The sequence below is a fragment of the Cytobacillus dafuensis genome, assembly GCF_007995155.1.
Lineage (GTDB): Bacteria > Bacillota > Bacilli > Bacillales > Cytobacillaceae > Cytobacillus > Cytobacillus dafuensis.
This window is the reverse complement of the sequence record NZ_CP042593.1, coordinates 3,053,764-3,169,106: the sequence shown is the minus strand read 5'-3', so window position 1 is coordinate 3,169,106 and position 115,343 is coordinate 3,053,764. Positions and strand designations below refer to the sequence as shown.

At 35.4% G+C, this 115,343-nt stretch carries 119 protein-coding genes, 1 other RNA gene and 1 riboswitch (2 of these 121 only partly in view); of the genes, 101 read left to right on the top strand and 19 right to left on the bottom strand.

All coding sequences use genetic code 11. The features are described 5' to 3' along the window. From prsW to fni, 9 genes are all read left to right on the top strand, one after another. Positions 1 to 36: the 3' portion of a glutamic-type intramembrane protease PrsW gene (prsW, locus tag FSZ17_RS15070; protein WP_057771378.1), read on the top strand. It extends 636 nt beyond the left edge of the window; only the last 36 of its 672 coding nucleotides appear in the window; the start codon falls outside the window, past its left edge; its stop codon occupies positions 34 to 36. A 120-nt stretch (positions 37 to 156) separates the two neighbouring features. Next, positions 157 to 987 (top strand): spore cortex-lytic enzyme, encoded by an 831-nt coding sequence (sleB, locus tag FSZ17_RS15065; RefSeq protein WP_057771377.1) that lies wholly within the window; start codon positions 157 to 159, stop codon positions 985 to 987. A 14-nt stretch (positions 988 to 1,001) separates the two neighbouring features. Beyond that, complete coding sequence (gene ypeB / locus FSZ17_RS15060) at positions 1,002 to 2,351, top strand: germination protein YpeB (RefSeq protein WP_057771376.1); 1,350 nt, start codon at positions 1,002 to 1,004, stop codon at positions 2,349 to 2,351. Between the two features lie 166 nt (positions 2,352 to 2,517). Continuing rightward, the gene (locus FSZ17_RS15055) at positions 2,518 to 3,180 is read left to right on the top strand and encodes a flagellar brake protein (RefSeq protein WP_057771534.1); all 663 of its coding nucleotides are present in this window, start codon (positions 2,518 to 2,520) and stop codon (positions 3,178 to 3,180) included. A gap of 63 nt (positions 3,181 to 3,243) precedes the next feature. Further along, on the top strand, positions 3,244 to 3,423 hold the full coding sequence (locus tag FSZ17_RS15050; RefSeq protein ID WP_057771375.1) for a YpfB family protein: 180 nt from the start codon (positions 3,244 to 3,246) through the stop codon (positions 3,421 to 3,423). 114 nt (positions 3,424 to 3,537) lie between these two features. After that, positions 3,538 to 4,212, top strand: coding sequence for a (d)CMP kinase (gene cmk, locus FSZ17_RS15045; protein WP_057771374.1), 675 nt, complete (start codon positions 3,538 to 3,540; stop codon positions 4,210 to 4,212). A gap of 2 nt (positions 4,213 to 4,214) precedes the next feature. Continuing rightward, on the top strand, positions 4,215 to 4,796 hold the full coding sequence (locus tag FSZ17_RS15040) for a lysophospholipid acyltransferase family protein (RefSeq protein ID WP_057771373.1): 582 nt from the start codon (positions 4,215 to 4,217) through the stop codon (positions 4,794 to 4,796). 169 nt (positions 4,797 to 4,965) lie between these two features. Continuing rightward, the gene (gene rpsA, locus FSZ17_RS15035; protein WP_057771372.1) at positions 4,966 to 6,105 is read left to right on the top strand and encodes a 30S ribosomal protein S1; all 1,140 of its coding nucleotides are present in this window, start codon (positions 4,966 to 4,968) and stop codon (positions 6,103 to 6,105) included. Positions 6,106 to 6,116: 11 nt separating this feature from the next. Further along, entirely contained in the window at positions 6,117 to 7,178 is a 1,062-nt protein-coding gene (gene fni, locus FSZ17_RS15030; RefSeq protein WP_057771533.1) for a type 2 isopentenyl-diphosphate Delta-isomerase, read from the top strand. Between the two features lie 48 nt (positions 7,179 to 7,226). Here the strand turns inward: fni and FSZ17_RS15025 are convergent, their stop codons facing one another. Beyond that, positions 7,227 to 7,364, bottom strand: a complete 138-nt coding sequence (locus tag FSZ17_RS15025) for a YpzI family protein (RefSeq protein ID WP_082625228.1) — start codon at positions 7,362 to 7,364, stop codon at positions 7,227 to 7,229. A 130-nt stretch (positions 7,365 to 7,494) separates the two neighbouring features. Between FSZ17_RS15025 and FSZ17_RS15020 the strand changes: the two genes are divergently transcribed. From FSZ17_RS15020 to FSZ17_RS14875, 30 genes are all read left to right on the top strand, one after another. Then, positions 7,495 to 8,103: a YphA family membrane protein gene (locus FSZ17_RS15020; protein ID WP_057771371.1), complete on the top strand. Its 609-nt coding sequence runs from the start codon at positions 7,495 to 7,497 to the stop codon at positions 8,101 to 8,103. A 198-nt stretch (positions 8,104 to 8,301) separates the two neighbouring features. Beyond that, positions 8,302 to 9,612 (top strand): ribosome biogenesis GTPase Der, encoded by a 1,311-nt coding sequence (gene der / locus FSZ17_RS15015; RefSeq protein WP_057771370.1) that lies wholly within the window; start codon positions 8,302 to 8,304, stop codon positions 9,610 to 9,612. A gap of 70 nt (positions 9,613 to 9,682) precedes the next feature. Next, positions 9,683 to 10,753, top strand: coding sequence for an NAD(P)H-dependent glycerol-3-phosphate dehydrogenase (locus tag FSZ17_RS15010; protein ID WP_057771369.1), 1,071 nt, complete (start codon positions 9,683 to 9,685; stop codon positions 10,751 to 10,753). 518 nt (positions 10,754 to 11,271) lie between these two features. Continuing rightward, the gene (locus FSZ17_RS15005) at positions 11,272 to 11,472 is read left to right on the top strand and encodes a DUF2768 domain-containing protein (protein WP_057771368.1); all 201 of its coding nucleotides are present in this window, start codon (positions 11,272 to 11,274) and stop codon (positions 11,470 to 11,472) included. A gap of 91 nt (positions 11,473 to 11,563) precedes the next feature. After that, on the top strand, positions 11,564 to 12,277 hold the full coding sequence (locus FSZ17_RS15000) for a YphF family lipoprotein (protein WP_057771532.1): 714 nt from the start codon (positions 11,564 to 11,566) through the stop codon (positions 12,275 to 12,277). 222 nt (positions 12,278 to 12,499) lie between these two features. After that, the gene (gene spoIVA, locus FSZ17_RS14995) at positions 12,500 to 13,978 is read left to right on the top strand and encodes a stage IV sporulation protein A (protein ID WP_057771367.1); all 1,479 of its coding nucleotides are present in this window, start codon (positions 12,500 to 12,502) and stop codon (positions 13,976 to 13,978) included. A 391-nt stretch (positions 13,979 to 14,369) separates the two neighbouring features. Next, positions 14,370 to 14,642, top strand: coding sequence for an HU family DNA-binding protein (locus tag FSZ17_RS14990; protein WP_057771366.1), 273 nt, complete (start codon positions 14,370 to 14,372; stop codon positions 14,640 to 14,642). A gap of 292 nt (positions 14,643 to 14,934) precedes the next feature. After that, the gene (gene folE, locus FSZ17_RS14985; protein WP_057771365.1) at positions 14,935 to 15,501 is read left to right on the top strand and encodes a GTP cyclohydrolase I FolE; all 567 of its coding nucleotides are present in this window, start codon (positions 14,935 to 14,937) and stop codon (positions 15,499 to 15,501) included. A gap of 66 nt (positions 15,502 to 15,567) precedes the next feature. After that, positions 15,568 to 15,804, top strand: coding sequence for a trp RNA-binding attenuation protein MtrB (gene mtrB / locus FSZ17_RS14980; protein ID WP_057771364.1), 237 nt, complete (start codon positions 15,568 to 15,570; stop codon positions 15,802 to 15,804). 217 nt (positions 15,805 to 16,021) lie between these two features. Beyond that, entirely contained in the window at positions 16,022 to 16,840 is an 819-nt protein-coding gene (locus FSZ17_RS14975; RefSeq protein WP_057771363.1) for a heptaprenyl diphosphate synthase component 1, read from the top strand. A 2-nt stretch (positions 16,841 to 16,842) separates the two neighbouring features. Continuing rightward, the gene (locus tag FSZ17_RS14970) at positions 16,843 to 17,550 is read left to right on the top strand and encodes a demethylmenaquinone methyltransferase (protein ID WP_057771362.1); all 708 of its coding nucleotides are present in this window, start codon (positions 16,843 to 16,845) and stop codon (positions 17,548 to 17,550) included. Between the two features lie 69 nt (positions 17,551 to 17,619). After that, positions 17,620 to 18,582 (top strand): heptaprenyl diphosphate synthase component II, encoded by a 963-nt coding sequence (gene hepT, locus FSZ17_RS14965; protein ID WP_057771361.1) that lies wholly within the window; start codon positions 17,620 to 17,622, stop codon positions 18,580 to 18,582. A 119-nt stretch (positions 18,583 to 18,701) separates the two neighbouring features. Then, the gene (ndk, locus tag FSZ17_RS14960; RefSeq protein ID WP_057771360.1) at positions 18,702 to 19,148 is read left to right on the top strand and encodes a nucleoside-diphosphate kinase; all 447 of its coding nucleotides are present in this window, start codon (positions 18,702 to 18,704) and stop codon (positions 19,146 to 19,148) included. A gap of 334 nt (positions 19,149 to 19,482) precedes the next feature. Next, positions 19,483 to 20,256, top strand: a complete 774-nt coding sequence (locus tag FSZ17_RS14955; RefSeq protein ID WP_057771359.1) for a CheR family methyltransferase — start codon at positions 19,483 to 19,485, stop codon at positions 20,254 to 20,256. Positions 20,257 to 20,511: 255 nt separating this feature from the next. Further along, positions 20,512 to 21,684 (top strand): chorismate synthase, encoded by a 1,173-nt coding sequence (gene aroC / locus FSZ17_RS14950; protein WP_057771358.1) that lies wholly within the window; start codon positions 20,512 to 20,514, stop codon positions 21,682 to 21,684. 1 nt (position 21,685) lies between these two features. After that, positions 21,686 to 22,756, top strand: a complete 1,071-nt coding sequence (gene aroB, locus FSZ17_RS14945; RefSeq protein WP_057771357.1) for a 3-dehydroquinate synthase — start codon at positions 21,686 to 21,688, stop codon at positions 22,754 to 22,756. A 17-nt stretch (positions 22,757 to 22,773) separates the two neighbouring features. Beyond that, positions 22,774 to 23,148, top strand: coding sequence for a chorismate mutase (gene aroH, locus FSZ17_RS14940; RefSeq protein WP_057771356.1), 375 nt, complete (start codon positions 22,774 to 22,776; stop codon positions 23,146 to 23,148). A gap of 40 nt (positions 23,149 to 23,188) precedes the next feature. Next, positions 23,189 to 24,286: a histidinol-phosphate transaminase gene (hisC, locus tag FSZ17_RS14935; protein WP_057771531.1), complete on the top strand. Its 1,098-nt coding sequence runs from the start codon at positions 23,189 to 23,191 to the stop codon at positions 24,284 to 24,286. 158 nt (positions 24,287 to 24,444) lie between these two features. Continuing rightward, on the top strand, positions 24,445 to 25,551 hold the full coding sequence (locus FSZ17_RS14930) for a prephenate dehydrogenase (RefSeq protein ID WP_057771355.1): 1,107 nt from the start codon (positions 24,445 to 24,447) through the stop codon (positions 25,549 to 25,551). Between the two features lie 42 nt (positions 25,552 to 25,593). Further along, positions 25,594 to 26,880 carry a 3-phosphoshikimate 1-carboxyvinyltransferase gene (aroA, locus tag FSZ17_RS14925; protein ID WP_057771354.1) on the top strand — a complete coding sequence of 429 codons (1,287 nt, stop codon included), beginning with the start codon at positions 25,594 to 25,596 and terminating at the stop codon, positions 26,878 to 26,880. 116 nt (positions 26,881 to 26,996) lie between these two features. Beyond that, a complete protein-coding gene (locus tag FSZ17_RS14920) occupies positions 26,997 to 27,902 on the top strand; it encodes a hypothetical protein (RefSeq protein WP_057771353.1) in 906 nt (301 codons plus the stop codon). Between the two features lie 19 nt (positions 27,903 to 27,921). Then, complete coding sequence (locus FSZ17_RS14915; RefSeq protein WP_057771352.1) at positions 27,922 to 29,178, top strand: tetratricopeptide repeat protein; 1,257 nt, start codon at positions 27,922 to 27,924, stop codon at positions 29,176 to 29,178. A 141-nt stretch (positions 29,179 to 29,319) separates the two neighbouring features. Continuing rightward, positions 29,320 to 29,862 (top strand): ReoY family proteolytic degradation factor, encoded by a 543-nt coding sequence (locus FSZ17_RS14910; RefSeq protein ID WP_057771351.1) that lies wholly within the window; start codon positions 29,320 to 29,322, stop codon positions 29,860 to 29,862. Between the two features lie 97 nt (positions 29,863 to 29,959). Then, positions 29,960 to 30,424: a YpiF family protein gene (locus tag FSZ17_RS14905; protein ID WP_057771350.1), complete on the top strand. Its 465-nt coding sequence runs from the start codon at positions 29,960 to 29,962 to the stop codon at positions 30,422 to 30,424. 149 nt (positions 30,425 to 30,573) lie between these two features. Beyond that, positions 30,574 to 31,080 (top strand): Rieske (2Fe-2S) protein, encoded by a 507-nt coding sequence (locus tag FSZ17_RS14900; RefSeq protein WP_057771349.1) that lies wholly within the window; start codon positions 30,574 to 30,576, stop codon positions 31,078 to 31,080. Between the two features lie 3 nt (positions 31,081 to 31,083). Next, on the top strand, positions 31,084 to 31,758 hold the full coding sequence (gene qcrB, locus FSZ17_RS14895; protein ID WP_057771348.1) for a menaquinol-cytochrome c reductase cytochrome b subunit: 675 nt from the start codon (positions 31,084 to 31,086) through the stop codon (positions 31,756 to 31,758). Positions 31,759 to 31,801: 43 nt separating this feature from the next. Beyond that, positions 31,802 to 32,575 carry a menaquinol-cytochrome c reductase cytochrome b/c subunit gene (locus tag FSZ17_RS14890; protein WP_057771347.1) on the top strand — a complete coding sequence of 258 codons (774 nt, stop codon included), beginning with the start codon at positions 31,802 to 31,804 and terminating at the stop codon, positions 32,573 to 32,575. Between the two features lie 184 nt (positions 32,576 to 32,759). Then, positions 32,760 to 33,356: a lipoprotein heptaprenylglyceryl N-acetyltransferase LhaT gene (lhaT, locus tag FSZ17_RS14885; RefSeq protein ID WP_057771346.1), complete on the top strand. Its 597-nt coding sequence runs from the start codon at positions 32,760 to 32,762 to the stop codon at positions 33,354 to 33,356. An 88-nt stretch (positions 33,357 to 33,444) separates the two neighbouring features. Next, positions 33,445 to 34,239, top strand: coding sequence for a sporulation protein YpjB (gene ypjB, locus FSZ17_RS14880; RefSeq protein ID WP_057771345.1), 795 nt, complete (start codon positions 33,445 to 33,447; stop codon positions 34,237 to 34,239). Between the two features lie 93 nt (positions 34,240 to 34,332). After that, positions 34,333 to 35,013, top strand: coding sequence for a zinc metallopeptidase (locus FSZ17_RS14875; RefSeq protein WP_057771344.1), 681 nt, complete (start codon positions 34,333 to 34,335; stop codon positions 35,011 to 35,013). Positions 35,014 to 35,115: 102 nt separating this feature from the next. Here the strand turns inward: FSZ17_RS14875 and FSZ17_RS14870 are convergent, their stop codons facing one another. Then, positions 35,116 to 35,976: a YitT family protein gene (locus tag FSZ17_RS14870; RefSeq protein ID WP_057771343.1), complete on the bottom strand. Its 861-nt coding sequence runs from the start codon at positions 35,974 to 35,976 to the stop codon at positions 35,116 to 35,118. Between the two features lie 199 nt (positions 35,977 to 36,175). On the opposite strand from FSZ17_RS14870, the gene FSZ17_RS14865 reads away from it, so the two are divergent. The 18 genes from FSZ17_RS14865 (at position 36,176) to FSZ17_RS14780 (ending at position 53,197) form a co-directional block, all read left to right on the top strand. Further along, positions 36,176 to 36,505, top strand: coding sequence for a nucleotide pyrophosphohydrolase (locus FSZ17_RS14865; protein WP_057771342.1), 330 nt, complete (start codon positions 36,176 to 36,178; stop codon positions 36,503 to 36,505). A 15-nt stretch (positions 36,506 to 36,520) separates the two neighbouring features. Then, positions 36,521 to 37,321, top strand: coding sequence for a 4-hydroxy-tetrahydrodipicolinate reductase (gene dapB, locus FSZ17_RS14860; RefSeq protein WP_057771341.1), 801 nt, complete (start codon positions 36,521 to 36,523; stop codon positions 37,319 to 37,321). A gap of 10 nt (positions 37,322 to 37,331) precedes the next feature. Then, positions 37,332 to 37,751 (top strand): methylglyoxal synthase, encoded by a 420-nt coding sequence (gene mgsA / locus FSZ17_RS14855; protein ID WP_057771340.1) that lies wholly within the window; start codon positions 37,332 to 37,334, stop codon positions 37,749 to 37,751. Then, positions 37,723 to 38,460, top strand: a complete 738-nt coding sequence (gene bshB1, locus FSZ17_RS14850) for a bacillithiol biosynthesis deacetylase BshB1 (protein ID WP_407643411.1) — start codon at positions 37,723 to 37,725, stop codon at positions 38,458 to 38,460. Before mgsA ends, bshB1 begins: the two co-directional genes overlap by 29 nt. Beyond that, a complete protein-coding gene (gene bshA, locus FSZ17_RS14845) occupies positions 38,457 to 39,596 on the top strand; it encodes an N-acetyl-alpha-D-glucosaminyl L-malate synthase BshA (protein WP_057771339.1) in 1,140 nt (379 codons plus the stop codon). The genes bshB1 and bshA overlap by 4 nt, the downstream gene beginning before the upstream one ends. Before the next feature lies 1 nt (position 39,597). After that, positions 39,598 to 40,797 (top strand): CCA tRNA nucleotidyltransferase, encoded by a 1,200-nt coding sequence (locus tag FSZ17_RS14840; RefSeq protein WP_057771338.1) that lies wholly within the window; start codon positions 39,598 to 39,600, stop codon positions 40,795 to 40,797. After that, entirely contained in the window at positions 40,782 to 41,759 is a 978-nt protein-coding gene (locus FSZ17_RS14835; RefSeq protein WP_057771337.1) for a biotin--[acetyl-CoA-carboxylase] ligase, read from the top strand. Before FSZ17_RS14840 ends, FSZ17_RS14835 begins: the two co-directional genes overlap by 16 nt. A 480-nt stretch (positions 41,760 to 42,239) precedes the next feature. Beyond that, complete coding sequence (gene panB, locus FSZ17_RS14830) at positions 42,240 to 43,079, top strand: 3-methyl-2-oxobutanoate hydroxymethyltransferase (RefSeq protein WP_057771336.1); 840 nt, start codon at positions 42,240 to 42,242, stop codon at positions 43,077 to 43,079. Next, positions 43,076 to 43,924 carry a pantoate--beta-alanine ligase gene (panC, locus tag FSZ17_RS14825; protein WP_057771335.1) on the top strand — a complete coding sequence of 283 codons (849 nt, stop codon included), beginning with the start codon at positions 43,076 to 43,078 and terminating at the stop codon, positions 43,922 to 43,924. The genes panB and panC overlap by 4 nt, the downstream gene beginning before the upstream one ends. Positions 43,925 to 43,952: 28 nt before the next feature. Continuing rightward, positions 43,953 to 44,336 carry an aspartate 1-decarboxylase gene (gene panD, locus FSZ17_RS14820; protein ID WP_057771334.1) on the top strand — a complete coding sequence of 128 codons (384 nt, stop codon included), beginning with the start codon at positions 43,953 to 43,955 and terminating at the stop codon, positions 44,334 to 44,336. A gap of 220 nt (positions 44,337 to 44,556) precedes the next feature. Further along, positions 44,557 to 47,361, top strand: coding sequence for an ATP-dependent DNA helicase DinG (dinG, locus tag FSZ17_RS14815; protein WP_057771333.1), 2,805 nt, complete (start codon positions 44,557 to 44,559; stop codon positions 47,359 to 47,361). 207 nt (positions 47,362 to 47,568) lie between these two features. Continuing rightward, positions 47,569 to 47,739 (top strand): YpmA family protein, encoded by a 171-nt coding sequence (locus tag FSZ17_RS14810; RefSeq protein ID WP_075209175.1) that lies wholly within the window; start codon positions 47,569 to 47,571, stop codon positions 47,737 to 47,739. Positions 47,740 to 47,753: 14 nt separating this feature from the next. Next, positions 47,754 to 48,227 carry a cell wall elongation regulator TseB-like domain-containing protein gene (locus FSZ17_RS14805; protein ID WP_057771332.1) on the top strand — a complete coding sequence of 158 codons (474 nt, stop codon included), beginning with the start codon at positions 47,754 to 47,756 and terminating at the stop codon, positions 48,225 to 48,227. A 27-nt stretch (positions 48,228 to 48,254) separates the two neighbouring features. After that, positions 48,255 to 49,439, top strand: coding sequence for a pyridoxal phosphate-dependent aminotransferase (locus FSZ17_RS14800; RefSeq protein ID WP_146846664.1), 1,185 nt, complete (start codon positions 48,255 to 48,257; stop codon positions 49,437 to 49,439). Between the two features lie 149 nt (positions 49,440 to 49,588). Then, the gene (gene asnS / locus FSZ17_RS14795; RefSeq protein ID WP_146846662.1) at positions 49,589 to 50,881 is read left to right on the top strand and encodes an asparagine--tRNA ligase; all 1,293 of its coding nucleotides are present in this window, start codon (positions 49,589 to 49,591) and stop codon (positions 50,879 to 50,881) included. A 351-nt stretch (positions 50,882 to 51,232) separates the two neighbouring features. Further along, a complete protein-coding gene (locus FSZ17_RS14790) occupies positions 51,233 to 51,943 on the top strand; it encodes a DnaD domain-containing protein (protein ID WP_057771329.1) in 711 nt (236 codons plus the stop codon). A gap of 76 nt (positions 51,944 to 52,019) precedes the next feature. Then, the gene (gene nth / locus FSZ17_RS14785) at positions 52,020 to 52,676 is read left to right on the top strand and encodes an endonuclease III (RefSeq protein ID WP_057771328.1); all 657 of its coding nucleotides are present in this window, start codon (positions 52,020 to 52,022) and stop codon (positions 52,674 to 52,676) included. Beyond that, the gene (locus FSZ17_RS14780) at positions 52,673 to 53,197 is read left to right on the top strand and encodes a YpoC family protein (protein ID WP_057771327.1); all 525 of its coding nucleotides are present in this window, start codon (positions 52,673 to 52,675) and stop codon (positions 53,195 to 53,197) included. Before nth ends, FSZ17_RS14780 begins: the two co-directional genes overlap by 4 nt. A gap of 85 nt (positions 53,198 to 53,282) precedes the next feature. Here FSZ17_RS14780 and FSZ17_RS14775 read toward each other — a convergent pair whose 3' ends face one another. After that, positions 53,283 to 55,880, bottom strand: a complete 2,598-nt coding sequence (locus tag FSZ17_RS14775; RefSeq protein WP_057771326.1) for a transglycosylase domain-containing protein — start codon at positions 55,878 to 55,880, stop codon at positions 53,283 to 53,285. A gap of 116 nt (positions 55,881 to 55,996) precedes the next feature. Further along, on the bottom strand, positions 55,997 to 56,608 hold the full coding sequence (gene recU / locus FSZ17_RS14770; RefSeq protein ID WP_057771325.1) for a Holliday junction resolvase RecU: 612 nt from the start codon (positions 56,606 to 56,608) through the stop codon (positions 55,997 to 55,999). Between the two features lie 114 nt (positions 56,609 to 56,722). On the opposite strand from recU, the gene FSZ17_RS14765 reads away from it, so the two are divergent. From FSZ17_RS14765 to FSZ17_RS14755, 3 genes are all read left to right on the top strand, one after another. Continuing rightward, entirely contained in the window at positions 56,723 to 57,715 is a 993-nt protein-coding gene (locus tag FSZ17_RS14765) for a DUF2515 domain-containing protein (protein ID WP_057771324.1), read from the top strand. A gap of 500 nt (positions 57,716 to 58,215) precedes the next feature. Further along, positions 58,216 to 58,488, top strand: coding sequence for a hypothetical protein (locus tag FSZ17_RS14760; protein WP_057771323.1), 273 nt, complete (start codon positions 58,216 to 58,218; stop codon positions 58,486 to 58,488). A 207-nt stretch (positions 58,489 to 58,695) separates the two neighbouring features. After that, a complete protein-coding gene (locus tag FSZ17_RS14755; RefSeq protein ID WP_057771322.1) occupies positions 58,696 to 59,082 on the top strand; it encodes a YppE family protein in 387 nt (128 codons plus the stop codon). Between the two features lie 74 nt (positions 59,083 to 59,156). Here the strand turns inward: FSZ17_RS14755 and FSZ17_RS14750 are convergent, their stop codons facing one another. After that, positions 59,157 to 59,339, bottom strand: coding sequence for a YppF family protein (locus tag FSZ17_RS14750; RefSeq protein WP_057771321.1), 183 nt, complete (start codon positions 59,337 to 59,339; stop codon positions 59,157 to 59,159). Positions 59,340 to 59,695: 356 nt separating this feature from the next. Between FSZ17_RS14750 and FSZ17_RS14745 the strand changes: the two genes are divergently transcribed. The 3 genes from FSZ17_RS14745 (at position 59,696) to FSZ17_RS14735 (ending at position 63,768) form a co-directional block, all read left to right on the top strand. Continuing rightward, the gene (locus FSZ17_RS14745; RefSeq protein ID WP_057771320.1) at positions 59,696 to 60,268 is read left to right on the top strand and encodes a YppG family protein; all 573 of its coding nucleotides are present in this window, start codon (positions 59,696 to 59,698) and stop codon (positions 60,266 to 60,268) included. Between the two features lie 235 nt (positions 60,269 to 60,503). After that, positions 60,504 to 61,367, top strand: coding sequence for an ABC transporter permease subunit (locus tag FSZ17_RS14740; RefSeq protein WP_057771319.1), 864 nt, complete (start codon positions 60,504 to 60,506; stop codon positions 61,365 to 61,367). Then, complete coding sequence (locus tag FSZ17_RS14735; protein ID WP_057771318.1) at positions 61,360 to 63,768, top strand: ABC transporter permease subunit; 2,409 nt, start codon at positions 61,360 to 61,362, stop codon at positions 63,766 to 63,768. Before FSZ17_RS14740 ends, FSZ17_RS14735 begins: the two co-directional genes overlap by 8 nt. Before the next feature lie 110 nt (positions 63,769 to 63,878). On the opposite strand, the gene FSZ17_RS14730 is transcribed toward FSZ17_RS14735, so the two are convergent. Further along, the gene (locus tag FSZ17_RS14730) at positions 63,879 to 64,346 is read right to left on the bottom strand and encodes an Hsp20/alpha crystallin family protein (RefSeq protein WP_057771317.1); all 468 of its coding nucleotides are present in this window, start codon (positions 64,344 to 64,346) and stop codon (positions 63,879 to 63,881) included. Positions 64,347 to 64,967: 621 nt separating this feature from the next. Between FSZ17_RS14730 and hcp the strand changes: the two genes are divergently transcribed. After that, positions 64,968 to 66,260 (top strand): hydroxylamine reductase, encoded by a 1,293-nt coding sequence (gene hcp, locus FSZ17_RS14725; protein ID WP_057771316.1) that lies wholly within the window; start codon positions 64,968 to 64,970, stop codon positions 66,258 to 66,260. 80 nt (positions 66,261 to 66,340) lie between these two features. On the opposite strand, the gene FSZ17_RS14720 is transcribed toward hcp, so the two are convergent. Next, on the bottom strand, positions 66,341 to 67,033 hold the full coding sequence (locus tag FSZ17_RS14720; RefSeq protein ID WP_057771315.1) for a Crp/Fnr family transcriptional regulator: 693 nt from the start codon (positions 67,031 to 67,033) through the stop codon (positions 66,341 to 66,343). Between the two features lie 172 nt (positions 67,034 to 67,205). Here FSZ17_RS14720 and FSZ17_RS14715 point away from each other — a divergent pair, with 172 nt between their 5' ends. The 10 genes from FSZ17_RS14715 (at position 67,206) to FSZ17_RS14675 (ending at position 79,256) form a co-directional block, all read left to right on the top strand. Next, positions 67,206 to 69,506: a DEAD/DEAH box helicase gene (locus FSZ17_RS14715; protein ID WP_057771314.1), complete on the top strand. Its 2,301-nt coding sequence runs from the start codon at positions 67,206 to 67,208 to the stop codon at positions 69,504 to 69,506. Next, positions 69,496 to 70,728, top strand: coding sequence for a ribonuclease H-like domain-containing protein (locus tag FSZ17_RS14710; protein ID WP_057771313.1), 1,233 nt, complete (start codon positions 69,496 to 69,498; stop codon positions 70,726 to 70,728). Before FSZ17_RS14715 ends, FSZ17_RS14710 begins: the two co-directional genes overlap by 11 nt. Before the next feature lie 368 nt (positions 70,729 to 71,096). Further along, positions 71,097 to 71,390: a CotD family spore coat protein gene (locus tag FSZ17_RS14705; RefSeq protein ID WP_057771312.1), complete on the top strand. Its 294-nt coding sequence runs from the start codon at positions 71,097 to 71,099 to the stop codon at positions 71,388 to 71,390. 309 nt (positions 71,391 to 71,699) lie between these two features. Beyond that, positions 71,700 to 72,263 (top strand): SLOG family protein, encoded by a 564-nt coding sequence (locus FSZ17_RS14700; RefSeq protein ID WP_057771311.1) that lies wholly within the window; start codon positions 71,700 to 71,702, stop codon positions 72,261 to 72,263. Positions 72,264 to 72,346: 83 nt separating this feature from the next. After that, positions 72,347 to 72,646, top strand: a complete 300-nt coding sequence (gene gpsB / locus FSZ17_RS14695; RefSeq protein ID WP_057771310.1) for a cell division regulator GpsB — start codon at positions 72,347 to 72,349, stop codon at positions 72,644 to 72,646. 81 nt (positions 72,647 to 72,727) lie between these two features. Then, an RNA gene (gene rnpB / locus FSZ17_RS14690) (RNase P RNA component class B) lies at positions 72,728 to 73,119 on the top strand. 224 nt (positions 73,120 to 73,343) lie between these two features. After that, positions 73,344 to 75,377 (top strand): sensor domain-containing protein, encoded by a 2,034-nt coding sequence (locus tag FSZ17_RS14685; protein WP_228460221.1) that lies wholly within the window; start codon positions 73,344 to 73,346, stop codon positions 75,375 to 75,377. Between the two features lie 12 nt (positions 75,378 to 75,389). Next, positions 75,390 to 76,523 (top strand): THUMP domain-containing class I SAM-dependent RNA methyltransferase, encoded by a 1,134-nt coding sequence (locus FSZ17_RS14680; RefSeq protein ID WP_057771309.1) that lies wholly within the window; start codon positions 75,390 to 75,392, stop codon positions 76,521 to 76,523. Positions 76,524 to 76,653: 130 nt separating this feature from the next. After that, on the top strand, positions 76,654 to 76,824 hold the full coding sequence (locus FSZ17_RS23485) for a hypothetical protein (protein ID WP_185150631.1): 171 nt from the start codon (positions 76,654 to 76,656) through the stop codon (positions 76,822 to 76,824). Positions 76,825 to 77,324: 500 nt separating this feature from the next. After that, positions 77,325 to 79,256 (top strand): ATP-dependent DNA helicase, encoded by a 1,932-nt coding sequence (locus FSZ17_RS14675; RefSeq protein ID WP_057771308.1) that lies wholly within the window; start codon positions 77,325 to 77,327, stop codon positions 79,254 to 79,256. Between the two features lie 201 nt (positions 79,257 to 79,457). Here FSZ17_RS14675 and FSZ17_RS14670 read toward each other — a convergent pair whose 3' ends face one another. Beyond that, the gene (locus tag FSZ17_RS14670; RefSeq protein WP_057771307.1) at positions 79,458 to 80,615 is read right to left on the bottom strand and encodes an MFS transporter; all 1,158 of its coding nucleotides are present in this window, start codon (positions 80,613 to 80,615) and stop codon (positions 79,458 to 79,460) included. 216 nt (positions 80,616 to 80,831) lie between these two features. Between FSZ17_RS14670 and FSZ17_RS14665 the strand changes: the two genes are divergently transcribed. Further along, positions 80,832 to 82,346 (top strand): carboxypeptidase M32, encoded by a 1,515-nt coding sequence (locus tag FSZ17_RS14665; RefSeq protein ID WP_057771306.1) that lies wholly within the window; start codon positions 80,832 to 80,834, stop codon positions 82,344 to 82,346. Between the two features lie 56 nt (positions 82,347 to 82,402). Continuing rightward, on the top strand, positions 82,403 to 83,314 hold the full coding sequence (locus FSZ17_RS14660; protein WP_057771305.1) for a DMT family transporter: 912 nt from the start codon (positions 82,403 to 82,405) through the stop codon (positions 83,312 to 83,314). A 102-nt stretch (positions 83,315 to 83,416) separates the two neighbouring features. Here the strand turns inward: FSZ17_RS14660 and FSZ17_RS14655 are convergent, their stop codons facing one another. From FSZ17_RS14655 to FSZ17_RS14645, 3 genes are read right to left on the bottom strand one after another with little or no spacing between them, the layout of a single operon-like run. Beyond that, positions 83,417 to 85,072: a b(o/a)3-type cytochrome-c oxidase subunit 1 gene (locus FSZ17_RS14655; RefSeq protein ID WP_057771304.1), complete on the bottom strand. Its 1,656-nt coding sequence runs from the start codon at positions 85,070 to 85,072 to the stop codon at positions 83,417 to 83,419. Then, positions 85,072 to 85,548 carry a cytochrome c oxidase subunit II gene (locus tag FSZ17_RS14650; protein ID WP_057771303.1) on the bottom strand — a complete coding sequence of 159 codons (477 nt, stop codon included), beginning with the start codon at positions 85,546 to 85,548 and terminating at the stop codon, positions 85,072 to 85,074. The genes FSZ17_RS14655 and FSZ17_RS14650 overlap by 1 nt, the downstream gene beginning before the upstream one ends. 21 nt (positions 85,549 to 85,569) lie before the next feature. After that, positions 85,570 to 85,731: a hypothetical protein gene (locus FSZ17_RS14645; protein WP_057771302.1), complete on the bottom strand. Its 162-nt coding sequence runs from the start codon at positions 85,729 to 85,731 to the stop codon at positions 85,570 to 85,572. Positions 85,732 to 86,132: 401 nt separating this feature from the next. Further along, a riboswitch (purine riboswitch) is annotated at positions 86,133 to 86,234 on the top strand. Positions 86,235 to 86,381: 147 nt separating this feature from the next. On the opposite strand from FSZ17_RS14645, the gene FSZ17_RS14640 reads away from it, so the two are divergent. Both FSZ17_RS14640 and FSZ17_RS14635 read left to right on the top strand, forming a co-directional pair. After that, positions 86,382 to 86,978 (top strand): xanthine phosphoribosyltransferase, encoded by a 597-nt coding sequence (locus tag FSZ17_RS14640; protein ID WP_057771301.1) that lies wholly within the window; start codon positions 86,382 to 86,384, stop codon positions 86,976 to 86,978. Then, positions 86,975 to 88,282, top strand: a complete 1,308-nt coding sequence (locus FSZ17_RS14635) for a nucleobase:cation symporter-2 family protein (RefSeq protein WP_057771300.1) — start codon at positions 86,975 to 86,977, stop codon at positions 88,280 to 88,282. Before FSZ17_RS14640 ends, FSZ17_RS14635 begins: the two co-directional genes overlap by 4 nt. 202 nt (positions 88,283 to 88,484) lie before the next feature. Here the strand turns inward: FSZ17_RS14635 and FSZ17_RS14630 are convergent, their stop codons facing one another. Beyond that, on the bottom strand, positions 88,485 to 88,796 hold the full coding sequence (locus FSZ17_RS14630) for a hypothetical protein (RefSeq protein ID WP_057771299.1): 312 nt from the start codon (positions 88,794 to 88,796) through the stop codon (positions 88,485 to 88,487). Positions 88,797 to 89,068: 272 nt separating this feature from the next. Between FSZ17_RS14630 and FSZ17_RS23955 the strand changes: the two genes are divergently transcribed. Beyond that, complete coding sequence (locus tag FSZ17_RS23955) at positions 89,069 to 89,197, top strand: hypothetical protein (protein ID WP_267128887.1); 129 nt, start codon at positions 89,069 to 89,071, stop codon at positions 89,195 to 89,197. 429 nt (positions 89,198 to 89,626) lie between these two features. Here FSZ17_RS23955 and FSZ17_RS14625 read toward each other — a convergent pair whose 3' ends face one another. Further along, positions 89,627 to 90,082, bottom strand: coding sequence for a chemotaxis protein CheX (locus tag FSZ17_RS14625; RefSeq protein WP_057771298.1), 456 nt, complete (start codon positions 90,080 to 90,082; stop codon positions 89,627 to 89,629). Between the two features lie 276 nt (positions 90,083 to 90,358). Here FSZ17_RS14625 and FSZ17_RS14620 point away from each other — a divergent pair, with 276 nt between their 5' ends. From FSZ17_RS14620 to FSZ17_RS14595, 6 genes are all read left to right on the top strand, one after another. Beyond that, a complete protein-coding gene (locus tag FSZ17_RS14620; RefSeq protein ID WP_057771297.1) occupies positions 90,359 to 91,447 on the top strand; it encodes a type III polyketide synthase in 1,089 nt (362 codons plus the stop codon). A gap of 3 nt (positions 91,448 to 91,450) precedes the next feature. Further along, a complete protein-coding gene (locus FSZ17_RS14615) occupies positions 91,451 to 92,011 on the top strand; it encodes an isoprenylcysteine carboxyl methyltransferase family protein (RefSeq protein WP_057771296.1) in 561 nt (186 codons plus the stop codon). Between the two features lie 432 nt (positions 92,012 to 92,443). Further along, positions 92,444 to 96,106, top strand: a complete 3,663-nt coding sequence (locus FSZ17_RS14610) for a dynamin family protein (RefSeq protein ID WP_057771295.1) — start codon at positions 92,444 to 92,446, stop codon at positions 96,104 to 96,106. 40 nt (positions 96,107 to 96,146) lie between these two features. Continuing rightward, positions 96,147 to 96,338: a hypothetical protein gene (locus tag FSZ17_RS14605; RefSeq protein ID WP_057771294.1), complete on the top strand. Its 192-nt coding sequence runs from the start codon at positions 96,147 to 96,149 to the stop codon at positions 96,336 to 96,338. Further along, a complete protein-coding gene (locus FSZ17_RS14600) occupies positions 96,335 to 97,171 on the top strand; it encodes a sulfurtransferase (RefSeq protein ID WP_057771293.1) in 837 nt (278 codons plus the stop codon). The genes FSZ17_RS14605 and FSZ17_RS14600 overlap by 4 nt, the downstream gene beginning before the upstream one ends. Before the next feature lie 251 nt (positions 97,172 to 97,422). Then, positions 97,423 to 98,286 (top strand): 5'-3' exonuclease, encoded by an 864-nt coding sequence (locus FSZ17_RS14595; protein WP_057771528.1) that lies wholly within the window; start codon positions 97,423 to 97,425, stop codon positions 98,284 to 98,286. A 371-nt stretch (positions 98,287 to 98,657) separates the two neighbouring features. On the opposite strand, the gene sspL is transcribed toward FSZ17_RS14595, so the two are convergent. Further along, positions 98,658 to 98,792: a small, acid-soluble spore protein L gene (sspL, locus tag FSZ17_RS14590; RefSeq protein WP_057771292.1), complete on the bottom strand. Its 135-nt coding sequence runs from the start codon at positions 98,790 to 98,792 to the stop codon at positions 98,658 to 98,660. 92 nt (positions 98,793 to 98,884) lie between these two features. Between sspL and FSZ17_RS14585 the strand changes: the two genes are divergently transcribed. Further along, complete coding sequence (locus FSZ17_RS14585) at positions 98,885 to 99,349, top strand: divergent PAP2 family protein (RefSeq protein ID WP_057771291.1); 465 nt, start codon at positions 98,885 to 98,887, stop codon at positions 99,347 to 99,349. 56 nt (positions 99,350 to 99,405) lie between these two features. Continuing rightward, entirely contained in the window at positions 99,406 to 99,681 is a 276-nt protein-coding gene (locus FSZ17_RS14580) for a DUF6123 family protein (protein WP_057771290.1), read from the top strand. Positions 99,682 to 99,745: 64 nt separating this feature from the next. Here the strand turns inward: FSZ17_RS14580 and FSZ17_RS14575 are convergent, their stop codons facing one another. Continuing rightward, positions 99,746 to 100,672, bottom strand: coding sequence for a DMT family transporter (locus FSZ17_RS14575; RefSeq protein WP_228460219.1), 927 nt, complete (start codon positions 100,670 to 100,672; stop codon positions 99,746 to 99,748). Positions 100,673 to 100,688: 16 nt separating this feature from the next. Next, positions 100,689 to 101,078, bottom strand: a complete 390-nt coding sequence (locus tag FSZ17_RS14570) for a reverse transcriptase-like protein (protein ID WP_057771288.1) — start codon at positions 101,076 to 101,078, stop codon at positions 100,689 to 100,691. 151 nt (positions 101,079 to 101,229) lie between these two features. Here FSZ17_RS14570 and FSZ17_RS14565 point away from each other — a divergent pair, with 151 nt between their 5' ends. After that, on the top strand, positions 101,230 to 101,886 hold the full coding sequence (locus tag FSZ17_RS14565; RefSeq protein WP_057771286.1) for a reverse transcriptase-like protein: 657 nt from the start codon (positions 101,230 to 101,232) through the stop codon (positions 101,884 to 101,886). 26 nt (positions 101,887 to 101,912) lie between these two features. Continuing rightward, positions 101,913 to 102,101 carry a zinc-finger domain-containing protein gene (locus FSZ17_RS14560; RefSeq protein WP_057771283.1) on the top strand — a complete coding sequence of 63 codons (189 nt, stop codon included), beginning with the start codon at positions 101,913 to 101,915 and terminating at the stop codon, positions 102,099 to 102,101. Positions 102,102 to 102,150: 49 nt separating this feature from the next. Here the strand turns inward: FSZ17_RS14560 and cspD are convergent, their stop codons facing one another. After that, the gene (gene cspD, locus FSZ17_RS14555) at positions 102,151 to 102,351 is read right to left on the bottom strand and encodes a cold-shock protein CspD (RefSeq protein ID WP_057771282.1); all 201 of its coding nucleotides are present in this window, start codon (positions 102,349 to 102,351) and stop codon (positions 102,151 to 102,153) included. A 429-nt stretch (positions 102,352 to 102,780) separates the two neighbouring features. Here cspD and FSZ17_RS14550 point away from each other — a divergent pair, with 429 nt between their 5' ends. The 6 genes from FSZ17_RS14550 (at position 102,781) to mntR (ending at position 108,651) form a co-directional block, all read left to right on the top strand. Next, on the top strand, positions 102,781 to 103,065 hold the full coding sequence (locus FSZ17_RS14550; protein ID WP_057771280.1) for a hypothetical protein: 285 nt from the start codon (positions 102,781 to 102,783) through the stop codon (positions 103,063 to 103,065). A 285-nt stretch (positions 103,066 to 103,350) separates the two neighbouring features. Next, positions 103,351 to 104,292 (top strand): ring-cleaving dioxygenase, encoded by a 942-nt coding sequence (locus tag FSZ17_RS14545; protein ID WP_057771278.1) that lies wholly within the window; start codon positions 103,351 to 103,353, stop codon positions 104,290 to 104,292. A 27-nt stretch (positions 104,293 to 104,319) separates the two neighbouring features. Further along, the gene (locus FSZ17_RS14540) at positions 104,320 to 104,925 is read left to right on the top strand and encodes an alpha/beta hydrolase (protein WP_057771277.1); all 606 of its coding nucleotides are present in this window, start codon (positions 104,320 to 104,322) and stop codon (positions 104,923 to 104,925) included. A gap of 146 nt (positions 104,926 to 105,071) precedes the next feature. Further along, positions 105,072 to 105,737 (top strand): NAD(P)H:quinone oxidoreductase, encoded by a 666-nt coding sequence (gene wrbA, locus FSZ17_RS14535; RefSeq protein ID WP_057771275.1) that lies wholly within the window; start codon positions 105,072 to 105,074, stop codon positions 105,735 to 105,737. Between the two features lie 139 nt (positions 105,738 to 105,876). Continuing rightward, positions 105,877 to 108,030, top strand: a complete 2,154-nt coding sequence (locus FSZ17_RS14530; RefSeq protein ID WP_057771273.1) for a DNA topoisomerase III — start codon at positions 105,877 to 105,879, stop codon at positions 108,028 to 108,030. 201 nt (positions 108,031 to 108,231) lie between these two features. Then, positions 108,232 to 108,651 carry a transcriptional regulator MntR gene (mntR, locus tag FSZ17_RS14525; protein WP_057771271.1) on the top strand — a complete coding sequence of 140 codons (420 nt, stop codon included), beginning with the start codon at positions 108,232 to 108,234 and terminating at the stop codon, positions 108,649 to 108,651. A 70-nt stretch (positions 108,652 to 108,721) separates the two neighbouring features. Here the strand turns inward: mntR and FSZ17_RS14520 are convergent, their stop codons facing one another. After that, positions 108,722 to 108,943: a DUF3892 domain-containing protein gene (locus tag FSZ17_RS14520; RefSeq protein ID WP_057771269.1), complete on the bottom strand. Its 222-nt coding sequence runs from the start codon at positions 108,941 to 108,943 to the stop codon at positions 108,722 to 108,724. A gap of 146 nt (positions 108,944 to 109,089) precedes the next feature. Here FSZ17_RS14520 and FSZ17_RS14515 point away from each other — a divergent pair, with 146 nt between their 5' ends. Continuing rightward, positions 109,090 to 109,776: a class I SAM-dependent methyltransferase gene (locus tag FSZ17_RS14515; RefSeq protein WP_057771267.1), complete on the top strand. Its 687-nt coding sequence runs from the start codon at positions 109,090 to 109,092 to the stop codon at positions 109,774 to 109,776. Between the two features lie 16 nt (positions 109,777 to 109,792). Beyond that, positions 109,793 to 110,485 (top strand): AIM24 family protein, encoded by a 693-nt coding sequence (locus FSZ17_RS14510; RefSeq protein WP_057771266.1) that lies wholly within the window; start codon positions 109,793 to 109,795, stop codon positions 110,483 to 110,485. Between the two features lie 62 nt (positions 110,486 to 110,547). On the opposite strand, the gene metA is transcribed toward FSZ17_RS14510, so the two are convergent. Next, positions 110,548 to 111,456, bottom strand: a complete 909-nt coding sequence (metA, locus tag FSZ17_RS14505; protein WP_057771264.1) for a homoserine O-acetyltransferase MetA — start codon at positions 111,454 to 111,456, stop codon at positions 110,548 to 110,550. Positions 111,457 to 111,639: 183 nt separating this feature from the next. Here metA and FSZ17_RS14500 point away from each other — a divergent pair, with 183 nt between their 5' ends. The 4 genes from FSZ17_RS14500 to FSZ17_RS14480 form a co-directional block, all read left to right on the top strand. Beyond that, positions 111,640 to 113,328 (top strand): formate--tetrahydrofolate ligase, encoded by a 1,689-nt coding sequence (locus FSZ17_RS14500; RefSeq protein ID WP_057771262.1) that lies wholly within the window; start codon positions 111,640 to 111,642, stop codon positions 113,326 to 113,328. A gap of 11 nt (positions 113,329 to 113,339) precedes the next feature. Further along, a complete protein-coding gene (locus FSZ17_RS14495; RefSeq protein WP_057771260.1) occupies positions 113,340 to 113,879 on the top strand; it encodes a hypothetical protein in 540 nt (179 codons plus the stop codon). 513 nt (positions 113,880 to 114,392) lie between these two features. Beyond that, positions 114,393 to 114,704, top strand: a complete 312-nt coding sequence (locus FSZ17_RS14485) for a hypothetical protein (RefSeq protein WP_146846488.1) — start codon at positions 114,393 to 114,395, stop codon at positions 114,702 to 114,704. Positions 114,705 to 114,802: 98 nt separating this feature from the next. Continuing rightward, on the top strand, positions 114,803 to 115,343 hold the 5' portion of the coding sequence (locus FSZ17_RS14480) for a S8 family serine peptidase (protein WP_228460217.1). The gene runs 3,917 nt beyond the window's last position; the window shows 541 of its 4,458 coding nt (coding positions 1–541); the start codon lies at positions 114,803 to 114,805; its stop codon lies beyond the right edge, outside the window.

Genomic DNA, 115,343 nt, shown 5'->3' with positions numbered 1-115,343 from the left:
AGTGCCCAGCATTTCAGAAATCAGCTAGACTTCTAAAAACTCTTCATTCGAATTTGGAATGAAGAGTTTTTTTATTTCCATAGGTTTGCATAAAAAACCAGCTACTACAAAATATAGAGATAATGTTATAAAGATTTACTTTGGAGGTTACTATCCATGAAAATGAACTTGTTGTTTACTAAGGTAATTCTTATTATCTCTGTTTGTATAATCGTACTTCCCATGAGTGGCAATGAGGGAAGAGGTTTAGCTTTTTCAAATCAAGTGATCCAACAAGGAGCTGTTGGAGATGATGTGATTGAACTGCAATCAAGGCTCCAATATCTTGGTTTTTACAATGGTAAGATTGATGGGGTTTTTGGATGGGGAACTTACTGGGCTTTAAGAAATTTTCAATATGAATTTGGTTTAAATATTGATGGGATGGCTGGAGCTAGTACGAAAAATAAACTTGTCAAGGCATCAAAATATAATGAGCAATTTGTCAAAAATCAAATTGCAAAAGGAAATAAGTTTTCTCATTACGGAGGAACGAGTCTTGAATCTCAAAAGAAATCTGCTAATGGTGCACCTGCAAAAAAGACTAAACCAGCGAAGCAAAAACCAACAGCTGCCAATGTGCCTAACGGATTTTCACAAAATGATATCCAATTAATGGCGAATGCTGTATATGGTGAGGCGAGGGGTGAACCGTACACAGGTCAAGTTGCTGTCGCAGCAGTTATTTTGAACCGTGTAAATAGTGCCACTTTCCCAAATACAGTTTCAGGAGTTATTTTTGAACCAGGTGCGTTTACTGCGGTCGCTGATGGGCAAATTTGGCTAACCCCGAACGAAAAGGCAAAAGAGGCGGTCATTGATGCAATTAATGGCTGGGACCCTACAGGACATGCATTATATTACTTTAATCCAGATACAGCGACAAGTGCTTGGATTTGGTCGAGGCCACAGATTAAAAGAATAGGTAAACATATTTTTTGTAAATAGAGAGGTGAGGAATATTGCTTAGAGGAATATTAATAGGTGTACTTACTTTAGGAGTAGCAGGTACTGCATTTTGGGGTTACCAAGAGCATCGTGAGAAAAATGCGATCCTCATTAATGCGGAAAATAATTATCAGAGGGCATTTCATGGCCTTACCAATAAAATAGATTTATTACATGACAAAATCGGAACGACATTGGCAATGAATTCTAGAAAATCATTATCACCTGCACTGGCTGATGTTTGGAGGCTTACTTCGGAGGCACATTCAGATGTTGGACAGCTCCCGCTCACCTTGCTGCCTTTTAATAAAACAGAGGAGTTCCTTTCTAATATCGGAGATTTTAGTTATCGAACAGCAGTAAGAGATCTAGATAAAGAACCATTAACGGATAAGGAATATCAAAACTTAAAGAAATTATACTCAAATTCAGCAGAAATACAAAATGAATTACGTAAGGTTCAGCATTTAGTATTAAAAAATAATCTCCGTTGGATGGATGTAGAAATGGCGCTTGCAACGGGGAAAGAAACTGCTGACAATACGATCATTGATGGTTTTAAAACAGTTGAAAAAACGGTTGAAGGATATGGGGAGACAGATCTTGGCCCTACTACGGTAAGTCTCGAAAAAAAAGATCAAAACTTCCAAAACTTAAAGGGTAAAGAAATAACAGAAAATGAAGCAGTACAAGAAGCAAAAAAATATGCTGGATTCGGGAATAATGTAAACATTAACGTAACAGAAAATGGAAAAGGATCAGCTTACGGATTTTATAGTGTCACAGTCCAAGATAAAAAAACAAAACAGGAAGCTAGTATGGATATTACAAAAATAGGCGGCTATCCAATTTGGTTTATTTTAGACAGGGATATTAAAAAACAAACAATTAGTTTAAATGAGGCTAGTATTAAAGCAGTATCCTTCTTAAAAGAAAATGGATTTAAAGATTTAGACCTTTTCGAAAGTGCACAATATAATCATACAGGTGTGTTTACGTTTGTTTCAAAACAAAATGATATAAGGATATACCCTGATTCAATTAATGTTAAGATTGCGCTGGATAATGGGAATATTGTTGGGTTTTCTGCAGGGGAATATTTAAAATCTAACCATAAAAGAAATATTCCAAAACCGGTTATTTCAATTGAAGATGCAAGAACTAAAATTAATCCTCAAGTGAAAATTATGGAAGAAGGGTTAGCGATAATTCAGAATGATATTAATCAAGAGGTCCTTTGCTATGAGTTTCTTGGTACTCTTGGAGAGGATACGTATCGAATTTTTATTAATTCAGATAATGGACATGAAGAAAAAGTGGAAAAGCTTGAAAATGCAGAACCAATTTTTGAGAATGTTGTTTAGGGAAAAGTTTTATAGCTTTTCCCTTTTATTATTCTCCCATTTGAAAATAAAAATGATCATGTACAAACACCATGATAAATGTCATAATTAAATGACAAGATTATCCTTTGAAGGTAATGGATTTTGATATTTTTCTATTGTTATGAAAAAGGAAAGTGTGGTCCAAATGGTTAAAATTGGTGATGTGCTTGTTTTAGAGCCTAGATTTTCTGATAAAATTGAAAAATATAAATGTAAAATTGTTGAAAAAAAAGATAATAACCTGTATATTGACTATCCAATTAATATGGAGACGGGCAGAACCGTATTTCTAATGGATGGAGCTCAATTTAAGGCAAGTTTTGTTTCGGAAGACGGATCTGTTTTCCTATTTGAATGTGAAGTGTTAAGAAGAATAAAATTAAATATTCCGATGATCATCATATCATATCCTGGCCCAGATGAGCTTGTGAGGATTCAACGTCGGGAATTTGTTCGTGTTGAAACAGCTGTAGATGTTGCAGTTCATGCACTTGAAAAAGGAGAATTTACTCCATTTGTAACTGTTACTGAAGATATAAGTGCTGGAGGGGCAGCTATTATTAGTGATAATAAAAGAAATTTTTCGCCCAATATGATGACTGATAATTGGTTTGTTTTGCCGATGCAAAATGGAGAGGTCCATTATTTGAAATTGAAAAGCAAAATCATAAGAATATTGGAAATCAATGAATCAAAGTCTATTATTTCTATACAATTTATTGATATTTCATCGATAGATAGACAAATTTTACTCCGTTTCTGTTTTGACCGACAGCTCGCTTATAGGAAAAAAGGATTAGAAATATAAAGTGAGGTATAATAATTCAAGTTCGCACCCAAAATAGGAATAAAAAATGCGGAGCGATTTATTATGAAGGCAATAGAAAGAATTATTATTAAAATAATTATGATTCAATTTTTATTTTTGATCATTACGCAATTATTTTTTCATAAATTGAATATTTTCCCTGAACTGAAACAGCTTACCCAATACGAAGGGGTAACTGATAATAATTTCACAGAATTTCTGGAAACATTTAGGGGTAAATAATTTTTAAGCGGGCTGAGCCCGCTTTTTTTTGATTATACAAGCATAGTTTAATACGGTTATTTATGTAATCATATGTTAAAATAAAGTAGACAAGAAACATTTTCAGGAGGCACTATGAACAAGAAGATTTCAATAGCAATCGATGGTCCTGCAGCTGCAGGAAAAAGCACCGTAGCAAAATTTGTAGCCGAAAAACTTTCGTATATTTATATAGATACTGGCGCAATGTATCGGGCACTAACGTATAAAGCGTTAAAAAAACAAATAAGCTTAGAAAATGAAGATGAATTGATAAATATATTAAATGAAACAACAATCACGTTACTTCCTGGTGATCAAGGTCAGTTAATTTTCCTTGATGGAGAAAATGTATCGGAAGAAATTAGGACTCGTGAAGTAACGAATACCGTATCCATTGTGGCAAAACATAAATTAGTAAGAGAAGAGATGGTTGAAAGGCAAAAAAGCTTTGCTGTGAATGGCGGAGTAGTAATGGATGGAAGAGATATAGGAACACATGTCCTTCCGGATGCAGAAGTGAAGGTTTTTCTATTGGCTTCCGTGGATGAACGAGCAATTCGCAGACATAATGAAAATATTCAAAAGGGATTTCCTTCCGATTTGGCGAAATTAAAAGAAGAAATCTCACTGAGGGATAAATTAGATTCAGAACGGGAAGTCGCACCATTAAAAAAAGCAGCGGATGCTGTTGAAATTGATACGACAGCTTTATCGATCGAACAAGTTGTTGAGAGAATTATGGTGCTTGCCCATGAAAGGATCGGATAATATTGACGTTTTATTCATTTGTCAAATCAGTTGTTCTAGGAATATTAAAACCAGTATATCGTTTTGAAGTTATTGGAAGAGAACATTTTCCAAAAGAAGGCGGAGTACTGCTGTGCTCCAACCATATTCATAATTTTGATCCTCCGGTTGTTGGGATTAACGCACCACGCCCTGTTCACTTCATGGCAAAGGAAGAGCTTTTTAACGTTCCTTTATTAGGAAAAATAGTTAGTAATCTAAATGCTTTTCCTGTTAAAAGGGGCATGAGTGATCGTGAAGCATTGAGAAAAGGGCTGGCAATTTTAAAAGAAGGCCATGTTTTAGGGATTTTTCCTGAAGGGACAAGGAGTAAAACAGGGGAATTGACGAAAGGGCTGGCAGGTGTGGGCTTTTTTGCCCTACGTTCAGATGCAGCGGTTGTACCTTGTGCGATAATAGGCCCTTATAAGGCTTTTAAAAGATTAAAAGTCATATATGGAAAACCAATAGACATACAAGAACTTCGCGAAAAGAAAGCTTCTGCTGAGGAGATAACTGAATTAATCATGGAAGAAATCCGTAAACTCATAAATGAAAATCGTTAAACCTTCTTGCTTGACAAAAGAAGTGGTTTGTAAGAAGTTAATAAAAAGGAATTTTATAATAATTAGATAGCTGTCTTGCCTCAAAGGAAAGCTACAATGAGTGGTCATCGGGAAGAGCAATCTAATTGTTCCGAAGACGCTTTTGCATTTCAAATAAGGAGGAATACATATGACTGAAGAGATGAATCTAGTAGAAGTGAAAAATTTCGAAGTTGGGGATAAGGTATCTGGGCAAGTTACAAAGGTTGAGGAAAAGCAAGTCATTATCAATATTAATGATTGTAAGCTTGATGGTATTATTCCTATTAGTGAATTATCTAGCCTTCATGTTGAAAAAGCAAGTGATGTAGTTTCAGAAGGAGATCAGCTTGAGCTTGAAGTTCTTAAAGTTGAAGAGGAAGCCTTAATATTATCAAAACGAAAAGTAGACGCTGAGAAATCGTGGGCAAATCTTGAAGAAAAATTTAAAAATGGTGAATCGTTTAATGCAGAAATTAAGGATGTAGTTAAAGGTGGATTAGTTGTTGATCTAGGTGTACGCGGATTTGTACCTGCATCACTTGTAGAAGCATTCTTTGTAGAGGATTTTTCTGATTATAAAGGCAAAACAATGGCCTTCAAAATTGTTGAGCTAGAAAAAGAGAAAAACCGCTTAATTCTTTCTCATCGTGCAGTTGTTGAAGAAGAAAAAGGAAAGCAAAAGAATCAATTATTAGAATCGCTAGAAGCAGGTCAGGTAGTTGAAGGAACTGTACAGAGAATATCTGATTTTGGTGCTTTTGTAGATATCGGTGGAATCGATGGGCTTGTTCATATATCACAACTGTCCCATGAACATATTGACAAACCTTCAGATGTTGTACAAGAAGGTCAAAAAGTTCAAGTAAAGATTTTAAGTGTAGATCGTACGAATGAAAGAATCTCATTATCCATTAAAGAAACACTTCCTGGACCATGGACTAATATTTCCGAAAAAGCTCCTAAGGGCAGTACGCTTAGTGGTGTAGTAAAAAGGCTTGTATCCTATGGTGCTTTCATTGAGTTATTCCCGGGAGTAGAAGGACTTGTTCATATTTCCCAAATTTCTCATAAGCATATAGCTACACCTCATGAAGTATTAAATGAAGGTCAAGAAGTTGAAGTAAAGGTACTAGATGTAAATGAGCAAGACCAGCGTCTATCTCTTAGTATAAAAGAGCTCCAAGAAAGAGAGAATGAGTTTGTAACTGATTATGAGCTGCCAGAGGAATCAAAAGGATTTCAGCTTGGTGAAGTGATTGGTGATCAGTTAAAGAATTTAAAAAAATAATGGTGATTATTGTGTCTAGATCAAAACGAAAATGGGATCATATACAATTAGCACTCACAACAGGCCAAAAACGGCTTGCAGGTTTTGAGGATATTACATTTATCCACCAAAGTTTACCTAATACGGCATTAAAAAAGGCAAATTTATGTACAAAAATTGGCGAACTTCACTTAAGTTCGCCAATTTTTATCAATGGTATGACAGGTGGTGGGGGGGAAAAGACATTACAATTAAATCGCGATCTTGCGTTAGCTGCGAAAGAGCTAGATTTAGCTATTTCAGTAGGTTCCCAAATGTCTGCACTAAAAGACCCATCAGAAAAAGAAACATACCAGGTAGTGCGTAAAGAAAACCCAAATGGCATCATAATCGGAAATTTAGGTAGTGAGGCGACAGTCGATCAAGCAAAGGGTGCAATTGATATGATTGAAGCAAATGCACTGCAAATACACTTAAATGTCGTACAAGAACTGACAATGCCAGAGGGTGATCGAGATTTCCGTTCAGCCCTTTACCGTATTGAGGATATCGTTAGAAAAACCGATGTCCCCATAATTGTGAAGGAAGTTGGCTTCGGAATGAATAAAGAAACGGTTTCTCAACTTGAATCAGTCGGCGTTTCCGCAGTCGATGTTGGTGGATTTGGGGGAACAAATTTTGCTCAAATTGAAAATGAAAGACGAGAAAGGGATTTACCGTTTTTTAATGAGTGGGGCATTCCAACGTCTATTTCAATTGTAGAAGCAAAAAATGGCTGTAAAGGTTTATCTATATTAGGGTCTGGCGGCATTCAAACTAGTCTTGATATTGCGAAGTCGATTGCATTAGGTGCAGATGCTGTAGGAATAGCAGGGTATTTTCTGAAAATCTTAATGAATCATGGAATTGAATCATTAATTGAGACTATCCAAGCTATGCATACAGAATTGGCGATTATGATGACAGCCCTTGGTGCAGAATCGATTGAAGACCTTCAGAAAACTCCTATTATTATTTCCGGTCATACACATCATTGGCTAAATGAAAGAAGTATTGATACAAAAGGATTTAGTCAGAGAAAAATTCATAAATAAGCCATAAAAAGGGGCTGTCCCATAAGACAGCCCCTTTTACATTTATTTTTATTTATTATTATTCAATTCTCTAGCTTCTTCAGGACTTTGCAACTTTGTAGCGCCGGGATAATGAAGAGCATGATCTCTGTCCGATTCTACTCTTTTACTTTTTTTAAGTTTCATTTCTTGTCGATCTCTTCCCATTTTGTACACCTACCTTTCTTAAGATGTAGTTTGCAACAAGAAAATAAAATGATTCCATCAAATCTCGTTTCCTTATGACTAAAGTACATTGATAAGTGTCATAATGGGAATGTTAGGAGGTGGATGATAAATGGAAGGTTTAACATTTTACTGGATTGCATGGTTTTTTTGGGTTATTGCCACCTTTATGTTGAAAAAAAAACATATAAATAGGTTAAGACAATCAATTTGGATTTTATTACTAATTATTTTTTCACCGTATTCCTTTTTTCTGTTTGATATGGAAATATCGTTAGCAAGTTTAATACTCGTCATTCCTTTATTCATAGTCATAGTTCGAATGAAAAAACTAATAGCAGCTCATTTATTATTTTGCTCATTTATCATTATGCTTTCCTATGTCTGCTTTCATTTATTTGAGTTATATGATCCTGTTTGGATTATTGTTCCAAGAATTTGGATGCTTACTGTATTATTAATATCTTTATCCATTGTCTTACAGACAAATAAGTTATATCGTATCTTTATTATCTTATTTGGCTCAATTCAAGGGGAATTTCTATATGCACTTATCCTAAAAAAATATACATTTCCTCATGTCATTGGCTCATTTGCTTTTTTAGATGTTATTGCTCTCTCAACAATAATAATTGCTGCATGGAATGGATTGGAATACTTGTCAACTTTCTATGAGAAACACTTGAATCAAATTGAAAAAGAGAAACAAAAATTATCATAACTGAAAAAATGGTCAAAATTGTGAAACGCTGATCGATATTCCAAGTTTTTCATTGCGAGCCTTGTATTGCTTTGATAAGATAATGAAGTTAGACCCTTCTACAAAAATAAAAGAAGGGTTTATTTGATAGGTACTAGTTAGTTGTCCTCGGATTATTTCGAAGGCGCTTTTAGCATTTCAAATGAAAGGGTGATGTTCATGGCAAAACCGGTAGTGGCAATTGTCGGACGTCCAAACGTAGGAAAATCAACAATTTTTAACAGAATTGTCGGAGAACGAATTTCTATTGTTGAGGATATTCCTGGTGTTACTAGGGATCGTATATACAGTTCAGGAGAATGGTTAAATCATGATTTTAATATTATTGATACCGGTGGGATTGATATTGGAGACGAGCCGTTTCTAGAGCAAATTCGGCAACAGGCAGAAATTGCTATTGATGAAGCGGATGTCATTGTTTTCCTAACAAATGGAAGAGAAGGGGTGACGGCTGCCGACGAGGAAGTGGCCAAGATCCTTTATAGGGCAAAAAAGCCTGTCGTACTTGGGGTTAATAAAATTGATAATCCAGAAATGAGAGATCAAATTTATGATTTCTATGCTTTAGGATTTGGAGAGCCATTTCCTATTTCAGGTTCACATGGGTTAGGATTAGGTGATTTACTAGATGAAGCAGCTAAGCATTTTCCTAAACATGGACAAAAAGATTATGAAGATGATGTTATTAAATTCTCCTTAATTGGAAGACCAAATGTAGGTAAATCATCTCTTGTTAATGCAATTTTAGGTGAAGATCGTGTAATTGTTAGTAATGTTGCCGGTACTACGAGAGATGCAATCGATTCACAGCTAACTTATAATGGAGAAAAGTATGTCATCATAGATACAGCAGGAATGCGTAAAAAAGGTAAGGTATATGAAACAACCGAGAAATATAGTGTTCTTCGCGCTTTAAGGGCAATTGAACGTTCGGATGTAGTTCTTGTAGTGATTGATGGTGAGGAAGGTATCATTGAGCAGGACAAGCGGATTGCAGGATATGCACATGAAGCAGGAAGAGCGGTAGTCATTGTTGTAAATAAGTGGGATGCTGTTGAAAAAGATGAAAAGACCATGAAGGAGTTTGAGCAAAAAATACGAGAACATTTTCTTTTCCTTGATTACGCACCAATTGTATTCCTTTCTGCTAAAACCAAAAAACGAATTCATACACTTATACCGATGATTAATACAGCTAGTGAAAACCATTCATTACGTGTTGACACAAGTGTCCTTAATGATGTAATTATGGATGCGGTTGCAATGAATCCAACACCTACGGATAAGGGTAGACGCTTAAAAATATACTATACGACACAAGTCGCTGTTAAGCCGCCGACTTTTGTTGTGTTTGTGAATGAGCCTGAATTAATGCATTTTTCTTATGAGCGTTTTATAGAAAATCGAATTAGAGATGCTTTCGGCTTTGAAGGAACACCTATTAAGATATTTGCAAGAGAACGAAAATAATCGGACCATCTCTGAATCTTGAAAGAGCAAAGCGAAAGCTGAACAAATATCAATAAAAGGTAGTGATCTAATGGAGCGAATGACAGAAAGTGTTGCTGTCATTGGAGCAGGTAGCTGGGGAACTGCATTAGCCATGGTATTAGCGGATAATGGACATGAAGTTCGCCTTTGGGGGCATAATCCAAACCAAATAAATGAAATCAATGAATATCAAACAAATAAAAAGTATTTACCTGAAGTACTTCTTCCAGAAGGAATTATTGGTTTTTCACATCTAGAGGAAGCATTAGAAGGTGTTAATACAATGGTACTAGCTGTCCCAACAAAAGCGATTCGTGAAGTAATTAGGAAGATCAACTCTATTAGAAAAGAACCGCTTACAGTTGTCCATGTTAGCAAAGGAATTGAGCCTGATACTTTACTCCGTATATCTGAGATGATTGAACAAGAATTTTCCGTCAATATTTTGGATAGTGTAGTTGTTCTTTCAGGACCGAGCCATGCTGAGGAAGTTAGTTTACGTCATCCTACAACTGTTACTGTTTCATCGAAAAATATGAATGCTGCTGAAAAAATTCAAGACTTATTTATTAATCAGAATTTCAGGGTATACACAAATCCAGACCTTGTCGGTGTTGAAATCGGTGGAGCATTGAAGAATATTATTGCACTTGCAGCTGGTATTACAGATGGATTAGGATATGGTGATAATGCGAAAGCTGCCTTAATCACAAGAGGATTAGCTGAAATTGCTCGTTTAGGAATAAAAATGGGAGCAAGTCCGCTTACCTTTTCAGGATTAACGGGTATCGGAGACTTAATTGCGACATGTACAAGCGTACACTCACGAAATTGGAGAGCAGGTAATTTACTCGGTAAAGGTCATAAGCTTCAAGAGGTTTTAGATAATATAGGAATGGTAGTCGAAGGTGTAAGAACTACAAAGGCCGCTAAACAATTAGCCGAAAAATATGATGTAAATATGCCGATTACCGATGTTCTTTATGATGTGCTTTTTAATGATGTGAATGCAAAGGATGCAGTAGATCTTTTGATGGCACGTGGTAAAAAGAATGAGATGGAGGATCTTACAAACGTACTTGAAGGCGATTTGAATTTTGTGAATGGAGATAATCGCTAATATTTTTGAAATATAGGCATTCGAGGATGCGCGAAAGCCTCTTGATGCATACAATGCAACGAAGCAAACTGGTGAAATGAACAGAGTGTGTGGGTTATTTAGTCACCCGGCTAAGTTAAAGAACGGCCCCTTCTTTAGCTTAGCCTTTTTTTGTTTATCGCAGATTAACGGGCAGTATGACCCCCACTTCAAGTTTGCGAGAGAATCAAAGAAACCTAAGTGGGGGGATCAACTGCTCGTAAAGGCCTATAAAATGAACACAGACTAAAAGCGCCACATCGTGTGGCAACGTCTGCGTGACCCACTTCCTGTGGGCCGCAACTAACTATCAGTGGGGGATGAAGCCGACTAAGAACTCCACGTCCTGTGGCAACGTCGGCACTAGCACGTACTGTGCGTCGGAAAATCCCCACTGATGGAAGTTTCACTTTATACATATTCTACTCGCTTAGAGTAGTTTCTTTTTCAATCTGATAAGGGGTATGTTATAATACTATTCGGAAAAAGGAGTGGAATCAATGTCACCGTCATTAATGAAAATGTGGATATCACTTGCTTCAATGGCCTTCATGTTTATTTCTATTTTAATGATTTATTTAAGCCGTTATAAGTTAAGTGGAATATTAAAGTTCATATCAGCACTTATCGCCTATATTTTAATGATTGTATCAGGAATAATAATCTTTCTTGTTGTCTTTAGCGGCCCTACCAGTGATTAAATTGTACGGGAAGTTACTTGCTAAAAGGAGCTTAGTATTAGGCGAGCCATTACTAAATAAATTGATACATAGTCTAAAAGGGTTGATTGAAATGAAAAAAGGTTTACGGCTTTTAAGTATGTTAGTTTTATTAATTCCTATTCTTGCTGGATGCATGTATCCAAAAGAAAATTTATCACAAAATAAAATTCCATATAAAGATCAGGTTCAAGCTGTACAAACAGCTGTAAATCAGTATAAAGAAGAAAATAATGGTCTACTGCCAATAAAAACAAAAGATCAGTCGACCCCAATATACCAAAAATACCCGATTGATTTTAAGAAATTAGTGCCGCAGTATATGGCTGAGGCTCCTGGAAATGCATATGAATCAGGCGGTGTATTTCAATATGTTCTTGTTGATGCTGAAACCGATCCTAAAGTAAAACTGTTAGATTTAAGAATGGCTGAAACTATTCGTGAAATAAAATTGAGAATGAAGTCATTTGAGTACCCACCATATAAGGAACACATCGAAGGTAATGTTTTTACATTAGATTATAAAAAAATGGGATATAAAGAAGATCCAGTTGCCCTCAGTCCTTTTAGTGGCAGAAATCTTCCTTTTGTAATCACAGGTGATGCTGAGGTTTATGTTGATTATACAAGCGATCTTTATGAAGCATTGCAAAATCAAGATCATTCATATAAACCAGGAGATGATATCAGGAACATACTAGTTGAAGATTCAGTCTTTGTTCCCGCATATTCATTACCATATACAATTGATGAAAAAACAAATAAACCAATCTTTTTGGTGAAATAGGCATAACCCTTCTTCTGCAAAATATATTGTAGGAGAAGGGTTTTTTATTTATAATTTTAACATTAAATGTAAATGAACAGCAAAATAAGGAAGAAAAAGATTACAAAGAGGGGTAATTAATTATAAAAACTGTCATATCGAGATAGGACAACGTCATAAACATATACTGTCCAAACATAATAGATAGGATAATATTATCCCACAGATTCGGGAGGGGATCACTTGGAAAAGGTAGATATTTTTAAAGATATTGCCGAAAGAACAGGCGGCGATATATATTTCGGAGTAGTTGGAGCTGTGCGTACAGGTAAATCAACTTTTATTAAAAAATTTATGGAATTAGTTGTTTTGCCTAATATGAGTAATGAAGCTGACCGTGCTCGCACCCAGGATGAACTCCCTCAAAGTGCAGCCGGAAAGACAATTATGACAACTGAGCCTAAATTTGTACCTAACCAAGCCGCTTCAGTCCATGTCGATGAAGGCTTGGATGTAAACATTCGATTAGTTGATTGTGTAGGTTATACGGTTCCAGGTGCGAAAGGATATGAGGATGAAAATGGTCCTCGAATGATTAATACTCCATGGTATGAAGAGCCTATTCCATTTCATGAAGCTGCGGAAATAGGAACTAGAAAAGTAATACAAGAGCATTCCACAATTGGTGTTGTAATTACAACAGATGGAACGATTGGGGAGATCCCTCGGAAGAATTATTTAGAAGCCGAGGAAAGAGTAATAAATGAACTAAAAGAGGTTGGTAAACCTTTCATAATGATTATAAATAGTGTTCAACCTCATCACCCAAACACCGATGCACTAAAAAAAGAATTGGCAGAAAAGTACGATATTCCAGTTATTGCGATGAGTGTCGAAAGTATGCGAGAATCAGATGTTTTTAATGTTATGAGAGAAGCTCTTTATGAGTTTCCAGTGCTTGAGGTGAATGTAAACCTTCCAAGCTGGGTAATGGTTTTACGTGAAGATCATTGGCTGAGAGAGAGCTATAAAGAAGCAGTTAAAGAAACTGTTAAAGATATTAGGCGATTAAGGGACGTTGATAGGGTCGTTCATCAATTCAGTGATTTTGAATTTATTGACCGTGCAGGCTTAGCTGGTATAGAAATGGGGCAGGGAGTTGCAGAAATTGATCTATTCGCTCCAGATGATCTCTACGATGAAGTTTTAAAAGAAATAGTTGGCGTTGAAATTCGAGGGAAAGATCATTTATTAGAGTTAATGCAGGATTTTGCTCATGCAAAAACAGAGTATGATCAAATCTCAGATGCATTGAAAATGGTCAAACAAACTGGCTATGGAATTGCTGCTCCATCGCTTGCAGATATGAGTCTTGATGAGCCAGAAATCACACGACATGGCTCAAGATTTGGTGTAAGATTAAAAGCTGTTGCACCATCCATTCATATGATTAAAGTGGATGTGGAATCGGAGTTTTCGCCAATTATTGGAACTGAGAAACAAAGTGAAGAACTTGTTCGATATTTGATGCAGGATTTTGAAGATGATCCTTTATCCATATGGAATTCTGATATATTTGGACGGAGCCTAAGCTCAATTGTTAGGGAAGGAATTCAGGCGAAACTTTCCATGATGCCTGAAAATGCAAGATATAAATTAAAAGAGACGTTAGAAAGAATTATTAACGAAGGCTCAGGTGGATTAATCGCAATTATTTTATAAAGACTCCTATTTGGGGTCTTTTTCTTTTAGCCCAAAAAGGACTTGGCGAACACCAAGGTTTACTAATGCTATTTAAGACTAAAGTTTTAAGGTAAACTTGTTACAATATCGTTAAAATAAGATATATTTCCCATTAAAACGTGAATTATTCTTGATAACAGCAAATGATTGTGATAATCTTTTAACAGAATTACTGTTGTAATACTTTAAACCCTTATTATTAAAGGCTTTTTAATAAAAATAGATTGAAAACTTTCCGTTTTTGATTTATTATTGGGCTTGTTAAACAAAAATACATTGCAATGTTTAGATTTCAGTAATTTTGTTTACAAATGTAAGTAGAATGCTTAATATTATTGGGTTTATATTATTTTGGGAGGAGGTGAAAGACATGAACAAGACAGAACTAATTAACGTAGTTGCAGAAAGCAGTGAGCTTTCTAAGAAAGATGCTACTAAAGCAGTTGATGCAGTATTTGATGCAATCTTAGATGCATTAAAAACTGGTGATAAAGTACAATTGATTGGTTTTGGTAACTTTGAGGTTCGTGAGCGTGCTGCACGTAAAGGGCGCAACCCACAAACTGGTGAAGAAATCGAAATCGCTGCAAGCAAAGTTCCTGCTTTCAAACCAGGTAAAGCATTGAAAGATGCTGTTAAATAAGTACATATGAGTGCTTAAAGTAAGCATTGAATTAAAACCGCGAATTTTCGCGGTTTTTTTTTTACTTTGATTTGCATTGAAAAAGCAGACACCGATGTTCGAATCAGGATCAAGTATCCTACGGAAGCAATATGAATCCAGAAAGGAAAAGTGTTTGCTTTTTCTAGGAATTGGAGTGTATAGTTGAGTTTCCATTTGGCATCCGCATTTCATTTTTGCTTGTTTAGAAAATAATATGCTAATATGGAAATATTGGAGTTTGAGAAAGTTGTGATTTTGAGGAGGAAGTATGATGGCAAATGTAAATCGTGCGCAGATTGAAAATGCAGTACGTTTAATATTAGAAGCGGTGGGAGAAGATCCTGATAGAGAAGGATTACTTGATACACCAAAAAGAGTTGCAAAAATGTACGAAGAAGTATTTATGGGGTTGAACCAAGATCCTAAGGAATATTTTGAAACTATTTTTAGTGAGGATCATGAAGAATTGGTTTTAGTGAAAGATATCCCATTTTATTCAATGTGCGAGCATCATCTTGTACCTTTTTTTGGAAAAGCGCATGTGGCCTATATTCCACGTAATGGAAAGGTGACAGGTTTAAGTAAATTGGCTAGAGCAGTCGAAGCCGTTGCTAAACGTCCCCAGTTGCAGGAACGTATTACATCTACTGTGGTAGATGCAATAATGGAGAAGCTTAGTCCACATGGGGCCATGGTGGTAGTTGAAGCTGAGCATATGTGTATGACAATGCGTGGAGTAAAAAAGCCTGGATCTTTAACAGTTACCACTGCGGTTAGAGGGAAATTTGCAGAAGATGAAAAAGCTCGAGCTGAAGTACTATCTTTAATAAAATTTTAATCAAATAAAAGCAAAAATATAGGAATACTCCTTTATCACGCTAAAAAAACCTTGAAGGGTGTTATTATGGAGAAAAGAAATTCTACAAGTAATGATTATATAGTAATTAAAGCTCAGGAAGATGGAGTTAATGTAATTGGGTTAACAAGAGGATCAGATACAAGATTTCATCATTCAGAAAAGCTTGATCAGGGAGAAGTGATGATTGCCCAGTTTACAGAACATACTTCTGCAGTCAAAATAAGAGGAAATGCGAAGATTTTTACCTCATTTGGTGAAGTTGAAAGTGAAGCAAAGAAATAAATTTGGTTTATGTACAAAAGAGGATAAATGACTCTTTTGCTCTACCGAATTTCGCCTATCATGAAAAAGTAAGTTATGATATAATTGTCACTGTCTTGTTGTAAATTATTATATTCATGTAACAAAGCTTACAACAAAAAATAATTCCATTCAAAAATTATTGATTTCATTCATAGAAGAGATATAAAGAAAACATAGGAAAAACAAGGGTGATTGCATGCTAGACATAAAGGTTAAAATGGCAGATGTTAAGGAGCAAATCGAAGAAAAGATTCGGCACCCTTATTTACTTAAATATATTAAGTCTCCTATTATTGACGAAGATAAGCTTTTACTCCTAATTTCAATTCTTGAACAGGTCAATCTTCCAGAAAAAAAAACAAAGAACTATGCTATAACAACCATGCTTATTCAAATTGCACTTGATACTCATGAGCTTGTTTCTAATCAGAAATTAGATCCTAATCAGTTTAAGAATAGACAGTTAACTGTCTTAGCAGGTGTATATTATAGTGGTTTATATTATAAAATGCTTGCAGAACTAGATGATGTAAACATGATTCGTTCATTAGCAACAGGGATAAAAGAAGTAAATGAACAAAAAATCTCGGTTTACCAGAAAGAATCTGAGAATATTGATGCGTTAATGAATAGTATAAAAATAATTGAATACTCCCTGTTTGATAAGATTTCTACTTATTTAGATGATCCAAATTATTGTGAATTTGTTTCAAATCTATTATTAATGAAACGGTTGATAGCAGAAAAGACGCTGTTTTTACAAGGTGGTTCACCTGTTATTTTTGAGTCGTTAAAAAAGTTGTTATTATCAGATCATATGCAAACAGAATTAAGCAGTGAGCAAAAGCATCTTTTGGTACTTACATGTGACCGATACATTGATTCTTCATATGAAAATATTCAAACATGTATAAGCAATCTCCCTAATATGAATGATCTGTTGATACAAAGAGTTCAAACTATAATAAAACAGCATCAGCCCGCAGAAAATATTTTTGTGGAGGAAGGTTTTTAATCATGCAACAGTCAAAAGAAGAGCGCGTCCATCATGTATTTGAGAAAATCTATAATAATTATGACAAAATGAATTCTGTTATTAGCTTTCAACAACACTTGAGATGGCGCAAAGATATAATGAAGCTCATGAATGTCCAAAAGGGTGAAAAAGCGCTAGATGTATGCTGTGGGACAGCTGATTGGACGATAGCATTAGCAGAAGCAGTAGGTACTGAGGGAGAGGTCAATGGTCTTGATTTTAGCAAAAACATGCTGAAAATTGGAGAGCAAAAAGTAAAAGATTTAGGACTTAAACAAGTATCACTTGTGCATGGGAATGCTATGGAACTGCCTTTCCCGGATAATTCCTTTGATTATGTCACGATCGGTTTCGGTCTGCGAAACGTTCCGGATTATTTACAAGTTTTAAAAGAAATGCAACGGGTGGTCAAACCGGGAGGAATTGTTGTTTGTCTAGAAACATCCCAACCAACGATGTTTGGTTACAAGCAGGCTTATCACTTATACTTCCGCTTCATTATGCCTTTGTTCGGAAAAATATTTGCAAAAAGCTATAAAGAATATTCTTGGCTACAGGAATCAGCACGGGACTTTCCAGGAATGAAGGAACTTGCCCTAATGTTTGAAGATGCTGGTTTTGTAAATGTTAAATACAAGCCGTACAGCGGTGGAGTAGCAGCTGTTCATATTGGCTACAAAGAAAAATAAAACTTTTTCTGAATGCTTTTTTCATTATGGAAGCTGCAGACAGGATGTTAAGCTGGGTGAGTATGGGAAATGAAGTTTAAAATGATGTATTCATTTCTAAATTCTGATATTAAAAATATTGAGCAAACACTTGAGGAGACAGTACACGCAGAGTCTCCTTTATTACACCAAGCGTCCTTGCATTTATTAAAAGCCGGGGGAAAAAGAATTCGCCCTGTTTTTGTTTTGCTTGCTGGCAAGTTTGGAACATATGACATTAATATCATAAAAAATGTGGCTGTTTCATTAGAACTCATACATATGGCTTCCTTAGTTCATGATGATGTTATTGATGATGCGGAATTGCGTCGTGGCAAGCCAACGATTAAGGCAAAATGGGACAACAGGATTGCTATGTATACTGGGGATTATTTATTTGCACGTTCGCTTGAGCTCATTACAAAAATCGAAAAACCATTTGCACATCAAATATTGGCAGACACATTAGTTGAGTTATGTATTGGGGAAATCGAGCAAATTAAGGATAAATATAATTTTGAACAAAATATACGAAATTATTTTCGTAGAATTAAAAGGAAAACAGCCATATTAATAGCTGTAAGCTGTCAGCTCGGTGCTATAGCAGCTGATGTCGATGATGAGATTCATCAAAAACTTTATAGGTTTGGTTATTATGTTGGGATGTCCTATCAAATTATTGATGATGTACTTGATTTTACTGGTACAGAGAAGGAATTAGGAAAACCAGCAGGAGATGATCTTCATCAAGGAAATATTACTTTGCCAGTCTTGTTTGCTATGGAAGATGCAGAGATTCGCAAGGAAATAGTCAAGGTTCGGGAAAATACTGAAAGAGCTGAAATTGAGAAGATTATCTCGTTAATCAAAGGGTCAGGGGCTATTGAAAAGTCACTGACTGTAAGTGATAATTATCTAAATAAAGCACTTAAAATATTAAATGACCTTCCTCAAAATCGTGCAAAGAAAACATTGAATGACATTGCAAAAGTAATTGGAAAGAGAAGTTTTTAATTATTCTATGAGAGACATTTACCTTTCCTAGTTGTAAAATATTCAAAACAATGTTAATATTTTCGTGGATTATCACATAAAGGTAATTCACTATACATAAGCTTTAGGAGTTGAATTTAATGGAAAAAACATTTTTAATGGTTAAGCCTGATGGTGTTCAACGTAATTTAATTGGAGAAATAGTTGCTCGTTTTGAAAAGAAAGGCTTCCAGTTAGTAGGGGCAAAATTAATGCAAATTTCAAATGAGCTTGCTGAAAATCATTACGGAGAACATAAAGAACGTCCTTTCTTCGGTGAGTTAGTGGACTTTATTACTTCTGGTCCTGTATTTGCTATGGTGTGGGAAGGCGAAAATGTGATTTCTACAGCACGTCAAATGATGGGAGCGACTAATCCTAAAGACGCTGCTCCTGGAACAATTCGTGGCGACTTTGGAATTACAGTTGGAAAAAATGTTATCCATGGATCTGATTCGCCTGCAAGTGCAGAACGTGAAATTGGTCTATTCTTCAAGCAAGAAGAAGTTGTAGAATATTCAAAGCTTATGAATGAGTGGATTAACTAAAATAGTCCAAGCACTGAAGCTAGATTGTTTTTACTCTTGCAAAAAATAATATATTTGATCTTTATAAAATGGCACCTGCAAAATGCGGGTGCTTTTTTAACACGTTAAGAAAGTATAAATTGCCAGCGAAGAAGATGATTCGACGTAGTTGCCAATTTTAGGAATTAAGTGTAAGTGCAACTTCGTCTCTGTCTTCGCCTTTCCAAGGCTCGCCAATCGGCGAGTTTTCTTTATTTCTAACTTTTGTAGGAAAAAACTAGTCCTTTTTTCCTTATTTTCAGCTATACTTACAATAGGATAGAGATAGAAAATAGGATTTAGAGGAGAAGAAAAGATGTCTCGGGATTATGAGGAATTTATAGTCAATATTAAGAAAAAAACAGGGATTGATCTTTCCCTTTATAAAGAAGCGCAAATGAAAAGAAGGCTGCTATCATTATATGAGAAAAAAGGATTTCAATCCTTCCATGAATTCTTTGAAGCATTAAGAAAAGATAATGAGATATTAAACGAATTTCTAGATCGAATGACTATTAATGTATCGGAATTTTACCGAAATTCAAAACGATGGGAAGTTCTTGAAAATAAAATTCTTCCCAAATTGCTTTCTGAAAATAAACGTTTGAAAATATGGAGTGCTGCCTGTTCAACAGGTGAAGAACCATATACGGTAGCAATGGTAATGTCGAAATTTATGCCATTATCACAAATTCAAATATTAGCAACGGATATTGATGAAAATATCATTTCTAGAGCGAAATTAGGTGTTTATCCCGAAAGATCCTTGAATGAAGTACCTGAAGCTATGAAAAAGAAATATTTTCAGAAAGATGGAAGCTTTTATAGGATTTCAGAGGATGTAAAAAAAACAGTGACATTTCGTAAGCATAATCTACTTGCAGATAGCTTTGGTGGGCCATTTGATTTAGTTATTTGCCGAAATGTTCTTATTTATTTTACAGAAGAAGCCAAGGATGAACTTTATATTAAATTTAGTAACGCATTAAAATCTGATGGTATTTTTTTCGTTGGGAGTACTGAGCAAATTTTTAATCCCAGTAAATATGATTTTGATACAGAGGATACTTTTTTCTATAAGAAAAAATAAGATCTAGGGCCTGGATATCCAGGTCTATTTATTTTTCGCGGTAAAAATTTTTAAAAAATGATTGGAACATGTTTTATATTTTTACTTCTTTTAGAGATTAAATAATTTTATTGTTTTTGTGGAAATACAATTTTTCATGTTAAAATGAGTGCATTCGAAAATGTTATAGGAATTTTCAATATTTTACTATGTTTATTTTTGTTCCTATGTTATATTGGTACATAATCCTTTAATGAGTTGAAGGGGGAAAGAGTTTTGAGATATTTAACTTCAGGTGAATCACATGGGCCACAGCTGACAGCTATTATTGAAGGGCTGCCTGCAGGAATGCCTTTAGTTGATTCAGACATCAATATTGAATTATCACGGCGTCAAAAAGGTCATGGACGTGGCAGACGCATGCAAATTGAAAAGGATACTGTACAAATTACTGGTGGAGTAAGGCATGGTTATACTCTTGGCTCTCCAGTGGCATTAGTTGTTGAAAACAATGATTGGAAGCATTGGACAAAGATCATGGGACAGGATCCGATTGCTCCAGATGAAGAAGATGAAATGAAAAGAAAGATTTCTCGTCCCCGTCCAGGTCATGCGGACTTAAATGGAGCGATTAAATATGGACATCGAGATATGCGAAATGTTCTTGAGCGCTCCTCAGCAAGAGAAACAACGGCAAGAGTTGCTGCTGGTGCTGTTGCAAAAAAACTACTTTCGGAGCTGGGAATCAATATTGGCTCTCATGTAGTCGAAATTGGCGGAGTGAAATCTACTGTAAAAGAATATGATTCGCTTGATAAACTAAAAGAGATAACAGAAAACTCACCTGTTCGCTGTCTTGATCCAGAGGCTGAAAAGAAAATGATGGAAGCGATTGATTTAGCAAAAGAACAAGGAGATTCCATCGGTGGTATTGTTGAGATTATTGTTGAGGGAATGCCTTCTGGAGTAGGAAGCTATGTTCATTATGACCGCAAGCTAGACGCTAAATTGGCTAGTGGGATTATGAGTATTAATGCTTTTAAAGGCGTTGAAATCGGTATTGGTTTTGATGCTGCAAGCAGGCCTGGCAGTGAGGTGCATGATGAAATTACGTGGAGTAAGGAAACTGGCTATTACAGAAAAACAAATCGATTAGGTGGTCTTGAAGGCGGTATGACTACAGGGATGCCAATCATTGTTAGAGGTGTAATGAAGCCAATTCCAACACTATATAAACCACTGCAAAGTATTGATATAGAAACAAAAGAACCATTTACAGCGAGTATAGAACGCTCTGATAGCTGTGCTGTTCCTGCGGCGGCAGTAGTTGCGGAGAATGTAGTTGCATGGGAATTAGCTGCAGCGATTGTTGAGCAATTTTACTCAGACAGGTTTACAACATTAAAGGAAGTTATTGATCAACAAAGAGCGTATGCGAGGGATTTTTAACATGGAAACTATCACCATCGGGACTGAATCGAAAACATATCCTGTCTATGTTGGTTTAGGAGCAGTGCAACAACTAAACTCCTATATATACAAAAACTTTCCATCATTAACGAATATAATGATTATCACCGACGAAACTGTTGCAAGTCTTTATTTAACAAAACTTCAAGATAATCTATCAGATTTTGAAACATTTTCTTATGTTGCTCCAATCGGTGAAAGGGCGAAAACCTTTGAAGTTTATTATCAAGTATTAAGCTTTGCTCTTGAAAGGAAGCTTGACCGTAAATCACTGATAATAGCCTTTGGGGGTGGAGCAGTAGGAGATCTAGGCGGGTTTATCGCTGCAACATATATGAGGGGAATTCCGTTTATTCAAGTGCCAACAACTATTCTTGCTCATGATAGTGCAGTTGGAGGTAAAACAGCGATCAATCATCCATTAGGCAAAAATATGATTGGCGCATTTTATCAGCCTGAAGCGGTTTTTTATGATTTGAATTTTTTAAGCTCTCTCCCTTTAAATGAAAGAAGATCAGGTTTTGCAGAAGTGATAAAACACGGACTTATACATGATCCGATTTTTTTTACTTGGCTTATGGAAAAAATAACTACGCTTAGGGATTATTCTCATAGTGATTTAGCTTTTTCGTTAATTAAAGGAATTGAAATAAAAAACTATTTTGTTTCAAAAGATGAAAAGGAATCAGGTATACGTGCCTATCTTAATTTTGGGCATACTTTAGGCCATGCAATTGAGGCAGAATTGGGTTATGGCGAATGGACACATGGGGAAGCGGTATTAGTAGGGATGTTATTTGCCTTGAAATTAAGCAAGAAAATTACAGACCTTGACTTTAATACTGACAATTTTAAGGCTTGGCTTGAACACCTAGGCTATAAAACTGAAATACCTAAAGAATTATCAAGAGAAAAATTGCTAGAGAGAATGAAGCAAGATAAAAAATCAGTTGGACAAAAGGTGAATTTTGTTTTATTAAAGGAAGTTGGCAGTCCTGTCCTTTATGAAGTGTCCGATGAAGAAATATTAATACAGCTTGAGATTTTTTAGGGGAAGGAGGAGTGAGTGTGTTTCGTGGCGTGAGAGGAGCAACAACGGTTAATGATGATAATGAAATTGAAATTGTCCAGGCAACTGAAATCTTGCTTCGAAAAATGATCGAGGAAAATGAAATTGAAGCAGAAAAGGTTGCTTCTGTCTTCATTTCAGTGACAGAGGACATCACAGCGGTCTTTCCGGCAAAAGCCATGCGTTTAATAGAGGGGTGGAAGTATGTTCCTGTCATGTGTATGAAAGAAATCCCCGTCGCATCCTCATTGCCAAAATGTATTCGTGTGATGATTCACGTGAATACAAATATTCCGCAGAAAGAAATCAGCCATATATATTTAGGGGAAGCAATTAGTTTAAGACCCGATTTAAATACAGTTGATCAATCTTAATTTAGAAAAGGACGATAATGAAGGAAAAAAGGTGATTAACATGAAATGGAAACAGCAACTGCTTGAATTAACCCCTTATCAGCCTGGGAAATCAATTGATGATGTTAAAAGACAATACGGCCTTGAGAAGATTGTTAAGCTAGCTTCGAATGAAAATCCATTTGGCTGCTCAGAAAAAGTGATTGCTGCCATCAAATATTCTGCAGCATCTTTTCCAATATATCCAGATGGATATGCAACAAATTTACGAGAAGCCTTAGTCAATCATTTTCATTTAAGTCCTGCACAGTTTATTTTTGGAAATGGTGCAGATAACATTATTCAAATTATTTCTAGAGCTTTCCTAAGCTCAGATTCTAATACGGTTATGGCGAAACAAACTTTTTCTCAATATAAACATAATGCTGTGATCGATGGGGCAGAAATAAAGGAAATTCCACTAATAGACGGAGAGCATGATCTTAATGGCATGCTAGAAGCTATCGATGAAAAAACCTCTGTTGTATGGGTGTGTAACCCAAATAATCCGACAGGGACTTATATTTCCGAAAATCGATTAAAGGCATTTATAGAAAAAGTTCCGAGTGATACATTGGTTGTTGTTGATGAAGCATATGTTGACTATGTCGTTGCCGACGACTATTGCGAATCAATTAAATTATTAGATCAGTTTCCTAATTTAATTATTTTACGCACATTCTCAAAAATTTATGGTTTAGCAAGCCTAAGAGTAGGTTTTGGCATTAGTCATCCAGACATCATTAAAATATTAGAACCTGCTAGAGAACCATTTAATGTGAATACAATTGGTCAGGCTGCAGCAAAAGCAGCAATTGAAGATCAGCAATATGCAGAAATTTGTAAGCAAAAAAACCGTGAAGGACTCGAACTGTTTTACCGTTTTTGTGAGGAGAACGGTTTAGATTATTATCCTTCACAAGCAAATTTTATTCTGATTGATTTTAAAATGGACGGAAATGCAGTCTTTCAATTTTTGCTGGAACAAGGGTTCATTGTTCGTTCGGGAAAAGCTCTAGGGTTCCCGACAGCTGTGAGGGTGACGGTTGGTTCAAAAGAGCAAAATGAAGGCGTAATACAAGCAATGACCAATTTATTAGCTGAGAAAACAGTCATTTAATATCGTAAAAGTAAAACGAACGTATCTGCCAAGAAGGACTTGGCGAATCCCTGGTTTTCTAATAGAGAATAATGGTAGGAATAAAGAAATCGGCTAATCGGCCGATTTCTTCCAGTTCTAACCTCCAATCTCTAACCTCATTATAGGTGGTGAGCTTCTTGGATGGCCGTGTATTTATTATTGGATTAGGTTTAATTGGTGGTTCATTAGCTTTATGTATCAAAAAAGAACATAAAGATTCCTTCATAATCGGCTATGATGTTAATAAAGATCAAACAAGACTTGCTAGGATGTTAAATGTTGTTGATGAAACAACAGAATCGATTGAACAGGGAGCAAAAAATGCAGATTTAATTTTAATTGCTACTCCTGTGAAGGAAACAGAAAAGGTCTTGCAAATATTAGAGTGTATACAGCTAAAAAGAAACGTCATTATTTCTGATGCAGGCAGCACGAAAAAGGAAATTGTTCAATTGGCGGGAAATCTCAAAAATAAGGGAATCACATTTATTGGCGGACATCCAATGGCTGGTTCTCATAAGAGCGGGGTTACCGCTGCAAAAGCGATATTATTTGAAAATGCCTTTTATTTATTAACTCCTGAAGAGCATATACTTGAGGAACAGCTGCATCAGCTGCAAAATTGGTTATCAGGCACAAAAGCTAGGTTTATCAAAATAACACCGGAAGAACATGATTATTTGACAGGGGTTATTAGTCATTTTCCTCATATTATTGCTGCATCCCTTGTACATCAAGCTGAGAAAACGAGTACGAAGCAAAAGTTAATACCAAGTTTGGCAGCAGGTGGTTTTCGTGATGTAACAAGAATTGCATCAAGCAGTCCAGAAATGTGGAGAGATATTCTACTACATAACAAAGATGTGCTTTTAAGCTTATTGGATGATTGGCAAGAGGAAATGCATAAAGTGGCTAAAATGATAGCAGCTGCAAATAGTGCGGAGATTTTTAATTATTTTTTTTATGCAAAGCAATTTCGAGATGAATTGCCTCAAAAGGAAAGAGGAGCAATTCCGTCTTTTTACGATCTTTTTGTCGATGTACCAGACTACCCTGGTGTCATTTCAGAAATTACTGGTTATTTAGCAAAAGAAGAGATTAGTATAACGAATATTAGGATTCTAGAAACGCGTGAAGATATTAATGGAATTCTAGTAATTAGTTTTCAAACAGAAGAGGATCGAACTCGGGCAGATCTTTGTATTCATAAGCATACAAATTATGAAACGTCGGAAGGTCTTTAGAATAACTTCTAGTTTTTGTAAATGTTAGGAAGGAGGATTTTCATGAAGCCAATTAAACTACAAACGAACATTCCTTCGTTGAAGGGTACTTTAGCCATACCAGGTGATAAATCAATATCTCATCGATCCATCATGTTTGGGGCAATCGCAGAGGGCGAGACTACGGTCACGAATTTTTTATTGGGCGAAGATTGTTTAAGTACAATCTCATGCTTTAAAAAATTAGGTGTATCCATTCAACAGCAAGAAGATAAAGTGATTATTAATGGCAAAGGGTTTAATGGGCTAGAAGAGCCATCAGAAATATTAGATGTTGGAAATTCAGGAACAACGATTCGTTTACTTATAGGGATACTAGCTGGGCGCCCCTTCCATTCTGTATTGGTGGGAGATGAATCGATTGGCAAACGACCAATGACAAGAGTAACCAAGCCATTGAAGTTAATGGGTGCTGTTATTCAAGGCAGAAAAAATGGCGAATTTACTCCTTTGTCGATAAAAGGCGGGAATGTGAAAGAGATAAATTATGAACTGCCGGTAGCAAGTGCTCAAGTGAAATCATCTTTGCTATTTGCAGGATTACAAACAAAAGGAGTAACAACAGTCATTGAACCTGTAAAAACAAGAGATCATACTGAAAGAATGATCAAAAAGTTTGGCGGTGAAATTGAAATTGATGGGCGAACAATCCACCTAAAAGGAGGTCAGCGGCTTTCTGGGACACGCATCCATGTACCAGGAGATATATCATCTGCTGCTTTCTTCCTTGTTGCAGGTTCAATTGTACCTAATAGTGAAATCACGCTAAAAAATGTTGGTTTAAATCCAACAAGAACGGGTATTATTGATGTAATGAAGGAAATGGGTGCCGATATTACAATCATTCCATCTGAAGACGATACTTTTGAACCTTGCGGTGATATTGTCATAAAATCCTCTATTCTAAATGGAATCACTATTGAAGGGGACATGATCCCTAGATTAATTGATGAGATCCCTGTGATAGCTCTTTTAGCAACACAAGCAGAGGGTGATACAGTAATAAAAGACGCTCAAGAACTAAAGGTAAAGGAAACAAATCGAATTGATACAGTAGTGAATGAGTTAGTTATGCTTGGAGCAAAAATCATTGCAACAGATGACGGTATGATCATAAAAGGAAAGTCTAACTTAAAAGGCGGAACAGTTTCAAGCCATGGAGATCATCGAATTGGAATGATGCTTTCTATTGCCGCTGCCATCTGTAAGGATGAAGTTTTCCTTGAAAATGAAGAATCAATATACATATCCTATCCTTCATTTTTCGAACATTTAAAATCTCTACAATAATCATTGATTTTTTGGGGCTGCACTGCAGCCCTTATTCAATTTATGTGTGAAATAAATGATCATAAATTCAAAAAATTATACATAGCTTGTCATAAGACCGTTAAAAGGGTGGTTTTATGACTTATATTATTGAAAATGCCAATATTTTGAAAGATCAAAGATTAACAAAGTCCTCTCTGTTAATTGAGAATGGGAAAATATCATCTATTAAACCTAGTTATAAAAAGTATAGGCATATGAGAATGGATGCTGACCCCTATATTATGACGCCCTCACCAATCCTATTCAATAATGAGATTCCGAGTGACCTCTCATTTCAAGAAATAAAAAAATATTATATTCAAGAATATATTCTTAAAGGCTGCACCGCTTTTTTAACAATGGCTACCGTGAATCATGAGTATGAAGTACAAGTAGAAATTAAGAAATTGAAGATCCGTTTATTAAATTGTCCAGTCGATTATATTATAGGTGTTAGATGTCCGATACGATTAATAACACAATCTTTCATAAGAAGGTGTAAACGAGAAAAAATACCTGCTGTGTTCGTAGATATTCAATGTGTGGACGAGCTATATGGAATTCCCTGGGGTTGGATAAGAGAGGCCATGTTTCCTTACAATAGTCCACTTATTCCAATGTTTATTAATGATAAGGATAAAGAGAATAAACAAGCAAAAATGGAATGGAAAAGAATAATGGAGGAAGAAAAAATTCCATATGTTCATGATGAGTTAGTTGAAAATCAGCCCATTTCATATCCTATACGATCTCAAATTGGAATATTTCCATTTAAATCAAGTATTCATCAAGGCTGTGAATTGTCATATAATCTATACTTGAAAAGTAATGAAATCAGAAAAATTGATGAAGAGGAATTGTTCCATTATCATAGAAATAAGCTGGTTATTACTGTTCATAAGGGTGAAGTCATAAGAGTGAAGGATGAAGTGATTTTTCGCCCAGGTTTCGGAGAACATGTTAAAATAAATACACCATCTTTCTTTAAAATGGATGTTTAACCTTGAAAGGATAATGAGTATGGATAAAATAAATCAAATCATAACTCTTTTAGAGAACGGTAATCATGAAGAAGCTTTAAGAAGCTACCGAAAAATACTTACAAATGGTTCCCATGAAGAGAGATTTGTTCTTGGTGAGGAATTATTTCAGCTTGGTTTTATTGAAGAAGCAAAGGCATTATTCGAAAGATTGCTTGAATCCTATCCTGATGAGGGAGAGTTACTTGTCCTACTAGCAGAAGCCCATATTGATCTTGGTCAAGAGGATGAAGCAATACTTGTGTTAGAACGATTAAATGAGGAAGATCCAAGCTACCCTCAATCCTTATTATTGCTAGCTGATCTTTATCAAATGGAAGGCTTATATGAAGTAAGCGAGCAAAAGCTAATGAAAGCAAAATCCATTTTACAAAATGAAGTTATAATTGATTTTGCTTTAGGGGAGTTATATGCTGAGCAAGGAAAATTTTTAGAGGCAACAAAGGCTTATGAAAAAGTTCTTTTAACAGAAGATGTGATAGCTGGAGTAAATGTTAATCAAAGGATGGCGGAAGTTCTTAGTGTTGGTGGAGCATTTGAGGAAGCTTTACCCTATTATGAAAAAGCCTTAAATGAAAAAATTGAAATTAATACCCTTTTTAGTTATGGATTCACGGCCTTACAAGCTGGATTTAATCGGACTGCTATCGAAAAATTTAATGAACTTAAAGAGCTTGATCCGGAATACCATTCCTTATATTTATATCTTTCAAAGGCATATGAGCGTGAGGAAGAGCTGCAAAATAGTTTCAATGCCATAAATACAGGAATTGAGTACGATGAGTTTAATAAAGAACTCTTTTTTCATGGCGGGAAGCTTGCATTGAAGCTTAATAAGGAAGAGGATGCAGAGAATCTATTTAGAGAGGCTTTGGCACTTGATCCAGAGTATACAGAAGCTGCTTCCACTTTGACTAAATTATTCCTTCATCAAGAAAGATATGAAGATGTTTTAGAAATAACAGATTTATTTAATGACTTTGAAGAAGAAGAGCCTCAGCTTCTATGGGATGCTGCCATTTCCTATCATCAACTTGAAGAATATTCATTAGCATTAAACAAATACACAACCGCATATACTTACTTAAAAGAGCAGTCAGATTTTCTTTCAGATTACGGGAATTTTTTAATTGAAGAAGGAAAAATGAGTGAGGCTGCCGAAATTTTTAGTAAGCTAGTTAAAATGGAGCCAGACAGCATAGAATATCAAGATATACTGCAAAGGCTTTCGGAGTAATAAAAAGTTAAACAATTATTTACTAATTTAAAAATTGGGTAGAGAATTTAGGAGTAAATGAAAGGAATCAGCTCATTCACTGGATTCCTCAATTCTTGCTTCAAATCTCTATCCTATAAAAAGCAGAGGAGGGAATCGAACATGTCAGCCCCTGTATCTGTCAACGAGAAAAAGGATTTTATTCGCTGGTTTCTCAATCATTATCAATTAAAAAGGCGCGAATGCGTATGGATTTTAAATTATTTGATGAGCCATGACCAGCTAATGGAAAAAGTTCATTTTGTAGAACAAGCTCAGTATTGCCCAAAGGGATTAATTATGTCCACCCACTGCGTAGAAGAAGTGCCATTTCGCTTCTATAAGGAAAATGTTATGACGACTGATGCTGAGAAATCCTTTCATGATATTCGTCTGAACCGTGATGAGGATATTTTTATTCAACTAAACTTTCATGCATCAAATAAAGCTCATCAGTATGCTGCAGTTTTGGAAGAAAATCCATTTATGCCGAATCGTATTGAAATTAGTGAAAAGGATAAAATTGTTGCCGAAAGATTCCTAAATGACAGTTTAAAGAAATTCCAAAAGGAAAGTCTTTTAAAGAAAATTGATGAAGCGCTAGATAAACAGGATGAAATTGGCTTCCTGCGTTTATCAGAAGAACTAAAAAGACTAAAGTATTAATTTTTCGCTTGCTATTTAGCAGGCTTTTTATTTTTTTGTAGCAGTTAATTAATAGTGATATGATAAAAAGGATAAATTAAGTAATGGAGTGAATTAAATGAAATGGAACCCCCAAGACATTGATATGTTCCTGCAATCAAAGGAATATGTTGATACTGTTGTTTTGCCATTGCTGCCAGTTGCTATCAGTAATGATACAAAACAAGCAGCATCAATGACTGAGTTTATCTCATTACTAAGTATGCAGCTCGAAAGACAATTTAGAGGCAGACTTCTTTTGCTACCTGGCTATTCTTACTTGAAAACGGAGTCTATGGACAAGCTTTCAGGGGATTTAAAAGTTTGGGAGAGAGAGTTACTTGAAAATGACTTTAAACATGTTCTTTTCTTAACATCTGATAGTAATTGGAAGACTGTTGAAAATCAGTTAGAGGGCGAGCTAATTTGGCTGCCATCACTGCCATTAGAACATATGGATGAGAAGAATCGAAATTCTCTTTTAGAGGATCAAGTGAAGCAATTAATGAATTTGTTTCTTCAAAAATGGCAATCTGCCGACTAAAACACTTTATACGTCACATAGTTGACATGTTTTACCTTAGGATTATATTGACCTTCATTACAGATTGATATATCATGGTTATGTCCTAGTTTTATATTGTGTTGAATTATGTCCGTTGGACTTTACTTCATAATAGAGGGGGGAAAAGTATGAGCAAAAATCAAGTTTCTAGACGTCAATTCCTTAGCTACACTCTAACTGGTGTAGGCGGTTTCATGGCTGCAGGGATGTTAATGCCTATGGTTCGTTTTGCTGTTGATCCAGTTTTGCAAGCTAAAGCTGAAAGTGATTTCATTCCAACACCACAAAAAGTTTCTGAAATTACTGATGTTCCAACTAGGGTTGACTTTAAATTTGAACAGCAGGATGCTTGGTATACATCAGAAGTAACTGGTACTGCATGGGTATACCTAGATGACAAAGGGGAAATTGTCGCATTATCGCCTGTATGTAAGCATTTAGGCTGCGTAGTAGACTGGAACACAGATAAGGCAAATCCAGATAAGTTCTATTGTCCTTGTCATGGTGGACTTTATACGAAAGATGGTACGAATGTTCCAGGAACTCCACCGAGTGGAGCGCTAGATGTATATCCTTACAAAGAAAAAGACGGTTTTCTTTATTTAGGAAAAGCCAAGCCACGAAAGGAGGCGTAATCATTGTTAAACAAGATTTATGATTGGGTAGATGAGCGTTTAGATATTACGCCTTTATGGCGCGACATTGCAGATCATGAAGTGCCTGAGCATGTTAACCCAGCACATCACTTTTCTGCTTTTGTTTACTGTTTCGGTGGATTAACGTTCTTCGTTACTGTAATTCAAATTCTATCTGGAATGTTTTTAACTATGTATTATGTTCCAGATATTAAAAATGCATGGGAATCTGTGTATTACTTGCAAAACCATGTTGCATTTGGACAAATTGTCCGCGGTATGCATCACTGGGGTGCAAGCTTAGTCATCGTAATGATGTTCTTACATACGTTACGCGTTTTCTTCCAGGGAGCGTATAAAAAGCCTCGTGAATTAAACTGGGTAGTTGGAGTACTTATTTTCTTCATTATGCTTGCACTTGGTTTAACAGGCTACTTATTACCTTGGGATATGAAAGCACTGTTCGCAACAAAAGTTACAATGCAAATTATTGAATCTACTCCTTTAATAGGAACATACTTAAAAACATTAATTGCTGGAGATCCAGATATTGTAGGAGCACAAACGATTACCCGCTTCTTTGCAATTCACGTATTCTTCTTGCCAGCAGCTTTATTTGGATTAATGGCCGCTCACTTTGTTATGATTCGTAAACAAGGTATTTCCGGACCATTGTAAAAAAAAAAATACGATTATTTTGAAAAAGGAGGGGAATCGCCCAATGCATCGTGGAAAAGGTATGAAATTCGTAGGTGACTCTCGTGTACCTGCGCTTTCTGAACGAAAACCGAATATTCCAAAAGATTATTCGGAATACCCTGGGAAAACGGAAGCGTTCTGGCCTAACTTCCTGTTGAAGGAATGGATGGTTGGTGCTGTTTTCTTAGTCGGATTTTTATGTCTAACCATTGCCCATGAACCACCGCTTGAAAAAATAGCTGATCCTAGTGATACAGCTTATATTCCACTTCCAGACTGGTATTTCTTATTCTTATATCAATTACTTAAGTATACTTATGCTTCTGGTCCATTTAATGCTGTAGGTGCTTTTATTATACCAGGCCTTGCGTTTGGAGCATTATTATTAGCGCCGTTCATTGACCGTGGTCCTGAGCGCAGACCTTCAAAGCGTCCATTAGCTACAGGGTTTATGCTACTTGCTTTAGCTGGGATTACATTTTTAACTTGGCAGTCAGTTGCTACCCATGACTGGGAAGCTGCTGCAAATCAAGGGAAAATTGTAGCTGAAGTTGACATTGATACTGAAGCTGAAGGTTATAAGCTACTCGAAGCAAATAACTGTTTATCATGTCACGGAGCGGAGCTTACTGGTGGCGGAGGTTCACCTGCTCTTGTCGATACAGGACTAAAACCTGAAGAGATTTCTGAGATTGCTAAAAATGGTAGAGGTTCAATGCCTCCTGGTATGTTCAAAGGCACTGATGAAGAGCTTAAAAAACTTGCTGAATATATTTCTGGTTTAACAAGTAAATAAAAAAAGCCTAAGCGCCTTGTGGCTGCTTTCGCTAGACATTTCTCAAAATTGAGAAATGTTATACTTCTTATTCATGATAAAAAGCTGACGCATTTGTGTCAGCTTTTTTCTATGAAATCAGATATTCTAGATTGCTCTATGGTAAAATAATGGTTGAATAATATTTAAAGAGAAGAGGGCAATAATGAAGTGGATATATCCTATATTAGCTAATCGAGTAGTATTATGGCTTTTATTAATTGTGAATATTGCAGGTACGATTTATGGCTATATTTGGTATAAATGGCAGATGGTTGATACCCCGCCTATTTTCTTGCCATTTGTTCCTGACAGTCCAACAGCTAGTTTGTTTTTTGTTTTTGTATTAATTGCTTTTCTGCTAGGTAAAAATTGGCCATTATTCGAAGCATTAGCTATTGTTACTCTGATCAAATATGGTATTTGGGCAGTTGTTATGAATATTTTGGTTTTTCAAGTTACAGGAGAATTAGATATAATAGCACTAATGCTTATTGTTTCGCATGGAGCAATGGCCATCCAAGGGATGCTTTATGCACCATTTTACCGTATTAAGACTTGGCACTTTGTTGTAACAGCAATATGGACATTACATAATGATGTCATCGACTATGTATTTTTCATGCTGCCTCGCTATCCCATTTTGGATTTATATACACCTCAAATTGGGTATTTTACATTTTGGCTATCTATATTTTCACTGGGAATAACTGCCTATTTATGTTTACGAAATAATAGATTTACACTAAAAATGAATATCTAGATGAATAGATAATTCAAGGTCTGATTTTCTGGTCTATCCTTGTCCAATCCCTCATACATATTTAATAGTAATTCGAGGGGGGACAAGTATGAAAGCAAGAGTATTTATGACAATTATAATGTTTTTACTATTATTGCCCATATCAGTAAATGCAGACGAAACCTCACCTGTAGATAAATTGGATCAATTATCTAATGAAGCATTACAAATGGTCAAGCTACATCGATATGAAGATGCTAAAAAGCTGTTGGATTATTTTTCGGAACAATTCGTAACAGTTTCAGATAAAGGTAGATCCTTCACTGTTGATGAATTAAGGATCGTTTCGATCTCGTATGATGAAGCTGTTCAAGCAACAGCAAATGCAACAATGAATCATGAAGAGAAAATAAATCGTGTTACAAAGTTTAGACTTGTAATGGATGCTATTACGTCCCCATATCAGCCGTTGTGGACAGAGATGGAATCTCCGATTATGAATGCATTTAGCCAAGTGAAGGAAGCTGCTTATGCTGGTGAAAAGGAACAATTCCATGCAAATTTAAACAGTTTTTTATCTTTGTATGATGTAATCTACCCTAGTATGAAAATAAATGTTGATATTGAGCGAATCCAAAAAATAGATGCGCGAATTGAGGTTATTGATAAGTATCGCAATCAAGTTTTAGAAGAAACAACGACACAAATGGAACTTGAGGCCTTAGAAGCAGATTTGCAGCTATTATTCGATGAAATGACTGATGACGAAGCTGATCCTTCCTTATGGTGGGTAATAATTTCTACTGGGAGTATCATAATTCTTACATTATCCTATGTTGGCTGGAGAAAATACAAAGGGACTCAGCAAGCTGAAAAAAATCTTTCTAAAAGGCAAAAAGATTGACGATATTCATCATTGAAAATACAATTAAGTTTAAATAAAGATTTACACCAATTATGGTGTCCTTCTAGAAAACGCAGAAAAGGAGGTACAAAAATGGGAGGATATCTTATTTATTTTATTATCATTATGATAGTGCCAATTTGGGCGCAAATGAGAGTGAAAGGCTCTTATGTTAAATATTCAAAAGTACCATCTTCTTCACATATGAGAGGAGCAGAGGTTGCAAGAAGAATTCTTGATGCCAATGGTTTATATCATGTAGGAATTGAAGAAATACGTGGACATTTAACAGATCATTACGATCCCCGTTCAAAGACAGTAAGGCTATCATCAAGCAACTATCATGGCCATTCGGTAGCTGCAGCTGCAATAGCAGCTCATGAAGTAGGACATGCTATTCAAGATCAGCAAGATTATGCATTTTTACGATTCCGACATGCACTTGTTCCAGTAGCCAATTTAGGATCAAATTTTTCTTGGATATTAATATTAATTGGTATGTTTGCTGGATTGAGTGGATTTGTTCTTCTAGGAATTATTTTTATGGCTTCTGCCGTTATTTTTCAACTTGTTACTTTACCTGTTGAATTCAATGCATCCAATAGGGCGATGGATCAAGTAATTGCTCTTGGGGTGATCAGGAATGATGAAGAAAAGGAAACAAGAAAGGTTCTAAACTCAGCGGCATTGACATATGTAGCCGCAGCTGCTGTAGCAGTATTGGAATTACTTCGACTTATTCTTGTCTACACTGGAATGCAAAGACAAGATTAATCCATTTCTTTTAAAAAAGGTGCCTGTCTCTTGACAGGCACCTTTAATTGTTTTTATTACAGATTAACAAGTAGTAAGGCTCCTAACTAATCGAAGATTCATTTACAGTTCAAGCGGCTTTTTATTTTCGTCTAATGTGAAGCCCTCTCCAAGAACATCATGAACGATGGTGACTGAAACAAATGCGTGAGGGTCAACGGACGTAATGACATTTTTTAAACGAACTATTTCATTTTTTCCGACAACGCAATATAGAACTTCTCTTTCCTTTTTTGTAAATGATCCATAGCCCTTTAATACAGTTACTCCTCTTTCCATTTCAGTCATGATCTTTGAGGCAATTTCATCATTCAAATCTGAAATAATCATCGCACCTCTCGCAGAATAGGCGCCTTCCTGCATGAAATCAATTACCCGTGCTCCAACAAATACAGCAACAAGTGTATACATAGCTTCCTTATATGATAAATAAAAAATTAAAGATAGGATAATGACAACTGCATCAAATACGAACATGGTTCTTCCCATACTAATTCCTGCATATTTGTTCACTAATCTTGCGATTATATCGACGCCTCCTGTTGTCCCTCCATAACGAAAAATTATTCCTAATCCCGTTCCAATAAAAACGCCTGCAAATAAAGCAGCTAATGTTAAATCTTCATTTAACGGCATATGTATTTGAATGCGCTGAAAAATCCAAAGGAAAATCGATACGCTTACCGTACCAAGAATTGTATATAAAAAGGAAATTCTCCCAAGTAATTTCCAACCAATTAAGAAAAGTGGTATGTTTAAAATTAAGTTTGTATAAGATGGATCCCATTTAAAAAGAAAATAAAGAAGAAGTGTAATCCCTGTAAAACCACCTTCAGCTAAATTATTTTGCATATTAAAATGGACAATTCCAAAGGAAAAAATAGCTGACCCTAACAGGATATATAATATATTCTTTAATCTCATAAAAATCCTCCGCTTCCTAAATTTCACTTAAATAATTGTGCCTGTTTATAGTGGATAAAGTCAAGAGAGTTTCAAGTGATAAATCAAGACGCTTCTTCTGATAAAAAATGTTTGTCAATAGGCAGTTGTTTAGCTAACATGTAAGAAGGATCATGATGGTGTTTTGATTGCTTTATTTTTGGAAAGGGTGTAATTGATTATGTCACATAAAACAATGATAGAGCTTCAAGCGGAAGTAGATGCTTATATTAGCCAATTTAAAGAAGGTTATTTTAGCCCATTGGCAATGATTGCGAGATTGACAGAAGAATTAGGAGAGCTTGCTCGAGAGGTTAACCATCAATTTGGGGAGAAGCCGAAGAAAGAAACAGAAACGGAGAAGGCGATTGAAGAGGAAATGGGTGATATGCTATTTGTCCTTATTTGCCTAGCCAATTCATTAAATATTAACTTAGAAGAGGCTCATGACATTGTCATGAAAAAATTCAACACTCGTGATAAAGATCGGTGGACAAGAATCGAGGATTAAAAAGGAGAAGTTAATATGGAAAAAATTAATGTCGTTATCGCTGGTCCAAGAGGACGAATGGGTAGAGAGGCTGTTAAGCTTGTACAACAGACGGAAAACTACCATTTAATTGCTGTTGTTGATCATAAATACGATGGTAGATTTTTAAGTGAAGTAGAGGGCTTCTTTGGTTTAGAAATACCGATTTATTCGGATATAGCAAAATGTTTTTGTGAAACAAAGGCTGATGTGCTCATAGACTTAACGACACCAGAACATGGTATGTTTCATACGAAAACGGCATTGGAGTATGGCGTCAGGCCAGTAGTTGGAACAACTGGTTTTTCTAAAGAGAATCTATCAGAACTTGACTCTATTTGCCGTGAAAAAGAAATTGGCTGTATCATCGCACCTAACTTTGCTATCGGAGCCGTTCTTATGATGAAATTTGCTCAAATGGCAGGTAAATATTTTAATGATGTTGAAATTATTGAGCTGCATCATGATCAGAAGCTTGATGCTCCTTCAGGTACAGCTGTAAAAACAGCGGAAATGATCGCAGATGTACGAAAAGCAAAAAAACAAGGACATCCAGAAGAAAAAGAAGCCATTACAGGGGCAAGAGGGGCAGAGTATGAAGGAATGCATATTCATTCTGTCAGATTACCTGGTTTAATTGCTCATCAGCAGGTTATGTTTGGTTCAGAAGGACAAACATTATCGATTCGCCATGATTCGTATAATCGTCAATCTTTTATGTCTGGTGTAAAGCTAGCTGTAGATACTGTATTAAAAATTGATACTCTTGTTTATGGGCTTGAAAATATTTTGGAATAGAGGCGATAAGATGAATATTGCATTGATTGCACATGATAAGAAAAAAGATGCTCTTGTCGGCTTTGTGACTGCCTATAAAGCCATCTTGGCTGAACATAACCTATACGCCACTGGTACAACGGGCACTAGATTAATGAATGAAACGGGTCTTTCAATTCACCGGTTTCAATCCGGTCCATATGGTGGGGATCAGGAGATTGGTGCATATGTGGCTAATAACAAAATGGACATTGTAATTTTTTTTCGAGACCCTTTAACGGCTCAGCCGCATGAGCCGGATGTCACAGCATTAATTCGTCTATGTGATGTTTACTCAGTGCCTCTAGCTACAAATATGGGTACAGCTGAAATAATCATAAAAGGGCTTGAACGAGGGGATCTATCTTGGAGAACAATTGTGTATGGAAAAAGCGGTGATCAAGATGCATGAATTGAAGCTAGATATACTTGCCTTCGGGGCACATGCTGATGATGTTGAAATTGGAATGGGTGGATCCATTGCCAAGTTTGCTAAAATCGGTAAAAGAATTGGTATTTGCGATCTTACCGATGCCGAGCTATCATCAAATGGAACGGTGGACATTCGTAAAAACGAAGCAATGAAGGCTGCAGAAATTTTAGGAGTGGAAATAAGGGACTCTCTAAGTCTTCCAGATAGAGGGCTTTACATGAATCAAGAATACATAAAAAAAATTGTTAATGTAATTCGTAAATATCGCCCGAATCTAGTCTTTGCTCCATATTATGAAGATCGTCATCCCGATCATGGGAATTGTGCACGATTAGTAGAAGAAGCTATTTTTTCAGCAGGCATAAAAAAATTTGAGACAGAAGATGTTTTCGAACCTCATCGTGTGAAAAATTGTTATTTTTATATGATTAATGGCTTTCATAAACCTGATTTCGTTATTGATGTATCTAAATATATGGATAAAAAAATAGCAAGTCTGCAGGCCTATAAAAGTCAATTTATTAAGGCTGATGAGGCAGTGGATACTCCTTTAGTAAATGGATATATTGAATCAATTGAGGCTAGAGAAAGATTATTTGGTAAAGAAGTAGAAGTAACATACGCAGAAGGCTTTATGAGAAATAAACCATTGTTAATGAATCTTGATTTGTTTGGAGAAAAAGAATGAAGTCAAAATTAAAAATTGGAATTACTTGTTACCCGACTGTTGGAGGGTCTGGAGCTATTGCAACTGAATTAGGAAAAAAGCTAGCGGAAATAGGCCATGAGATTCATTTCATTTCCTCTAGCCTTCCATTTCGTTTGAATAAAATGCACCCAAATATTTTCTATCATCAAGTGGAGGTAAATCAATATTCAGTTTTTCAGTATCCACCTTACGATATTGCCCTTGCAAGCAAAATGGCAGAAGTCATCAATCGTGAAAACCTTGATTTACTTCATGTTCATTACGCTATACCACATGCTGTTTGCGCTATTTTGGCTAAACAAATGAGCGAAAAGGATATAAAAATTGTAACGACATTGCATGGAACCGATATTACGGTTCTAGGGCATGACCCTTCCTTGACCGATGCGATTCGCTTTGGAATTGAGAAGTCAGATGCCGTAACAGCTGTTTCTTGTTCATTGACGGCTCAAACATATGATGTTATTAAACCTGAGAAATCCATTGAGGTTGTTTACAATTTTATTGATGAACGGATTTATCGACAAACAAATTCTTACTATTTGCGAGAAGAATACGGGATTAAAGACGAGGAAAAGGTTGTAATACATGTATCTAATTTTCGCGGGGTAAAAAGAGTTCAAGATGTTGTCAAGGCGTTTGCAAAAATTGCAAAAAAGATACCAGCAAAGCTTCTGCTTGTTGGGGATGGACCAGAAATATCTGTAGTGTGCAAACTTGTGACTGAATTAGGAATAAATGAACAAGTGCTTTTTTTAGGGAAACAAGATAATCTTGAAGAATTATATTCAATCAGTGATTTGATGCTCCTACTATCAGAAAAAGAAAGCTTTGGTTTGGTTGCGCTTGAAGCGATGGCATGCGGAGTACCTTGTATAGGGACAAATATTGGTGGAATTCCTGAAGTCATTACTCATGAAAAAAATGGGTACCTTTGCGAACTGGGTGATATTGAAACCATTGCAGAAAAGGGGATTTCACTACTTTCTGATAAAGCACTACATCAAAAATTTTCTGCAGAAGCAATTAATTCTGCCTACAAAAACTTTCGGTCTGAGCTTATTGTCAATCAATATGAAAATATTTATTACAACCTTTTAAAGAAGGTGAGATAAATTGAATGAATCTTTTCAAAAAGCTATTCCACTATTATCAAAAATAGAAGAAGCTGGCTATGAAGCATATTTTGTCGGAGGATCTGTTAGAGATTGTCTTCTCCATAAAGAAATAGCTGATGTTGATATTGCAACCTCTGCCACGCCAGAGGAATTAAAAGAAATCTTTTCTAGAACTGTTGATGTCGGAATAGAGCATGGCACAATTGTCGTATTATTTAAGGGAATTCCCTACGAGGTCACGACTTTTCGAACAGAATCAGAATATATAGATTTCAGACGCCCAACAGAGGTGCAATTTATTCGATCATTGAATGAAGACTTAAAGCGAAGGGATTTTACAATGAATGCCATCGCGATGGATAAGCATGGGCAGTTTTTTGACCCTTTTCATGGAAGAGAAGCGATAAAGGAAAGAGTTATCAAAACAGTTGGAAATGCTGAAGATCGTTTTCAAGAAGATGCATTAAGAATGATGCGCGCTATTCGATTTTATAGTCAACTTGATTTTAAAATTGATGATACAACAAGAAAAGCTATTATTTCTTCAAGTCATCTACTCGAAAAGATATCTGTAGAAAGAAAGCTAGTGGAATTTGAAAAATTATTAGCTGGAAAAAATCGAATTAATGCACTTAAAGCACTAGGTGAAACTGAGCTTTATAAATATTTGCCAGACATGAAGCACAGGGTGGAAGGCTTACGAGAAATCGGTCAATATGATTGCATCCAGCTTACTGTTGACGAAATGTGGGCGTTGCTCCTAATAAAATTTGAAATTGAAGACTTTGAGGCAGAAGAATTTTTGAAGCAATGGAAGCTGTCTGTGAAAAAAACAAAAAAAATACGCCAATTATTAAAATGGCTAAAGTATAGAGTGGACAATGATTGGATAAAAGAATACTTGTTTGAAGCTGGAGAAGAGTACATTTGCAGTACTGAAAGAATTAATAATGTTTTGCATAATCAAAGCGTAGATCTAAATGTTAATCGCTTAAAGGCTCAGTATGATTTACTGCCTATTAAACAGCGCAGTGAGCTTCAGGTTTCGGGAACTGATTTACAAGAATGGTATCATAGGACTCCTGGACCATGGATTAAAGAAAAATTGGAAGCTGCCGAAAAAGCCGTATTATACAAGCAGGTTAGCAATCGAAAAGATTCAATAAAGGAGTGGCTGTTAGAGTGCAATCTGAATTAAGAAAGAAGCTCCTAGATGCATTTACAAATAATGAGGCTGAATATTTATCTGGACAGCATTTAGCTGATATTATTGGCTGCTCAAGAACAGCTGTCTGGAAGCATATAGAAGAATTGCGTAAGGATGGCTTTGAGCTAGAAGCTGTTAGGAGAAAAGGGTATAAAATTATAAAGGTTCCTGAACGTGTTACAGCAGATGAAGTAAGACTTGGGCTATCGACAAGGGTTTTAGGCAGGGATATTCATTATGAGGAAACTGTGGATTCAACACAAAAAATTGCTCATCGCCTAGCAAATGAAGATGCTCCTGAGGGAACGATCATCATTGCAGAGGAGCAGCTTTTAGGAAGAGGACGAATGGATCGCAGATGGCACTCACCAAAATATACAGGGATTTGGATGAGCGTCATTTTACGTCCAAATATTCCTCCACCGAAAGCCCCGCAGCTTACCTTAATTACTGCCGTCGCAGTTGTTCAGGCTATAGAGGATTTTACAGGACTATCGCCTCAAATAAAATGGCCAAATGATATTTTGATAAACGGAAAAAAGGTAACCGGGATTTTAACAGAGCTTCAGGCTGATGCAGATCGGATTACCTCAATTATTATCGGAATTGGGATTAACGTCAATCAGAAGGTAGAAGATTACCCTGAGGACTTACAAGCAATTGCAACTTCACTTTCAATTGAGTGTGATAAAAAACTCCAAAGAGCAGATCTTATCAAATTGATTCTTCAAAAACTAGAGCAATTATATTTTCTATATCTTGAGAAAGGATTTTATCCGATCAAGCTGCTTTGGGAGAGCTACGCAATCAGCATTGGGAAATACATTACAGCGCGGACGATTACAGGTAGTATCCATGGGAAGGCACTCGGGATAACTGAAGATGGCGTCCTAAAAGTTGAGGATGATTCAGGAAAAGTACATCATATCTATTCTGCAGATATTGAACTATAAAGTGAAACTTCAATCAGTGGGGGGTTTCCTCATCCCCCACTGATTGTTAGTTGAACTTATCGGGCCTTTACGGGCAGTTGATCCTCCACTTACTCTTCATTGTTTTACTCGATTCATTGAAGTGGGGGTCTTACTGCCCGTTAATCTGCGATAATTGAAATTTTTTGTAGCCAGTTTAATCACCGATTTGTTATACTTAATTTGTCTAGCGCATGCGCTTTTCAAATGGGCAGTATCATCAGCTGAACTGCACCGATTTTTTAAAAAGGTGATTTTTTATAATATTGCTGTGTAAATAAGATTTTTTGATGCAATATTCATGAAGAAATACGCCAAAAAAATAAAGATTTCTGCCTAGATCCACAAATGGACCGGGACAGAGGGATGAGACATAATAATGACTAAATTCGGAATCCTTCTGCTTTCAGAAGGATTTTTATTTTTGTTATCACCCTCTTCCTTAATAAAGGAGGATTATGGATGAAGCAAACGACCGATTTTTTGAAAATGAAAGAGAATGGGGAAAAGATCGTCATGCTGACCGCATATGACTACCCTGGAGCGAAGCTCGCTGAAAAGTCTGGTGTAGACATGATTCTGGTCGGTGATTCATTAGGAATGGTCGTATTAGGATATGAGTCGACGATCCCTGTTACAATGGACGACATGGTTCACCACGGAAAGGCTGTTAAAAGAGGTGCTGCAGATACTTTTATAGTTGTCGACATGCCATTTATGAGCTATCACTTATCTGTTCGTGATACGCTTTTGAATGGAGCGAGGCTTATTCAAGAAACAGGTGCACATGCTGTGAAGGTTGAAGGAGCAGATGATATTATTATTGCCAACATTAGTGCGTTGACAAATGCAGGTATCCCAGTGGTTTCTCATCTCGGTCTTACACCACAATCTGTCACTGTTCTCGGGGGATATAAAGTTCAAGGGAAAGATGCAGAGGCTGCTCAAAAATTAATGGAAGATGCAAAAAAATGTGAACAAGCAGGCGCTTTTGCACTCGTTTTAGAATGTGTACCAAAGCAATTAGCAAGAGCTGTAACAGATTCTATTTCAATCCCGACAATTGGAATTGGTGCTGGTGTTTATACAGATGGACAAGTTCTTGTCTATCATGATCTACTCTCATATGGCGTCGAAAGAGTTCCAAAGTTTGTTAAACAGTATGAAAATATGAATGAAATGGCTCTACGGGGATTTAATAACTATTTGACAGATGTAAAGCTAGGGAAATTTCCTGAAGATCAGCATAGCTTTACTATGAAAGAATCAGAGCTAATAAGCCTATATGGAGGAAAAAAATGAAAGTAATTACTACAATAGATGAAATGCAAGAAACCATATTAAAAGATAAAAAGATTGGAAAATCGGTTGGATTTGTACCAACGATGGGTTTTTTGCATGAAGGTCATTTATCCCTAATTAAAAAGGCTAGAGGGGAAACGGACATTGTTGTTTTAAGTATTTTTGTAAATCCCCTCCAATTTGGACCGAATGAGGACTTAAGCTCTTATCCTAGAGATTTTGAACGTGATCATAAGCTTGCTGAAAACAATGGTGTAGACTATATTTTTTACCCATCAGTTGAGGAAATATATCCCGAGCCTTTGACAGTAACAGTGAAAGTAAATGCCAGAACAGATGTATTATGTGGGAGATCCCGCCCTGGACATTTTGATGGCGTTGCAACGGTACTTACAAAACTTTTTAACATTGTTCAGCCAACAAAAGCTTTCTTTGGTATGAAGGATGCTCAACAAATTGCTATTGTTGAAGGCCTTGTAAATGATTTTCACATTCCAATTGAAATTATTCCAATTGAAATCGTAAGGGAATCAGATGGACTTGCCAAAAGTTCAAGAAATGTAAATTTGCTTACCATTGAAAGGGATCAAGCACCAGTACTTTTTGAAAGTCTGCAAGGTGCAAAAGCCCTCATTGAAAATGGAGAAAAAAATCCTAATATTGTTATCTCTTATATAAGGGAAATGATTTTAGATAAAACAAACGGCAATATTGACTATATTGAAATATATTCCTATCCAAAACTTTTAGAATTAACCCAATTAGAAGGCAAAATAATAATTGCCTTAGCAGTTAAATTTTCAAAAGTTCGTTTAATAGATAATTTAGTATTGAATATTCAATGAAAATAAATTTATTTTAGGGGGAAGCATCATGTATCGCACCATGATGAACGGCAAAATTCACAGAGCTGTTGTAACAGAAGCAAATTTAAATTATGTTGGCAGCATTACAATTGATACCGATATTCTCGATGCAGTCGGGATGGTAGCAAATGAAAAGGTGCAAATTGTAAATAATAACAATGGAGCTAGATTTGAAACATATATTATTCCTGGGAAAAGAGGAAGCGGTGTTATCTGTGTTAATGGAGCTGCAGCAAGACTTGTTCAGGAAGGGGATATCGTTATTATCATATCCTATGCCTTAGTTTCAGAAGAAAAAGTATTAACACATGAACCCAAAGTCGCCATTATGGACAATCATAATAAAATTAAGGAAATGATTAATAAAGAGCCTGAAAGAACAATTATTTAGAATTATATTATCATTTTGCAATAAAATGAATTAACTAAAAAAGGCTGACCGATGTACCGCGTCGGCCTTTTTAGTAAAAAAGAATAGCTGATATACATACTCTTTTAGAGAAGCTATATATTTCCAAAAAATTGCTAAAAATATAAGAAGGAGGTTTTTACTTTTTCTTTTTCCGTTTTTATGATACCGTTTGAATGACTGAATGTTAGAGGTGTGAAGTATGGGTAATAAATTTGTTGTGATTGATTTGGAAACAACAGGAAATTCACCGAAAAAGGGTGATAAAATAATACAATTTGCTGCTGTTGTGATCAAAAACGGAAAAATAATTGAAGAATACTCCTCTTTTATAAACCCTGGAAAACCGATTCCTCCATTTATTGAAGAATTAACGGGGTTAGATGATGAAATAGTGCATGATGCTCCCGTTTTTTCTGAAATTGCTCCTAAAGTGCATACCCTATTAGAAGATGCTTATTTTGTCGCCCATAATGTTCTTTTTGACCTTTCTTTTTTACAGGAAGAGCTAATTGAGGCTGGATATAATGGCTTTTATGGTCCTGTATTAGATACAGTAGAGCTTTCAAGAATTTTAATGCCAACCGCAGATAGCTTTCAATTGTCAGAATTAGCTCAAAGAGAAGGGCTAAATCATGAGCGTCCGCACCAGGCAGACAGTGACGCTTATGTGACTGCGGAATTATTATTGCGTCTTTTAGTCCGACTTGAAAAATTACCATTAAATACAACTAAACAAATTCATAAGCTCTCTGGTTCATTAAAAAGTGATTTAGATTTACTTCTCGATAATATCATTATTCAAAAGGAATCTTCGATTGAATATTTACAGGATGATCTCGATATTCATCATGGAATTGCTTTAAAAAGGACTCTAGATCAAATTGATTACAAAAATCATGAAGAGATCGAATTCCCTACTCAGCAATCGCAGAAGATAGAGCTTTTCAAAAAAGCATTTCCTGCCTATGAAATTCGATCAGGTCAATTTTCAATGATGGATTCTGTTTATGGAGCCTTAACACAAAAAAAGCATGCCATCATTGAAGCTGGTACTGGAGTAGGTAAATCATTAGCTTACTTGATCCCTGCAGTTATTTTTGGAAAAGAAATTGGACAACCAGTTATTGTTAGTACATATACGACCAATCTGCAAGCTCAGCTCCTTTCAAATGATATTCCTAAATTGCAAAAAATGCTTCCTTTCCCGCTAAAAGCTGTACTGCTAAAAGGAAGAAATCATTATTTGAGTTTGGCTAAATTTGAACAAACATTAAAAGATAAGGATGACAATTACGATACGGTTTTAACGAAGATGCAAATTCTTGTATGGTTGACTGAAACGAATACTGGCGACATCGATGAGTTAAATCTATCAAGTGGAGGTATGATTTATTGGAATAAAATTAAAAATGATGAAGCCATTTTCCTTCAAAATAAATCATGGTTATCTCGAGATTTCTATTACCGAGCGAGAAAAGCAGCTTTAAAATCTGATATCATTATCACGAATCACGCCTTGCTATTATCGGATTTAGTAGCAGATAATAAAATACTGCCTGAATATAGCCATGTTGTAATTGATGAAGGTCATCATTTTGTCAAGGCTTCAGGCAAGCATTTTGGATCTACATTAGATTATTTACATACACGTTTCTTGCTTGGTCGCATTGGTCATTTGGAACAAAAACAATTGTTATATAAGCTTGAGCAAATTATAGAAAAAGAAGAAATAAGCGATTATAAGTTAATACATTCCTTTGAATTAAATCAAATGATGAATGAACTACTTTTCGAAATGGATGAGCTGTTTAAAATAATTGGGGTGTTTACGAAAAAGAAAACTAGGTCTAGAAAGGGATATAATCGGATAAATTGCCGTATTTCAGCTGATGAAGCAAGTAAGGAATGGAAGGCAGTAGAAGCTAGTGCAGAGCGTTTTCTATTTCTATTAAAGGATTTTTATACTGAACTAAATAATAGATTAGATTTTATTAGCTCGATCAAGGATCATTTATCTGCACGTGAAAAATCGTTTATGGAAGAGCTTGTTACATTATGTATAGAACTAGAAGAAATCATGCTAGTAATAAAAAAAGCCATATTACATCCTTCCAAAGATTATGTAATATGGATCGAATTAGATATAAGATCTATGCAAAATGCAACGACTATTTATGCACAGCCTATTGAGGTTGGTGATATTCTAAAGCAGGATTTCTTTGAAAAGAAGGAATCAGTCATTATTACATCGGCTACTTTGTCGGTGAAAAATTCCTTTCATTATATTTTAAACGAGCTAGGATTAAAGCCGATTGATTGTTCTGTAGAACAAATTCCATCACCTTTTGATTATGAAGAACAAATAAAGCTGTTTATTCCAGAGGACTTACCAGAGGTTAATGCGGTTCCAATAGAGGAGTATGTTACGGCCATTAGCGAACATATTATTTCAATTGCAGAAGCGACTAAAGGTAGGATGCTCATTTTATTTACTTCCCACGAAATGTTAAGAAAAACATACGAACTCATTAAAGAGTCAGGTTTTCTTGATGATTATGCTATTATTGCACAAGGTGTTTCCAGTGGGAGCCGCTCAAGATTAACAAGGAATTTTCAAAAATTTGATAAGGCCATCTTATTAGGTACAAACAGTTTTTGGGAGGGGGTAGACATCCCTGGTGAAGATTTGTCATGCTTAATAATAATAAGATTACCTTTTTCACCTCCCGATGATCCTTACACAGAAGCAAAATGTGATCAAATTAAACAAAGTGGCGGAAATGCATTTTCAGATTATTCCTTGCCAGATGCGATTATTCGCTTTAAACAGGGATTTGGCAGATTGATTAGAACCAGAAGTGATAAAGGATTTATTTTTATTTTTGATCGAAGAATTATTACGACTCATTATGGGAAAGCATTTTTAGAGTCTATTCCTAAAATCCCAATAATTAAAAGTAAAATTGACGGTATGATTGATACCATAAAAAAATCGATGAACTAATTGAAAAAAGTAAAAGGGCTGCGCTTAATTAAGCGCAGCTAAATAACGAAAGTGGATTAGAAAAAATATTAGTTTTTTTATTCAAGGCTTTACTTAGAGCTGTTATACTAAAGATTAAGGTTTAAAATGTTACGTACATATAGTTTGTACGATGTGTTAATTGTGTATGAGTTACAAATATTGTTGTACTTGAGGAGGAATTCCAGTATGGAAAGCAAAATTGAGGTTATATCAACAGTGAAAATTCAACTTAGCCCAGACCTCTATAAGGTTGTTGATGTATTAAACAGAACATTAAAAGAAAAAGATTTAATGTTTGGTTTAGCACTTGATAAGGAAGATCAAAATAAAGCGGTTTTTTCAATTTATCGTACATAAGAAGAGTGACAAATGTGAAAAAAATAATTATTATATTCTTAATTATACTTGCAGTTGGTTTAGGATCTGGGATTTTCGTGTATTTAAAAGCTGTTGAACCAGTTAAAGCGGCCGAAAAGAAAGCAATTGAGATTGCATTGAAAGAAACCAGGCTGAAAGAAGTAGATGACTTTCAATTATATAACGGCCAAGAAACTTATTATGTATTAAAAGGCAAGGACAAAAATGGGACAGCCCTCTATGTTTGGATACCTGAAAACGAAGGAAGAATTATTGTCCGAAATGTGAAAGATGGAGTTACGAAACAAGAAGCATTAAACAAACTAAAAGAAGAAAAAAATCCGAAAGAAATCATATCCATTCGACTTGGGATAGAAAACAATATCCCTCTATGGGAAATATACTACCGTACTGAGGGAGATTTAATAAATTATTATTATGTTGATTTTGAAACAGGGAAATGGCGCAAGAATATTGAGAACTTATAAGAAAAGTGGAGGAATTTCAGTATGAAGATTCATCTTGCACAAAGAGTAAAAGCATTAACACCATCTTCAACACTTGCAATTACCGCGAAAGCAAAAGAATTAAAGGAGCAGGGCTATGATGTAATAGGTTTAGGAGCAGGTGAACCCGATTTTAATACCCCTCAGCATATAATCGATGCAGCTGTTCAATCAATGAATGAAGGTCATACGAAATATACACCTTCTGCAGGTCTTCCAGCTTTAAAAAAAGAAATTGTTAAAAAGTTTAAAGATGATCAAGGAATTGATTATGATCCAAGTCAAATTATTGTAGCAAGTGGTGCGAAGCATGCACTGTATACATTATTTCAGGCACTTCTTGATGAAGGGGATGAAGTAATTATCCCAACACCATATTGGGTAAGCTATCCTGAACAAGTAAAATTAGCTGATGGCATTCCCGTTTATATAGAGGGTAAAGAGGAGAATGAGTATAAAATTACCCCTGAACAGTTAATGTCTGCGATAACGGATAAAACAAAGGCTGTAATAATCAATTCACCTAGTAATCCAACAGGAATGCTTTATTCAGAAGAAGAATTAAGGGCATTAGGTGAGGTTTGTTTAAATCATAATATATTAATTGTGTCTGATGAAATTTATGAAAAGCTAGTTTATGGTGAGTTTAAGCATGTATCTATTGCTGAGATTTCCCCGGAATTAAAAGAGCAAACAATTATCATAAATGGTGTTTCTAAATCTCATTCCATGACTGGTTGGAGAATTGGATACGCAGCAGGAAATAAAGATCTTATTCAAGCAATGACAAACCTTGCTAGTCATAGCACATCAAATCCAACTACAACTGCTCAATATGGAGCAATTGCTGCTTATTCAGGTTCACAAAAAATGCTTAAAGACATGCAAGAAGCGTTTGAAAATCGATTAAACATTATCTACGAAAAGTTAATTGCGATTCCTGGTTTTTCATGTATAAAGCCTCAAGGAGCTTTTTATTTATTCCCGAATGTAAAAGTTGCCGCCGAATTGACAGGATTCCAAAATGTTGATGATTTTTCAAAAGCTTTGCTTGAAGACGCAATGGTTGCGGTTATCCCTGGCTCTGGCTTTGGTGCACCGAATAACATTCGTTTGTCGTATGCAACATCTTTAGAATTATTAGAAAAAGCAGTAGATCGAATTCATCAATTTGTCGAAAAAAATATGAAATAAAAAGTGGCAGCCGAAGAAATCGGCTGCTGCTTTAATTATGTTCTTTCAATGCGTTTCTTCTTTTCTTTGTTGCTTGTCCCTTAGCTGAAAGGTATAATATATTGGATACATTACATGAGATTTGCTAGTTTTTGGAGGGAACATTAGTGATTAAAACGACAATATCTGAAGTATACAAATATGTTGAACAAGAAGTAAAAATTGGAGCATGGGTTGCGAATAAGCGCTCTAGCGGAAAAATTGCTTTCCTTCAACTTCGTGATGGAACAGGATTTATTCAAGGTGTTATTGTCAAAAGTGAAGTACCAGAGGAAGTATTTCAAGCGGCAAAGTCAGTGACGCAAGAATCATCCCTTTATGTTACAGGAAAAATCCAAAAGGATGAACGTTCTCCATTCGGTTTCGAATTGCTTGTAACAGGTATTGAAGTGATTCATGCTGCTGTTGATTATCCAATTACACCAAAGGAGCATGGAACTGAATTTTTAATGGATAACCGTCATTTATGGCTTCGCTCTCGTCGCCAACATGCCGTTATGAAAATTCGAAACGAAATCATTAGAGCTACATATGAATTTTATAATAAACAAGGCTTTGCAAAGATCGATCCTCCGATATTGACTGGAAGTGCACCAGAGGGAACATCTGAATTATTTCATACGAAATATTTCGATGAAGATGCATATCTATCTCAAAGCGGTCAATTATATATGGAAGCAGCTGCCATGGCTCTTGGAAAGGTTTTCTCATTTGGTCCTACATTTAGAGCGGAAAAATCAAAAACTCGTCGCCATTTAATTGAGTTCTGGATGATTGAACCTGAAATGGCTTTTTATGAACACGAGGATAGCTTAAAGGTGCAGGAGGAATATGTTTCTCATGTAGTTCAATCTGTATTAGAAAATTGTAGCTTAGAGTTAAAAACATTAGGTCGTGACACATCTAAGCTAGAACAGGTGAAGGCACCTTTTCCACGCATTACGTATGATGAAGCGATTAAATTTTTACATGAAAAAGGGTTTAATGATATTAAATGGGGAGATGATTTTGGTGCTCCGCATGAAACAGCAATTGCTGAGAGCTATGATAAGCCAGTATTCATCACTCATTATCCAACGTCATTAAAACCATTTTACATGCAGCCAGATCCAAACCGAGAAGATGTAGTCCTATGTGCTGACTTAATTGCTCCAGAGGGCTATGGAGAGATTATTGGTGGTTCAGAGCGTATTCATGATTATGATCTTCTTAAGCAGCGTTTGGAAGAGCATAACCTTGATTTAGATGCGTATGGATGGTATTTAGAGTTGCGTAAATATGGTTCTGTTCCTCATTCAGGATTTGGTCTTGGCCTTGAAAGAACTGTAGCATGGATTAGTGGAGTGGAACATGTTCGTGAATCCATCCCATTCCCACGATTATTAAATCGATTATACCCATAATTTTAATATTTGAATTGTAAAATTATGAAGCTTAAATGAGAAGTAATGTGAAAGAAAATCGGTAAATCTGCCGGTTTTCTTTTTTTAGCTAATAGGAAAGTTTAAGTTTTTTAACGTACTAAAGTAAAGTGTGTGTTCAATTAATTTAACTGCTAATAAGATCGCATTAGAAAAACTAAGGCATTCGCCAAAAAGGACTTGGTGAACGCTAAGTTTTTCTAATAGTAAGTATTTATAGGTGAGCTCTTTTTGTTATACTTTCTGTCGAGTTTTTTAGTATGGAAAAGTTACCTTTTATTCTTCTTACTAGATAGGAGCAGTTCATGCTATACTGATAAAGAGGTGTCAGGGATGTCTAAAACAAGTATATTAAAGTGGCTCCAGGAAGGAAATGTAACGATACCTGGAGCTTTATTAAATCACTATAAAGAAATGAATCTCTATGAGCATGAACTAGTTTTAATATTGCACGTCATTTCTTTTATCGAAAAAGGAAATGAATTTCCTACCCCAATTGAATTATCTTCACGTATGACTATTTCTGTATCAGAGTGTACTGAAATACTTAGAAAATTAATTCAAAAAGGTTATATAGAAATTAAAGACAGTTATTCAGCCGAAGGAATCCGATATGAAAAGTACAATATCGAACCTCTATTTGAAAAACTATTTGATCATTTTCTTTTAAAGAGTAAACAAGAAGCTGCAGTCATAAATCAGCAAAACGAAACAGATTTATATACATGCTTTGAACAGGAATTTGGTCGGCCATTGTCTCCATTTGAATGTGAGACACTTGCATTGTGGATGGATGATGATCATCATGATCCTCACATAATAAAAGCTGCACTTAGAGAAGCTGTGATTTCAGGTAAGCTAAATTTTCGTTATATTGATAGAATTTTGTTTGAGTGGAAGAAGAATGGAATCAAAACAATCGAACAAGCTAAAAGTTATGGTAAAAAGTTTAGACAAAATCAATCACAGAATCGATATAAAGCCAATGAAGGCTCGGCACAAACAACAAAATCAATACCCTTTTATAATTGGTTGGAACAATAAATAAAAGTTATTGCATATACTTTCTGTTATTAAAGCGACTATATTTTTGTTAAAACAAAATTAAGTGGTGAGATCATTGTTAAATAAGAATCAAATAAGGTTTTGTCTTGATAAAATGGGAGAAATGTTTCCAGATGCCCATTGCGAATTAAATCATTCCAATCCTTTTGAACTTGTCATTGCAGTTGCTTTATCGGCTCAATGCACAGATGTATTAGTTAATAAAGTAACAAAAGATTTATTTCAAAAATACAAAACACCATCAGACTACCTAAAGGTTTCTCTTGAAGAATTACAGGATGATATTCGTTCAATAGGATTATATCGTAATAAAGCCAAAAATATTCAAAAATTATGCAGTCTATTATTAGAGGAATACAATGGTATTATCCCTCAGGATCGGGACGAATTAACAAAGTTGCCGGGTGTCGGAAGAAAAACTGCAAATGTAGTTGTCTCAGTTGCCTTCGGTGTCCCAGCAATTGCTGTTGATACCCATGTTGAACGAGTTAGCAAGAGATTAGCATTTTGCAAGTGGAAGGATTCCGTATTGGAAGTGGAGAAATCCTTAATGAAAAAGATTCCAATAGAAGAATGGCATATTACTCACCATCGAATGATTTTTTTTGGTCGATACCATTGTAAAGCACAGAATCCTCAATGTGATGTTTGTCCTCTATTAGAAGTATGCAGAGAAGGGAAAAAGCGGATGAAAGGGAAGAGTAAGAAATGAGTACTAAAATAACTCTTTCAATCCCCGAAGAGCTTATGGATCCACACCTCTTTACTAAGAATGATTCATTCACAATTGATGAGCATGCATTGACTCATATACTTCCCTCTATGCCATTTCTATATGAGGCTGCCTATTATTTAGGAATTAATGCAAAAAGGCCGTGGGAATTGCGGGAAGAGTGCATTCCTATTCTTTTAAATGAATGGAATTCAGAAAAAGAGTTTTTAAAAAAGGTATTTGCAAAAAGGGAGCGTACTCAAGTAACTGCTCCGATGAAAAAAGGTATTTGTCTTTTTCTAGAGTTTGTTTATTGGGGAAACGGTTTGCCCGTTTCTCTTACAAATTATAAAAATGCAAAGTCTTTAATTATTAAGCCTGTAAATATGGTAGAAAGATTAGAATTTATTTTGCATAGACCGACCCTTTATCATTCATTTATTCAATTATCTGAACTAATGATTGAAATGGAAAAGCTTTACGTTAAGCAAATAGCATTAAAAAAAGCGTCTCAGCACTAAGCTAAGAGACGCTTTTTTCTATTAATAATGAAAAACATTTAAGCATGTCCAGTTGATTGATCCAAAGGCGATTGCGCTATTAATTTCATTGAAAGCCTGAGCCAGGAGAGGTAGGTCCTGAAGGAGGATTCGTCTGTCCAGGGTCTGACGGATTACCACTTTCACCTAGACCGCCGCCACCACCTTGGTCAGTGCCGTTACCCTGTCCATTATCGCTTCCATTTCCATTTCCATTTCCTTGACCTGATCCATCATCTTCAGGATTTCCGTTTTCGTTGCCTTGGCCATTATCTATTCCACCTTCACCCGTATCATCTTGATCATCACTGATCTCAGGAGCTGGAATTTCGACTTTTACAACTGCAGAATCACTTCTTTGATCATCTCGAATTGCTACGACCTTGAATTGATAAATACCTCCTGGAACAGGGTTAGCCACTCTTATTCCTTTTTCAGAAACCACTTGTAATGGCTGGTCTGCGCCCTCATCTAGAGATACTGATACCTCAAATTGTACATCATCTACTTCATCTGGATACTTCCAATTCAATACAATTTCATTTGCTTCTTTGTCATATGCTGCACTTAAGTCTGAAGGAGAATCAAGCTTATCGTATTTATCAGAAATTTCGGTTGGTGCATGACCTTTAACAGCATATTCATAAACGATCTGATCTTTAGGTGTAAATTCACTTGCTAGCTTTGATGTTCCCTTTTCAATAGCTACTTTTTCCACACTATTTGGAACAGGGAAGTCAGGTGTATCAATTCCTTGTGATACATGCTCCATTAAATTTTTAAATAACAATTGTGCAATTCTTTGGTCATGGCCTGCTGCTATAGAGTTTTCCATATCTTTATATCCAGTCCAAACTGCTGCTGTGTAGTTTGTTGTATAGCCAGCAAACCATGCATCAGGTAACGCACCATTTGGAATATTCCATTTTTGAATTTGATCAGCACTATAGTTGGTCGTTCCTGTTTTTCCAACGACATGTAGGTTTGGAACATTTGCCGCTTTTCCTGTACCGTAAGAATCCTTTACACCACTTTTTAGCATATCTGTAATCATGAAAGCTGTAGAGTCCTTCATAACAGGTTTTGTTTCAGGAGTGACATCAATTTTTGTTCCGTCTCGCATTTCAATTTCTTTAATGGCATGAGGCTCATTGTATAGGCCGTTATTTCCAAAGGCACTGTAGGCACCTGCCATTTGAAGTGGTGATACTAAATTGGCACCAATTGCATAGGATTCGTTTACCTCGTCTAGCTCAAAGCCCAAATTATTCGCAAATTCCTTCGCTTTATCTGGGCCAACCTCTTGTAAAGTTTTTAGAGCAGGGATGTTTCGTGAACGTGCTAATGCCTCACGCATTGACATCGGCCCCATATGCTTGTGATCCCAGTTATTGATTTTCGTACCATCTGAATAAGTGTATGGTTCATCGTTAAGAACATGATACGTGCCCCAATTTAAATATTCAATGGCAGGACCATAATCGAGTATTGGTTTAAAGGTCGAACCAGCTTGTCTTCTTAAATCCGTTGCGTAGTTAAATCCTCTTTTTACTTCAAGGTTTCTACCTCCGCCTATTGCCCTAATTTCACCTGTTTTTGTATCCAATAGGGTAATACCTGCTTGAAATTTATCATCAGGAAATTGAACAATTTCATTTGAATTAAGCATTTTCTCAACATAATCCTGTGCATTCGTATCTAATGTAGTATGAATGGTTAAACCATCTGAAGAAACGTTCAAATCAGGATATTTTTGTTCCATCTCATCAATGACAACATCAACAAATGAATCATAAGGTGAGTCATTGTGCTTGCGATCTTCTTCCTTAACAAGACTTGATTCAACTGGAATTTTTTGAGCAGCTTCCATTTCTTCTTTTGTGATGAAACCATGCTGATTCATTAAAGAAAGAACAATATTACGTCTTTTTTCTGCTTTATCAGGATGCTTGAAAGGATTATAATTTTCGGGACTTTGCGGCATTCCTGCTAGTAAAGCAGCTTCATGCAACTCGAGTTCGTCGAGGTCTTTACCGAAATAAATATGAGAAGCTGTCAATACCCCATGACTACCTTCTGACATCCAAATTTTATTCACATACATCTCGAAAATTTCTTGCTTTGTATATTTACGTTCAAGCTGAAAGGAAAGCCAAGCTTCTTGAGCCTTCCTGCTTAATGTTTTTTCATTATTTAGGAAGGAATTTTTCACGACTTGCTGAGTAATCGTACTAGCTCCTTGTGAACCAAAACCATCAGTAATATTTGCTAATACAGCACCGGCAAGACGCCTCAAATCCATCCCGTTATGTTGATAAAAACGAACATCCTCAGTGGCTAGAAATGCGTCCTCCACCAATTTGGGGATATCTTCATATTCAACATATTCTCGGTTTTCTGATCCAACTTCTGTAATGACATTGCCATCTTTATCTAATATTTTGGATGGGATCGGATCCCGTAATTGTTTTTCATCAAGTTTTGGTGCATCCTTAACCATGTAGGCAAATGCGCCAGCACCAAGCAGCATACCCGCGATGCCAAGGGCTATTAATGTTAAAAAGATACGTTTAAATATCCCTTTTGCCTGCTTTTTTTTCTTTTTATTTGGATTTGGAGTTTGCTGTTTTCGGCGCTCCTCTCTTGATTGGTATTTTTCTGACATATATGTTCATCCTTTCTGATGATAAGAAGAGTTGTTTTTGCTATTAGGAAATATACTTCGAATAATCACCAAAGGAACAATCTGAAATTTGATTGTTTCGAAGGCGCCTCCGTAATTCATCTAAGGTTATAAAGATAATCGATTTTTTTAATATAGTCAATTCTTGGGTTGTATCCAAGCGAAATTGGATGACCATTAATCTCTATTTCTTCCTTGGTTATTGACTTTCTTCCTCCATCTTTCATTCTCTTCCAAAAAGTGAGTAAGTGAATGGCTTCAAGAAGGAAAATTTCTTCAGTAATAGAAAATCGTAAAAGGACGAAGCAGATTCCTTTTTGCTGAATAATATTTTCCATATGTTTCACTTGGTGTTCATGAAAGTTTTGTAAAGGAAATGATGTTGGGTTTTGTGTCTCTTTCGCTTCAAAATCAATGTATCTCCCTTTATAAACACCATTATAATCGGTTGTTGATGCCTGCTTAAAGTATGCTTCTTTAATGACAGCAGCACTTCTTTTTGGATAATCTACTTGAACGATTTGAACAGGTGTTGGCTTTTTATGAATAGAAGCAATTCCATTTTTTAAATAATACTCATTTGTTTCGTTAATATCTTCCTCCAAAGTCATACCGCGATTACCGTAAGACCATTTTTTTTCTTTTTTAATCCCTATCGATTCCTCTTTTTTCGGTACATATTTCTTGCCGTTAGGATAATGGAATTTCATTATTGATCACCTCACAAGCTATTACTTATCATAACAAATCTCGCTAATTTTTGGTTGAATAAAAAGCACCGATTTGCAAATGTTAAGCAATATGCTTTTTTCGGAGGAAAACTAATGAAACATTTCCATAAAAAAAAGTCATTAAACCAACTAAATATTGATGAAATCGAATTAATTCAGCAGATACATGATCAAACAATAAAAAATAATGCTGATAATATTTCAAGAACGGATGCCTATTTTCATTTTTATCATCTCCATCCAGAAGTGCTGTGGTCATTTCTAGCAAGTATGGTATCTCGAAATGCTGGCTGGAATATGTGCGATCTTGAAGGAAATTGGTTTCCCAAAATAATAAAGGAGCAGGTTAGGAAAAAGTTATTTTTAACTTATGAACGAGCAAATTGGCTTATTTTCCAGGATGCTTTTCCTCAATTGCTTCTCTATCAATATTCGACGAAAATAAATCGACCAATGTTTCATTTATTAAGATTTTTTCATGTTTCCAAATTTATGGAGAGCGAATGGGTGGTTTTTTGGGAAGAAAGAAATTATAAAAGGCTGTTAATATCGCAAATTATCAATGAACAAAACATCATTCAAAAACCTGTTATTAAAAATCCAGTTTATAAAAAACGTGTATTTCAATCTCCAATTTTTTTTCTTCAGGATTGGTTTCATTTTAGCTCGGTTATTTTTCCAACATGTGAAGGGAAGTTATATGGTACAAGTGTGAATGGTTTTAAATCTCTTTCAAAAAGAATCGAACTTGGGAAAAGGCTGGCAGATATTTTGTTTGATAAGAAGTTATATCCTGCTTTTTATGAATTTGCTCTCAAAACAGTACATACTGGCTCTAGATACGATTATGAATACTATTTTAAAAATAGGCCGAACAGATCAACTCCATTTTTACGGTGTACCTATCCGGTGATTAATCATAAAAGGGTTTTTTTTGAAGATTGGTCGAAATATAAACGATTGAGAAGAAAATGGTTGAAGGTAGATGTACAGCAAAAACATCCAATTGAAATGACGAAGTGGTATTTGAAAAAGCAAAGACAATTGAAAAAGGCAATATATATAAGCGAATTAATAAAATCTTAAATAATAAAGAGCAAACGTTTTGGAAGCGAAAAAAGAATATTTTTTTAGCTTAAGAATTGTCTAGCTGCGAACATCATCGGCTCTCGAACTTGATTATTGAGGCTATGAGCCGCAGCTAAAGGAGGGGCGGTTCAGTACATACAGTTGTTAGCAGTGACACCCGCTTTTCTATGTGGAAGGTCGGTTTGGACCTTCTAACTTTTTATCTCCATGCCCTGGTTTTGATTCTTCTAGTTTTTTTGGCTGAACTTTAGTTTGTTTATCAGTTCTTTTCATACGTCTTCACCTCCACTTATTATTGTGTGCATCGCAGTTGCTTTCATGCTATTTGAGTATGTCGAAATGAAGTACTGATTACTAAAAAATTCTACTTTCTTTGGCGAAATACTTCTAGTTTTGTCAGTGGTGAAGGAAAGTATTTAGTGAGGGCGAATAGAGTAGTCATCAGATAAAAAAACTTTTAAAAAATTGAGATTGCTTATTTTAAGGAGGGCGAGAAAATGAATGAAAAAATAATGCCTAAAGAGGAATTGATAAATATGCTGAATGAAATTTACGATCAGCTTGAGGAGTTAGAGGGTGCAATAGAATCAAACTTTTCGAATGCCCGTCAAAAATGGCAAGATGAATGTGCGATAAAAATGAGGAACTGCTCAGAGGAAATTCGTTCACTCGAAACGAAAACCGCTAACCTTTATGATTTCAATGGAAAATTAGATAAAAAAGGTACTCATCATCATCCAACAGGCATTAAGCTTGAACTTGGGTTTTAATTACAATAAAATAGGGTCATTATAGTAGCTTAATTTATTAAGCTGCTTTTTTAGCTAATAGGAATGTTTAAGTTTATTAACGTACTAAAGTAAAGTGTGTTATCAATTAAATATTTGCTAATAAGATCGCATAAGAAAAACTAAGGCATTCGCCAAAAAGGACTTGGCGAATGCCAAGTTTTTCTAATTATTCGGAGCTGATAAATAATGGATAAGCAGAATGAGCTTATAGCACTAACAAGCCAGCTATTAGAGCGTATTAATAAAATGACAGAAAAGTATTCAATGGTAAGGGAAACAGGAAAGAGTGGAGATTTTTATGAAGAAGTCAAACCTTTTGCCGACGAAGTAAAGTTACTTAATGACAAATGGAAGAATGAAGCAATTAAATGGATTACAGCAACAAGGCCGAAAAACCTGTATCCCCAGCAGATTGAATCTACAAATGAACATATTGAAACGATTTCAGTCCAAGCTTTTTTCCCGGAAACAAGTCGATCAAGATTTAAAAATTTAGTGGCTTCATCTAATTTTGTATTAAATCAAGTGCTTCAGTTATTATTGAATGAAGAAATGGGCTCTCCGCCATCTTAATAAAATAAGAGGTGAAGAGCCCTTCATAATAGGTTCTTTATTGAATTGTATTCTAGTTTTCTATGAGGAATAGTTTAAGAGAAATCTGGAAGCTCTGCACCCTGTGCCTCGAGTTCACGAACAAGCTTACGATAGACTGAAATACAAATATCATCATGAATATAAGCCTTTTTCGTAAAATCAAGCAATTCATTTACATTTTCTGGACTATAATTCCTAGTTTGAAGAAACTTCATTGTTAGTTCGTGAACATTCATTTTATTTCCCTCCTCATAATTGTCATTCCCGCCATTTGTGTTAAGCTTATTAGCCAACACTAGTTCTATAAACATTTTAATGACGAAAATAAAGAAATAAGAGCTAATTACTTTTTTTATATCCTATCATAAAATAAGTAGTGATCTTTATTTTTTTAATATTAAGACTTCCGACATGATTCTTCATTGTTAGACATCAATAGTAAGCGCTTTCAGGACATTCACATGATGGGCATTATTTTCATAAAATATAGAAATAATCATTTGATTTTTTGGCAAGCATTCGCTAAAAAGGACTAGGCGAACGCCAAGTTTTTCTAATGAGTTTTACTGTTAGTAAAGGAGGAAGTTAGCAAATGTTCGGTCGTAGAGTACCAAACTTTTATATTAATCACTCTTACCCGGATTATCCATTTACCAATGAAACAGGATTTATCTCCCAAAATTATTGGAGACAACAGCAATTCCCTTATTATCCTGCAAATATAGCACCATACAATCACCAACTCCAGCAGCAGCCATTTTTCGGAAATCAGACTTTTCACCCAGATACTTATCCATATGCTCCTTCACAAAATATGATGCATAATCAATACCAAAATGCAGGATTTAATATGCATCAAACAGAAATGCAAATGCCATCAAGCAACTACACTCAGAGTATTTTTCAAAATCCTTTGGAACCAGAACAGAACCAAATGGCTCAACCTCAAAATCCTTACATGTCCAACCCATACATGAATCCATATCCGAAACAATCATTTGTTCCAAAGCAGCCATCTGGCGTTCAATCAATAATGAATTCCTTTAAAGCACAGGATGGCTCAATTGATATTAATAAAATGATGAATACTGCTGGGCAAATGATGAATGCAGTTAATCAAGTCTCGTCACTTGTGAAGGGATTGGGTGGTATGATTAAAGTCTAGGAAAGAGAGTATACATGGATGAACAATCCCTAATAACATAATCATAATTTGACCTACTTTTAGTGATAGTTCTTGCAAGACATATGACTATCAAATAGAGTAGGTCAATTGAGTTTTATTTAGAGTGATAGAGGAAAAAAATATATATAGAATTATAGGAATTAACTAAATTTTATTGACAATTAATAAAAAAGAATGAAAAAATATAGAAATAATAGCAGAGGAGGAAAAACATGTGTTACGAACGATACAACAAATTGTAATTATTTTCCTGTTAATACTTTCTCTTGCTGCATTACCTATGATGATTGAAGTTAATTCTGTAGAGAAAAGTTTAGATTGGAATTTTGAAAAATTACCTGAGATTTTTGGTGATTTTATTTCTGAAATTAGTAAAGGGAGTCTAGGTACTTATCAATTAGGGACCCAGCGGCGTGCAATCGAAGAAGACATTGGTGATAACTTCTTTACTAGTTTAAAGATTATGCTCTTAGGTGTAAATGCAGCTGTTGGTATCAGCCTGTTTTTTGGAATTTTTATTAGTCGCTTTCATTTAACAAAAGTATTTAATTTCGTATTGAATATTTTATCAGCAATTCCAGATTTTATTATCATCATCATGTCTATGATACTTGCTGTTAAAATCTATAAGATGACAGGAATAAGAATAATGTCATTACGGCCAGATGCAGGAGCATTAAATCTTTGGTTTCCGACGATTCTCGTCAGTATAGCACCAACACTGTATTTATTTAAGCTTGTCACTGTTAAGTATTATCAAACAAGTGGAGAAGATTATATTAAAACTGCAGTTGCGAAAGGAATGAGCTTAAATTATATTAATTTTCAACATGTTTATAAAAATGTTGAGCCCTTTATTAAAGCAGAACTAGTTAAGGTCATATCATTAGCAATTGGAAATCTCTTTATTATTGAATACATAATGAATGTTTCAGGAATAACAAAATTTATTTTTCAGAGCAATGAGATACAGCCAATAGCCATTGGGCTATTTTCGATGCTTCTAATTTCAGCCATTGTGTATACATCTGTCAGACTCGTATTCTATCTTTTTAAACGAGGATTTATTTATGAATAAACTTTATAAACTTAATTACTCTTTATATTTAGGAATCTTTTTTGTATCTGTTTTAATCTTTCTAAGCATTTTTGGTCCGATTCTGGCTCCATATTCATTGACAGAATTGCTAGAGACTCAATATACGAATGGAAAAGTACTAGCACCACCATTGGAACCGTTCGAAAATGAAAGCTATCCATTAGGAACAGATAAATGGGGCTATGATTTACTGACGATGGTATTGTACGGAATCCGTTATACTGTGTTGATTGCATTAGCAGTAACGTGTATAAAAATGCTATTTGGCACGGTTTTTGGATTATATATTGGAACATGGAAAAAAACGCCTAGCTGGGTTATTGCCTTCGAGAATGCTTGGAGTTATGTTCCGTTGTTTCTAATATTATATTTTTTTATGAAACCGATTAGTTTTAATAGTATTTTAGAAACAAGTACTCTCGTCTTCTATTTTATTATTCTTGCTTCTGTAATTAGTATTCCAAGTATTGTTTCCTCCGTAAGATTGAAAACGAATGAATTGTATAAATCTGTATATATTGAGGCAGCAAATATTCTTGGAGCTAGCAGGAACAGGTTAATTTGGAAGCATATTTTTCCTCAATTAAAGGAAACGATTTTAGTTATGTTCATATTAGAAATTGTGTATGTCATAACGATTATGGGGCAGCTTGCATTAATGAATATTTTTGTCGGTGGAACGATTGTTAGATTTGATCCTCTTATATTTTTATCCACTACGAAGGAGCTATCAGGATTAGTCGGACAAGCAAGGGGAAACATTTACGGGAATACTCATATACTGGTTGTCCCATTAATTATTTTATTATTTACAACTATTTCATTTAGTTTACTGGCAAATGGTTTGAAAAATCGCTTTCAATCAAACTATTCAAGAACCCCATGGATAAGGACAGGACAAATTCAAATATTAAAACCAATTAGAAAACAGTACAATAATAAGCGGAATTTTTGGAAGCCAAGTGGAGAAAAGCTTGCTCTCATGGGATTGCTCCTTATTTTTATTAGTGCAAGTGTATATGTTGTAGTAACAAAAGATAATGATGTTGGCGTTAAAAATTACAGCAAAGCTAAATATGATATTCAATTTGAAATGGATAAAAATGGAGTTTTTAAAACTGAAGCGAATATACTTGTGAAAAATTTATCAGATCAAAAATGGGATGAACTCATTTTTTACTTTATTCCAAATGTATTTAAAAAAGGTCATCATTTTCAATCAGTTAAGGGCTATTCTGAAATTAATATGGGTGAAATCAAGATCAATGGTGAAAAAGCTAAATATAGTTTAGAAAGGGATACGCTGAGAATTAATCTTCCTACAGAAATGAAAGATAAAAAAAGATTTAAGGTAAAAATCGACTATGAATTTACAGTGCCAGAGGAAGGTGTTCGCTTTTCGAAGGAAAAGGATAATTACTATTTGGCTCAATGGTATCCAATGCTTGCAACTTATCAAAAGGGAAAGTGGAATAAGGAAGAATATTCCGACGGAATTGAAACCTATCATACAGACTTTTCCGACTTTGAGATTGCATACAAGCTACCCAAGGGGTATTCATTCATTTCATCTGCTGAGAAAGATCCACAGCTTAAAAATAATGAAGGCAAAGTAAAGATAAATAAAGTTAGAGATTTTTTTGTTGCGATCATAAGGGACATGGATGTTCATGAGGAGATAGCAAATGACGGAGTAAAAATTCGTTTATTCTCTAAAAATGATCATCATAAAGATTTGAAAGAAACAATGACCCTTGCTAAAGACGCATTGTCGTTTTATCAGGATAACATAGGAAAGTACCCTCATAAACAATTAGATATTATTCTAGATAATGGTCTGTTTATGGAATACTCTGGAGTTGTCACGATTAACCCATATATTGAGGATACTTATTTCTATCGAAACGCAATTGTACATGAAATAGCCCATCAATATTTTTATGGTGTTGTTGCAAATGATCAGTATAATCAAGCTTGGGTTGATGAAGGGATGACTGAATTTGCAACCTCGATGTATTTTTATGCTGGTAAAAATCAAACCGAAAGACATGCTTTTAGTATTCCGTATCGCCGTATAGAAAGAATCGCATCGTCAGAACCTCCACTAGGGAGACAATATTCTAATATTCCGTTAGATAAAATGAAGAACACTGGATTTATATATGGTCAGCCTGCCGTTGAATTATTGAAGATGATGAAGGACAAATATAGAATGAAAGGAGAAGATGTCAAAGAGGTTAGCATGCAATTTCTTTCAGACTATTATCATCATTTTCAATACAAAGAAGTAGATACGAATGAGTTCATAAGGTTTACAAAAGATTATTTCAGTGTTCCTTCAGGTTATTTTAATCGTTGGCTTGATACATCATTAGAGTAACTTCGGATTGCAAGGACATCTGTCGAATACTAATTTTTCTAATGCTATTTTTCAGCAGACTTTTAAATGTTAGCTAATAAAGAAACAAGCAGTTTATCGCTGCTTGTTTTTTATTTGATTTCATCGATTATGATTTTTTTTCCTACCTGTTTCGGAATACGTATTTGTAAAAGACCATTCTGATAAGTCGCTTTTACTTTTCTTTCATTAATGGGTTGCGGAAGAGGGATGGTTCTACTTGATCTATGCATAGATTGCCGCCGTTTAACGAATTTCTGATTTTCATCCTCTTCAGTAAATAATTCATTTGAATTAATAGTAATAGTTATATAATTATCCAGCACATCTAGTTGAATTTGTTCACGCTTTACCCCAGGAAGTTCTGCAGTAATAATATGCTCACCTGCGGTTTCATGTACATCAATATGAAATGATGAATGAAATGGGGAGGGGTTTTTAAAAAAATCATCCATCGTTTGTAAAAAACCCTTAACAGGCTTCTCGTGGAAAAATTGATTCATTGATTTCATTATTTCGCCAAACGGTTCATTTTTTTCCTTTCTTCCTTGATCACTCATATTTTCATCTCCATTCATGAAATAAATATGGCACAGCCACCATATTCTATGAAAATAATTAGGCATTTGTTCCACGTTAAGAAATTATAAATCGCCAGTGCAGAAGATAATCCGACACAATTCCAATTTTAGGAATTAAGAACGATGGAAAGGACAAGGAAGGCTTCGATAGCATTCACATCGCACGAAGGAAAAGCGATAGCTTTTGCGAGGATGTCCTAGTCGGGCGAATGCCACAGGACATGGAGAGCTTCGTCAGAGATACATCGCACGATCAAAAGAGAAGCTTTTGAGAGGACGTGGCATGTATGAGCGCGAAAGTGTAACTACTCCTCTGTCTTCGCCTTTCCAAGGCTCGCCAATCGGCGAGTTTTCATTAGCTAATAGGAAGTTTAAGTTTATTAACGTACTAAAGTAAAGTGTGTATTCAATTAAATATCTGCTAAGGCATTCACCAAAAAGGACTTGGTGAACGTCAAGTTTTTCTAAAAATTTATTTCATGTTTTTCCAATATTGAACACTTCTTGACAAAAGAAAAAATGTGATCTGCGTCACACTGTAAGTGCCTACTAAACTGTATGCTAAAGTCTGTTCAAGTAATTAATGAGGAGGAATTTTTCATGTTTTGTTACCAATGTGAGCAGACGCCAACTGGGGGATGTAAAGTAATCGGTGTTTGTGGAAAAGATGAAACAATCGCAAGCTTACAGGATACAATAATTTTTGGGTTGAAGGGTATTGCCGCTTATCGTACACATGCGAATCAGTTGGGATATACAGATCCATTTGTCGATGCTACAACACATGAGGCCCTTTATTTAACATTAACTAATTCTAACTTTAATGTTCAGGAACATATAGAAATGGCGATGAAGGTCGGACGTTCTGCTGTTAGAGTAATGGAAATTCTTGATGAAGCCCATACAAAAAGACTTGGTATTCCAGAACCGATCCGTGTTTCACAAAATAAAATTGAAGGTAAATGTATTATTGTTACAGGGCATAATTTATTTGCACTTCAAGAGCTATTAAAGCAAACAGAAGGAAAAGGTATCAATATTTATACCCACTCGGAAATGCTTCCAGCACATGGCTATCCAGAATTGAAAAAATATCCTCATTTGAAAGGGAATATCGGTAAAGCTTGGTATGACCAACGACGCTTATTTGAAAAATTCCCAGGAGCGATTTTGGCAACAACGAACTGTGTTATGCCAATTAAAGGTACATATGCTGACCGCATGTTCTCCTATGAAGTGGCAGGTCTTGAAAATGTTTTGAAAATCGAAAATGATGATTTTAGCCCATTAATTAGTCGAGCATTAGAATTGCCTGAAGCAAATATTGAATCCGATGAAACTTTATTGACAGGCTTCCATCATGAAACTGTATTAGGTCTTGCTCCTGAGGTCGTTTCAGCTGTTAAAGAAGGAAAGATTAAAAGGTTTTTCGTTATTGCAGGCTGTGATGCGCCAGGCAAGGGAGGAGAATACTATCGTGAATTAGCTACATCCTTACCGCCAGAAACAGTTATTTTAACAACATCTTGTGGGAAGTTCCGTTTTAATGATGTTGACTATGGGGTCGTACCTGGTACAAATATCCCAAGATATATTGATTTAGGCCAATGCAATAATTCCGGATCTACTGTAAAAATTGCAAAAGCATTGGCAGAGGCTTTTGAATGTGAAATTAATGAGCTGCCAGTAAGTATCGTGCTTTCATGGTTCGAACAGAAGGCAGTTGCCATCCTTTTAGGATTGTTTAGCTTAGGAATCCAAGATATTCGTATCGGACCAAAAGCGCCAGAATTTATTTCAGAGGGAGTATTAAATGTCCTTCAAGAAACATTTAATCTAAAACTAATTGGCACAGCTCAAGAAGATATGCAAGAAATGCTGCAATTAGTATAGATCCCAATCTCGAAAAATTTATAATTCTTATCTAAAAAGAGAAGACCCTTAGATTGTCAAAGGGGTTCTTCTCTTTTTTACTAAAAAATTTCTTCCAACAGCCGGTCAGGATCAATAATAATATTCCCTGCTGAGTCAGTTTCAATTAAATGGTCTTTTTTTAGCTTTGTTAATGTTCTACTCACGGTTTCTCTCGTCGTTCCAATCATATTGGCAAGGTCCTTATTCGTGAATTCAGTTTTTAAAAGATACAATCCTTCATCCATTTCTTCCCCATGAATTTTTGCCAAACGGACAAGTAGTTTAATAATTTGTTCATACGTATTATTAAGGATTTGCGACTCCAATCTTTCTTGTAAATCAACGATTTTTTCTCCAAGTACTTTAAATACTTTAATACAAAGCTCAGGATTTTCAATTAATACTTTTTCAAATAGATCAATAGGGACAACGACTAGTATTGAATTTTCTAGTACTTCAGAAAAAGCAGGATACCCGCCTTTACGAAAAAAGCCGACATGTGGAAACATCTCGCCACTTTTCAATATTGCTACGATTTGCTCTCTCCCATTAATATCACTTTTATAAATCTTTATCCGTCCACTTTGTATAAAATATACATTTTCAAGTGGATCATCCTGCATAAAGACATGACTGCCCTTCTTCCATTCCCTAGAGATAGAGATTTCAATAATTTTTTCCATTTCTGAATCACTTAAGTCTCGAAAAAGAGTGAATTGCGACAGTACTTTTTTTATTTCTAAATTAAACATCTTTTCACCTCTGATGGTAAAACCATTGTTGCTAACATTGTAACAAAAAAGACATTTAAAAGAAGTGTTTTTATACTGTAAGAATATGAATGTTCTATGAAGAAAAAGAATAGAGGCTCCCTCTTTTACAACGAACGTTTATTCGCTAGAATAGTAGTATGAGGTGAATAGTATGAAAGTACGGAAAAACTTAAATGAAATCATGAAGGAAATGAAAGAATCAGATCCTTTTAAACATAATATAGTTCATTGGCACACAATTGATGAAAAAGAGGCAAATACTACAGACCTTCCAATAAATTTACATCCCACTCTAAAAGATGCATTACAAAAAAGGGGGATTACGAGTCTATATACGCATCAAAAATTAGCATATGATACGGCTATGAAAGGGAAAAGTCTTGTTGCAGTTACTCCAACAGCTTCTGGGAAAACGTTATGCTACAATCTTCCAGTTTTGCAAACGGTCATAAATGATCCAAGTTCAAGAGCACTTTATATGTTTCCAACAAAAGCTTTAGCACAGGATCAAAAAAGTGAAATAAACGAAATCATTGAAGATTCAGGATTGGCGATAAACAGTTATACATATGATGGTGACACTCCATCAAATATACGCCAGAAGGTTCGGAAAGCAGGACATGTCGTGATAACAAATCCTGATATGCTGCATTCTGCCATCTTGCCTCATCATACAAAATGGGTTTCCTTATTCGAGAACTTGAAGTTTGTTATTATTGATGAACTTCATATTTATAGAGGTGTTTTTGGAAGCCATGTAGCAAATGTTATAAGACGTTTGCAGAGAATTTGTCGTTTTTACGGGAGCGATCCAATTTTTATTTGTACTTCAGCGACTATTGCAAATCCATTAGAGCTTGCTGAAAAGCTTACAGAAAAATCAGTTGAATTAATCAATAAAAATGGAGCACCAAGCGGAAAAAAGCATTTTGTTTTTTATAATCCTCCAATTGTCAATAAGCCATTAAATATTAGAAGAAGTGCTACTTTAGAAGCCAGGAAGCTAGCTGCTGCCCTTTTGGTAAACAAAGTCCAGACGATAATTTTTGCTAGGAGCAGAGTAAGAGTTGAAATTTTGCTGACATATTTGCAGGATTTAATTAAGCATAAATTAGGTCCGAAAGCAATTCGAGGTTATCGAGGAGGTTATTTGCCAACGGAGAGGAGAGAAATTGAGAAAGGCCTTCGTTCAGGTGAAATTTATGGTGTAGTTAGTACAAATGCACTTGAACTAGGAGTGGATATCGGACAGCTTCAGGTATGCATTATGACGGGCTTTCCCGGGACGATAGCAAGCTCTTGGCAGCAAGCTGGCCGAGCAGGGCGAAGGCATGGAGAATCCCTTGTTATTATGGTAGCAAGCAGCAGTCCGCTTGATCAGTACGTCATTCAGAACCCGGATTATTTTTTCAAAAGAAGCCCTGAAACAGCAAGAATAAACCCTGATAACTTAATTATTTTAATTGATCACATAAAATGTGCGGCATATGAGCTTCCATTTAAAGTTGGAGAGCCATTTGGTTCATTTGAAACAGATGAGGTTCTAGAATACTTAGCAGAAGAAAGAATCCTTTTTCAAAATGGAGAAAAATATTATTGGATGAATGACTCATTTCCTGCCCATAATATAAGCCTTCGTTCTGCCTCACAAGAAAATGTTGTCATAATTGATCAATCTGATATTACGAATGTGAAAGTGATTGGGGAAATGGACCAATTTTCTGCCATGACATTACTTCATGATGAAGCTATTTATCTTCACCAAGGTAAGCAATATCAAGTAGAGAAGCTTGATTGGGAGGAGAAAAAAGCATTTGTTAGTGAGGTTAATGTTAATTATTTCACAGATGCCAATCTTGCCGTTCAGCTAAAGGTTCTAGAACAAGATAAACATCGGTTTACAGCTTCGGGTGAAATAGGCTATGGGGATGTAAGTGTCACAGCAATGGCAACACTTTTTAAGAAAATTAAATTTGAAACTCACGAAAATATAGGTTCTGGTCCGATTACTCTGCCTGAGGCAGAGTTGCATACGAGTTCTACATGGTTTTCTTTAAATGAGGATTTTTTAAACAATGATCAAGGACGTTTGGAGCAGGGGCTAATAGGGGCAGCTCATGCGTTAAGACATATTGCACCACTATTTGTCATGTGTGATCCTCAAGATATTCATGTTGTTCCTCAAGTGAAAGCTGAACATAATGAAAAACCGACAATATTCTTCTATGATCGTTATCCGGGTGGGGTTGGATTATGCGAAAAGATATATGAAGGATTCGAACATGTACTGATGGAAGCAGGAGAAATGGTGAATAAGTGTCAATGTGATGATGGCTGTCCTTCCTGTATTGGGACAGACACGTCTTCTGACACAGCTAAAAGAGATGTGCAAAGTATTTTAGCGATTTTTACAAATATGACGATTCGCACTGGTGGAAATCATGTCAATTAAAAGCAAGCTAAATAGATTAAAACCACATTTGTCGACTGATCGTACAGAAAAGGAAAAATTTCAAAGCTCTCACCATGAAGAAATACCTTATAGAGAATTTTGGGTAAAAGAGGGGGTATCCCCATATTATTTCGATGGAGATTACTGCCTTGTGCGAGAGAAAGAATTTCCAATCGACCAGAAACATGGTATTTATTCTTTTTCTCAATTCTCAGATGCAGTTGAAGCGTGGAATTCTTCAAATGTAGATCATCCTCTTTCTGCAGCTGGCTATAAACCAGAAAGCTTTTTTTTCTTTGATACTGAGACAACTGGCCTTGGAGGAGGGGTAGGAAATACGATCTTTATCCTTGGACATGCAAGCTTAATTGATAACAAGGTAAAACTAAAACAACATATTTTGCCACATCCAGGTGCGGAAATCCCTTTGTATAAAAGCTTTCTTGATAGTGTCGATTATAGAACAATGGCAACATATAATGGAAAATCATTTGATTGGCCGCAAGTTAAGACTAGGCATACGCTAATTAAGGAACATGTGCCAAAGCTTCCTCCATTTGGTCATTTTGATCTATATCATGCTTCTAGAAGAATGTGGAAACATAAACTGGATAGAATGAAGCTTTCAATCGTAGAAAAGGAAGTGTTAGGGGTAGAGAGGAAGGATGATCTTCCAGGTTATCTTGCTCCGATGATTTATTTTGATTTTGTGGAAAGAAAAGATCCACAAGGGATGATTGGTATTTTAAAGCATAATGAAATTGATATTTTATCACTTATTAGTTTATATACTCATCTTTCTTTTCAAATACTTCGACTTGATAAGAAACAGACGTCCAGGGAAATATATGAAGTTGGAAGGTGGTTTTCCCATCTAGGGGACTCAGATTCTGCTAAAGAAGTATTTTCACATATTTCACAAGGCAATAATCTTGATTCACTTCATGCTAAACATGCTCTTGCTTATGAGTATAAAAAGCAAAAAAAATGGCCGGAAGCGGAAGAATTATGGATGGCAATTGCAGACGCAGGAAATAACAAAATAATGTTGGAGGCCTGCATTGAACTTGCAAAAATCTATGAACACCGTGAGAAAAACTATAGAAAAGCACTCATTTATACAGAAAAGGCTAAATCAATTTCCCATACTGTAGAGAATAAAAAATCACCATTTTCAGAAGAAGACCTTAATAAAAGACTTGCAAGACTTTTAAAAAAATAATGTTTTCTCATAACAACCACTAATTTCCTAGTTGTATGTCTATAAGGAAAATTGTAAAATGTTTAATTGTGTAGAGTATGGAAAATAGTGAGGCAGATAACATGTATAAAGCAATTTTATTCCTGTTTTTTTTCGTAATTTTATTTACAGCAATTCTTTTTTCAAACATGAAAGACAGTTTTTATAGCATGTTTTAGTAATCGGCAATCGTATATATTTTCATGAATGTTTATTTATACTTTCCAAGAGCTAATTATGCAGTAGTATAAAAAATAGGTATAAATTAGGTTTTTTCATTAGTACAAGAATCCCTTTTTCGACATAGGCTATTAATGTAAATAATTTAATTAAAGAAAGGGGATCTTAATATGTACTGTGGACCTAGACCATCTCATGTTTTGCCTGCGATTGTTCATCCAACAAAATGTTGTGTTAACAATTCTTTTCAAAACAATATCGTCCCACATATTCATCCTAGTCATACAACTAATGTAAACCACGTTCATTTTCAACATGTGCACTCATTTCCACACACTCAATCAGTTGTGAATGAAGTGACAAATCAGCAGTTTGTTGCAGCACCTGGACCATTTCCTGGTGGATATGGCGGAGGTTTCGGTGTTCCAAGACCAGGCATGTTCGGTGGGGGACCGTTTTATTGAAAGTAAAAACACTGACAAGGGCATTTTTGCCCTTGTTATTTTATTATGCATTGAATAAAACTCAGTTTTGATAATGGTGTTTTGTTGTTGATTGGAGTGGAAGGCGCGAGTTCCTCGAAAATGCATTCGCATTTCCTTCGTGCGTGTTTGGAGGAGATTATTCAACTTCCTGCGGGAGAAGCGAGTCAAAGGGAGACCCCGCAGGAGCGCTCTTCGACGAGGAGGCTTCATGACCGCCCGCGATCGCTAAGTGCCTGCAGCGGAAGTCAACAGGAATGTTTATATTAAATTAATAATTGAGGGTTAAAAATGGCTAGTATTGCGGTTGTATCTGGTTATAAACCATATGAAATTGGCATATTTAAAAACGATGATCCTGCTGTTTTGTATATAAAAACGGCCATAAAAGCCAATCTAATTTCCTTATTAGAAGATGGCCTGGAATGGGTAATGATTAGCGGACAGCTTGGAACAGAATTATGGGCAGCTGAAGTAGTTTTTGATTTACAGCTTGAAGGATATGAAGATTTAAAGCTGGCAGTAATTACTCCATTTATGAATCAGGAAGAATCTTGGAAAGAATCGAATAGAGAATGGTACGAATCGATAATCATCCAAGCTGATTTTGTCGATTCTGTTTCTCGAAAACCTTATGAGAATTCTTGGCAATTTCGCCTTAAAAACCAATTTTTTATTCAGAAAAGCGATGTGCTGCTTTTATTTTATGATACTGAAAAAGAAGGTAGTCCGAAGTACATATATGAAGAAGCAAAAAAAGAGCAGGAGAAGAATGAATACGAGATCCGATTGATAAATTTCGATGATTTACAAGTGATTGTTGAAGAAGAACAGATGAAACTTATGGATGATTAAAAATTAATTCAAAAGAAAAATTGACAAAAATGCATATCTTTGAAAAAATAGTGTTGATGATGGTATTACTAGAGGTGATTATCATGCTTTCTGATAAAGTGAAATTAACAGCAAAAGATATTTTGGAAAAAGAGTTTAAAACTGCAATGCGCGGCTACAAGCCAGAAGAAGTAGATAAATTTTTGGATTGGGTCATAAAAGATTATGAGACATTTCATCAGGAAATTGAAGATTTACAACAAGAAAATATGCGATTAAGAAAACAGCTTGAAGATACTTCAAGGCGCCCAGCTACGCAAACAGCGGGAACTACTAATTTCGATATACTAAAACGGCTATCCAATTTAGAAAAGCATGTTTTTGGCAGTAAATTGTACGATTGATGAAAGTTTCCTCAATTTCAAGCTGAAAACCATTGCTATTCACACGAAAGTTACATATAATAACTTTTGTCATCATTAATAGCGTTCGGGTAATCGCTGTAATGAGCGTAAGCGAATTGCAGAGGAAAGTCCATGCTCGCACGGGCTGAGATGTCCGTAGTGTTCGTGCCTAGTGAAATCATAAGCTAGGGCAGCCATTTGCTTGGCTGACGGCAGGGAAAATGCCTAAGTCCATTACTGGATATGGCATGAATACCTTGAAAGTGCCACAGTGACGTAGCCTTTTCAGAAATGAAAAGGGTGGAACGAGGTAAACCCCACGAGCGAGAAACCCAAATTATGGTAGGGGCACTTTCTCTAAGGAAATGAACGAGGAGAAGGACAGGTTCATAAACCTGTAGATAGATGATTACCACCTGAGTACGAGACTAAGGTCGTTTGCAGTACACAGGAACAAAACATGGCTTACAGAACGTTATTAGTGAGATTAATAATTGAGATGAGTGCTCTCCTTAAAGGAGAGCTTTTCTTATTTTTGTAAAGGTCGTTTTTTGTCGATTTTATGACAGCATTTTTTTTCATTGATTAGGCGAAGATGAGGCTGTTCTTGTATAATGGATAAAATACATATATGATTATAAACGAATGATTTGAAATAAATAAACATGATAATATATAGCAAATAGGGACGAGAAAAATGAATGTATCTGACATTGTATTTAACCATATGCAGGAAGGAATCATCCTCTTAAACAAGGATTTTAACATTATGTCATTAAATCCAGCTGCGAAAAAGATCACACTTTTTAAAGATGAGGATGCAGATGGGATTGATTTCGCTTCTTTGTTTAATAGGATGAATGATTTTCTCACAATTAAATATATCCTCCTAGAAATGGGGAATTGGGAGGGTGAAGTTCAAAAGAAAAGAAAAAATGGTGAATTATATACAGAATGGATGATGATCCGAACATTTACTGAAGAAGGAGCAGATGATTCCCAATATATAGTTATTTTCAACGATTATACTCAACAAAAGATTTCGCAAAATGAAAAAAAGCTAGCAGAAAAGGTTCTTGAAAATACAAGTGAAGGTGTCATGATTACAGATAAAAACAGCAGGATTATTTCTGTAAATCCTGCCTTTGAAATCGTTACGGGATATAGTAATGAAGAAGTAGTAGGAAAGAATCCAAATATTCTCCAATCAGGAATCCACGATGTATTATTTTATAAAAATATGTGGGAACAAATTGAAGATATTGGTTATTGGAAAGGTGAAATTTGGAATAAACGCAAAAGTGGAGAGGTTTTTCCGGAATGGATAACAATTAGCTCCATTAAAGATGACCATGGCAATATTAATAACTTTGTTGCGGTTTTTACAGATATTACAGATAGGAAACATGCGGAAGATCAGCTTAGGTACTTAGCACATCATGATTCACTTACAGGGGTAGCAAACCGTTATAGTTTAAATAAGCGTCTCGAAGGTTTATTACATACAGCACAAAAATATAAGCAGCTGCTTGCCATTCTTTTCCTTGATTTAGATAGATTTAAGCAAATAAATGATACACTTGGCCATAATTATGGGGATATGCTCTTAAAAAATGTATCATCAAGACTTAAGGGGATCATAAAAAATAAAGATATGATTGCCCGCCTTGGTGGGGATGAGTTTGTCATTGTCTTACCTAATATTAAGCATCCAAAGGAAGCTGTTCATATTGCAGAAGGAATAATAGAAGCATTATCAAAATCATTTCTGCTAAACAATCAGGAAGTTTTTGTTACAACGAGTATTGGAATTAGTTTATATCCATTGGATGGAAATAATATAGAGTCATTGTTACGAAATGCAGATAAGGCGATGTACGAGGCAAAATATAGCGGAAGAAATCAGTATGAGCTCTACCATACAGAAATGCATCGAAATGAATCTAAAAAAATGATCATGGAAAATAATTTACGGCGAGCATTAGAGCGTAATGAAATTTATCTTGTGTATCACCCTGTAATGGATGCAAACACGAATGAAATCGTAAGTGTAGAAGCACTAGTCAGATGGAAACAAAAGCAATTAGGTGTGATTTCACCTTCTGAATTTATTCCACTAGCTGAAGAATCAGGTTTAATTATCCCTATAAGTGAATGGATTATTCAAAAAGCATGTGAAGATTTAAAAATGATTCACTTACAAGGAAAACCTAAACTAAGAATGAGCATAAATATATCAGCCATTCATTTTAATCAGGAAAATTTTGTAAAATCTATTGATGACATTATTCAAAAGACTAATGTTAATCCTAATTATATCAATTTTGAGTTAACAGAAAGTATGATTATGCCAAAAGCAAATGAATCTGTGGATAAGCTCGTAAAATTAAAACAGCTTGGAATAAAATTATCTATAGATGATTTTGGAACTGGATATTCTTCATTAAGCTATTTGAATCGCTTTCCACTTGATATCTTAAAAATTGATAAAAGCTTTGTAAGCGGATTGTTGAATTATAAAGAAGACTGCTCAATTGTGGAGGCAATTATCACAATGGCACATCGCCTGCATCTCAAAGTGATTGCAGAAGGTGTAGAAAACAAAAAACAATATGAGTTTCTTAAAAAAGAAAATTGTGATTATATTCAAGGATTTTATTTTTCAAAACCTCTCCCTTTTCATAAGCTAATAACCTTTTTTGAAAGTTGGGATCAGGAATTCATTAAATAGGGTGAAACATTCATGAAGTATGATTTAATTGCAACATCTGCAATGGGGCTTGAAGCTTTAGTTGCTAAAGAAGTGCGTGCTCTAGGGTATGATTGTGAAGTTGAAAATGGAAAAATAACATATAAAGGCGATGCTCTTGCGATTGCCCGTTCTAATATGTGGCTGAGAACAGCTGATAGAATAAAAATAAAAATCGGTGAATTCAAGGCAACCACTTTTGATGAGCTGTTTGAAAAAACGAAATCATTGCCATGGGAAAATTATTTGCCAGAAAATGCTGAGTTTCCGGTTACTGGGAAATCCGTCAAATCAAAGCTCTTTAGTGTTTCTGACTGTCAGGCAATCGTTAAAAAGGCAATTGTTGAAAGAATGAGATCTCATTATAAAAAAACGGGCTGGTTTGAAGAAAATGGACCTCTGTTCAAAATAGAAGTTGCTCTACATAAAGATATAGCTTTAATTTCATTAGATGCCAGTGGAAGCGGTCTTCATAAACGAGGGTACAGAGCTGGACAAGGGGAAGCACCTTTAAAAGAAACACTTGCTGCTGCCCTAGTTATGCTTACAAATTGGACACCAGAGAAGCCTTTTGTCGATCCATTTTGTGGATCAGGTACTATCCCTATTGAAGCCGCATTAATTGGACAAAATATTGCTCCAGGATTTAATCGAGAATTTGTTTCAGAGTCGTGGAATTGGATACCAGAAAAAGTATGGGAAGAAGCACGAAATGAAACGGAAGATTTAGCGAAATATGATCAGCCACTTGATATTACAGGAACTGATATTGATCACCGCATGGTCAAAATTGCTCAAGAAAATGCTTTTGAAGCGGGATTTGGAGATTTAATTAGCTTCAAGCAAATGCAGGTGAAGGATTTTACAACGCCAAAGGAATACGGAGTAATCGTTGGGAATCCACCATATGGTGAAAGACTTGGAGATAAAGAAGCTGTACAGAAAATGTATGAAGAAATGGGAAAAACATTTTCATTACTTGATACTTGGTCCATTTATATACTTACTTCAAATGAAGAATTTGAAAAATATTACGGAAAACCAGCAACAAAAAAACGAAAGTTATTCAATGGATTTATCCGTACAGATTATTATCAATATTGGGGAAAAAGACCGCCAAAAAGCTAAGTAATAGTTTATGGAAGGCATTCAATTGCTTCCGACTAATAAAAAATATAACTGCAATTTTCTTTGCATACGATTTCCTGACCTTGAATATGATATACATATCATCAAAAAAGGTCAGGAGGGCTATTCATTGAATCAACCCATTATTGATTTTAATAAAATATCACAGGCTTTAACCGATACGATCGAAGCAATTAAAGATGAAAAGGATTTGTCTTTTACGGCTCTCGAACAGCTGAAAAATGCACAGCATGATCTCCAGCAGGCAATATCTTTTTCATTTACATCCGTACATAAATAAGAAAAGCGAAAAACAACGTTTCTTTACTTGGAATCTGGCAGTCAGTCAGATTCTTTTTTCTTACTTGACACTTTTGATATTTACGATAAAATGATTGATGTTCTTTTGTTTAATAATAAGTTAATAATGAGAAAATGATAGTTATGAAATAAGCGCTTTTCTAGAAAGGGCTAGCTCCAGCGCCTACCCCCGAAGTACAGGAAGTACTAGTGTACATTGCGACAGGACGAGGGAAGCTTCGTCAGCGAAACATCGCACGACCAAAAGAGAAACTTTTGGGAGGACGTCGCGTTTTTGTCGACCAAGAGGTCATAAGCCTGTCCGCCAAGAAGATTAAAGAACCAACCTTCTAGTCGGCCTGTTTTATGTTTGTCGGGGGTGAGCACAAAGGAAAGCTCCTGCGAATTCTCCATCGCAGGAACAATTGTCCTTTGATTGTTCCGAAGGCGCTTATTCTTTTCTTATAAAGCGCTTAAATTTTTATTTGCCGGAGGGGTAATATGCAAAGCAAGATGCCGTTTGCATTGTCCAAAAACGATTCTTTTTTTGATAAATTAAGCGAGTGGATTGGGGATGTATTCTACGATATATTGCCAGAAGCAGGCTTTGAGTTAAGGGACGAACAAATTTTTATGGCCTTTCAACTTGAAAAGGCATTTAAAGAAAAGAAAGTTATTTTTGCGGAGGCAGGGGTAGGCACAGGAAAAACCATCGTCTATTTACTTTATTGCATTGCTTATGCAAGATACATAAATAAGCCTGCGATCATTGCGTGTGCAGATGAAACATTAATTGAACAGCTTGTTAAGAAGGAGGGCGATATTGCAAAGCTTGAGCAGGCTTTAAATTTAAACTTTGATGTGCGGCTGGCAAAGTCGAGAGATCAATATTTATGCCTAAACAAGCTTGATCAACACATTGCAAGTGAGGACAGGGAAGTCTATAACGCGCTTTATGATCAGCTTCCTGAATTTGTTCATTCTGGCTCGTCCATGCAAAGCTTCGAAAAATACGGTGATCGTAAGGAGTATCCAGAATTAACAGATGAGATGTGGGGAAAAATTGCGTGGGATCCTTTTCAAGATTGCTTTACATGTGAAAAGCGCCATCGTTGTGGACAAACACTAAACCGGGATTATTACCGCAATGCGAAGGATATTATTATTTGTTCCCATGATTTTTATATGGAGCATATTTGGACAAAGGAATCAAGGAAGCGTGAAGGCCAGCTCCCTCTATTACCTGAAAGTTCATGCGTTGTTTTTGACGAAGGTCATTTATTAGAGTTCGCTTCACAAAAAGCATTAACATATCGATTTACTGAGCAAATACTTGAATCTCTTTTAACAAGGCTAATGGCTAATGATGTTAGGGAAAAGACTTTATATATTATTGAAAATACGATCGTCCAGAATGAGCAATTTTTTTATGCACTTGAGCATGCATCTTCCTCAGATGAAGGTTCAGAAAAAAGAACAATTGAAAAAACGGGCATAGTTTTAAAAGAAGGGAAAAAACTCCTTGAGCATATTAGCACTCTTGAGGAAGAACTAGTATTTGAAAGTGAAATGTATGTAATTAACGAGTATGATTTAAAAATTGTTGAAGAATATTTAGAGCAAATTTATTATTCCTTATCGTTATTTTTAAAAGAATTAAAAGGCATTACATGGTTTGAAGAGAATAATGGAGAAAGAACTTTAGTTATTATGCCAAGGATGGTGGAAGATATTATGAGGGAAGAGGTTTTTTCCCAAAAGAAACCGTTTATCTTCTCCTCTGCGACATTATCTGAGAATAACTCATTTGATTATATGGCTAAAAGCCTAGGTATTGATCAATATTTATCTTTTTCTGTTTCTTCTCCATTTGATTATGAGGAAAATATGATCATTACTATGCCAGTATTTCCAAGTAAAGCGGATGAAGAGAAAATGCAATATGTTCAAGAACAGCTGGTGAAGACTAATGGCAGGGCATTAGTATTATTTACGAATCATGCTGATCTTGCTCGATTTAAGAAACAAATATACGGAAAAATGAACTTCCCAATTTATTTTGAGGGAGATGCTGAGATTAGTACACTAGTTTCTAATTTTCAAAACGATGAACAGTCTGTTCTTTGTTCGGTTCATCTTTGGGAAGGGCTCGATGTTCCTGGAAAATCCCTTGAGAATGTTTTTATTTACTCGCTTCCATTTCCTCCTCATGACCCAGTCTTTACCGCTAAACGTGAAGGAGCACAAGACCCATTTAATGAGGTTGATTTGCCTTATATGATTCTAAGGTTAAGACAAGGTATTGGAAGATTAATTAGAACACATGAAGATAAAGGGATTGTTCATATCATAATGGATCAAAATGAAAAACAAGAAGTAGTTGAATTAGTAAAAAGTGTCTTGCCAACGATTCCACAGAATGTGGTGTCTTAATCGGCTTATACGAAGTATTCATAGCCTGTAGAAGTTAAAATCCGCAGAAATTTTTATTCTGCGGATTTTTCATTTTCCTCTGCACATTCAAAGCATATTATTTTCATATCCTCCGTATGAATACCATTAAAAAAACCATCCATACAATAAAGACTTTTTCCACAGGAAGTGCAATGACCTACCAGCTCACGCATTTATTTATCACTCCATGCTCTCTTTGACTTGGCTTTTGCTTCGAAAATAAACAAACATCCAAAGCGTATTGATAAATAATATACATGCTGCGATTATATAGCCAGTTCCATAAGATACTTCCAATAAACCTGTAAGTGATGATCCGACAACGACTCCAAGTGAGAAAAAGGCATAGAACAGCCCGAATGCTTTTCCTCTTGTTTCATGGTCAGTATGATTAGCAAGCATTGCTGAAATGGATGGAAACAGTAAGGCGAACCCTGCGCCATATAATATCATACAGAAAAACAATAATAACAGAGAGGAGGACATACTTAATAATATTAGTGCGGCTCCAATTGTTGACATTCCAATCATCATAACAAAATGATTTTGGTATGTATCGAAAACTTTATTCGTAGGCAAAGCGAATATTAAAATCGCGGTAATTCCGAAAGTGCTAAGAAGCATCCCACTATACTGACTTCCAAATTCGAATATTTCAACCTGTAATGGAAGCATGTACGCTAGCACACCTTGGGCAAACATTAACGAGAAAGCGCCAATAAAACTAGTAGCAAGCATGGGTGTTTTTATTATAATTACAAGAGTTTTTAATGGTGGCTCAATTTTCCTTGAAATTGGAGTAGTGCCATTAGGAATAATAATTAATGATAGTACAGCAATAATTAGCATGATAACAGCAATGATTATGAATACCCAATTAACTCCATATTTTGCTGCAACAATTCCTCCAAATGCCGGTCCAATAATCGCAGAAATGCCAACTGCAACTCCCGAAATAGCCATAGATTTTCCTTGTTTTCCTTCTTCTCCTTTATTTGCTATGACGGTAAAAGCGGCAGGAACTAAAAATCCACTAAATAATCCATGTAGGAATCTTACAAACATCAATTGCTCTGGAGTAGAAACAATGGTATAAAGAAGCAGACTGCCTCCAGTCAAGAAAAAACCAAATAACAATACTTTTTTTGCTCCTTGTTTGTCTATCCAATAACCAGCCAATATATTTCCGAACATATTTGTAAAAGAATACATACCTACTGTTAAACCAATTAAAGCAGGTGTTGCTCCTAAGCTTTTGGCAAAAGGGCTCATGATTGGTAATTGTGAAAACATGTCAAAAAATGAAATCAAAACGATAAATAATATAAATTGTTTCATAATATCTCTTCCTATGTTTTAGAGTTTAACTGTCTTGTCTTACTTAAGAAGTTGATCAAGGCAATATCATTTCTAATTATAACTTCTTTTTTATTAGAAAACGAATATCGGAATTGAACTTACTGTGACTGGAATCATTTTTGGATAGATTGCTCCTTTTTTTTCAGAAAAATATGATAAAATAGGAAGCGTATTTCAATATTAGGGGGGATCATGATGAGTAATCAAATAGATAAAATTGAAAACGAGTTTTTGGAATATGTAAAAAAAATGGAGTCATATAATGAAGCTCTTTCGTTAATGTATTGGGATTTGCGTACAGGAGCACCTAAGCAAGGAATTGAGCAGCGTTCTGAAGTCATTGGTATGCTTTCTTCCGATGTATTTAAAATGTCTACGTCAAATGAGATGGCAGATTACATAGAACAATTATCTGGCAGTAAAGATGATTTATCAGAAAAGACATGGAAGACACTGGAAGAATGTAAAAAGGAATATGACCGTAATAAAAAAATTCCAGCAGAAGAATATAAAGAATTTGTTATTCTACAATCAAAGGCTGAAAGTATTTGGGAAGAGGCAAAGGAGAAAGCGGATTTTTCATTGTTCCGCCCATATTTAGAAAAACTTGTTGAAACGACAAAACGCTTTATTGGCTATTGGGGATATGATGGGAATAAATATAATACTTTGCTTGACATGTATGAGCCGGGAATTACTGTTGAGGTATTAGATCGGGTATTTGGCGAGCTACGTGAGAAAATTGTTCCGCTTGTACAACAAATCTCAGAATCTGCCAATAAACCGGAAACTACCTTTTTGTTTGAACATTTCCCTAAGAATAAGCAGCGAGATTTTAGTCTAGCCATTCTTGAACAGATGGGCTATAACTTTAATGCAGGAAGATTAGATGAGACTGTACATCCTTTTGCCATAGGACTTAACCCTGGTGATGTTCGTGTAACAACAAAATATGATGAATCTGACTTCCGTACAGCTGTATTTGGTACGATCCATGAAGGAGGTCACGCACTATATGAGCAGAATATTTCTCAAGATTTAATCGGTACACCTCTTTGCGACGGAACATCAATGGGAATCCATGAATCACAATCACTTTTCTATGAAAACTTTGTCGGGCGCAATCAATCTTTCTGGAAGAAGAATTATGATTTACTGAAGGAATATGCTTCAGGACAATTTGATGAAATCAGTCTCGAAGATTTTTATCGTGCAATCAATGAATCTAAGCCTTCTCTCATCCGAATTGAAGCTGATGAATTAACATATCCATTACATATTATCATCCGGTATGAAATTGAAAAAGGAATATTTAATGATGAAATAGAGGTTAAAGATCTTCCTCAAGTCTGGAAAGATAAATATGAAAAATATTTAGGAGTAAAGCCTGAAAATGATGCACAAGGAGTGCTTCAGGATGTACACTGGTCTGGAGGAAGCTTCGGCTATTTCCCTTCTTACGCATTAGGCTACATGTATGCAGCACAACTGAAAAATGCGATGCAGAAAGACTTGCCACATTATGATCAGCTTCTGGAGGAAGGAAATTTATTACCGATAAAAGAATGGTTTACAGAGAATGTACACAAATATGGTAAGCTGAAGAAGCCGCTAGATATCCTAAATGATGTGACAGGTGAGGGATTGAATGCCGAATTCTTAATTAAATATCTATATGATAAGTACATCAATGTATATAAATTGCAATAAGACATGATAAGTGGGGGATGACTAGCGTCATTCTCTTTCTTTAAGGAGAGAATTTTATGAAAAAGCTGCTGCCTTATTTAATGATTGCTGCAGGAGCCAGTCTTTGGGGAATAATTGCTTTCTTCGTTAAAGGGTTAGCCGATTATGGATTTACTTCGATGGAAATTGTAGCTATCAGAGTCATTTATGCGGCAATATTTTTATTATTCATTGGCATAATCCACTATCGTAAACAAATGATACTATATCGATTTACAGATATTCGTTTTTTTATTGGAACAGGCATATTCAGTGTCGTATTTTTTAATTTCTGCTATTTCACAACGATAAGTCAAATGAATATATCAATTGCAGTCATTCTACTTTATACTGCACCAGCATTTGTGACGATTTTGTCTTTCATTTTCTTAAAAGAAAGCCTTAATATGAACAAGCTTATTGCAGTTATAGGGACAATTATTGGATGTATATTAATCGCTGGTGTCTCTGCTGGTGATAGTAACCTTACGTTCATTGGGGTCATAACGGGTTTAGGCTCTGGACTCGGCTACGCATTATATACAATTTTCAGCAAATTCGCATTAAAGAAATATCAGCCATTTACCATTACATTGTATACCTTTATCGTAGCTGCAATTTTCTTGCTGCCTATTACACAGCTTTGGCAAAAGGTTGATCTGCTCTTAAATTCGAACGTGTTATTATATAGTATTGGTCTAGGATTCATCCCAACAGTATTAGCATATTTTATTTACACATGGGGTCTTCAAAAGACAGAGGGGAGTAAAGCAGCGGTAATTGCTACAGTGGAACCAGTTGTTGCAACCCTCTTAGGGGTAATGCTATATGGGGAAAAGCTGGGTCTAATACAAATTGCTGGTGCTATATTAATTCTCTGTTCAGTCATAATCGTTAATGTTTCTTTTCAGAAAAAGAATGTTACCTCTGTTAGTCAAAAATTATCATAAAAAAAAGTGGTTATTTCATAATAGCAAATCCTTCTGAAATTCTAGAAATGAAAAAAGGGTGTCTCTGAGTCGAATAATCGACTTTCGAGACATCCCTTTTAATTACCAGAATTTAAAGCCCTTCGCACCTGGTGGCGCATTTTGTATTAAATCAATTAACGGTAGTGTGTAAGCAAATAGGATTAGACATGCAGTAATACCAACCCATAATTTCCAGTTGTCGAATACCATTGGAGTCTTTTCAGCATTATCCGCAACTTCACCTACAGGGAATTCTTGATCTCCTTTAGGTGCAAAGAAGGCAAGATTTACGACAATATAAAGCATTATGATAATGGATAAGAATAGGATTGATCCACCAACTGCTTGTGCAATTTGATAAGGAACCCATTCTGCAGCTTGTGCAGCACCACCATAATCAGAGAAAGATGAGCGGCGTGGTGCGCCAAGTAAACCAGCAGCATGCATTGCGCCTGACATGAATGTCATTCCTATTGCCCAAGTTATTCCTTGGATCAGGGCTAATTTATTCATTTTCTTAGTAAAGATTCTTCCTGTTAAATGCGGAATTAGCCAGTAGGCAACTCCGAAATATGTTAATAAAACGGCAGTAGCGACAGTTAAATGGAAGTGTCCTGTAACCCAAATTGTATTGTGAACAACTTGGTTCATTTGGTGGGAAGCGTTAACGATACCACCTGCACCACCAGGAATGAATGCTAACATACCGATGAATGGAACAGTAAAGCGAGCATCTCCCCAAGGAAGCTTTTTAACCCAACCAAAAAGTCCTTTTGCCCCTTTTGAACGACCAAAGCTTTCAAATGTAGCAAATAATGAGAAAGCCGTCATTAGGGAAGGGATTACAACTAAGAAAGTTAAGACAACTTGTAAGAATTTCCATGCTGGGTCAATTCCTGGCTCCAACAATTGATGGTGGAAACCAACTGGGATTGAGAAGAGCAGTAGTAAAATAAATGACATACGCGCTAAAGAATCTGAGAACATTTTTCCGCCAATAACTTTTGGAATGACAACATACCATGCCATATATGCAGGCAGTAACCAGAAGTATACAAGTGGATGACCGAAATACCAGAATAATGCACGGCTGACACCGATGTTTACTGTATCAACTAGTCCAAGAGACCAAGGCAATAATTGGAATAAAACAGTTGTAGCTACACCAAGTGTTGCAACGTCCCACATGATTAATGTAATCACTGTCATAAAAGTAAGCAACGGGCTTGGTTGGCCAGGATTAGCTTTTTTCCATTGACCATATTTCATATAAATAGCAGCACTATCAAACCATGTTCCGACAATAACTAGTGTTAATCCTAGGTAGAATAGAAAATGAGCTTGAAGTGGTGCGTAGAATGTAAAAAGTACAGTAGCTTCGTTTAGCAGAATCATCACAGCAGCCATAGCAGTACCAATCGTTTTTAACCAAAAACCGATCCAACCGAGAGTACGCTGGCGAGCTGTAAATGTACCTGCTGTTTTACTAACAGAAGAAACCATAAAGCCAATAATAAAGAAAGTAGTTAGTACAAGTCCTAAAACAACACCGTGAACCGTTAAAATTTGATAATATCCGATTCCAGCAGGTAATTCCAATTTTCCAGAACGAACTAAAACTTGCAATAATCCTGCAAGGCCGCCAATTGCTAAAGCAATAAATGCGACATAAAGATGTGCCATTGCAAGTTTTCCATCGCGGCGGTCAACTTTTGTATTTGCTAGCTGGTTTAGCATTATTCAACCACCTCAATTTTCGAAGTCATCATATGGTGACCAACCCCACAATATTCATTACAAAGGATTAAAAATTCACCAGTTTTGTTAAAAGTATAGACAAGTTCACTTATGTAGCCAGGCTCTAGCATCATGTTAACGTTTGTGCCTGCTACTTCAAATCCATGGATAACATCCTTTGTTGTAGCAATAACTTTTACTTTTGCACCTTTTGGAATTTGAACTTCACCAGGTGTATAATTAAATGCAGAAGCAACGAATACTAATTCATAGTCCCATTCTTTACCTTCAACTTTTTTAAGCCCAGGTTCATTAAAAGGAGCAGTTGTATCTACCTTTTCAGGATCTATTGTTGCCAAACAGCTTGGAGGCTGATTTCCGAGATAGAAAGCGCTGACACCTAGTACGGTTAAAAATACAAGCAGCGATCCTATACCGAAGATAAGCCAAATTTTTTCAAACTTATGCAAATGCATGGCTTTTTCCCCTCTCTTCAATTAAGAACGATCTAAAAATAATGAGTAAACGCTAACCCACGTAACTATTAGGATAACCCCTAACAAGAAAACGGAAGCTAACGTCCCTTTTAAAGAAGAACTATCTTCTACTTCAATTTCAGTTTCTGTTTCTGTATTTCTATTGAGTTCCGTTTTCGCCATTTTCTCTCACTCCTTTCGGAAATTTGGAAAAAGTAAATGATTACAATTTCATAATACTAAACTATTTTGGAGAATCTAGATGGTTTTAGTGAGTTCACAAATTGTTCATTGATAACTTTAACACTATGCTAATAGTGTAAAGTTGGTATTTCAGTGATATATATCACGAATGAAGGGGTGTAATTGTGAAGATATTGTGAAGATGAAATCTATCATGTGAGTGTATAGAAATAGTGCTTAAGATGTATGTTTTTTTGCCTATTTTTCTCGGAAGCATACATTTTCTTAAAACATCGAAAACATAGGCATTCAAAGAAAAATGCATAAAATACCCCTCGGTCTAATTTGTTTAATTGATTTCCTAAAAAATGATGTTATAATACTTTTATCGCAAATTAATAAAATACTAATAAAGATTAACTCATATAATCGCAGGAATATGGCTTGCAAGTTTCTACCGGGTTACCGTAAATGACCTGACTATGAGTAAGTAATGATCGGGAATCTGAATTGTATTCCCTGATAATTTCCATCTTTTTCGATAAAGCTTGATGGTCATTGCTTCACTCATATTAATGAAGTGAAGACAATGATCATCAAGCTTTTTTTGCATTTATCAGCTTGAAATGAACATCAGAAGGAGGATAAATATGGAGTTACTTATAAATAAAATAAAAGAGGATGGAATTGTTCTATCTGACTCCGTTTTGAAAGTTGATTCTTTTTTAAATCATCAAATTGACCCTCAACTAATGTACGAGATTGGTAGAGAATTTGCTAGCCGTTTCCAAAGTGAAGGGATAACAAAAATATTGACTATAGAGTCTTCCGGAATTGCCCCATCGGTTATGGCAGGCTTACAACTTCAAGTTCCCGTTATTTTTGCAAGAAAACGCAAATCATTAACACTTTTAAATGAACTATATTCTTCAAAGGTCTATTCCTTTACGAAGCAAGAATCGAATGAAATCTCTATTGCGAAGAAGTATTTAAACGAGAATGATAGAGTTCTTATCATAGATGATTTCCTAGCAAATGGTCAGGCTGCAATCGGATTAGCTGATATTGCAAAGCATGCAAAGGCAGAAATTGCAGGGATTGGCATAGTAATTGAAAAAGGTTTTCAAGATGGGGGTAAAATTCTTCGAGAACAGGGCTATCGTGTTGAATCATTAGCTAGAATTGGTTCACTAGAAAACGGAATCGTTACCTTTATTACAGATAATGTAGGGGAGACAGTGAAATGAATCAACAACGACTAAAAGTAGCTTCATTAGGTATTCAGCACGTATTAGCCATGTATGCCGGGGCTGTCATCGTGCCATTAATAATTGGAGGAGCACTTGGATTAACAGGGGAACAGCTTACCTACTTAGTATCCATAGATATTTTGACAAGTGGTGTGGCTACAATCCTTCAAGTTTGGAGAAACAAGTATTTTGGAATAGGTCTTCCTATTGTATTAGGATGTACATTTACAGCTGTAGGTCCCATCATTGCTATAGGAAATCAATATGGGATATCAGCTATTTACGGAGCTATTCTAGTATCAGGTGTTTTTGTAGTAATAATAGGTAAATATTTTGGGAAACTCGTAAGATTTTTTCCGCCAGTTGTTACAGGATCGGTGGTAACAATTATCGGGATTACACTTGTCCCAGTGGCAATGAATAATATGGCTGGAGGTCAAGGAAGTCCTGATTTTGGAGCTTTATCCAATATTGCTCTTGCATTTGGTACTCTACTATTCATAATTCTCCTATTCAGGTTTTCAAAAGGATTCATTCGTTCTATTTCGATTCTAATCGGTTTAATTGCGGGAACTATTGCAGCTTCATTTATGGGAAAAGTTGATTTTACTGCTGTAGGAGAAGCTTCATGGTTTCATATGGCAAAGCCGTTTTATTTTGGGCTGCCAACCTTTGAAATAACACCTATCATCACAATGATTCTTGTTGCATTAGTAAGTTTAGTTGAATCTTCTGGTGTTTATTTTGCACTAGGTGACATTTGTGGTAAGAAAATTGAAGAAAAAGATTTGGTGAATGGGTACCGCGCTGAAGGGTTAGCAAGCATTATCGGCGGTATTTTCAATTCATTTCCTTATACCACCTATTCGCAAAATGTTGGCCTAATTCAAATTTCTGGAGTTAAATCGAACAATGTCATTTATACTGCAGCTTCCATGCTTATTTTGCTTGGTTTCGTTCCGAAAATTGGGGCAATAACAACCATCATTCCTGCTCCAGTTTTAGGAGGAGCAATGGTTGCCATGTTCGGTATGGTTGTTGCTTCCGGAATAAAAATGCTGAGCAAAGTTGAATTTGCATCACAGGAAAATTTATTGATTATTGCCTGTTCTGTAGGAATGGGACTTGGCGTTTCTGTTGTACCAGGGTTATTTGCTCAGCTGCCTGATAGCATTCGAATTTTGACTGAAAATGGAATAGTAGCAGGGAGCCTAACAGCGATTTTATTAAATATTCTATTTAATGAAATAAAGTTCAAACAGAAACATCCTGTAAAAATAAAAGAATCAAAGGTATTATAGATTGGAAACCATGAGTGAATTTTCACTTAGAATACCCGACATATTTTAGGTGAAAATATGTCGATACGTCATCACCAATTGCTTATCTAATAATAATTAGATAAGCAATTGGAGGTGACGTTTTTTGTTATGAAACGTAAACGAATAACATACAGCAAATAGTCCCTTCTCAATTGAGAGATTATAAAGTGAAATCACCTTACTAAACTACTCGTTTTTTAGATTTCATAAAATATAAACAGATGGAAGAAAGTAACACTAAAATACCGTTTATGATATAAAGACCAGTAAAAACGACAGTTAATATACCTGCACCCCAACCACTTTCATCAAAGAATAAGACAAAAAATAAAGTGCCAAAGAAAATAAGTGGTGTTAAGAGGAGAAAAATAACCCCTGACCATATTCTTCTTTTAATATCTTTCTGAGAAAACTTGAATACATAAAAGTTGATTATACTAAACGCAATAATTTCAAACAGAATTGTTAATGACAGTCCAACTGTATCAGACATTCCCAATCTCCTCTCATCTTTAAGATATTATATCCGTTTATCTACTATACCTATATAATTCTTAAAAAGCCCTTCTAAAATTTAAGGGGCTTTGACAATCTATTTAGGTAAAAAGAAAATTGGAGATTCTTCTCCACTATCGAAAGTTAGTTTAACATCATTAACAATTTCAACATGTCCTTCAATTTATCCTTCAGCAAAAGCACAGTTATATAATTCACTAGTAGACAGAAAAAGAAAACATTCAACTGTCTGCTATTAGGGGATTTTTTATGGGTGAAAATAGAGAAACCTATGATATAAAATTCAAAGGTAGCATATTTTTTAAGAAGGGTATAGTAACAAAAAAATATGCTGGCAAAGAATTAGGAATATTTACTCGTTGTTGTAAATGCGGTTAAACAATTTGAAGCTGAGGGAATTAAAATGTTTGAAGATGAATGCGGGGAGGGATAAGGTCATTTTAAAGGAAGACTCAGAATATTTTCGGGTGATTCTGAAATTTTAATAAAGGATTAAAAGCAGAGAAACGAATTAACATTATTTATTAAAGTAATATTTTTTAAATAACGATTTTCCATTTAATCACACATTTAAAACGAAAAAAATATAATACGGAAACAGTGTTACAGGAAGTGAGTATCATATGGAAAAATATTATTGCGATTATTGCAGACTATTATATAACCACGAAGTAGTATGCAAGGGGTGCGGTAAATTAGTAAAGAAAAAAATTATTATTGAAGTTCAAAAGCAAAAGAATGAAAATGATTTTTCATCAAAGGATTAATTTTTATGAAAATAAAAAACGGTACGATACGTACCGTTGATTAATTTAATTCCACCATTAAAACAATCATTAAACTACCAACATTTTGAATAGTGATTGGCAGTCTGAAGGCTTTTGTAAACCCATATACCTTTGTTTGGCCGACTAAAACCGTTGGAGGTGTTATATCCATCTCAAAGCCTCTTTGTGAGGCATATGTAGAAATACTGCCTGCAATCATATTGCCGAGCTCTCCCGCAAAGGATTCAAGCATTTCACCCTCAAGGACCATTCCAAACATGGCTTCCCCAATTTTCCCGAAAATCATTTCATCGCCGTCAATGATAATACGGCCCCTTGCATCTCCTGTCAATCCTATTAATACACCAATAGAATGCTGGGTGAAGGGTTGATTAAATAATGCAGGTTTTTCTACTGTAATCTCCAATGGTAAGACTGATTTCACCGCATCAATAGTCCCGTTTAATATATCTGTCACACTTTTGGTTAATGTCACCCGGCATTCCTCCAACTTATTAACTAGGACTATTTTAACATCATTTTTTAATTCAAACGTATAATTTTTTGAAAAAACACAAAAAAATTAATTGGAAAAGATTTGGTGATGTATCCTTTTTAAAAAAAATCTATAATTAAATTGCACAACGACTCCTTCAAGACTTTTGCTTCCTCATTTGGGGGAGCTTTTTTATTTCCTGATTCTAGCAACATAATGAATATTATGCAATTTGTGGGAAAAAATATCATTAAGTGTTAAGAAGGAGAGGACGCAATGCCATCAATCGTATCAATTGCAGAAGCTATCCCAAGACATATTCTTAAGCAGGATGAGGTCATGGATTTTGCAAGAGATTTATTTTCTGATTCCTTTCATAATATTGAAAGATTATTACAGGTTTTTCATAATGGTCAAATTGAAAAAAGGCATTTTGCTAAAGACATGAACTGGTTTAAAACTGATAAAACCTTCTCAGAAAAAAATGAAGCGTATATTGATTGTGCAACTGATTTAGGGGCTGAAGCAATTAAAAAATGCCTAATGAACGATGACTTTCTAAAAAGTGAAGTTCCATACAATGAAATTGAAGCGATTTTTTTTATTTCAAGCTCAGGACTTGCGACGCCAAGCATTGAAGCAAGGATTATGAATAAGCTTCCATTCTCACAAAATACAAAAAGAATTCCTATATGGGGATTAGGCTGCGCTGGTGGCGCCTCAGGCTTGTCACGTGCATTTGAATACTGTCTTGCATTTCCATTGGCTAAAGTATTGGTACTATCGGTTGAATTATGCAGCCTAACCTTTCAAAGAAATGATCGGTCAAAAAGTAACTTAATAGGAACTTCACTTTTTGCAGATGGGGTTGCATGTGCACTTGTTGTCGGGGAACAGGTTGATAGGGGAATATTTCAAAAGCTTGAATCTGTACCAAAAATTATTAGAACTCATTCAACCTTATTACCAAATTCTTTAGATGTTATGGGCTGGGAGATAAGGGATGACGGGCTTTATGTAATCTTCTCTAAGGACATTCCATCGATTATCGAGAGCTGGTTAAAGCCAAATGTAAATAATTTTTTACTTCAAAAGAAGTTGGATTTAGGTGATATTCAACATTTTATTGCACACCCCGGAGGAAAAAAAGTAATTGATGCATATGTTGATTCATTAAAGATTGATCCACAAATGACTAAAATCTCTCTAGAAGTATTGAAGCAATTCGGTAATATGTCTTCAGCTACTATTTTATATGTCCTAAAAAGATTTATGGAAATAGGTAAGACGAGTGAATACGGATTGGCCACAGCATTAGGTCCAGGCTTTAGCTCTGAAATGCTATTGCTAAGATGGGAGAATTAGAAAATGATTTTTTTTATGTTTATCACAATCATTATTTTCCAGCGTGTTTTCGAGTTGCTAATTGCCAAAAGAAATGAACGTCAAATGAAGAGGCGCGGAGCTTTGGAGTTTGGGCAGTCACATTATAAATTTATTGTCTTTGTACATAGTATGTTTTTTGTATCTCTTATAATAGAAGTCATTTGGTTTAATAAAGAGTTATCCTCAAGCTGGGCGATCCTTCTAATCTTATTCCTATTCACTCAAGCAGTGAGAATGTGGGCACTATTTTCTCTTGGATCATATTGGAATACAAAAATTATTGTTTTGCCTTACGCAGATATTGTAAAAAAAGGACCATATAGATTCATGAAGCATCCTAATTATACAATAGTTTCAATCGAATTTATTATCATCCCATTCATGTTTCAGGCATACATGACGGCTGTTCTTTTTACAATATTAAATGCAATCATATTATTCATTCGTATTCCTGCTGAGGAGAAGGCATTAAAAGAATTAACGAAATATGAAGAAGCATTTTCAAATATACATAGTTTTTCGAAAGATTATAAAAAGGTGTGACAATTAATGAACCCTATTGAAAATGACTATCAGTAATGCTAAAATGCTAATTGAATATGAAAATTATTATCAATTAATTATATGGAAAGGTGATGTTATGTATGGAAGCGATTTTTATTGCGGGTACAGTAACAGCCTATGTACTAATCATGAAACATGTTTTAAATAATGTTGCAAAGCCACATACTAAATAATTTGATACTTTCTACATAGCCAGGTGCAAACCTGGTTTTTATTTTTTGGCTGTGTTAAAACTCAGTGTTGATAATGCTATTTTGTTGTTGAACAGGGAAGTTAAACAGGGCCTATTTTTTATAGCTAGTCATAGTACGTCGAGTTTTGAATAAAGAAGTTCCAAATTCTAAAGATAGGAATTATAAGAAAAATCATTTAAAATAGTTAGTAAATGATGTTACAAGGGGATAAGTATTCATGGTTCAAACTGTATTACAACAAGATACTGTTGATTTACTAAGAAAAATCACAGCAATAAATGAATATTTCTTGTCGAATCAAGATCATCAATCGGCAGAACGGGCTAAGGATCTAGCTTTAAAGCTTGATAATCAAGAATATTCTATTGCGTTTTGTGGACATTTTTCAGCTGGAAAATCCAGTATGATTAATAAATTAATTGGTGAAAATTTGCTTCCTTCCAGCCCGATCCCAACAAGTGCCAATTTGGTGAAAATAAGATCAGGAGAAGATTATGCAAAGGTAATTTTTAAAGAAGGAAATTCAAGATTATACCCAGCACCATATGATTATGACGACGTGAAGTCATTCTGTAAGGATGGAGACCAAATACAGTCTATTGAAATTAGCTATTCTGAGACGAGTCTGCCTAAGAATGCGATCATTATGGATACCCCAGGTATTGATTCAACGGATGATGCTCACCGGATTGCAACAGAGTCTGCATTGCATCTTGCTGATATTGTGTTTTATGTCATGGATTATAATCATGTTCAATCAGAATTAAACTTTCTATTTACAAAGGAATTAGCTACTGCAGGAAAACAGGTTTATTTAATCATTAACATGATAGATAAGCATCGGGAAGAAGAATTAAGCTTTAGTCAGTTTAAGCAAAGTGTCGTAGATTCATTTTCATCATGGGGTGTTACGCCTGCAAGAATATTTTTCACTTCATTAAAAGAGGAATCTCATAAGGAAAATGAGTTCCAATCCTTGCAGCAATTTATTGCAGACAAGATGGCTAAAAGGAAGTTGCTTCTTCCAGAGTCTGTATTTCAATCTTTAAAAAAATTATCGAGTGAGCATTTGATTTATCTCGAGGAAAAAAGCTGGAACAATATTGAAAAATACGAGAGTCAGCTTTCAGAGCTTTCTAGTGAAGACAGAAATTTATTGCCTGCAAAAGTGGTTGAGCTAGAGAATGAACTAAATGATATTCAAGCTGCATTAAAAATGACAGAGATAGATCTAAATAATAAAGTTGATGAAATATTAAAAAATGCTTATTTAATGCCGTTTCAAACGAGAGAGCTAGCACAAAAATATATCGAGTCACGACAATCAGGTTTTAAAGTAGGCCTTTTCTTTTCAAAACAAAAGACGGACCAGGAAAAAGCCAATAGACTAGATAGCTTCTTTAGTGATTTTTCAGAAAAAGTAAAATCACAGCTTGACTGGCATTTAAAAGAGCTTTATTTAAATGAGCTTAAACAGAATGAAATACATGATCCTATTCTGCTTGCAAAAGCACAGAACTTTAAAGTTGTTTATCAAAAGGAAATGATTGCAGATACCTTCAAGGATGGAGCACTTCTTTCTGGCGATTATGTCCTACAGTATACAAATGATCTTGCTGATTCTATAAAGAAAATAGCAAAAAATAGTTTGTTAGAATTAAAAGATTTATATCTAAAAGCATTAAAATTAAAGAATCAAAATGAGTATAGTCTCTTTGAAAAAGAATTGGAAAAATTCCAATCGTATAACGAAGCGTGGAAATCACTAAACAACTTAAAAGAAGAGTTACGATTAGCTAAGCTAAAGATTACTGAATTATTAGCTGGTCATTTTCCTGAAGAGGAATACGAAGAGAAGGTGGAACAATTACTTGCAGTTCCACAGGATGTAGTGGAAGTTGTATATCAAACTGAAGGAATTTCTAAAGATAAGAATGGAATCGGGAAGAATCCTGAAGCTGTAGAAAAAGACCTTCAAGATGAAAAAGGAATTAATATTGAAGAAAAGACAATAAAAACTTTAGTCCAAAAATTGAATTTTACCGCAAATGCTGTTCGAAACGTACCTGGATTCAAAAAAATGACTGCTGAATTACTACAAAAAGCAGAGCGTATTGAGCATAAACAATTTACTGTTGCACTATTTGGAGCATTTAGTGCAGGTAAGTCGTCATTCGCTAACGCACTTATTGGAAATAAGCTACTCCCAGTGTCTCCAAACCCTACTACAGCTGCGATTAATAAAATTATGCCAGTGAATGAGCAATATGGACATGGGACTGTATTAGTGAAGGTAAAGTCTTCTCAAGTTTTATTTGATGATGTTAATCGTTCTTTAAAGGTTTTTGATTTGTCAGCTTCCGACTTTAATGAAGCGGTTGAACGCATCAAAAAAGTAATTGCTAACAAGGCAGATTTCGATGCAAATGAAAAAACTCATTTTGCTTTTTTGCAAGCATTCTTAAAAGGTTTTGAGAATTTCCGCCAAAGCTTAGGAACAACGATTAGAGTGGATTTGAAAGAATTCAAGGACTATGTAGCAGTTGAAGAAAAATCATGTTTTGTTGAAATGATTGAAGTTTATTATGATTGTGAACTTACCAAGAAGGGAATTACGCTAGTTGATACACCAGGTGCTGATTCAATAAATGCCCGTCATACTGGAGTAGCCTTTGATTATATAAAAAATTCTGATGCAATTCTGTTTGTGACCTATTATAACCATGCATTCTCTAAAGCTGACCGTGAGTTTCTTATTCAATTGGGCCGTGTAAAGGATTCATTTGAACTTGATAAAATGTTCTTTATTGTAAACGCCATTGATCTAGCGAATAATGATGATGAAATGAATTCTGTTTTAGAATATGTCGGGGATCAGCTTATACAATATGGCATTCGACATCCAAACCTATTCGGTTTATCAAGTCTAATAGCACTAAGTGAAAAGCTTGAGCAAAGACAAGAAGGAAATTCGAAAATTGATAAATTTGAGCATAGTTTTTATTCATTTATTCGAAATGAGCTGATGGAGATTTCCGTCACCTCTGCTGAGATGGAATGGCAAAGAGTATTAGATCAGCTTCGGAGCTTTATCCAATCTTCTAAGGAAAACAAAGAAGATAGAGCACAAAAACGAATGCTCCTCGAAAAAGAGAAAAAATCGATCCATGATGTTATTGGGGCGCTAGATGCTGCTATTTTCTCACAAAGATTGGATCAAGAAGCAGATGAACTAGTGTTCTATATTAAGCAAAGAGTATTTTTACGATTTGGGGATTTTGTTAAAGAATCCTTCAATCCTTCACTTTTAAAAGATGATGGACGGAATTTAAAAAAGGCGTTACAAATGGCACTTGAAGATTTTCTTCAAAGCTTTGGATTTGATTTTGCACAGGAAATGAGAGCAACTACACTTAGGTTAGAAGCTTATATTAGTAAATTATGTAAAGAAGCTCAAGCAATACTTGTCCAATCAGCAGCCAATATCAATCAAGAATTAAGCTTCAGTACATTTGATGCAAAAAACATGGAAGGAATTGATTTTGAAACTGCCTTCCAAAATGAGGACAGAACTCAATTTAGAAAACCTCTATCCTATTTTAAAAATCCTAAATCATTTTTTGAAAAGAATGAAAGGAAGCTTTTAAGTAATGAGCTTGAGCAAATCATGCAAGGGCCTGCAGAGAATTATTTATTAACAGAAAGTAAAAGATTAAAGGATCATTATCAATCTTTATTAACAAGAGAATTCATTCTGTTATTGAATATGCTTATTGAACAGGCAGATGAGTATTATGATGGAATTCTAGCAGTTTTAGGCGATGATTTTCCAATCGATCAGCTTGAAAAAACAGAAAAGGAAATTGCGAATTTTTCTTAAGATGTTGGAGTGATATATTAAGGATAGTAAAGGAGCTCCCATGAAAATTGAATCCTTTCATGCATGCGCAACCTGTATACATTTTCAGGCAGAAAAAAACAAGTCAGGGATGAACTATTTTTGTAAGCGCCTAGGCTATGAAACAAAACCTAACTATCAATTCCAATGCTGGACACCAAAGGAGCATGTTCAAAAGCTTATGGAAAAAAGAATGAAGGGGATGAAGGAATGAACTTAATCGTTGAAAAAGAATGGTTGAAAGAAAGACTGGAAAATGAAAATGTCAGAATAGTTGATTGCCGCTATAACCTAAGTTCTTCAGGTGAAGGTTATGAATTGTATTTAAAGGATCATATTCCAGGAGCTATCTACTTTCATCTCGGAAAAGATCTGTCTGGGCCTGTTTCTTTACATGGAGGAAGACATCCACTACCAGATGTGCAGAAATTTAAAGAAACAATTCAAAATGCGGGAATAAGCAATGACACAACTGTTATTGCATACGACGGTGGTGAGGGTTCATATTCTGCTCGGCTTTGGTGGCTGTTAAATTATGTAGGACACGAAAAAGTGTATGTATTAAATGGAGGCTATAGAGCATGGTATGATGCAGGGTTGACTCTTAACAAAGAAGTTCCTGAGTACCCAAAAACAGAATTTGATATCAAGCTTAATGAAGAAATTTTTGCCTCTTATAATGATGTGAAGAAAATTGTCGAAGCGAAGTGTCAAGAAACAGTTATTATTGATTCTAGAGAAAATAAGCGCTATTTAGGATTAGAAGAACCGATTGATAAAAAAGCTGGTCATATTCCAGGTGCAATTAATAAAGTTTGGACGAAAGGCTTTGAAAACGGATCGTTTAAAAGTGGAGAAGATCAAGCAAAAAGATTCTCTGACATTAATAAAGACACGCAGATAATTGTTTACTGTGGTTCAGGTGTAACCGCGACTCCAAATTTTATGGCACTAAAGTCAGCAGGCTACAAAAACGTTAAATTATATGCGGGCAGCTTTAGTGATTGGATATCTTATGAAGAGAACAAGGTAGAAACTGGAGAATAAAAATTGAAGGGGTTGTCCCATAAGGTGTCTGGCATCCACATAATAAACAAAATCTAGAATCTCACTCGCTTATTGATACTAGATATTGTTCGTGATGCCTGACATCTTTGCTTTGGGACAACCTCTTTTCATTTGAAAAATTAATACGGATAAAATTTAACAAAAATAAGATAGTCTATACCATGTTATAATGTTTCTATGAAAAAAGTTTAGGAGAGAGAATATTGGATAATAAAAATCAGCATTCACTTATGTTAGTAGATGGTATGGCATTATTGTTTAGAGCGTATTTTGCTACAGCCGTTACGGGGCAATTTATGATAAATTCAAAAGGGATTCCAACGAATGGAGTATATGGCTTTGTAAAGCATTTTTTAACAGCTATTTCAAAATTCAAACCAACGCATGTGGCAGTATGTTGGGATATGGGAAGTAAAACTTTTAGAACAGAGATGTACGATGGTTATAAAGCAAATCGCCCTGAAGCCCCAGTTGAATTAATTCCTCAATTTGATCTTGTCAAAGAGGTAGTTGAAGCTTTCAATGTACCGAATATTGGTTTAGAAGGTTATGAAGCAGATGATTGCATCGGAACAATAGCAAAGCAAGCTAGTGAGAAAGCACATGTAAAGATATTAACCGGTGACCAAGATATATTACAGCTGATAGATGATCAAATATCTGTTGTATTATTGCAAAAAGGATATGGAAATTATTTAGTTCATACAAAGGATACCTTTTATGAATCTAAAGGCATTCGTCCGAAGCAAATGATCGATTTAAAAGCATTTATGGGTGATACAAGTGATAATTACCCAGGTGTAAAAGGAATAGGGGAGAAGACGGCATTAAAGCTTTTACAGCAATTCGGTCATATTGAAGGTGTTCTAGCTAATTTAGATCAATTGACAAAAGCGCAGAGAACTAAAATCGAACAAGATCTTGAAATGCTGCATTTAAGCCGTCAGCTAGCAGAAATAAAATGTGATGTACCAGTTGAATGTACAATGGAAGAAGCAGCATGGCTAATAAACCGTGATAAGGTGATGGACAAGTTTACTGAAATTGAGTTTCGAGGGCTTCATTCTTTTCTAGACATAAAAGAATATGCTTAATTTGAAGGCAGACTTAAAAGAATCTTTATCAGACAACTCATAGCTGATCAATTTTTTATTTAATATAGAAAATGAAAAGTGATCAGCTTTAGTTCTCTTCTTTTAAGTCAGCCTTTATTTTTAAAATGCTCTGTTAAAGCTAAGTGTTGAAAATGCAATTTTGTTGTTGATTGGAGCGGAAGGCGCGAGCTCCTCAAAAATGCTAACGCATTTTCTTCGTGCGGTGATTATTCTTGGAAGCATATTCAACGTCCTGCGGAAGAAGCGAGTCAAAGGAAGACCCCGCAGGAGCGCTCTTCGACGAGGAGGCTTCCGGACCGCCCGCGATCGCTAAGTGCCTGCAGCGGAAATCAACAGGGAAGAATACTGTCTTATTTTGTATTCTTTTTTTTCGCTGCATTTTCTAGCTTACTTTTCGGCTCCACAGCAAATTCTACATCTTGACCATAGCCTTGTGGGTTTACTCCAGAAGCTACTTTTCCTCTATTTCTTTCTCTTTTGCCCATACAATCACCTCCTATTGTAAAAGCTTTAAGTAGTATTTCCGAAAAGAATAAATAAACTCATCTTTCTTCAAACTAAGCATGAGGTGAGTTCATTGAATAAAGGTGTCTATATTGCTTTATTTAGCATCGGTTTAGCACAGGCATTAAAAATTCCTATTCACTTAATAAAGAAAAAAGAATTTCGTCCTGAATTGTTTTTTCAAACAGGTGGGATGCCCAGCTCTCATTCTGCAGGGGTATCTTCCTTAACTACATTTATTGCTTTAAAACATGGAATACCGACAATTGACTTTGCTCTCTCGTTAATTTATGGGCTTATTGTCATGTATGATGCACAAGGGATTAGACGTCAAACAGGCGAACTAACATTAAAAGTGAACACTTTGGGGGAATTGATGGAAAAAATCCACAAAGAAGAATCGGTTGAATTTAAGGAAAAAAAGCCAAAGAAATTAAAGGAAATGCTTGGTCATCAACCAGCAGAAGTAATCGGGGGAGCATTACTTGGGATTTTAACGGGGACAGTAGGACATTGTTTAACGAAAAAAGATAGATAATTGTCGAAATATGAGATAAAATTTAGAGGGGATTGGAAGCAAAGGGAGAGATTAACATGTTTGTAAATAATGTTGACGAGTATATAAGCTTTTTACAAAGTAAAGGATTTCAGCTCCAGGAAGATGCAATTGGTTTTATTAATTTTGGTAAACAATATACAAATGCATCAGATGAACTGACTAACATAGCTATTGAATTAACACTGAAAGCACAAAAATCGTTTGATGGCAGTTTCTTTGTATCTCTACTAGAAATGCTGGTAGCAAATAAGATACAAAATAGGCCTGAGGCTATTCAATTTGTAAAAGAGAAAAATTTAATAAGTATATAATAGACGAAATGTATAGACATATAATTGGAAGAAATCAAGATGGACTTAATTCTTCCAATTAAAACTATACTGCTTCATTATGTTCCTCTTTCATCGAAAGTTTCTTCTTTTTTCGTGGCAATTCTGCAAATATCATTCCTGCAAAGATAAGTATACAACCTATGATAGCACTATAAGAAAGTCGTTCATGTGCCCAAATATATGCAGTACCAGCTGCAAACACCGGCTCCGTAGCAAAAATTAATGCCACTCTTGTTGGTGTTGTATATTTTTGAAAACTTGTTTGTGCGAAAAAAGCCAGTGCTGTTGCAAATACGGATGTAATAATTAAAGCAGATAATACTTTTCCTTGCAGTATTACTTCAGGGCGGACTGCCTGTTTCCAATCTTCAGTCAAGTATGCAAAGACAATAGATAGAACAGCGACAGTTAAAATTTGGACGACGGTAAGTAAAAGTGATGGAAATTTACTGCTATATTTTCCAGTCAAAATAATATGCATAGCAAATCCGATTGCACAAATAAAAACATATCCATCCCCTATATTGAGGGAAACAGAATCCGTCATCGTTAATAAATATAGTCCACAAGTAGCGATAGAAACACCAATGATTGCATTTCTCCCAGGTTTAATTTTTAACAAAAAAAATGAAAATAGAGGTACGAGCACAACACTTAATCCAGTGATAAAGCCTGCTTTTGAAGAAGACGTAAATAATAAGCCAAGAGTTTGAAAAGCATAGCCTATAAACAAAAAAATGCCAATAATAATTCCAGATATTATCAATTTTTTATTAAAATGTTTTAGCTGTTTTCTTTCAAAAACAAGTAGCCAGCTTCCAAGTAAAATGGCAGCGATGGAAAATCTAACTCCATTAAATGAAAAAGGTTCTAAAAAAGCGATAGCATTTTGAACTAAGACGAATGTAGCTCCCCAAATGAAAGCAATAAGCAATAGACTCGCATCAGCAAATAAAACAGATTTTTTCAATTCTATAATCATCCCCTTATTTATTTTTACGGATAGCTGATCTAGCCAATTCATCTGCTGATTTGTTTTCAGAGCTAGGTATCCATTTCATAAAGAATAAATCTAGTTCTTTACTTAAACTAAGTGCTTTTTCCAGAAGAGGTGCATATACTTTATTTTTGGCATATTCTTTTTCAATCGCCCGATTAACTGCTTGAGAGTCTGTTCGGAATGAGACAATTTTATAGCCTCGCTCAATACAGATTTCAAGTGCTTTAATCAATGCATAGTATTCAGCTTCATGATTCTCCATATTACCAAGTGGAATGGCGATTTTTTCAACAATCCCATTACCTTTTATGAAAATTCCCGCTCCACTAGGACCTGGATTGCCTGCACTTGCGCCATCAATATATACTTCAATCAAAAATCCATCCTCCAAAAACTAATAGAAATTTTTATTTAAACCCATACCAGGGTAAGATAAAATAAGTGTACCATAAAGTGATACTTGCGTCAGTGGGGTGAATTTCCCCATTAATTTGCGATAAAGTAAAACCTTAGAAAGGTTGAAAAAAATGAAATATAAATTGGAATGGACTTATAAAATAAAAGGAAAAGATGGAGTAACCTTTAATTCCGATTGGTTAGAAGGTGAAACGGCATTACTAATTGGGGAAGATATTGAGAAGAGCGGGAAAGGAACGAATTTAGTTTATCATGATGAATTGGGGACAACATGGAGTACAAAAGAAATGCGTAAACTGCTTGCAGAGATTGAAGAAGAACCTCACGACTTAACGATATTTTTTGACGGAGGATATAATAAAGTGACATCTCAAGCAGGGTTAGGTGCTATTATTTATTATAAGCAAGGTAAAAAGAAGTATCGTATTCGAGCGAATGCTTTGATTAATGAAATTGAAAATAATAATGAAGCTGAATATGCTGCTATGTATCATACGTTGAACTTACTTGAAGAGATGAGTGTTCATCATATGATTTGCGAGTTTAAAGGAGACTCCCAAGGTGTATTAATGCAGCTAAAAGGGGAATGGCCGTGTTATGAAGAGAACCTTAACCGATGGCTCGACCGCATTGAAGAAAAGATTAAATCCCTTAATATCGAGGCTAGGTATACACCAATTCCAAGATCCGGAAACAAAGAAGCTGATAAGCTTGCAACTCAAGCACTTGAAGGAAAAATAATTAATAGCAAAATGCAAGTGATTTAGTTGGTTAGAAGGATGGTGTTAAATGAATGAAGAGAAAGCAAATAATTGATGAAGTCGAATACTTAATGATCACATATTGTAAAGACTGTTTTTTGTTTAAATTTCACAAAGAGGAAAAGGGCCGTAGGTATGCACATAGGTTTTGTATTACAAAGTGTACGGTCGGTGAACAAATAAAAGCTTTTGGAAGCAAGCTTTCAGAAGAAAAGAAATGAAAAATAAATAAAGGCTGACAAATAGTTGCCAGCCTGATTATTTACAAGATTATAGTTTTACAACATTTGCAGCTTGTGGTCCACGGTTTCCTTCAACGATTTCGAAAGAAACTTCTTGGCCTTCTTCAAGAGATTTGAAGCCGTCTCCTGTAATAGCAGTGAAGTGTACGAATACATCGTCTCCGCCTTCAACTTCGATAAAACCGAAACCTTTTTCATTATTAAACCATTTTACTTTACCGTTTTGCATGATAACTTTCCTCCTAAGCCTTTCAAGACACAATTGGTGTCCAAGATAAATATTACCACTCAACAAAATAAAAAACAGATATTATTAGAAATAGCGGAAATATATTCTGTTAAATGATGATTTTAATATACACGAATGGAAGTAAGCAGTCAAGGAGTTTTGGGACTTTTTTTTAAAAAAAACTATAAAATTTGAAATATTTAAAAAATATTCTTTGTGTTATCTTTCTATCATTTTATGATTCACTCTCTATAAAATTTTTTTAGTAAATAAAGGAAATCATATTATGTGTTTTCCCTCATAACTATTATTAATTAAGATGTTTTTTACTTTAATGCCAGCCTCTTGTAGTAAGTGATGGAGGTGGGAATAAAACGAAAAGGGTGGTTTACAGATTAATCTTAATAAAATTTATTAGAAGGTGAGCAAATGTTCCGATTTTCTATTGGAGCTGATGATTGGATTTTACGATTTTCTCCTCACATTCAAATTGATTCAGAAATCAGGAAAATAATTGTCAGTTCCATTATACAATTAGGAAATAAACTGCCATATTTCTCCCATTGGGAGTCATTCATTATAATGGACAATCAAATCGGACTCATCGTATTTAATGTTGAAAAAATTCCCTCATTAATATTAACGGTTTCAAATATTGTCAGTAAAGATAAATGTTATATTCAAGAGAATCTTATGATTAGACCTTATATGTGAAAAAATGAAAACGGCGAATGCCGTTTTTTTTAATAAAGAAGAAAAAGTGATTGATGTTTTAAATTTGTATTAGAAAAAATTTTATAAACGTTTGAAAAAATAATTTGTTAATTAAAAAAGGTGTACGTCAATATTTTACATTGACATAGAGAAAAGAATGTAATAATATTATCTCGAATTAAAGATATTTTAATTTGAGATAAATCGATTGCATATAAATAGTAGATGTAATGACTATGGAAAAAATAATAAATATTAGATTTATAAAAAAAGGAGAGATTAAATATGCCTAAGAAAACAATGGGTATTCACCATATAACAGCAATTGTTGGACATCCACAAGAAAATATAGATTTTTATTCTGGTGTGTTAGGATTACGATTAGTCAAGCAAACCGTCAATTTTGATGATCCTGGAACATATCATCTATATTTCGGAAATGAAGGTGGTAAGCCAGGAACGATAATTACGTTTTTTCCTTGGCCAAATGCGTATAATGGGCGAATTGGTGACGGACAGGTAGGAGTTACATCCTATGTAGTTCCGACGGGTGCGCTTGCCTTCTGGGAAAAAAGGTTAGGAAAATTCAAAATCCCTTTTACTAAAGAAGAACGATTTGAGGAACAATATGTAAGTTTTTCTGATCCGCATGGGTTGAAATTAGAAATTGTGGAAAGAGAAGAAGGAGCGAAAAACACGTGGGAATTTGGTGGCGTTACTGCTGATGTAGCGATTAAAGGCTTTGGTGGAGCAACATTATTTTCATCACAACCTAATAAGACAGCTGAATTGCTAGAGAAGGCAATGGGGCTTGAAAAAGTCAGTGAAGATGGGGAGTTTATCCGCTTTAAATCCATTGGTGACATTGGAAATGTGATAGATTTGAAAAAGATTTCAAGTGGCAGAGGGCAAATGGGTGTAGGAACAGTCCATCATATCGCATGGCGTGCAAATGATGATAAGGATCAATTGGATTGGAAGAATTATATTGAAAGCAAAGGGTATGGTGTAACACCTGTTCAAGACAGAAATTACTTCAATGCCATTTATTTTAGGGAATACGGAGAAATACTTTTCGAAATTGCCACAGATCCACCAGGTTTTGCTCATGATGAATCTAAAGAGACGATGGGTTCTGAGTTAAAGCTTCCTAGCCAGTATGAACACTATAGGGAGAGGCTAATAAAGTCATTAATCCCAATTGAAGTGAGAGAACTATCTAGATAAAGATTAAGAAATGAAAGGAGACAAAAGATGAAACATTTATTTCAAAAAGGTAAAGATCCTTTAAAACCAATCTTGTTATTATTACATGGAACAGGAGGGAATGAATTAGACTTATTGCCTCTTGCGGGAAAAATTAATGAAGAAGCATCCATTCTTAGCGTGCGTGGGAATATTCTCGAAAATGGAATGCCACGTTTTTTTAGAAGATTAGCTGAAGGCATATTTGATGAAGAGGACCTAGTTTTTCGGACAAAAGAGTTATATCAGTTTCTAAATGAAGCAGCTGAGAAATATGAGTTTGAAAGGAAAAATATTGTAGCAGTCGGATACTCCAACGGTGCGAATATTGCTGCAAGCTTAATGTTTCATTATCAAGATGCATTAAAAGGAGCAATTTTGCATCATCCGATGGTTCCAAGAAGGGGAATCGATTTACCGGATCTTTCAGGGAAGTACGTCTTTATCGGTGCAGGAACAAATGATCCGATATGCTCGGCGCAAGAATCTGAAGAACTTGAGACAATATTAGTAAATGCCGGTGCGAAGGTAGAGCTGCATTGGGAAAATCGCGGTCATCAATTAACCTTTGAGGAAGTGAACGCAGCTGCCCAATGGTTTAAAAATATATTTTAGAATAGTACAAGCATGTGATTTTTTTGGATAAGTACTATTTCATTTAGGAATAAGTCTCAGTTGAAAATTAAATTTCCAATTTAAAGGGGTAGATTCTATTAATAATATGAACGTAAATACAAACAATATAAAAGGTGGTACAGAAAATGGGTTTTTTAGATAAATTATTTGGTAGATCAGTGAATAAGGAGGAAGAAACAATGACAAATGTAAAATTAGCCGTTATCTATTATAGTTCTGGTGGCACAAACTATCAATTGGCAAAATGGGCGGAAGAAGGAGCGAAAGAAGTAGGTGCTGAGGTTAAAGTATTAAAAGTACCTGAAACGGCTCCTCAAGCTGCCATTGAATCAAATCCAGCATGGAAAGCTCATTATGATGCAACTCAGAATGTTCCTGAGGTAACATTAAATGATTTAGAATGGGCGGATGCAATCATTTTCAGTGTTCCAACCCGTTTTGGAAGTAAACCTTCACAGGTACAGGCATTTTTAGATACAACAGGTGGGCTATGGTTTCATGGAAAACTTGCAAATAAGGTGGTTAGTGCAATGAGCTCTGCACAAAATCCTCATGGTGGACAAGAGGCAACCATTTTATCGCTCTATACATCGATGTATCATTGGGGTGCCATTGTTGCAGCTCCAGGCTTTACAGATCCAGTTACATTTGCTGCTGGAGGCAATCCGTACGGAACAAGTGTAACAGTTGGTCAAGACGGAAAAATGATTGAGGATGTACAAGCGGCTGTAAAACATCAGGCAAAACGTACAGTTACCGTTGCAGAATGGGTTAAAAAAGCAAACCAATAATGGTGGTTTTGAGCTAATCGGGGTGATTCCTAACGATTAGCTTTTTTCTTTTTAAGATATTCTAGTTCTTTTCAATACAATTCATTAGTATTAAGATAGATATTATATTGTTTAAAGAAAACTGGAAGTGATCTGGATTATGAAACTCATTATTGCGGAAAAGCCTGACCAAGGATTGACGTTGGCTTCTGTATTTAAAATGAAAAAGTATCAAGGATTTGTAGAAATATTTCCCAATGAAGTTTTTCCGAAGGGAGCTTATGTAACTTGGGCAGTTGGGCATCTTTGCCAGCTTTCTGCACCGGAGAAGTACGATTCTAAATGGAAAAAATGGTCACTTTCGACATTGCCAATCATACCTAATCAATTTAACTATGAAGTGACAAAGGATAAAGCAAAGCAGTTTAATATTATTAAGAACCTTATTTCTAACCCTGCTCTAACAGAAGTAATTCATGCAGGAGATGCTGGAAGAGAGGGTGAGTTAATAATAAGAAACATTCTCCGTCTTACCAATGCAAAACTGCCTATGAAACGGCTATGGATTTCATCACTTACACCAAAATCCATAAAGGAAGGTTTTATCTCATTATTAAGTGAATCAGATACTAGAAACCTATATTATGAGGCATATACAAGGGCTTGTGCCGATTGGGTTGTAGGTATGAACGCTTCACGTCTATATAGTTTACTCTTACAGCAGAAGGGGTTTTCCGATGTTTTTTCGGTAGGAAGAGTGCAAACTCCGACACTTGCTCTAATTGTAAAGAGAGAAAACGAGATTGAAAGCTTTGTGTCAGAGGCCTTTTGGGAGGTTCAAGCCAATTTCAATATTGGAGGGAAAAAATATACGGGGAAATGGGAAAAGGATAAAGAATCTAGGATAAAAACAAAGGAGTTAGCTGAGAAAATCGCTGCTTTTTGCCAGAATAAAGAGGTTGAAATAACTGAGGTTAAGGCTGAAAAGAAGGAATTTCTTCCTCCACTTCTCTATAATTTATCAGCACTTCAAGCTGATGCGAATCGTCGATTTAAGTTTCCACCCAAGAAAACTCTAGATGTTTTACAAAAACTCTATCAAAAGGGAATTGTCTCATATCCTCGTTCAGATTCCAGACATGTCACAAAAGGGGAAGCAGAAATATTTCCGGAAACGCTTAAGAAAATTGAAAGAATTGATGATTATAAGAGCTTCTTCCCGGTGCCTTCTATTTCATTAATGGAAAATAAAAGGTTTGTAAACGATAAAAAGGTAACAGACCACTATGCCATCATTCCAACTGAGCAGGTGCCTAATCTTGAGAAGCTTTCTCCTGATGAAAGAAAGTTATATGACCTAATTGTGAGAAGCTTAATTGCTGCTCATTATGGGAAGGCAGTCACTGAATACACGACAGTGAAAACAATCGTTGATGGGAGAGCAGAATTTCAATCGAAAGGAAAGGTTCAGCTTGAGGAGGGCTGGAGAATGGTCATTCCTCAATATGAAAAAGAAAATGAACCTGAATTGCCTCAATTGCAAGTGGGGGAAAAAGGAAAAGTTAATAAGGCTGAGGTAAAAGAAAGTAAAACACAGCCTCCTAAAAGATATACGGAAGGTCAGCTAATTACATTGATGAAATCAGCTGGCAAGCATATTGAAGATAAAGAGTTAGAAAAGGTTTTAATGAAAACAGAAGGATTAGGTACGGAAGCGACGAGAGCTGGCATAATAACGATGCTAAAGGATCGTAATTATATTGAAATTAAGAAAAACCTTGTCTATGCTACTTCAAAGGCAAAAATACTAATCTCTGCAATTGGGAATGAAATTCTTGCCTCTCCTGAAATGACCGCAAAATGGGAACAAAGACTAAAAAATATTTCAGAAGGACAAGCTTCTCCTAGCCAATTTATGGAACAAACAAATAAAATGGTCTCACATTTAATCGAAGCTGGGCTGAATAATTCAAGTAGCTGGACATTTAATGAGGAAGAGAGATCTGGCTTTACGCCAGGGAAGAGCAAGTATAAAAGAACAAGCTATTTAGGCAACTGCAAGCTTTGTGATGGTAAAGTTATTGATAAAGGAAGTTTTTACGGGTGCACGAACTATAGTAAAACAAAATGCAATTTTACAATTTCTAAAAATATATTAGGGAAAGCACTAACACAAAAATTAATAAAACAGCTATTAAAAGACGGTGTAACGGAAGAGATTGAAGGTTTTAGTAGCAAAGAGAGATCATTCTCTGCAAAAATAGTATGGGAAGAAAAAGAAAAAAAGATTAATTTTTCCTTTTCTAATGGGTAATTGTCTTAAATGTGATTGATATCCTTGTCTCCCCATTCTAAGTGTAGTAAACTTTTTAAAGGCAATCGAGATTTGAAATTATTATAGACTGGTTCACTTTTTATTGGGCTAGTCACTTGAATATGCATTATTCATATATTGTAATGATGATTAAATAAGAGAACAAAATGAAAGTGTAAAGTTTTTATGGGAGGGTATGGGATGCCAACACCTAGTATGGAGGACTATATTGAACAAATATATATTTTAATTGATGAGAAAGGATATGCACGTGTCTCGGATATTGCAGAAGCCCTTTCCGTTCATCCCTCCTCTGTAACAAAAATGGTTCAGAAGCTTGATAAAGATGAATATCTCATTTATGAAAAATACAGAGGACTGATTTTAACTCCTAAAGGAAATAAAATAGGGAAAAGGCTTGTTTATCGCCATGAACTCCTTGAACAGCTTCTTCGTTTATTAGGAGTGAAGGAAGAAAATATTTACAATGATGTAGAAGGTATTGAACATCACCTAAGCTGGGATGCAATCGATAGGATCGGCGATTTAGTGCAGTTTTTTGAGGAAGATGATAACCGGGTTGAAGCGTTACGTGATATTCAAAGGAAAAATGAGGAATGAGAAAGGGGAGCTGCAATATTTTTGCAGCTCCCTTTCTCATTGATTGTTAAGAGGGCGTTATGCACTTTTCTTAATACATATTTGGTAAGTCATCAAATGAGGAATTGGTCATAGGAATTAAAATAAGTGGTTGTTCATCCGTTCCTTCTACAATATTCACCCCAGTAATGATCCCATTTTCTGCCTCTTGTAAAGCTTTTTGATAAGAAATAATTCGTCCACTTGAAGTCTTAAAGCTGATAATATCTCCATGATAATTACGGTAAACGGCTATTAATTGTTCATTAAGCATTCAAATCCTCCTATTGTTCTTATTAGCTATTTCTATTGTTTCATGATTTTCTTCTTTCTAATCAAAGGAATCTTTTGCTTCATAGCGAAATATAAGAATGTTAGACTTTAAAGGTATTTTCGTAAAATGAGAAAGTGAGGAATTGGATGAGTCAATTTCGATGGAGTGAAGAATCAGAGAAACAGTGGGATGAAAAATCGAGCAGCTGGAATTCGAAGAGTCGAGATATGTGGGATAACGGCAGCAGAAAGGATATAGCCCCCTTTATTGCGAATCATGTTCCTGCAGGCAGCACCATTTGTGATTTAGGCTGTGGAGATGGTTTTGGTTCCTTAAAGCTAGTTGAACTCGGATATTCTGTGATAGGGATTGATGTTTCAGAGGAAATGATTTTGAAAGCCAAAGAAACGAATACAGATAATTCGGCTCAATTTATTAAAGGCGATATCTCTGTTCTTCCATTTTCTAATCATTCTTTAGATGGAGTTATGGCTATTAATTCATTAGAGTGGACTGAACATCCACTTTTTGTGTTAAAAGAAGTTCAAAGGGTTGTGAAGCCAGGTGGACTAGCCTGTATTGGGATTCTAGGCCCCACAGCTGCTCCAAGGTTAAATAGCTACCCTCGATTATATGGTGAAAGAGTCATCTGCAATACAATGATGCCATGGGAATTTGAAAAACTCGCTAAGGAAAATAGTTGGGAAAAAATAGCTGAGTTCGGTGTTTATAAAAAGGGTGCTGATCAGCTGCCAATTGGATCTATTTCTACAGAATTAAGGCAATCACTTTCATTTATGTGGGTGTTCATGTTAAGAAATGTAAAGCAATAAAAGGAGGAGCTGTAATATGAGTCGATATTCTCTTGAGGATTTTGTAAATCAAACACAGCAGCAAGACAAAGGGGAAGGATTATTCGAACTAGAAAATCCAAGAATGCTAGAAATAAATTTAACTAATCAAATTTGGGCCAAGACGGGAGCGATGGTTTCCTATCGAGGTAATATCAAATTTGAGAGGGAAGGCATCCTTGAGCATGGTTTAGGGAAGATGTTCAAAAAAGCACTAACAGGAGAAGGATCCTCCTTAATGAAAGCAACTGGAAATGGAAAATTATATTTAGCCGATCAAGGGAAAAAAATCTCAATTCTTCGTTTACAAGGAGAATCTATTTTTGTAAATGGAAATGATTTATTAGCTTTTGAGCCCACTATTAAATGGGATATAAAATTAATGAAACGAGTAGCAGGAATGCTTTCGGGCGGGCTCTTCAATGTACGATTAGAAGGTACCGGTATGGTAGCTATCACGTCCCATTATGAACCATTAACTTTGCATGTTACTCCAAATAATCCTGTATTTACAGACCCGAATGCAACTGTTGCTTGGTCAGGAAATCTTCAACCAGAATTCGTGACAGATGTTTCCTTTAAAACATTCATTGGCAGGGGCAGTGGAGAATCTATTCAAATGAAGTTTTCTGGAAATGGCTTCGTAGTGGTTCAGCCTTTTGAGGAAGTTTATTTATCTCAGCAATCATAAAATCATAATTTTTTGTTTAAACGAAGCCCGGTGTTTACCGGGCTTTTATAATGATATTCCAATTAATCCCATTCAAATGGTGTTTCTTGATACACATAATAATTCAGCCAATTAGAAAACAATAGATGGGCATGTGACCTCCAAGTATTTAATGGTTTTTTCGTAGGGTCATCATTCGGAAAATAATGTTCAGGGACTTGAATGTCCAACCCCTTCGTAACATCCCTTCTGTACTCCTCGGCTAGAGTACTAGCTTCATATTCTAAATGCCCCGTAATCATAATTTGCTTTCCATTGTTTGCACAAATAATGAACGGACCAGCCTCTTCAGAATAAGAGAGTAATTTTAGTGTCGGTTGATTTTGTAGTTCTTCTATGTATACATCTGTATTTCTTGAGTGTGGTGCTAGAAAAATATCGTCAAATCCTCTTAATAATGTTTCTGAATGATCAAGGACTTGGTGCATAAAGACTCCTGAGCATTTACTTGAAAGCTCGTATTTTCTTATTCCGAAATGGTGATATAATGCAGCTTGTGCTCCCCAGCAAATATGAAGGGTTGAAGTCACATTTTTTGTTGTCCAATCCATAATTTCAGTAAGCTCTTCCCAGTAATTCACCTGTTCAAAAGGAAGCAATTCAATAGGGGCTCCTGTTATAATCATTCCGTCATATTTACGGTGTTTAATTTCTGAAAAAGTCGTATAAAACTGTTCTAAATGCATTGGACTCGTGTTCTTTGATTCGTGTGTAGCAGTTTTCAGAAAAGAAATATTAACTTGAAGCGGGGTATTTCCAAGCAGCCTCAGTAGTTGTGCCTCAGTCTTCTCCTTTTCAGGCATTAAATTTAAGATTAGTATATTTAATGGTCTGATATCCTGCGTATTTGCCCGATAATCGTCCATAACAAAAATATTTTCTTCCTCTAATATTTCTCTAGCTGGCAAGAGCTTTGGAATCTTAATTGGCAACTCATCATCCCCTTTTTTTAGAAAATTTAATTAAATCTATTATAATGATGAATTATCGCAGGAGCAATTTTTATTTTTGATGTTAAAATAAAATTCCAAATTCTCTATCTACTAAAGATATAATAAATGGTACAATAATGAAGTAGTAATCGCTTACATTATTGGATGCCTAGGGGGATAAAAATGAATGTAAAACCAACCGTTAAATCAGACATTGAAATCGCTCAACAATCACCAATGAAACCAATTATTGAAATCGCAGAAAAACTTGGCATTAATGAGGATGATCTTGAACTATTTGGAAGGTATAAAGCGAAATTAACAACAGAATCATTAAAAAAGATTGAAACGAAAAAAAGTGGAAAAATTATTCTTGTTACTTCCATCAATCCAACTCCGGCTGGTGAAGGTAAATCAACGGTTACAGTTGGACTCGGTGATGCCTTTACTAAAATAGGCAAGAAAGCAATTATTGCTATGCGTGAGCCTTCACTTGGTCCGACAATGGGTGTTAAAGGAGGTGCGACTGGCGGAGGTTACTCTCAAGTATTGCCAATGGAAGATATTAATTTGCATTTTACTGGAGACCTACATGCCATTACGACAGCTAATAATGCACTTGCAGCATTCATCGATAATCACCTTCAACAAGGAAACCAGCTACAAATAGATCAACGTAGAATTGTATGGAAGCGTGCTTTAGACATAAATGACCGTGCTCTGAGAAAGATTGTAATCGGTTTAGGAGGGCCAGTCCAAGGAGTTCCTCGAGAAGATGGATTTGATATTACGGTTGCATCTGAAATTATGGCTGTTCTATGCTTAGCAACCGATTTACAAAATTTAAAAGAAAGACTTGGCCGTATGGTTGTAGCCTACAATTTTGATAAACAGCCAGTTACTGTAGCAGATTTAGGTGTCCAAGGCGCCTTAACAATGCTTTTAAAAGAAGCAGTGAAACCTAATCTTGTTCAAACGATTGAACATACACCGGCCTTTATTCACGGCGGTCCGTTTGCAAATATTGCCCACGGCTGCAATAGTGTAATTGCAACCAAAACAGCTTCAAAGCTCGCGGATTATGTCATTACAGAGGGCGGCTTCGGTGCGGACTTAGGTGCAGAGAAGTTTTTACATATTAAAGCAAGAAGCGCAGGAATTAAGCCAGAGGCCGTTGTAATTGTTGCTACAATTAGGGCACTAAAGATGCACGGAGGCGTGCCGAAAAATGACCTTGGTAGAGAAGATGTACATGCTCTAACAATTGGATACTCTAACCTAAAGAAGCATATCGAAACGATTCAAAGCTTTGGCCTGCCTTTTGTTGTTGCTATTAATCGATTTATAACCGATACAGAAAATGAAGTGAATATGTTAGTGGATCTTTGTAAGCAGGAAAACATTCCTGTGTCATTGACAGAGGTATGGGAAAAAGGTGGAGCTGGTGGAGTTGATCTTGCCCATAAATTACTTGATGTGATCGAAAAAGCAGAGTCTAATTTCCAGCCTTTATATGATCTTTCTGACCCTCTTGAGGATAAGATATTAACGATTGCTCAAAAGGTTTATGGCGCTGAAAAGGTTGAATTTTCACCAAAAGCGAAAAAACAGCTTCAGGATTTTGATGGCTTTGGCTGGGGGCATTTGCCAATTTGTATGGCCAAAACTCAATATTCGCTCTCAGATGATCCAACAAAGCTCGGCCGTCCTACTGATTTTACGATAACAATTAGAGAACTTAAGCCTTCTATTGGTGCAGGGTTTATTGTTGCACTTACGGGTGAGGTTATGACAATGCCAGGTTTGCCTAAATTACCAGCTGCTTTGAAAATGGACGTTGACGAAAATGGAAAGGCAATTGGACTATTCTAAAAGGTGAAAATATGTTTGATCCAACAGCATTTGAAAATATGAAGGTTGTCATTGAAGGGGCATTATATGACCGTGATTTAGATGGAGAACTAAGCATTTTTGATCGAAATGATTACATTAATGCTGCAAAGCTCTCAAGAAGATATGAGGTCTCCTTTACTGATCAACCGAACTGTCAGCATGACTTATATTGTACATTTATTATGGAAGCTGGGCTTGAAAACCTAGCAGCTGAACTCTTACAATCAGCACATTCAGACAAGCTAGCAGGTTGTCAGATATTCGTAAAGGTTTCATTCAAGCATCAATATGAAACATCTATTTTTCAAAAAATAGAAGAGACATTAAAGGCAATATGGGGAGAGGAGCGCTCTATCAAGCAATTGATATTGAGTGATCCGTTCTCTAATCAATCCTTAATAACAAATGAGGTTGTTGTTGCATTCAACCGGTTAGTATACGAGGAACAAATGAATGATATTGAAGCAATGATCGATTATATGACACTAAGCTTGAAAGAATTAAGAACGGTCATTCTTACTTCAAAGTAAAAAGTATATATTCAAAGCCTGTCGGGGAAGCGTTTTAAGTAGCGCTTAAACCACAGGCTTTTTTGCTTGTTAGAAAGTTTTGCTTCCAAAGTTCATATTGCTGAAAATTAAATTACTAAATGCTCTCCGTTCCCCGTTCGTTTGATTTGGATTAAATCTCTCTCCACCAGGCATAGCTGCCTCTATATGGCATACCTGTCCTACAAAGTTTCCAGTATCGTTTAAAATGGTTTTCTTACAACTAGGAAATGCGAAATAAATCTTTTGTTTTATGTTGGTGTAGAACAAATAGTATATAAATTTTACTCCTTATGTTTAATTTTCAGAAAAATTAGAACATGTGATAATAAGGATAGAATTGCAATTTATTAGTTTTATTTGTGATTCGTTAAAATTATCGATTAGGAGAAGGGGGGGAACTATCAAGTTAAGAAAAAAATTATAAGTGTTTCATGGGATGAAAAAAAGATCTAAGAAAACAATTGCTTTTCGCGCTTGGCTACTGCAGTAGTTTTGGCAACTAGTACTGGTCATTCATTTGCTCATGATGACATCAGGACAAACGATTTAGGAACAACACAAAAGGGAATAGAAGAAATACTTAAGACGCAGAGAAGCCTTTATGGAAATGCATCCACTAAGCATATGGGAATTATTGAGGAGAATTTTAAAAACACCATAAGTTTACATATGCTCCAGATGAAAAGAATACGTGAATGGTTGAAGCAGGCAAATGGATCTCCAAAACAGGGGCAGCCAAATGGAATTTATACCATAACACTTTATGGTGTTGATGAGTTCGGATTTAAAGTTGCGACAGCATGAACAACAATTAATGTAGTTAATAATCAATAAAAATTCGAGTTTAGAGTTCCAAATGTTAAGGCCAGTCTTAATGCCATCAAATTTCAGGGGGAATCAAATTGATAAAAAGGAAAAGACATGGCTATGGCCACGTCGCATTTAGTTTTATTTTATGTACATTATTGTTGCTCTCTACTTTTTCACCTCAATTCGCTTTGGCTAATTCCAACTCCAAAGCAAGTATTACTCTTTATGAAAGTTTAGAGGAAGAAAGTTCAGAGGAAGCATCTAAAAATGTGAATACAAAGGTAGATAAAAAACTGAACGATCAGTTTAATAAGGAAAAAACCGTTACATTTTTATTAAAATTAATAGATCAAGTGGATACAAACAAAGTTGCCATCGAAACAGCTAAAAAAGCTAAAGCTCAAAAGCAAACTGCTGCCAAAACCGAATTAATGAAACGTTCGGCTGTCGTCTCCACCCTCCGAGCTAAGGCTAATGAAACTCAACACTCGATCAAAACCTATCTGAATCAAGAAATGAAGAAAGGAAATGTCAAAGAGTTTCAATCCTTCTATATCGTAAACGGCATGGCGGTAACAGGAACTAAAGAAGTGATGGATAAACTTGCAACCTTCCCTGAAGTCGAAAAAATTC

Bases quoted from the DNA above. Each gene is read 5' to 3' on its own strand.
- sleB (WP_057771377.1), top strand. From the start codon at position 157: ATGAAAATGAACTTGTTGTTTACTAAGGTAATTCTTATTATCTCTGTT.
- FSZ17_RS15055 (WP_057771534.1), top strand. From the start codon at position 2,518: ATGGTTAAAATTGGTGATGTGCTTGTTTTAGAGCCTAGATTTTCTGAT.
- FSZ17_RS15050 (WP_057771375.1), top strand. From the start codon at position 3,244: ATGAAGGCAATAGAAAGAATTATTATTAAAATAATTATGATTCAATTT.
- cmk (WP_057771374.1), top strand. From the start codon at position 3,538: ATGAACAAGAAGATTTCAATAGCAATCGATGGTCCTGCAGCTGCAGGA.
- rpsA (WP_057771372.1), top strand. From the start codon at position 4,966: ATGACTGAAGAGATGAATCTAGTAGAAGTGAAAAATTTCGAAGTTGGG.
- FSZ17_RS15025 (WP_082625228.1), bottom strand. From the start codon at position 7,364: ATGGGAAGAGATCGACAAGAAATGAAACTTAAAAAAAGTAAAAGAGTA.
- FSZ17_RS15020 (WP_057771371.1), top strand. From the start codon at position 7,495: ATGGAAGGTTTAACATTTTACTGGATTGCATGGTTTTTTTGGGTTATT.
- der (WP_057771370.1), top strand. From the start codon at position 8,302: ATGGCAAAACCGGTAGTGGCAATTGTCGGACGTCCAAACGTAGGAAAA.
- FSZ17_RS15010 (WP_057771369.1), top strand. From the start codon at position 9,683: ATGGAGCGAATGACAGAAAGTGTTGCTGTCATTGGAGCAGGTAGCTGG.
- FSZ17_RS15005 (WP_057771368.1), top strand. From the start codon at position 11,272: ATGTCACCGTCATTAATGAAAATGTGGATATCACTTGCTTCAATGGCC.
- FSZ17_RS15000 (WP_057771532.1), top strand. From the start codon at position 11,564: ATGAAAAAAGGTTTACGGCTTTTAAGTATGTTAGTTTTATTAATTCCT.
- FSZ17_RS14990 (WP_057771366.1), top strand. From the start codon at position 14,370: ATGAACAAGACAGAACTAATTAACGTAGTTGCAGAAAGCAGTGAGCTT.
- folE (WP_057771365.1), top strand. From the start codon at position 14,935: ATGGCAAATGTAAATCGTGCGCAGATTGAAAATGCAGTACGTTTAATA.
- mtrB (WP_057771364.1), top strand. From the start codon at position 15,568: ATGGAGAAAAGAAATTCTACAAGTAATGATTATATAGTAATTAAAGCT.
- FSZ17_RS14975 (WP_057771363.1), top strand. From the start codon at position 16,022: ATGCTAGACATAAAGGTTAAAATGGCAGATGTTAAGGAGCAAATCGAA.
- FSZ17_RS14970 (WP_057771362.1), top strand. From the start codon at position 16,843: ATGCAACAGTCAAAAGAAGAGCGCGTCCATCATGTATTTGAGAAAATC.
- hepT (WP_057771361.1), top strand. From the start codon at position 17,620: ATGAAGTTTAAAATGATGTATTCATTTCTAAATTCTGATATTAAAAAT.
- ndk (WP_057771360.1), top strand. From the start codon at position 18,702: ATGGAAAAAACATTTTTAATGGTTAAGCCTGATGGTGTTCAACGTAAT.
- FSZ17_RS14955 (WP_057771359.1), top strand. From the start codon at position 19,483: ATGTCTCGGGATTATGAGGAATTTATAGTCAATATTAAGAAAAAAACA.
- aroB (WP_057771357.1), top strand. From the start codon at position 21,686: ATGGAAACTATCACCATCGGGACTGAATCGAAAACATATCCTGTCTAT.
- hisC (WP_057771531.1), top strand. From the start codon at position 23,189: ATGAAATGGAAACAGCAACTGCTTGAATTAACCCCTTATCAGCCTGGG.
- aroA (WP_057771354.1), top strand. From the start codon at position 25,594: ATGAAGCCAATTAAACTACAAACGAACATTCCTTCGTTGAAGGGTACT.
- FSZ17_RS14920 (WP_057771353.1), top strand. From the start codon at position 26,997: ATGACTTATATTATTGAAAATGCCAATATTTTGAAAGATCAAAGATTA.
- FSZ17_RS14915 (WP_057771352.1), top strand. From the start codon at position 27,922: ATGGATAAAATAAATCAAATCATAACTCTTTTAGAGAACGGTAATCAT.
- FSZ17_RS14910 (WP_057771351.1), top strand. From the start codon at position 29,320: ATGTCAGCCCCTGTATCTGTCAACGAGAAAAAGGATTTTATTCGCTGG.
- FSZ17_RS14905 (WP_057771350.1), top strand. From the start codon at position 29,960: ATGAAATGGAACCCCCAAGACATTGATATGTTCCTGCAATCAAAGGAA.
- FSZ17_RS14900 (WP_057771349.1), top strand. From the start codon at position 30,574: ATGAGCAAAAATCAAGTTTCTAGACGTCAATTCCTTAGCTACACTCTA.
- FSZ17_RS14890 (WP_057771347.1), top strand. From the start codon at position 31,802: ATGCATCGTGGAAAAGGTATGAAATTCGTAGGTGACTCTCGTGTACCT.
- lhaT (WP_057771346.1), top strand. From the start codon at position 32,760: ATGAAGTGGATATATCCTATATTAGCTAATCGAGTAGTATTATGGCTT.
- ypjB (WP_057771345.1), top strand. From the start codon at position 33,445: ATGAAAGCAAGAGTATTTATGACAATTATAATGTTTTTACTATTATTG.
- FSZ17_RS14875 (WP_057771344.1), top strand. From the start codon at position 34,333: ATGGGAGGATATCTTATTTATTTTATTATCATTATGATAGTGCCAATT.
- FSZ17_RS14870 (WP_057771343.1), bottom strand. From the start codon at position 35,976: ATGAGATTAAAGAATATATTATATATCCTGTTAGGGTCAGCTATTTTT.
- FSZ17_RS14865 (WP_057771342.1), top strand. From the start codon at position 36,176: ATGTCACATAAAACAATGATAGAGCTTCAAGCGGAAGTAGATGCTTAT.
- dapB (WP_057771341.1), top strand. From the start codon at position 36,521: ATGGAAAAAATTAATGTCGTTATCGCTGGTCCAAGAGGACGAATGGGT.
- mgsA (WP_057771340.1), top strand. From the start codon at position 37,332: ATGAATATTGCATTGATTGCACATGATAAGAAAAAAGATGCTCTTGTC.
- bshB1 (WP_407643411.1), top strand. From the start codon at position 37,723: ATGGAAAAAGCGGTGATCAAGATGCATGAATTGAAGCTAGATATACTT.
- bshA (WP_057771339.1), top strand. From the start codon at position 38,457: ATGAAGTCAAAATTAAAAATTGGAATTACTTGTTACCCGACTGTTGGA.
- panB (WP_057771336.1), top strand. From the start codon at position 42,240: ATGAAGCAAACGACCGATTTTTTGAAAATGAAAGAGAATGGGGAAAAG.
- panC (WP_057771335.1), top strand. From the start codon at position 43,076: ATGAAAGTAATTACTACAATAGATGAAATGCAAGAAACCATATTAAAA.
- panD (WP_057771334.1), top strand. From the start codon at position 43,953: ATGTATCGCACCATGATGAACGGCAAAATTCACAGAGCTGTTGTAACA.
- dinG (WP_057771333.1), top strand. From the start codon at position 44,557: ATGGGTAATAAATTTGTTGTGATTGATTTGGAAACAACAGGAAATTCA.
- FSZ17_RS14810 (WP_075209175.1), top strand. From the start codon at position 47,569: ATGGAAAGCAAAATTGAGGTTATATCAACAGTGAAAATTCAACTTAGC.
- FSZ17_RS14790 (WP_057771329.1), top strand. From the start codon at position 51,233: ATGTCTAAAACAAGTATATTAAAGTGGCTCCAGGAAGGAAATGTAACG.
- FSZ17_RS14780 (WP_057771327.1), top strand. From the start codon at position 52,673: ATGAGTACTAAAATAACTCTTTCAATCCCCGAAGAGCTTATGGATCCA.
- FSZ17_RS14775 (WP_057771326.1), bottom strand. From the start codon at position 55,880: ATGTCAGAAAAATACCAATCAAGAGAGGAGCGCCGAAAACAGCAAACT.
- recU (WP_057771325.1), bottom strand. From the start codon at position 56,608: ATGAAATTCCATTATCCTAACGGCAAGAAATATGTACCGAAAAAAGAG.
- FSZ17_RS14765 (WP_057771324.1), top strand. From the start codon at position 56,723: ATGAAACATTTCCATAAAAAAAAGTCATTAAACCAACTAAATATTGAT.
- FSZ17_RS14760 (WP_057771323.1), top strand. From the start codon at position 58,216: ATGAATGAAAAAATAATGCCTAAAGAGGAATTGATAAATATGCTGAAT.
- FSZ17_RS14755 (WP_057771322.1), top strand. From the start codon at position 58,696: ATGGATAAGCAGAATGAGCTTATAGCACTAACAAGCCAGCTATTAGAG.
- FSZ17_RS14750 (WP_057771321.1), bottom strand. From the start codon at position 59,339: ATGAATGTTCACGAACTAACAATGAAGTTTCTTCAAACTAGGAATTAT.
- FSZ17_RS14745 (WP_057771320.1), top strand. From the start codon at position 59,696: ATGTTCGGTCGTAGAGTACCAAACTTTTATATTAATCACTCTTACCCG.
- FSZ17_RS14735 (WP_057771318.1), top strand. From the start codon at position 61,360: ATGAATAAACTTTATAAACTTAATTACTCTTTATATTTAGGAATCTTT.
- FSZ17_RS14730 (WP_057771317.1), bottom strand. From the start codon at position 64,346: ATGAGTGATCAAGGAAGAAAGGAAAAAAATGAACCGTTTGGCGAAATA.
- hcp (WP_057771316.1), top strand. From the start codon at position 64,968: ATGTTTTGTTACCAATGTGAGCAGACGCCAACTGGGGGATGTAAAGTA.
- FSZ17_RS14720 (WP_057771315.1), bottom strand. From the start codon at position 67,033: ATGTTTAATTTAGAAATAAAAAAAGTACTGTCGCAATTCACTCTTTTT.
- FSZ17_RS14715 (WP_057771314.1), top strand. From the start codon at position 67,206: ATGAAAGTACGGAAAAACTTAAATGAAATCATGAAGGAAATGAAAGAA.
- FSZ17_RS14710 (WP_057771313.1), top strand. From the start codon at position 69,496: ATGTCAATTAAAAGCAAGCTAAATAGATTAAAACCACATTTGTCGACT.
- FSZ17_RS14705 (WP_057771312.1), top strand. From the start codon at position 71,097: ATGTACTGTGGACCTAGACCATCTCATGTTTTGCCTGCGATTGTTCAT.
- FSZ17_RS14700 (WP_057771311.1), top strand. From the start codon at position 71,700: ATGGCTAGTATTGCGGTTGTATCTGGTTATAAACCATATGAAATTGGC.
- gpsB (WP_057771310.1), top strand. From the start codon at position 72,347: ATGCTTTCTGATAAAGTGAAATTAACAGCAAAAGATATTTTGGAAAAA.
- FSZ17_RS14685 (WP_228460221.1), top strand. From the start codon at position 73,344: ATGAATGTATCTGACATTGTATTTAACCATATGCAGGAAGGAATCATC.
- FSZ17_RS14680 (WP_057771309.1), top strand. From the start codon at position 75,390: ATGAAGTATGATTTAATTGCAACATCTGCAATGGGGCTTGAAGCTTTA.
- FSZ17_RS14675 (WP_057771308.1), top strand. From the start codon at position 77,325: ATGCAAAGCAAGATGCCGTTTGCATTGTCCAAAAACGATTCTTTTTTT.
- FSZ17_RS14670 (WP_057771307.1), bottom strand. From the start codon at position 80,615: ATGAAACAATTTATATTATTTATCGTTTTGATTTCATTTTTTGACATG.
- FSZ17_RS14665 (WP_057771306.1), top strand. From the start codon at position 80,832: ATGAGTAATCAAATAGATAAAATTGAAAACGAGTTTTTGGAATATGTA.
- FSZ17_RS14660 (WP_057771305.1), top strand. From the start codon at position 82,403: ATGAAAAAGCTGCTGCCTTATTTAATGATTGCTGCAGGAGCCAGTCTT.
- FSZ17_RS14655 (WP_057771304.1), bottom strand. From the start codon at position 85,072: ATGCTAAACCAGCTAGCAAATACAAAAGTTGACCGCCGCGATGGAAAA.
- FSZ17_RS14650 (WP_057771303.1), bottom strand. From the start codon at position 85,548: ATGCATTTGCATAAGTTTGAAAAAATTTGGCTTATCTTCGGTATAGGA.
- FSZ17_RS14645 (WP_057771302.1), bottom strand. From the start codon at position 85,731: ATGGCGAAAACGGAACTCAATAGAAATACAGAAACAGAAACTGAAATT.
- FSZ17_RS14640 (WP_057771301.1), top strand. From the start codon at position 86,382: ATGGAGTTACTTATAAATAAAATAAAAGAGGATGGAATTGTTCTATCT.
- FSZ17_RS14635 (WP_057771300.1), top strand. From the start codon at position 86,975: ATGAATCAACAACGACTAAAAGTAGCTTCATTAGGTATTCAGCACGTA.
- FSZ17_RS14630 (WP_057771299.1), bottom strand. From the start codon at position 88,796: ATGTCTGATACAGTTGGACTGTCATTAACAATTCTGTTTGAAATTATT.
- FSZ17_RS23955 (WP_267128887.1), top strand. From the start codon at position 89,069: ATGGGTGAAAATAGAGAAACCTATGATATAAAATTCAAAGGTAGCATA.
- FSZ17_RS14620 (WP_057771297.1), top strand. From the start codon at position 90,359: ATGCCATCAATCGTATCAATTGCAGAAGCTATCCCAAGACATATTCTT.
- FSZ17_RS14615 (WP_057771296.1), top strand. From the start codon at position 91,451: ATGATTTTTTTTATGTTTATCACAATCATTATTTTCCAGCGTGTTTTC.
- FSZ17_RS14610 (WP_057771295.1), top strand. From the start codon at position 92,444: ATGGTTCAAACTGTATTACAACAAGATACTGTTGATTTACTAAGAAAA.
- FSZ17_RS14605 (WP_057771294.1), top strand. From the start codon at position 96,147: ATGAAAATTGAATCCTTTCATGCATGCGCAACCTGTATACATTTTCAG.
- FSZ17_RS14600 (WP_057771293.1), top strand. From the start codon at position 96,335: ATGAACTTAATCGTTGAAAAAGAATGGTTGAAAGAAAGACTGGAAAAT.
- FSZ17_RS14595 (WP_057771528.1), top strand. From the start codon at position 97,423: ATGTTAGTAGATGGTATGGCATTATTGTTTAGAGCGTATTTTGCTACA.
- sspL (WP_057771292.1), bottom strand. From the start codon at position 98,792: ATGGGCAAAAGAGAAAGAAATAGAGGAAAAGTAGCTTCTGGAGTAAAC.
- FSZ17_RS14580 (WP_057771290.1), top strand. From the start codon at position 99,406: ATGTTTGTAAATAATGTTGACGAGTATATAAGCTTTTTACAAAGTAAA.
- FSZ17_RS14565 (WP_057771286.1), top strand. From the start codon at position 101,230: ATGAAATATAAATTGGAATGGACTTATAAAATAAAAGGAAAAGATGGA.
- FSZ17_RS14560 (WP_057771283.1), top strand. From the start codon at position 101,913: ATGAAGAGAAAGCAAATAATTGATGAAGTCGAATACTTAATGATCACA.
- cspD (WP_057771282.1), bottom strand. From the start codon at position 102,351: ATGCAAAACGGTAAAGTAAAATGGTTTAATAATGAAAAAGGTTTCGGT.
- FSZ17_RS14550 (WP_057771280.1), top strand. From the start codon at position 102,781: ATGTTCCGATTTTCTATTGGAGCTGATGATTGGATTTTACGATTTTCT.
- FSZ17_RS14545 (WP_057771278.1), top strand. From the start codon at position 103,351: ATGCCTAAGAAAACAATGGGTATTCACCATATAACAGCAATTGTTGGA.
- FSZ17_RS14540 (WP_057771277.1), top strand. From the start codon at position 104,320: ATGAAACATTTATTTCAAAAAGGTAAAGATCCTTTAAAACCAATCTTG.
- wrbA (WP_057771275.1), top strand. From the start codon at position 105,072: ATGGGTTTTTTAGATAAATTATTTGGTAGATCAGTGAATAAGGAGGAA.
- FSZ17_RS14530 (WP_057771273.1), top strand. From the start codon at position 105,877: ATGAAACTCATTATTGCGGAAAAGCCTGACCAAGGATTGACGTTGGCT.
- mntR (WP_057771271.1), top strand. From the start codon at position 108,232: ATGCCAACACCTAGTATGGAGGACTATATTGAACAAATATATATTTTA.
- FSZ17_RS14520 (WP_057771269.1), bottom strand. From the start codon at position 108,943: ATGCTTAATGAACAATTAATAGCCGTTTACCGTAATTATCATGGAGAT.
- FSZ17_RS14515 (WP_057771267.1), top strand. From the start codon at position 109,090: ATGAGTCAATTTCGATGGAGTGAAGAATCAGAGAAACAGTGGGATGAA.
- FSZ17_RS14510 (WP_057771266.1), top strand. From the start codon at position 109,793: ATGAGTCGATATTCTCTTGAGGATTTTGTAAATCAAACACAGCAGCAA.
- FSZ17_RS14500 (WP_057771262.1), top strand. From the start codon at position 111,640: ATGAATGTAAAACCAACCGTTAAATCAGACATTGAAATCGCTCAACAA.
- FSZ17_RS14495 (WP_057771260.1), top strand. From the start codon at position 113,340: ATGTTTGATCCAACAGCATTTGAAAATATGAAGGTTGTCATTGAAGGG.